We start from the raw sequence: 90,200 nt of genomic DNA, 5'->3' as shown, positions 1-90,200 counted from the left end.
GATTCCGACTTCATGGAGTCGAGTTGCAGACTCCAATCCGGACTACGACGCACTTTTTGGGATTCGCTCACTATCGCTAGCTTGCTGCCCTCTGTATGCGCCATTGTAGCACGTGTGTAGCCCTACTCGTAAGGGCCATGATGACTTGACGTCGTCCCCACCTTCCTCCGGTTTATCACCGGCAGTCTCCCTGGAGTTCCCGACATTACTCGCTGGCAAACAAGGATAAGGGTTGCGCTCGTTGCGGGACTTAACCCAACATTTCACAACACGAGCTGACGACAGCCATGCAGCACCTGTCTCAGAGCTCCCGAAGGCACACCTGCGTCTCCGCTGGCTTCTCTGGATGTCAAGAGTAGGTAAGGTTCTTCGCGTTGCATCGAATTAAACCACATGCTCCACCGCTTGTGCGGGCCCCCGTCAATTCATTTGAGTTTTAATCTTGCGACCGTACTCCCCAGGCGGTCTACTTAACGCGTTAGCTCCGAAAGCCACGGCTCAAGGCCACAACCTCCAAGTAGACATCGTTTACGGCGTGGACTACCAGGGTATCTAATCCTGTTTGCTCCCCACGCTTTCGCATCTGAGTGTCAGTATCTGTCCAGGGGGCCGCCTTCGCCACTGGTATTCCTTCAGATCTCTACGCATTTCACCGCTACACCTGAAATTCTACCCCCCTCTACAGTACTCTAGTTCACCAGTTTCAAATGCAGTTCCGAGGTTGAGCCCCGGGCTTTCACATCTGACTTAATGAACCACCTGCATGCGCTTTACGCCCAGTAATTCCGATTAACGCTCGCACCCTCCGTATTACCGCGGCTGCTGGCACGGAGTTAGCCGGTGCTTCTTCTGTTGCTAACGTCAAGAGATGCAGCTATTAACTACACCCCCTTCCTCACAACTGAAAGTACTTTACAACCCGAAGGCCTTCTTCATACACGCGGCATGGCTGCATCAGGCTTTCGCCCATTGTGCAATATTCCCCACTGCTGCCTCCCGTAGGAGTCTGGACCGTGTCTCAGTTCCAGTGTGGCTGATCATCCTCTCAGACCAGCTAGGGATCGTCGCCTTGGTGAGCCATTACCTCACCAACTAGCTAATCCCACCTAGGCATATCTTGACGCGAGAGGCCCGAAGGTCCCCCTCTTTGGCCCGTAGGCATTATGCGGTATTAGCCATCGTTTCCAATGGTTATCCCCCACATCAAGGCAATTTCCTAGGCATTACTCACCCGTCCGCCGCTCGACGCCCATTAACGCACCCGAAGGATTGTTAGTGTCGTTTCCGCTCGACTTGCATGTGTTAGGCCTGCCGCCAGCGTTCAATCTGAGCCATGATCAAACTCTTCAATTTAAGATTTTGTGACTCAACGAATACTGACTTCAAAACTACTATGTAATTTTAAAGCTATTACCATTCCAACAGAATGATAATGAATTGACTGTGCCAAATACCTTCTTCCTACAAGAGAAAGTAGTTATTTGTATTGGTCACTCAGTTCATTGAAACCAAAGTTGATTCCGAAGAATCTGTTTTATCTAACGATAAAACGTTTTGATATTCATCAACGAGTGCCCACACAGATTGATAGGTTTAAATTGTTAAAGAGCTTCTCTTCGTTGTGACTTGCATCACTTCGAAAGAGGCGGCCATTCTAGCGACTTAATTCTCAGTGTCAAACACTTATTTGGAATTAATTTCTACTTTCTAAAAGTAGGAGCGAATAATCACTCAAAGCTAGTTGCCTTTACTAACATTCTGCGCTGAAGCCTTGTGGCGTCTACCGTGTCAGTGAGGCGGCATTATAGAGATGCAGCTCTTATTGGCAAGCATTAAATGTGTTTTTTATTGAAAAAAGAGGTTAAGCGGAGATATTTCAACCAAGGGCTTATTTATACCATTTTCACCCCAAGTTTCGAACAAATTACCCACAACACCTTGTGGATAACTACTCCCCGTTATCAAAAAAATAAGATAAACGAGCTCTTGGGTTTAGATACTCTCTCACTTGTTCCGGTAATTTACTTGGATGAACGGCATTGACGATTTTTATCTCTTTAATAAAGAGGTCAATAATCGGGGCTTGGGTTCTTGGCACGCTAGGATCATAGATAAGTACATTTGGATAAAGCATATGTTTCGCGTTAACGGATATCACAACCCCAATCGAATCATTTGAAAGCTGTACTACGGTTCCTGGTGGGTAAACTCCCATGAACTTAACTAATAGCCCCAAGTTATCTTGGCTATATAAATGCTTGCAGCTTTTATATAAATGGGACAGTGCCAGATACGGGATCATTTGTTGATATTGCGTTTTACCATGGCAAAGGTTATCAAATGCATTAGCCACTGCGACTATCTTGGCAAATTCATCTATCTCATCTTCTTTTAAGCCTTCGGGATAACCAGAACCATCATTCATCTCATGATGTTGAGCAATCACCTTTTTGGCCCTTTCAGGAAAGTCATCAATTGTTGAAACAATATCTGCACCATATTTAGTGTGAAGCTTTAAGTAGTTCTCTTCTGGTACCGTAAGCGCACTCTGCTTTCTTAATATAGCGACTGGTATTTTGATTTTGCCTACATCGTGGAACAACGCTGCGAAGGAAAGATCTTTTAATTGCTGCGTATTGTAACCTTTAGCTTTACCTATCATCAGCGCGACAACAGAAACATTCAATGTATGAAAGTAGATGTCTTCAAAATCAGCTTTAGCATTCATAAGGTGTAATGTGACGTTATCATCGCTTACTAATGTTTCGACAATGTCATCAACCAGAGCTTTTACCTCCCCTACTGCATCTAAAGGTCGGTTACGGATCTTGGTCATCACAGAGCGCATTCGGGCCAGCGAACGTTCGAACTCTTTCTCGCAATGACTCACTCTGCGACGATAAGAGCTTAAAGTTTCGATACGTTCATGCTTATCTTTCCACATTCTTTCCGCTTCAAGGCTTACTTGTAAATCAGTATCGGCTTCTTGCTCAATCACATGGTTAGCAGGTAGAGGGGATGTATCGCTTTGATTCAAGTTTATATAGACGTGCTTAATCCCAAGATGTCGAATTACCTTTACTTGGGCGTCATCTTTGATTTTAAAACTGTTGAATAAAAATGGGTGTTCATTCCATTTTACGGGGAGTCGTATATGCAGACCGGGCTGAATGCGATCTACGGTAATCTTTATGCTGCCCATTTTTATATATAATATTGATTAATAATCTCTATTTATAATTCTAATAAAACCAAGCAGCAATTTCACTATCCAATTTCACAGGTTCAATTTAAAGAATCGCAATGCACCATCCAGCGTATTCCAAACTTATCTTCAACCTTACCAAACCGAGCGCCCCAAAAAGTATCCGCTAACGGCGTCATTACTCGTCCATCTTGCTTTAGCTTTTCAAAGATCTGTTCTTGGGTCGCGGTATCATCTGTAACAAGAGAAAGTGCTAGGTTGTTCCCTTCTAGCTCTTTTGCCTTAACACCATCAGACATCATCAGCTTCATACCAAATGCTTCGAACTCAGCATGCATGACCCAATCAGGTTGAGCTCCCTCTATTACTTGTGGTGCATCACTAAAAAGTTGCTTCGATAAAACCACACCGCCGAAACACTTATGATAAAAATCCAACGCTTCACTACAACGACCGTCAAAAAACAAGTAAGGGGTTACTGTCAGCATATCTCTCTCCTCTGTTATTTACTTAAACATAGACAATAGAAGAAGGAATGACAGGTAACAGTATGATTTAAGATGATTAATTTATTAGGAAATGAAATTACGAAGTGAAACTGCGAGATTTAGGAATGAAACAGCAAGATCTGACTGATTGGACAAGCATTCCTGCCGCTACCGCGAAGGCAACGCTTTCCAGACTCCAGATACAACAAACCCCCAACTTTCGTTGAGGCTCTATCTTAAAATATGGTACCGGTTTAGGCGGACCGATTGGACAGGCATTCCTGCCGCTACCGCGAGGCAACGTTTTCCATACTCAAGATACAACAAAGCCCCGACCATTTCTGATCAGGGCTTTATCTAAATATGGTACCGGTAGGCGGACTTGAACCGCCACGCCCGAAGGCAACGGATTTTGAATCCGTCGTGTATACCAATTTCACCATACCGGCATTATCTTGGGGCATTGCCCTTTCGATGTTTGGCATTATACGTATGCGAACTGATGTGGCAAGTATAAAAACTTGAATTCATGTGTGTTTGCCGATAATTTCGCCACTAAGTCATAAGCTGTGCGTCATGTCTCTTTTCAGGCTAAGCCTTAAACTATATTCTGACGCCTCAATTTTTAGAGAAGTAATAACACATGACATCAACAAACACTCTGCCACCAGCAGGAGTCATGCGCCGATTTGGTGCCTTGTTCTATGACGCTCTGATCGTAATCGCTATTGAAATGTTGGCGGCTGGCGTCATTGTCGCTCTACTGCACGCGCTCATGGCTCTCGGCATATTTAACCACAGCGGTTATGCCGATGTTAGTGACTTCTTAACCAACCATCCGATTTGGAGCCCTGCATACACCTTTTACTTAGTGGCCGTTTGGGTCTATTTCTTTGTATTTTTCTGGACTAGAGCTGGTCAAACTCTCGGTATGAGAGCTTGGAAACTGCGCGTTCAAAACAAAGATGGCTCAGCTATCACAGTAACTCAGGCGCTAATTCGCTTAGGTACTTCAGGTTTTGGATTGGCAAACCTATGTGTGCCATTCGATCCTCAAAAACGTGGCTTTCACGATATCTGGGCAAAGACCGAAGTCGTTGTGTTACCACAAGCAAGATAGCGTGATTTAAGTTAGCTCCAATCAAGATCAAAAAAGGAAGGCGTTATGCCTTCCTTTTTTCTATTTACAGTTTTCGCCTCAAGAGCATGATGGCAATTCCAAGGAACACCACGCTCGGGGCGATTGCGCCAAAGGCGGGCGGTATCTGATAAACCAAACTCACAGGGCCAAAAAACTCACTGGATATATAGAAGGTAAAGCCAGCAATAACACCTGACAGTATTCTCGCCCCCATGGTCACACTACGCAAAGGACCAAAGATAAACGACAGTGCCATCAGCATCATAACCGCGATCGAAATTGGCTGAGTTATCTTCCTCCACAATGCCAGTTCATAACGTGATGCATCTTGCTCCGACGCTTTAAGGTAGAAAACATAATCATACAAACCACTTAAAGAGAGCTCTTCTGGCTTAACCGTTACAATCGCAAGCTTATCTGGAGCAAGTGATGTCTTCCATGAGTATGTCGGTAGACTTTCTTTGGTAATTTGAAGTTCGTTTTCAAAAGACGTTATCTCGACATCCTTCATCGTCCACACATTATCTCCAACGTAATCAACTTCGTCAGAGTAAATAGCGGTCTTAAGTGCCTTCTTTTCATCAAAGCGCCACATGTTCATTCCATATAGCTTCTGATCATCGATTTTGACAATGAAGATGAAGTCATTCGCATCACGAGCCCAAACACCACTTTGCGTCGAGATAATATTACCACCAGCAATGGAAATAGTTCTTAAATCACGAGCCATTTTCTGCGCTTGCGGTGCGCCCCACTGACCAAGTAGTGTCACCACGATCATCAGTGGAATAGCGGTTTTAAGTACCGATAGGCCGATATCTAACTTAGAGAAACCAGCGGCCTGCATAACTACCAGCTCAGAACTCGCAGCAAGCATACCAAGCCCAATCAATGCGCCAAGCAATGCAGCCATTGGAAAGAACATTTCGATATCACGAGGGATACTCAGTAAAACAAAGTACAGCGCTTGTAATAGATCGTATGTACCACGGCCAACTTTTCTCAGCTGTTCTACATACTTGATGATCCCAGAGAGACCAACAAACGTCACCAATACCAGTGACGTCGTTGCGATGATGGTTCTGCCTATATATAAATCGAGAATCTTAAACACGGCTTAAGCCAACCTCTTATTCTTGAATTTTTCTTTCAAACGCCTTACTGGCACGCTATCCATAAAGTTTGCACCAATCGCGACAAATAACAACAACGCATTGATTGGCCACATGCCGATTACCGCAGGAATGCTTCCCTCTTCAATTGAAGATTTAGTTGCACTGATTGCTAAGAAATAGGTGAGATAAATCAGTATTGCTGGGCCGATTTTCGCAAAACGACCTTGGCGAGGGTTTACCGCAGACAGCGGCACGACAAGCATGGTCAACAATGGAATACAAAGTACCAAAGAAATACGCCATTGCAATTCAGCTTTCGCGCTATTATTCGGGTTACCGATAAGGTCAAGTGTCGGGATAGCTTCCCAGTCTCGACCTTTCTTCTCAACTTCACGTTGACCGATCAGGCCTTCGTATTCTTCAAAGTGTGTCACCATATAATCAAGGCGTGTAGGCACACCTTCATGACGAGTGCCATCGTACATCACGATAACTTGGCGACCATCGCTGAGTTCTTTTACATCTCCCGACTTCGAGAACATCACACTTGGCAGTACTGAGTCACGTGGGCGCATTTGAGCAACGAACACATTTTCTAATTTATTGCCGTCAATATCATCGATAAACACCACAGAAGAACCATCCGGCGTGCCTTCAAACTTACCTTTTGGTAGCAAATCAACGCTATTCTCTGCGGCTACTTCTTCATACATTTGTTCAACTTTGTCTTGTGACCAAGGAGACAACCAAAATGAGTTAAAAGCGGCAACCGTTGCGGTAATTAAAGCTAAGTAAAGTGCAGATTGAATCAGGAATTTATTACCAATACCGGTGGCGTTCATCACCACAATTTCACTTTCGGCGTAAAGGCGGCCAAAAGTCAGCAAAATACCAATATAGATACTGAGAGGAAGCATCAATAGGCCCATCGCTGGCATATTTAAGCCAACAATCGACAATATAAGACTCGCGGGGATATCACCATCAGAGGCGTCCGCTAAAACACTGATGAATTTTTGGCTGAGAAACACGAGAAAGAGAACAAAAAAGATCGCAAATTGGCTCTTGATTGTCTCGCGGATCAAATATCTAACAATAATCACGCTCAAATTACCTATACAAAACTTGTTTTTTTGATTGAATCACTATAATTTCCCGTTGAACCTTTTATTTTTTTAAATTTTTAGCTAAGTGTTAGCGTTCTTCTTTAAGGTTAGTTCCATTATAGGATCCAACAAGTAAGAACCCATTATCTAACATTTAGTTCGATTTGTCTTCAGGATGTAGGAGTACGCATGGAGTTCAGTGTAAAAAGTGGCAGCCCAGAGAAACAGCGCAGCGCATGTATCGTTGTCGGTGTATTCGAACCGCGCCGCCTTTCTCCAGTAGCCGAGCAATTAGATAAGATTAGCGATGGCTACATTAGTTCACTGCTTCGTCGCGGTGATCTAGAGGGTAAACCTGGCCAGATGCTACTACTGCATCAAGTACCTGGTGTACTTTCAGAACGTGTTCTACTGGTAGGCTGTGGTAAAGAACGTGAGCTAGGCGAGCGTCAATACAAAGAAATTATCCAAAAAACCATCAGCACACTAAACGAAACAGGTTCTATGGAAGCAGTATGTTTCCTTACAGAACTTCACGTTAAAGGTCGCGACACTTATTGGAAAGTTCGCCAAGCAGTAGAAGCGACTAAAGATGGTCTTTACACATTCGACCAATTCAAGAGCAACAAACCAGAGACTCGTCGCCCACTACGTAAATTGGTATTCAACGTACCAACACGCCGCGAATTGAGCCTGGGTGAGAAAGCTATTTCTCACGGCCTTGCTATTGCTTCAGGTGTAAAAGCGTCTAAAGATTTAGGCAACATGCCACCAAACATCGCAAACCCTGCTTATCTTGCATCTCAAGCTCGTCGTTTAGCTGACGATTACGAGACAGTGAAGACTAAGATCATTGGCGAAGAAGAGATGGAAAAACTGGGTATGACATCATACCTAGCAGTAGGCCGTGGCTCTAAAAATGAATCTATGATGTCTATCATGGAATACAAAGGCGCTCCGGATCCAGATGCGAAGCCGATTGTATTAGTCGGTAAAGGTCTGACTTTCGATTCAGGCGGCATCTCGCTTAAGCCTGGTGAAGGTATGGATGAGATGAAGTACGACATGTGTGGTGCGGCGTCAGTATTCGGTACAATGAAAGCATTGGCTAAACTGAACTTACCTATTAACGTGGTTGGTATCCTAGCAGGTTGTGAAAACATGCCAGGCAGCAATGCTTACCGTCCAGGTGATATCCTAACGACAATGTCAGGCCAAACGGTTGAAGTACTAAACACTGATGCTGAAGGTCGCTTGGTTCTATGTGATGCTCTAACTTACGTTGAGCGTTTTGAACCAGATTGTGTTGTCGATGTTGCTACGCTAACTGGCGCATGTGTGATCGCTCTAGGTCACCACATCAGTGGCGTTCTATCGAACCACAACCCGCTTTCTCACGAACTTGTTAATGCTTCTGAGCAAGCAAGTGACCGAGCATGGCGTCTACCTATGGCAGACGAGTACCATGAGCAGCTAAACAGCCCGTTCGCTGATATGGCGAACATCGGCGGCCGTCCTGGCGGCACAATTACTGCTGGTTGCTTCCTGTCTAAATTCACTAAGAAGTACCACTGGGCACACATCGATAGTGCTGGTACAGCTTGGAAGTCAGGCGCAGCGAAAGGCTCGACAGGTCGTCCTGTCTCAATGCTAGTCCAATTCTTATTGAACCGCAGCGGCCAAGAGACTGAAGAGCAATCTTCAAAATAATAAAAAGGGCCTACGGGCCCTTTTTTAATAAGCGCTATTTGTTAGATCCTGTTAACCAAGTAACATTGATATCCACGATTTTCAGTTCGAGTATTAAGTATGCAGACTGCTACATTTTACATTGTGCCTTCAGACAGTCCGCAAGCCAGCGAAGATGGTTTTGCTCACTATGTGCTGTTTCTTGCTCAGCACTTTGCGAAACAAGGCGCTAAGCTTTATCTCAACTGTAATGACAAAGAACATGCCGAGCGTATTGCTGAAGTTTTGTGGCAAGTCGAACCCAGTGAGTTTATTGCGCACAACTTGGTTGGCGAAGGCCCAAAGTATTCAACCAACATCGAAATTGGCTATCAAGGCGTAAAACATAATTGGAATCGTCAGCTAGTAATTAATCTGGCCGATAATCATACAACCTTTGCGAACGCCTTTGCTCAGGTGATAGACTTCGTCCCTTGCGAAGAAAAAGCTAAGCAACTCGCTCGAGAAAGGTATAAAATTTACCGTCAGGCTGGATATCAGCTACAGACGATCGAGATTCAACATCCATAGTCAAACCTCATAGTTAAAGCTATCTTTGGATTTAGATTCAAGAAGCTTCACTTATGAAGTTTGACCACGATTAACCATTCACAGTATCCGTTTAAGAGCACTATGGAAAAGACATACAACCCAACATCAATCGAACAAGCTCTGTATCAGACTTGGGAAGAGAAAGGCTATTTTAAGCCACACGGTGACACATCAAAAGAAGCTTACAGCATCATGATCCCGCCACCGAACGTCACTGGCAGCCTACACATGGGTCACGCGTTCCAAGATACGATCATGGATACGCTTATCCGTGCTCAACGTATGAAAGGCAAAAACACGCTTTGGCAAGTGGGTACTGACCACGCTGGTATCGCAACTCAAATGGTTGTTGAGCGTAAGATTGCTGCTGAAGAAGGTAAAACAAAACACGACTACGGTCGTGAAGCTTTCATCGACAAGATCTGGGAATGGAAAGGCGAATCAGGTGGCACGATCACTAAACAGCTTCGTCGTCTTGGAGCATCTGTAGATTGGGATCGTGAGCGATTCACTATGGATGACGGCCTATCGGCTGCGACTCAAGAAGTGTTTGTTCGTCTATACGAAGAAGACCTAATCTACCGTGGTAAGCGTCTAGTAAACTGGGATCCTAAACTGCACACTGCAATTTCAGATCTTGAAGTTGAAAACAAAGACAAAAAAGGTTTCATGTGGCACTTCCGCTACCCGCTAGCGAACGGTGTTAAAACGGCTGATGGTAAAGACTACATCGTTGTTGCTACTACTCGTCCAGAAACCATGCTTGGTGATACTGGCGTAGCGGTTAACCCAGAAGATCCTCGTTACAAAGATCTTATCGGCAAAGAAATCCTACTTCCTGTTGTTAACCGTCTTATCCCTATCGTAGGCGATGAGCACGCAGACATGGAAAAAGGCACGGGTTGTGTGAAGATCACTCCAGCTCATGACTTTAACGATTACGAAGTGGGTAAGCGCAACAACCTACCGATGATCAACATCCTAACGTTCAACGCTGATATCCGTGATGCTGCTGAAGTCTTCACAACCAACGGCGAAGAAAGCGATGTTTACTCAACAGATATCCCTGCTAAGTACCAAGGCATGGAGCGTTTTGCTGCACGTAAAGCTATCGTTGCTGAATTCGATGAACTTGGTCTACTTGAAGAGATCAAAGATCACGACCTAACTGTCCCTTACGGCGACCGTGGTGGTGTGGTTATCGAACCAATGCTGACTGACCAGTGGTACGTGCGCACAGCACCTCTTGCTGCACCTGCAGTCAAAGCTGTTGAAGATGGCGAAATCCAATTCGTACCTAAGCAGTACGAAAACATGTACTTCGCGTGGATGCGTGACGTACAAGATTGGTGTATCTCTCGTCAACTGTGGTGGGGCCACCGTATCCCAGCATGGTACGACAACGATGGTAAAGTTTACGTAGGTCGCACTGAAGAAGAAGTTCGTGAAAAGAACAACCTTTCACCGGTGATTGTTCTTAAGCAAGACAACGATGTACTTGATACATGGTTCTCTTCTGCACTTTGGACGTTCGGCACGCAAGGCTGGCCTGAAGATACTGAAGCAATGAAAACATTCCACCCATCAGAAGTACTAGTATCTGGTTTTGATATTATCTTCTTCTGGGTTGCTCGTATGATCATGATGACCATGCACTTCGTGAAAAACGAAGATGGCAAGGCTCAAGTACCTTTCAAAACGGTTTACATGACAGGTCTTATCCGTGATGAAAACGGCGACAAGATGTCTAAGTCGAAAGGTAACGTACTTGACCCAATCGACATGATTGACGGCATCGGCCTTGAAGAGCTAGTAGAAAAGCGTTGTGGCAACATGATGCAACCTAAACTGGCTGCTAAGATCGAAAAAGCAACACGTAAAACTTTCGAAAACGGTATCGAACCATACGGTACTGACGCACTGCGTTTCACTCTTGCTGCTATGGCTTCAACTGGCCGTGACATCAACTGGGACATGAAGCGCCTTGAAGGTTACCGTAACTTCTGTAACAAGCTATGGAACGCGAGCCGTTACGTACTGATGAACACAGAAGAGCACGATTGTGGCATGTCACTGTCTGTTGAAGACCGTGCAAACATGGAATTCTCTCTAGCGGATAAGTGGATTGAATCTCAGTTTGAAGTTGCAGCGAAAGAGTTTAATGCTCACCTAGACAACTACCGTCTAGACATGGCAGCAAACACGCTTTACGAATTCATCTGGAACCAATTCTGTGACTGGTACTTAGAACTAACTAAACCGGTTCTTTGGAAAGGCACTGAAGCTCAACAACAAGCGACTCGTTACACGCTTATCACGGTTCTAGAGAAGACTCTGCGTCTTGCTCACCCAGTTCTTCCTTACATCACTGAATCTATCTGGCAGAGCGTTAAGCCTCTAGTAGACGGCGTTGAAGGCGAGACAATCATGACTCAAGCGCTTCCTCAGTTTAACGAAGATAACTTCAATGCTGAGATCGTAGAAGACATCGAATGGGTTAAGACTTTCATCACAGCTATCCGTAACCTACGTGCGGAATACGACATTGCACCAAGCCAAGGCTTAGAAGTAATGATCAAAGTAGCTGATGAGAAAGATGCAGCTCGTATCGAAGCGAACAAGATCGTTCTTAACTCTCTAGCTAAACTAGACGACATTAAAGTTCTAGCTAATGGTGAAGAGACTCCTGCTTGTGCAACTAAACTGGTTGGCAAATCTGAGCTAATGATCCCAATGGCGGGTCTTATCGACAAAGATGCAGAGCTTGCTCGTCTAGATAAAGAAGTAGCTAAGACTCACGGTGAGATTAAGCGTATCGAAGGTAAGCTAGGTAACGAAGGTTTCGTTGCTAAAGCACCAGAAGCGGTTATCGCGAAAGAGCGTGAAAAGCTTGAAAGCTACCAAGAGACTCTTGTGAAGCTTGAAGAGCAAAAAGCAACAATTGCTGCTCTTTAAAATTGAATGAACGAGGAGGTTTGGAACCTCTCGCTCTAGATAAAAAGGTTGGCCTTCATGGTCAACCTTTTTTTATGCACCAAGTTCCAACCCAATCAGCCTCACTCCAGTTTATTGATAGCTTTTGCCTATCAAAACAATCTTAACTGCCCATTGGATTTAGTGATAATAATTCTCAATAATAGCTCTATCGAAACAACACAACGACCGAGTAATTATCATGAAAAAGACACTAACCTTTGCTGCATTACATTTTACTATCGCATTTAGTGTCGCTTATGTACTCACAGGCGACATCTTAATTGGTAGCTTAATCGCCATGATTGAGCCCTCTGTGAATACTGTTGCCTTCTATTTTCATGAAAAGGCGTGGGCTCAAGTACCAGCGCTTAAAGCTCGTCAGTGGATGACCAAATTAAAAACAGCAAGCTTTGCTAGCATCCACTTTAGTGTTGCCTTTACCGTTGTCTACTTGTTGACTGGCGATGCCTTCATCGGCGGTGTGATGGCTTTGCTAGAGCCAGCTTTAAATACAGTTGCTTACTACTTCCATGAGAAAGTGTGGTTACGAAAAGCTGACAACCAAATGGCACAACAACAATTCTGTTTGCACCAACATGCTTAGTCACCATATATTGGGTCACATATTAGTGACCCTTTCATAGGTAGAGCATGGAACAAATTGCTGAGTTCACCCTTAGAGCCATTACACCGCAAGACAACCCAAGCATCGCACAAGTCATTCGCCAAGTTTCGGCTGAACATGGACTGACCGAAGATAAAGGCTATGGCGTGGCCGATCCAACACTCGATGATATGTATTCTGTCTATAGCCAAGCGAATGCAATGTACTGGGTTATCGAACACAACGGTGAGATCGTCGGAGGCGGTGGCTTTGCCCCTCTAGCAGGCAAACCCAATGTGTGTGAGCTACAAAAGATGTACTTCTTACCGCAAACTCGAGGGCATGGCCTAGCCAAGCGAATTGTCGCTTTGAGCTTAAAGCAAGCCAAACAACTTGGGTATCAACACATGTATTTAGAAACGACGGAATGCTTAGGTGCTGCGGTCAAACTCTATGAGAAACTTGGGTTTGAGCACCTTGACTCAGCTTGGGGAGAGACAGGCCACGACGCTTGTGAGGTTGTCATGGCCAAATCGTTATAAGCAGAATGTGCCGCTATAGCGAAAGAAGATAGTGCTAAAATATACGGAGTTAGCGTAAAAAGTTACTGACGCAAGAAGTTGGGTTCAAGGCAACAAAAGAACTCTCTTCTTGCCCATCAAGTACCACTTCTAACTGATATAGATGCTTAGGGTTGGGCTTCTCAAGATTAAATACCATGGGAGCTTCCACCTGAAACACAACGCCGGTATGCTCTGCGCGCACATCTATCGGCATTACGAGTGTCATGCCATTAAACTTGATGGATGCCGATATTAACCCCGGCTTTAGCGTTTGATAGATAACATCTACTTTGAACTCACAGCCACCGCCATGGTGCCAGATCTGCTCTGTGACAACTTGCTCTAGTTTGACGTTTCGAACGAACTGCAGGTATGGCGCTTGCCAAATCCCGATGCGCGAATCAGATTTAGCGACAACCTGTGAAGATACAGAATCATCCATATCCTCTTCAAGCAGCAGGCTCTCTTCTTCTTCAAGGAAAAGGATCTCAAAACGGTTTCGGCCAGACTGCATATAAGGGCGGATGTCTTTGCGATATTCAGCTTGGCTACCATCGCAATCAAACACGGCAACGCCATTCAGTCGCACTTCTGCAAAGTAATCGACACCCGCTACGACCAACTCAACGAATGGACACGCCAACATAGCATCATCAACTTCGATGTCATGCATCAGGTGCCACTCTTGCTCTGCAATTTCATTGTCACTCAAGCTACCAGGGAGCTTTGAGCTTAACGGAGCCGGAAAAGTGATGTCATCTTGTGGGATAGAGAGATCCGTCAGTGGCGAAATTTGCCAAAGACCATCGAGAAGCAACCGCATATCATTCCTTGAGCTAGATCAATTTTGACCGCATTATAATGAATGAATGCATATAAAGACATTTATTTCTCTGAGGGTAAAAAAATGCCAGCTCGAGGCTGGCATTTTTTTAAATTAGGAAAGAATTACTCTTCGCCTTCATCATCTTCGTCCGGGTAGATAGCATCTTCACCTTCGTAGTAAGTGCCCCAACCGTCGTAGATAATGTCGAACTTCTCTGCAAGGTTCACAAGCTTCTCAACTTGCTCATCGATCGCTTCTGCATTCAGAGTACATTGCATCGTTGCATCACAACAAAGTAGCTTATTGCCATCTTCGTCTTCAGTCTCTTCAGCTTCAAGCACTTCAAAGCCCATTTTGAATGCTTCAACAACCGCTTTCTCAAGCACATCGAAATCTTCAGCAAATAGGTGATGCTCGATATCGTATAGAGCTTCAGGATCGCTACCATCTTCAATTAATGCTGTAATGATGTCGCGAGTCTCTTCCTTTTGAAATTCAATTAATTCCGCTACTGATAGATATTCATCTTCGTGAGACATGTGTCTGCTCCAGAGTGTTGACTATGAAAAGATCAAATTTGATTGCCACGAAATATGGCACGGATCGTCCAGAAAAGCCACCCAGATCAGGCCTAGAAAGGTAAGTTTATCGCGAGATCGCAGAGCCAATATCAATTCAAAAGTGAAATCAAAATCACAGAAACAAATTTCCAACATTTTATTAACCGCCACGTATTTTAGCATTTCGTTTTTGTGGCCACTTTAGGGCTTATTGAATAAAACTTGCGTGATTAGTCACATTGGCTGCATACACCCAACCGCTTTTAGGGTGCATAAATCCTCAGCTTGTTATCAAAAAGTGCATAATAGTGAATAAAAAATCACGATTAATAAGCAAAATTCAATTCTAACAAGCCATGAATTGAGCATAGATCCTCAAAAACGTTGTTCCGTGCGATAGCCAGTAAATTGGAATTTAATCTGCGTAAAGTTTAAAATGGCAGATTTTATGACCAATAATTAGCCAAATACCTTGCATTAACTCAATCTGTAAAACTTGCATATTACGGACAAGCTTGTCATAAATAGACGCTGGATTAATAGTAAGGATGCAAAATGAGTAAGCTGTACGTTGGCTCCGAAGTCGGTCAATTGAGACGAGTTCTCCTAAATAGACCTGAAAGAGCACTCACCCACCTCACCCCTTCAAACTGTCATGATCTTTTATTTGATGATGTACTTGCCGTTGAAGCAGCTGGTGAAGAACATGATGCCTTTGCAGAAACGCTGCGCAGTCAAGACGTAGAAGTGCTACTGCTGCACGACCTGCTAGTAGAGACGCTTGCCGTACCTCAGGCTCGTGAGTGGTTGCTGAATACTCAAATCTCAGATTTCCGTTATGGGCCTACTTTTGCCCGTGACTTAAGAAACTACCTTGCTCAAATGGATAATGAGCATCTAGCAACGATCTTACTCGGTGGCTTGGCTTATTCTGAGCTTCCTATCAAATCATCATCGATGCTGCCTAAAATGCATCGACCACTCGATTTCGTTATCGAACCTCTGCCTAACCACCTGTTTACGCGAGATACCTCATGCTGGGTTTACGGCGGTGTATCGCTGAACCCAATGATGAAGCCTGCACGTCAACGTGAAACGAACCACCTGCGTGCTATCTACCGCTGGCATCCAGTGTTCGCCGGTCAAGATTTCATTAAGTACTTTGGTGATGAAGACCTTCACTACGACAACGCCAATATTGAAGGCGGTGACGTACTGGTTATCGGTAAAGGCGCGGTACTGGTTGGTATCTCTGAGCGTACCAAGCCACAAGGTGTCGAAAACCTAGCGGCTAGCTTGTTCCGTTCGGGTCAAGCAACCGAAGTAATTGCTATCGATTTACCAAAACACCGCTCTTGTATGCACCTTGATACGGTGATGACGCACATGGATATCGACACTTTCTCTGTCTACCCTGAGATTGTTCGCAAAGATCTAGATACTTGGCGCCTAACACCAAAAGAAAATGGTGAGATGCGTGTAGAGAAATCGGAAAACTACCTGTCAGCAATTGAAGGGGCTCTAGGCCTTGATCAGCTGAAGATCATCACGACTGGCGGTGACAACTATGAAGCTGAACGTGAACAGTGGAATGACGCTAACAACGTACTAACAGTGAAGCCAGGTACCGTGATTGGCTATGAGCGTAATGTTTACACCAATGAGAAATACGACAAAGCGGGTATCGAAGTTCTAACGATTCCTGGCAACGAGTTAGGCCGTGGTCGTGGCGGCGCACGCTGTATGAGCTGCCCTATCGAAAGAGACGGTATCTAAGTCAAAGAGCTCAGTTAAACGAACTCAATAACTTATCTAGGCCAGTATTCATTTACTGGCCTTTTTTATTAAATTAATAAAATAAATATTCACAAATATAGCATCTTTATGTTTAACTGAGTTCTTCATTGATTCTATATTCGCAAGGAGCGAGAGATGGCCTTTAATCTTCGCAATCGTAACTTTCTAAAACTTCTCGACTTTACTCCTAAAGAGATTCAGTTTTTACTCGATCTGTCTGCTGATCTAAAAAAAGCTAAGTATGCAGGAACAGAGCAGAAAAAGCTTAACGGTAAAAACATCGCTTTGATCTTTGAAAAAGCATCAACACGAACTCGATGTGCTTTTGAGGTAGCGGCCTTTGATCAAGGTGCTCAAGTCTCTTATCTAGGCCCTTCTGGTTCTCAGATTGGTCAGAAAGAATCAATGAAAGATACGGCTCGTGTATTAGGTCGTATGTACGACGGCATTGAATACCGTGGCTTTGGTCAAAGCACTGTCGAAGATCTTGGCGCATACGCTGGTGTGCCGGTTTGGAACGGCCTAACCGATGAATTCCATCCGACTCAGATCTTGGCTGATTTCCTCACTATGCTTGAGCATGGTCGCGGTAAACATCTACATCAAATCAGCTTTGCCTACCTAGGTGACGCTCGTAATAACATGGGCAACTCACTTTTAGTCGGTGCTGCGAAAATGGGTATGGATATTCGCCTTGTCGCGCCAAAAGCCTTTTGGCCAGAAGAACAGCTCGTTGAAGAGTGCCAAGCTATCGCGCAAAGTACAGGTGCTAAAATCACGTTAACCGAAGACGTTGCTGAAGGTGTTAAAGGTTGTGATTTCCTTTACACCGATGTTTGGGTCTCGATGGGCGAGGCGCCAGAAGCTTGGGACGAACGTGTTGCTGTTATGACGCCTTACCAAGTGAATATGGAAGTTATTAAGCTCACTGGTAACTCTCAAGTGAAATTCATGCACTGCTTACCTGCTTTCCACAACAATGAAACCGTAATCGGCCAGCAAGTCGCAGACAAGTATGGAATGAACGGTTTAGAAGTCACTGACGAAGTCTTTGAATCGGATTACTCAATTGTGTTTGATGAAGCTGAGAATCGCATGCACACCATCAAAGCGGTAATGGTTGCGACACTGGGCCAATAGCGAATATTGAAAGTAAACAAAAGCTTGATGTAATCGCTTGCGCTCACAAATTGAAAGCGTATAATTCTCGGCAATTTGTCTGAGAGTAGTGAAAATGACGCCAACCAATATTGTGAAAACACCAAATATTGCTCGTAAGCTAAGATGCTTACCAGGCCGTCTATTCTGCTTTTCAGCACTTTTTTAAAGCCTCCCATTATGGGGGGCTTTTTTATGGCCAATACATTATTGTGGGGAAGAAGATCATGGCGAATTCGCTCTATCAAAAGCACATCATCTCAATTCCAGAGCTTTCTCGTGAAGAGCTAGAATTAATTGTTCAAACGGCAGGTCAGCTAAAGGCTGAACCAAACCCAGAACTCATCAAGAACAAAGTTGTTGCCAGCTGCTTCTTCGAACCTTCTACGCGAACTCGCCTCTCTTTTGAAACTGCGATTCAACGCATCGGTGGTGACGTGATTGGCTTCGACAGTGGTGGTAACACTTCTTTGGCAAAGAAAGGCGAAACGCTAGCGGACTCGGTACAGGTTATCTCTTCATACGTTGACGCTTACGTAATGCGTCACCCTCAAGAAGGCGCAGCGCGTCTGGCTTCTGAGTTCTCAAACGGTGTACCAGTTATTAACGCAGGTGACGGCGCAAATCAACATCCAACACAAACGTTATTAGACCTATTCTCTATCGCCGAGACACAAGGCCGCCTAGATAACCTTAACGTGGCATTTGTTGGTGACCTTAAGTACGGCCGTACAGTTCACTCGTTGACGCAAGCGCTAGCGAAGTTCGACAACATCTGTTTCTATTTCGTGGCACCAGAAGCACTAGCGATGCCAGACTACATTTGCGAAGAGCTTGATGAAGCGGGCATCAAGTACCAACTATTGACGGACATGGAAGATGTGATTCCTGAGCTTGATGTCTTGTACATGACTCGAGTTCAAAAAGAGCGCTTCGATGAGTCAGAATACGCGCACATCAAATCAGCGTACATCCTGACCGCTTCAATGCTGGAAAATGCACGCGATAACCTGAAGGTTCTACACCCTCTTCCTCGCGTTGATGAAATTACTATCGATGTCGATAAAACACCTTACGCTTACTACTTCCAGCAAGCAGAGAATGGTGTTTACGCGCGTGAAGCATTACTAGCCCTTGTTCTTAACGAAACGCTGTAGAGGAGAGATATCATGTCTAAAGAGACTCAATTAAAAGTTGAAGCAATCAGAAACGGTACTGTTATCGACCACATCCCAGCTAACATCGGGATCAAAGTGCTAAAACTGTTCGACATGCACAACTCTCATCAGCGTGTGACGATTGGCCTAAATCTGCCGTCTTCTGCACTAGGCGGAAAAGACCTACTCAAGATTGAGAATGTGTTTATCACCGAAGAACAGGCGAGCAAGCTGGCACTTTACGCACCTCACGCGACCGTTAACCAAATCGAAGATTACGAAGTGGTTAAGAAGTTAGCATTAGAACTTCCTGAGCAAATCAACGATGTGTTCGAGTGCCCAAATACCAACTGTATTACTCACAATGAACCGGTTGAAAGCAGCTTTAAGATCTTTGAAAAGAAAGAAGATATTCGATTAAAGTGTAAGTATTGCGAAAAGGTATTCTCTCGCGAGATCGTGACAGAAAGATAACGCCATACGGCAACGCTGACCGAATGTAAAAACTATCAAATACCTCGCCTATGCGGGGTATTTTGCTCTTTACCTATCCAAAGTTTGAAGGCACACTGAAAATTGATTTTTATCTAATAACTGATGGAATAAACCAATGACTAAAGTACTTCACACAGAATCTGCTCCAGCTGCAATCGGCCCATACGTACAAGGTGTTGACCTTGGCAACATGGTACTGACTTCTGGTCAAATCCCAGTAAACCCAGCAACTGGTGAAGTATCTGCTGATATCGCAGAGCAAGCTCGCCAATCTCTAGACAACGTTAAAGCGGTTGTAGAAGCTTCAGGCCTAACTGTAAAAGACATCGTAAAGCTAACAGTATTCGTTAAAGACCTAAACGACTTCGGTACAGTAAACGAAGTTTACGGCAAGTTCTTTGATGAGCACGGTGTTGCAAACTACCCTGCACGTTCATGTGTTGAAGTAGCACGTCTGCCAAAAGATGTAGGTATTGAGATCGAAGCTATTGCGGTTCGCAAATAGGTTTTAATATCTAGAATAAACGGTTTCTAGTAAACGAATAAGGCATAATGCTGAGCGTTTATCAGATACAAAAAAGGTTGCCCAATTGGCAACCTTTTTTATTGTTCATCGTTTCGCTTAGATGATTATTTCTTATTAAGCTCAACCACTTCTTTATCTAATTCTTCAAGCTTAGCAGCCATCTGCTCACGAGCTAAGTTCGCTAGTTCACGAACATTAGACTTGTCGTAACCTTCTGTGCTGATAGGTGGCAGCATATCAACAATCACATGGCCGTTGTTCCAACGGTTTAGCTTCACGCCACCTGTTGAGCTACACACGATAGGGATAATCGGTAAGCCTGCGCCGATTGCAGCATGGAAAGCACCCGTTTTGAATGGCAATAAACCACGGCCACGAGAACGAGTCCCTTCAGGGAACATCCATACTGAAACGTCGCTCTCTTTTAGGCTTGTCACTACCTGATCAATGGTACCCACCGCTTTGCTGCGGTTAGCACGGTCGATTAGGATGTTACCCGTCAGCCAGTAAAGCTGACCAAATAGAGGCATCCACACTAGGCTTTTCTTACCAACCGTCACCACTTTAGGCGTTACCGCTGATGAAATCGTGAATAGATCCCAGCTGTTTTGGTGGTTCGCCACATAAACATGTTGGCCGCGAGAGTAGGCATCTTCTGGGATGCGAAGCTCTAACTTCATGCCGAAGATCTTCGACATGCGACCGAAATAGCGGCCAAAGGTAAATACGTGTTTTGGGTTGCGCGGGCTTAGTAAACAGTAACCACACCCAAATACAAACATAAGAATCGCAAATATCGCCACTGCGAAAATACGTAATATTGCTATCATTTTGTTCCTCACCGACCGCCAAGTTGATTCATCTATTCGCGCAAAAATGAGCAATAGGTTCACTTGCGGTAAATACAACTATAAAAAAGCCGAAACCAAGGTTCCGACTTTTATGTTTTCATCTTACTGATTCATGAATCCACTAACCTAGGTTAGTTCGACTCACTAAATCGTGTAATGTTTGCGCCTAAGGCTGACAGTTTATCTTCAATCTTATCGTAGCCACGATCGATGTGATAAATACGGTCAACGATGGTTTCGCCTTGAGCAATACAGCCAGCAATCACAAGGCTCGCAGATGCGCGAAGGTCCGTAGCCATTACTTGAGCGCCGCTCAGTTTTTCCGTCTCACCACAGATAGCCGTGTTGCCTTCGATTTCCGCTTTTGCGCCCATTCGCTGTAACTCAGGAATGTGCATAAAGCGGTTTTCAAAGATAGTCTCAGTGATAACACCACTGCCCTTCGCCATCATGTTAAGCAGAGTAAACTGTGCTTGCATATCGGTTGGGAAGCCAGGGTGAGGTGCCGTTACGATTTTCACCGCTTTCAGTTCACGACCCGTCATATCAAGGCTGATCCAGTCTTCACCCGTTTCAACCTTCGCACCCGCTTCTTCAAGCTTCGCTAAGGCAGCTTCAAGAAGATGAGCGTTGGTGTTGCGACAAACCACTTTACCGCCAGAAACAGCAGCAGCAACCAGGAAAGTGCCCGTTTCAATACGGTCAGCAACCACAGAGTGTTGGCCACCACCAAGACGCTCAACGCCTTCGATAGTAATCGTATCTGTACCTGCGCCAGAAATTTTAGCACCTAGTTTGTTTAGGAAGTCAGCCGTATCAACAATCTCAGGCTCACGCGCTGAGTTATCGAGTACTGTTGTACCTTCCGCTAGTGTTGCTGCACACATGATAGTAATCGTAGCGCCAACGCTTACTTTATCCATCACGATGTGCGCGCCTTTCAAACGGCCATCAACACTTGCTTTCACATAACCATCTTCCAACTTAATGGTCGCACCTAGTTGCTCTAGGCCATGGATATGCAAATCAACAGGGCGAGCACCAATTGCACAACCACCAGGAAGTGATACTTGGCCTTCACCAAAACGAGCGACTAGAGGACCTAAAGCCCAGATAGATGCACGCATTGTTTTTACTAAATCGTAAGGCGCACAAAACTCATTAATTTCACTGCCATCAACATGAACACTACCGTTACGTGATACTTTTGCGCCGAGACGCTTTAGTAGCTCCATCGTAGTATCGATGTCACGTAGGTGAGGAACATTACTCACTTCAACTGGCTCTTCAGCAAGAATTGAAGCAAATAAGATAGGTAGCGCTGCATTTTTTGCGCCTGAGATCGTCACTTCACCGCTTAGCGGCTTGTCCGATCCAATAACTCGAAACTTTTCCATCATAAACCTTAAAGTGACATCAGTTTCTTATCACGTTCCCACTCTTCTGGCGTGAAAGCCTTAATAGAAAGAGCATGGATGTCATTACGTTGAATGTATTCCATTAGTGGGCCGTAGATTAGTTGCTGCTTCTTAACTCGATTCATGCCGTCAAAACATGGATCAACCGCAACAACTTCGTAATGACTGCCTTCACCCTTCACGAAAATTTCCTGAAGGTTCAGTGCCTCTGCTAATAATTCTTGTACTTTTGTGCTGTCCACAAATAGCTCCTGCCTAATTTTTTATGTGTTCTGCCATCATTGGCTGGATATTGCTCAATTGGAACAACGTTCGTAATTGTTCTGGCACGAAACTGAGCATTATATGACAGTTTTGATTTTTTGCATGCTCTAATAAGTGAATTAGCATCACCATTCCTGCTGAATCGACTCGATTTATATGGCTAAGGTCAATTTCAACGCTCGATTCCGTCGTTTGCCACTTTTCCAATATACGCCAGATTGCAGGGACACTGTCTCGGTCGATATCGCCGAGCAGCTGATATTCTTTAGAGCTTAGTGCTTGCCATTGAGAATGGCTCATTATTTATTACTCTCAAAACGAATCGGTTGTGCTGCTAATTTCTCTAGCTCGTCAGCAACCTGTAAGATGCCTTCTTGACGAATCTTAGTATTCCACTCCGATTGCTTGCTCGACAACAGGCTAATCCCTTCCGCAACCATATCAAATGCCTTCCACTCGCCAGATTTTTTGTCTTTACGAAGTTTAAATTCAAGCTTGATGTTAGGTCGCGGCGAATCAATGATATCTACCTTGATACTGGTAATACGGCTGTCCGCTTTGATTTTTGGTTCAGGGCCAAACTCGATGGTTTGGTCTGAATATTGAGTCAGTACTTGCGCGTAAGAAGAAACCAAGTATTTACGGAATGAGTCGATAAATACATGGACATCTTTTCTATCCGCGCCTTTCAGATTTGGCCCTAATAACTTAAGTGCCGCATATTGTGCATTCACATAAGGCATCAACTCTTCTTCCACGATCACCTTAAGGAGTTCTGGATCTTGGTGAATGTTGTCTTGTTCGCTCTTTAAGCGCTCAAATGCCACCTCAGCGACTTGCGTCATCATTTGGTAAGGCTGCGTTTTATCAATAGTCGTATCCGCAAAAGCTTGAGTAGAAATCAACAAGGCCATTACAGCGAAAAACCATGTTTTTAAGTGACTCATCGTTTTCAACATCCTCTTATTCCTCAGCTTTATTGTCATCAGAGCCGCCAACGCTATACAGCACTTGGCCAATCAAATCTTCGAGTACCAATGCCGATTTAGTATCTTCTATAGAATCCCCATCGACCAGCATCTCTTCATCGTCAAAAATGAAGCCTGGAACCAAACTGATGTACTGCTCACCGATTAAACCTGACGTTAAAATTTGAGCACTAGAGGTATCAGGAAATTGTGAGTACTTCGAATCAATAGACAATTTAACCACCGGCAGGTAGCTCTCGGTATCAAGCTCAATACTTTGAACTCGGCCAACAACCACGCCCCCCACTTTCACCGGAGAACGAACCTTTAGGCTACCAATGTTGTCAAAGGTCGCTTTGAGATTGTAAGTATGGTTCGAACCTATGCCTTTTACGTCAGCGACTTGAAAGATCATGATTAAGATTGCGCAAATTCCGGCAATAACAAAGGTGCCGACCCATAATTCTAATTTTCGAGTTTGTTGCATGATTAATTCCCAAACATCAATGCGGTAAGAACAAAATCTAGCCCTAATACCGCTAGAGAAGAGTGCACTACTGTGCGTGTGGTTGCCTGACTGATACCTTCTGAGGTCGGTACCGCATCGTAACCATTGAAAAGTGCGATCCAAGTTACGGTGATAGCGAAGACCATACACTTGATCATGCTGTTACCAATATCTCGACCTAGCTCAACAGAAGACTGCATCGCAGACCAGAAACTACCGTGGTCAATGCCTTTCCAATCAACACCCACTAACTGACCGCCCCAAATGCCTACCGCCATAAAGATCATAGCAAGCAATGGCATTGAGATAAGCCCGGCCCAAAGTCGTGGTGCAATAATGCGTTTAAGAGGGTCAACGGCCATCATCTCAAGGCTGGAGATCTGCTCTGTAGCCTTCATCAAGCCAATCTCAGCCGTTAACGCAGAACCTGCGCGACCTGCAAACAGCAGCGCTGTCACTACAGGACCGAGCTCTCGTAACAGAGAAAGAGCGACCATCTGACCAAGGTTCCCCTCTGCGCCGTAGTCGATTAACACGACATAACCTTGCAGGCTGAGTACCATGCCAATGAACAGACCCGAAACTAAAATAATAGCCAATGACTGAACGCCAACGCTATAAAGTTGTTTTACTAATAAAGGGAAGTTTTTTAGTCTCGGGATGCCAAACAACGCCCCGAATAACATCAGGCTTGCTCGACCAAATGACTCGCAAATCGCAAGTGTACGTCTACCGACACCCGCAATAGTTTTAGCTATCATATTAAAACAAATCCTTTTCTAGACTTTGCGCAGGGAATCTAAACGGCACCGGACCATCCGCTTCACCTTGTAAGAATTGCTGCACTCTCGGATCGTCGTTGTTGTACAACTCTTCAGGCGTTCCCGCAGCAATGATTTTGCTATCTGCCATGAGGTAAACCCAATCCGCAATACTCATTACTTCTGGAACATCGTGAGAAACGACAATCGAGGTTAAGCCCAACGCTTGATTGAGGTTACGAATAAGCTCAACCAAAACACCCATGGTGATTGGGTCTTGGCCAACAAACGGTTCATCGTACATGATGAGCTCTGGATCTAAGGCAATCGCACGTGCCAACGCCGCTCGTCTCGCCATACCGCCAGACAATTCACTTGGCATTAACTGTGCTGCCCCTCGTAACCCTACCGCCTCAAGCTTAAGTAATACGATGGTACGAATGAATTTTTCATTCAGTTCAGTGTGCTCTCGCAGAGGAAACGCCACATTATCAAACACATTGAGATCCGTAAAAAGCGCACCCGATTGGAATAGCATGCTCATTTTCTTACGTGCTTGATAAAGCTTTCGACGTGATAATGCAGGGATGTTGTCGCCATCAAACCAGACTTCGCCTCCATCTGGCGGCAACTGTCCGCCAATCAAACGCAACAAGGTCGTTTTACCAATCCCTGACGGCCCCATAATTGCGGTTATCTTACCTTGAGGAACCTCTAAACTTATATCATCAAAGATAACGCGATCACCGCGTGAAAAGCTGAGGTTCTTAACTTTCACAAGCTCAGTGTTCAACATATTTTTGTTGTTTCCTTGCTTTAAAAAACGCCAATTATGGCTGCAATAATAATGAGTCTACTTTAGAATTAAAAGCACTGTTCAATTAATTCATATTAAACAGGAATCTATGCAGGAATTTGAAAGCATTAGAAAATTATCTATTGAGCTCTCTTTCTTGCCAGCTAACTGGTAATTAATTTGCCGAGTGACTTCCCTTTTATCTAGCAACAGGTCAAAATTAGCGGTTAATTCTCCGTTTTTATTAATTTTTTAGGAATCATCATGCTTGAAGCGATTGCGTTTCTTATTATCGGTCTAGGTTTTTTGGTGTGGAGTGCAGATAAGCTGGTTTACGGTGCCGCAGCTCTTGCTCGCAACTTCGGTATTTCACCACTAGTTATCGGTATGACGATCTTAGCAATGGGGTCTTCGGCTCCTGAAATGATGGTTTCTGCAACAGCAGCCCTTGATGGCAAAACAGATACAGCCGTTGGTAACGTTTTAGGTTCAAACATCGCCAACATCGCGCTGATTTTAGGTATTACAGCACTAATTAAGCCATTATCTATTAGCTCAGGCGTGATTCGTCGTGAACTACCATTAATGATCGGTGTTACTCTACTAGCGGGCGCCCTACTGTGGGATAACCATTTAGGCTTCTATGAAGGCGTGTTGTTGTTTGTTCTTTTTGCCGCGTTTTTGTTTGCTATGTTGCAAATCAGCCGCAGCGAGAAAAAGAACGGCGATGCTTTCCTTGATGAACAAGAATCAGAAATCCCAGAGGGTGTAAGCAACCCTAAAGCCGCAATGTGGGTCGTGATTGGCCTGATCATCCTGCCTTTGGCTGCTGATATGCTGGTAGATAATGCGGTAATCATCGCGAAATATTTTGGCATGAGCGATCTTGTCATAGGTCTAACTATCATTGCCGTAGGTACTAGTCTGCCTGAGCTTGCCGCATCACTTGCTGGTGTTATGAAGGGTGAAGATGATATGGCCGTGGGTAATATCATTGGCTCAAACGTATTCAACATCCTTGCTGTTATGGGTATCCCGGGCATCCTAAACCCTTCGATCTTGAGCGAGTTCGCTATGGGTCGAGACTTCTGGGTAATGCTAGGCGTATCGCTACTGCTTGTTGTTATGGCACTAGGAAAATCTCGTAGCGTGAATCGTATTGAAGGCGGCGTGTTAATTATCACGTTTGTGGCCTACCAAAGTTACCTACTAATGAACATGTCGGCTTAATTGTTGATTTAACTTCCCGTACTTGGAGTATTTGATGTCTCAGCCATTTGATTACCGCAGCGTTGCAAAACAAGTTTTGGAAACCGAAGTTGCAGGTCTCACTCAATTAGACCAATATTTTAATGATGATTTTTGTAAAGCTTGCGACCTTATCCTGAACAACAAAGGCAAAGTCGTTGTGATGGGCATGGGTAAATCAGGCCACATTGGCAACAAAATAGCAGCAACGTTAGCAAGTACCGGGACATCTGCTTTCTTTGTGCACCCAGGAGAAGCAGCGCATGGCGACTTAGGCATGATCGAACCTGGCGATATTGTGATCGCAATATCCAACTCAGGCGAATCGGGAGAAATCCTCAGCCTATTCCCTGTATTAAAGCGTCTGAACATCAAGATCATCAGCATGACAGGTAAGCCAGCATCAAACATGGCGACCTTGTCTGATATCCATTTACAAATTTCAGTACCGGAAGAAGCGTGTCCACTGGGCTTAGCACCAACAACCAGTACCACGGCGACTTTGGTTATGGGTGATGCATTAGCCGTTGCACTTTTGCAGGCTCGAGGCTTTACCGCTCAAGACTTTGCATTGTCTCATCCAGGTGGCGCTTTAGGTCGTCAACTGCTGTTAAAACTAGACGACATCATGCACACAGGAGATGCACTCCCTGTTGTTGCACCAAATGCGCTAGTACGAGATGCTCTGTTAGAGATATCTCAAAAAGGCTTGGGCATGACAGCCATCGTTGGTGAAGATGGCCAAATGGCCGGTATTTTTACCGATGGTGATTTACGCCGAATCCTAGACAAGCGCGTTGATATTCATAACACGCAGATCGGCGACGTAATGACACTTAACCCAACTGTAGCAGAACCAAACATGCTCGCAGTAGAGGGATTAAACTTGATGCAAGCTAAAAGCATCAATGGCCTGATGTTGTGCCATGAAGGTAAGCTGGTTGGAGCCTTAAACATGCATGACTTACTGAAAGCAGGAGTAATGTAATGACACAGACAGTCGAAACCTTATACGGCACAGTAGATGCTGATGTATTCGCAGTAGCAAAAGAGATCAAACTACTAATTTGCGATGTCGATGGTGTATTCTCTGATGGTCGCATCTACATGGGCAACAACGGTGAAGAGCTGAAGACCTTTCACACTCGTGACGGTTACGGCATTAAATCACTGATGAACGCGGGTATTGAAATCGCGATCATCACTGGTCGTAAATCTCAAATTGTTGAGAATCGAATGACTGCTCTAGGCATCAAGCTGATTTATCAAGGCCAAGACGATAAAGTTAAGGCATACCAGGATATTTGCGATAAGCTTTCTGTAAATCCTGAAAACACAGGTTACATCGGCGACGATCTGATCGACTGGCCTGTGATGGAAAAAGTTGGCTTGAAGGTCTGTGTAGCAGATGGTCACCCGCTACTTGCAAAGCGAGCAAACTACGTGACAACCATTAACGGTGGTCATGGTGCGGTACGTGAAGTTTGCGACCTTATTTTACAAGCAAGAAATGAACTCGACGTGCATAAAGGTTTAAGCATATGAGTTTTACTCGTATTATCTATTTAATACTAATATTTATTGCCTCTTGGTCGACCTATTATCTGTACGACAAAGAGCAAACATCAACGATACAAGTAGCTCCAAATTTGGAGCTGCCCGCGTTTAGTGGCAAAAGCCTAAACAACATTAGCTATGACGAAAGCGGTATTCGTAGCTATCAGGTTGAATCGACGTATTTAGAACATTACTCAGTGGTTGGCGATACGCACTTTCAAAACCCGGTTCTTTCGGTATTCCGAGAAGGACACACGATTGAATGGCAAGTCACCGCTGATCGCGCGATTATGGATGAGAATCAAGTTGTCACTTTTTATGACAACGTCGTGGCAAAGAACCTATTGCCAGAAGCCAGCTTCGATACAATGACTACAGATAAAATGGTTGTTGAGCTGCCTAGCCGAGATTTTTATTCAGAGACTCCGGTCCATATGATCGGTACATTTTTTGAAACTGAGGGACAAGCAATGAAAGGTAACTTCGGTACCAACAATGCAACCCTCTTTAATTCTGTTCAAGGTAGATATGAAACTCTTACACCTTAGTTTATTCGCTTTGACCCTTGCGGCACCAAATGTCTATGCCCTTTCTTCGGATAGCGAGCAACCTGTCTACATTGACTCAGACAGCCAGCAATTGGATATGAAAAGTAATCAAGTAACCTTTCTTGGTGATGTAAACCTTAAACAAGGCAGCATCAATATCAATGCCGATAAGGTTATTGTTACCCGCAACGCCGTAAACGGCGAGATTGAAGAAATTCAAGGCTTCGGTAAGCCAGCAACCTTCTCTCAGCTTACTGACGATGGTAAGACACTCTACGGTGAAGCTGACGACCTGCATTACCAGCTTGTTGCCGACAAACTGATCATGACCAAGAATGCGATGCTATCTCAAGACGGCAGTATCATTCGCGGCTCTAAGATCACTTACCAGATCGGTTCTCAGAAATTAGTCGCTGACAGTGGTGAAAACAAACGAGTGTCAACGGTTTTACAACCAACGGAAGTGAATAAGTAACGATGGCTGTTCTTAAAGCAAAAAACCTAGCGAAAACCTACAGCAAGCGCAAAGTTGTTACCGATGTAAGCTTGCAGGTAGAGTCAGGCCAGATCGTTGGTCTGCTTGGGCCTAACGGTGCAGGTAAAACCACGTCTTTCTATATGATTGTTGGTCTGGTTGCGCGTGATGAGGGCACCATCAGCATTGATGACCGAGACATCAGTATCTTGCCAATGCACAGTCGCTCTCGTCTTGGTATCGGTTATCTGCCACAAGAAGCATCGATTTTCCGTAAGTTGTCAGTTGAGAACAACATCATGGCGGTATTACAAACCCGTGATGAGATGACCAATGAACAGCGTCAAGATAAGTTGGAAGACCTGCTTGAAGAATTCCACATCCAACATATCCGCACCAGTAATGGTATGGCTCTGTCGGGTGGTGAGCGTCGTCGTGTTGAGATTGCTCGCGCACTAGCAGCAAACCCGCAGTTCATTCTTCTGGATGAACCGTTCGCTGGTGTTGACCCGATCTCGGTTATCGATATCAAAAAAATCATTGTTCACCTACGCGATCGTGGCTTGGGCGTTTTGATTACCGACCACAACGTTCGTGAAACACTAGACGTATGTGAAAAAGCTTACATCGTAAGCCAAGGACACCTAATCGCTGAAGGTACTCCTGAAGATGTTCTCAATAACGAACAAGTTAAACAAGTTTATCTAGGCGAACAATTCCGTCTATGATTATATAGAGAGTATCGAGAGTTCTAAGAATAATAACTAGGTAAGTCACACTGAATGAAACCCTCATTACAACTTAAGCTAGGCCAACAGTTAGCAATGACTCCTCAATTGCAGCAAGCGATTCGTTTGTTGCAATTGTCTACTTTAGATTTGCAACAAGAGATTCAAGAAGCACTTGAATCTAACCCACTACTCGATGTCGAAGAAGGCAATGAAGACACGCCAACATCGGAAGAAAAACCTAGCAGTGACGAAAAAGAAACCGTTGAAGCCACAGAGCAAGACTTACCTGATAGTTCAGACTTAATCGAAAAATCAGAGATTGGCAACGAACTAGAAATCGACACAACTTGGGAAGACGTCTACAGCGCAAACACCGGTAATACAGGTATTGCAGTTGATGACGACATGCCTGTTTACCAAGGTGAAACCACTCAAAGCCTGCACGATTACCTACTTTGGCAACTCGATCTAACACCATTCACTGACACCGACCGAAGCATAGCTTTCGCGTTGATTGATGCCATCGATGACTATGGCTACCTCACTGTAACTTGTGAAGACATCCTTGAAAACTTCGACAATGAAGAGATCGAGCTTGATGAAATTGAAGCCGTACGTAAACGAATTCAACAATTTGACCCGCTAGGTGTCGGGTCAATCAATCTGCAAGATTGCTTATTACTGCAACTGGCAACCTTCCCTCAAGATACTCCTTGGCTCAACGAAGCTAAGTTAGTACTTACTAGCCATATTGACCAACTTGGTAACCGTGATTACAAATTGGTTATCAAAGAGACCAAGTTGAAAGAAGCAGAACTACGTGAAGTTTTGCAGCTTATTCAACAGCTGGACCCTCGCCCTGGCAGTAAGATTACTCCGGATGAAACTGAGTATGTGGTCCCGGATGTATCTGTCTTCAAAGACCTTGGCAAATGGTTAGTGACCATTAACCCTGATAGCGTGCCTAAACTGAAAGTGAATCAGCAGTACGCTGATCTGGGTAGTAAAGGCAACAGCGCCGACAATCAATACATCCGCTCAAATTTGCAAGAAGCAAAGTGGCTAATTAAAAGCCTAGAGAGTCGAAATGAGACGCTACTCAAAGTTGCGCGATGCATTGTTGAACATCAACGTGATTTCTTCGAACATGGCGAAGAAGCGATGAAGCCAATGGTTCTGAATGATGTTGCGTTAGCTGTTGATATGCACGAATCCACGATCTCTCGTGTGACGACTCAAAAATTCATGCATACACCACGTGGAATCTTCGAACTCAAATACTTTTTCTCAAGCCATGTCAGCACTGACAATGGCGGTGAATGTTCATCGACAGCAATTCGCGCACTCATTAAGAAGCTTGTCGCAGCAGAAAACACCGCGAAACCTCTAAGTGATAGCAAGATTGCTGCTTTACTGGCTGACCAAGGAATTCAGGTAGCTAGACGTACGATAGCGAAATACCGTGAGTCTCTGGGCATTGCCCCTTCGAGTCAGCGTAAACGCCTGCTATAAGCTCATTTAGTCGCTAGTTACTTAGCAACTATGATCAGGCAACCAACTGAAAAGGAAAGTCTATGCAAATCAATATTCAAGGCCATCACGTTGATCTTACCGATTCAATGCAAGACTATGTTCACACCAAATTCGACAAACTTGAGCGCTTCTTTGATCATATCAATAGCGTTCAGGTTGTTTTAAAAGTTGAGAAAATCAATCACATCGCAGAAGCTACCCTGCATATAAATCAGGGGGAAATCCATGCGACAGCAACAGATGAAAGCATGTATGCCGCGATTGATTCATTGGTTGATAAACTCGTCCGCCAACTCAACAAGCACAAAGAAAAGCTAAGTAGTCACTAACATGCAATTAAGCGAAGTACTTTCATTGGACTGCACCAAAAGTGCAGTCCAATGCACAAGCAAAAAAAGAGCCCTTGAGCTCATCAGTCAGATCGCAGCAGAAAGCTGTGGTCAAGATTCAACAGAACTGTTTGAGTGCATGTTGAGCCGTGAAAAAATGGGCAGTACAGGCATTGGTAATGGCATTGCTATTCCCCACGCTCGTATGAATGTCAGTGATAAAGCGATTGCTGTATTACTGCAATGCCAAGATCCCATCGAATTTGATGCGATTGATAATCGTCCTGTCGACCTACTATTTGCCCTGCTTGTTCCAAGTGAACAATGTAAGGAGCATCTAAAAACCCTTTCTTGTATGGCAGAGCGACTAAACGATAAGCAGACTCTGAAACAGTTGCGTAACGCTCAAAGCGATCAAGAGCTTTACGACATCATGATTCAAGTGCCAACTTGCGAGCAATAACATGCGGTTAATCGTTGTTAGTGGCCAATCTGGGGCCGGTAAAAGTGTTGCGCTACGAGTCCTTGAAGACTTGGGGTATTACTGCGTCGATAACCTGCCAGTAAACCTGCTCAACGACTTTGTCGAATCGGTACGTGAGATCAATCAAAACGTCGCGGTTAGCATTGATATTCGTAACCTACCGAAAGAGCCTCAGCTAGTAACAGAAATGCTAGAGCAGCTAGAGTCTGCAACCAACATTGATGTGAACGTCTTGTTCCTCGATGCAAGCAAGCAGACGTTACTCAAGCGCTACAGCGAAACACGCAGAATCCACCCGTTATCGATCGGCCAAGAAAAATTATCTCTTGAGCAAGCGATTGATTTGGAAAAGACACTCCTAACACCTCTCGCAGAGCAAGCCTGCATTGTGATTGATAGTAGTGACTGCAACCTCTACGAATTGAGCGAAAAGGTTCGATTTAAAGTTGAAGGCAAAGAGAAGCAAGAGCTAATCATTGTCTTTCAATCTTTCGGTTTTAAATACGGCCTACCAAGTGATGCCGACTATGTGTTCGACGTTCGCTTTTTGCCGAACCCTCACTGGGAACCAGCACTACGGCCTTTAACAGGTCTTGATGCTCCAATTCACTCTTTTCTAGAAAAACACGCAGAAGTTCTTGAGCTCAAGCAACAGATCCAAGGCTTTGTTGAACAGTGGTTGCCAATGTTGGAGAAGAATAATCGCAGTTACCTAACGGTCGCGATTGGTTGTACTGGCGGTAAACACCGCTCGGTTTATCTAACTCAAAAAATTGGTGAGTACTTCGATCAACTAGGTCATCAAGTTCAAATCAGACACGCCTCCCTAGAGAAGCACCAACAGGGCTAACCATGGAATTAACTCGAACTGTACTGATCCAAAATCGCTTGGGTCTTCACGCTAGAGCAGCCGTAAAATTGGTTGAGCTTGCCCAAAGCTTTGATGCAACCATCACTATCCATAGCGAAGAAGATAAAATCGCAACTGCAGACAGTGTGATGGGGCTACTTATGCTGGAATCAGCGCAAGGGCAACATATTACTATTCAAGCTGCAGGCACCGATTCACAGCAAGCGCTTGATGCCGTCTGTCATCTCATTGAAGACAAGTTTGATGAGGGTGAGTAGCGAAAACGCTTCACTTACAACACATAAGACTCAAACAGTGAACCAACCAATATTAAATCTTAGTTCTATCTAAGTTTATGATTTAAATAAGCCCCAGAATTAAGTTACTATTCCAAACATTGTTAGAATAATGAGATAGGAGGAAAATATGGCAGAGCAATTAGAATTCGACCAAGCTCACCAAACCCTCCAAGAAGTCAGCGAAGCCCTAGAAAACGGCCGATTTGTTCACGTACGCCGACAACTTCAGGACATGGAACCTGAGGATATTGCACACCTTTTAGAAGCCTCCCCTCGCAAAAGTCGTGACGTACTCTGGCAACTCACCGACCCTGAAGACTACGGTGAAATTCTTGATGAACTAAACGAAGACGTCAAAGATGCTCTTGTGTCAAAAATGGCACCGGAGACCTTAGCAGAAGCAACCGAAGGTATGGAAACCGATGACGTCGCGTACGTACTTCGAAGCCTACCCGACGATGTTTCTCGCGAAGTCCTTTCTCAAATGGACTCTGTTGATCGTGCATTAGTTGAAACCGCCCTGTCGTACCCTGAAGATTCAGCGGGTGCGATCATGAATACCGACGTAATCACGATTCGTGGTGATGTCGATGTTGACGTTGTATTGCGTTACATGCGTATGCGTGGCGAACTGCCCGATGCAACTGACGCTCTGTATGTTATTGATGAAGAAGAACGTCTTATCGGCAACCTATCGCTTACCACACTAGTAACGACTCAGCCTGATGTGGCAGTTTCCGAAGTGATGGAGGATGCCGACGAAGCGATCGCGGTTGAAACCAGCGCTTCAGATATTGCGAGCCTGTTCGAACGTCGTAATTGGGTTTCAGCGCCAGTAGTCGATAGCAATCAACACCTTGTTGGTCGTATCACCATCGATGACGTGGTTGATGTTATCCGTGAAGATGCTGAACACTCAATGATGAGTATGGCGGGTATGGACGATGACGAAGATACCTTCGCACCAGTCGTAAAATCCGCTCGTCGTCGTAGTGTGTGGCTTGGTGCTAACGTACTCGCGGCACTTGCTGCAGCATCGGTATCGAATATGTTTGAAGCAACGCTCGACCAAATGGCAGCGATAGCAGTACTGATGACTATCGTACCTTCAATGGGTGGTGTTGCGGGCAACCAAACCGTTGCTTTAGTGATTCGTGGTTTGGCACTCGGTCATATCGGTGACAGTAACAAACGCGAACTGTTACTCAAAGAGGCGGCAATCGGCTTCCTAAACGGCGTTCTATGGGCCGTTATCATTGGCGGTATCGTGGTCGCTTGGAAAGGTAACTGGATACTGGGAGGCATAATCTCAGCAGCGATGATGACCAACTTGATAGTGGCTGGTATTGCCGGTGTAACCATCCCGGTGATGCTGAAGAAAATGAATATCGATCCAGCCCTTGCTGGCGGTATGGCACTGACCACCGTAACCGATGTTATTGGCCTATCTGTGTTCTTAGGCTTAGCCACCATACTGATCTAGTTAGCAGAAGCAGCTAGCCAATTTTTGGCGACATACAGAAAACAAAAAGGGAGCCATTGGCTCCCTTTTTTAATTCATCAATTAGTGTTAATTGAATTACTCACCTGCGACTTTCATTGACTCAAGCAAGATAGAACCCGTTTGAATCTGAGAACGTGTTTCTACGTCGTTACCGACTGCAACAATCTGAGTAAACATGTCTTTTAGGTTACCCGCAATCGTCACTTCCGATACTGGGTATTGGATCTCTCCGTTCTCAACCCAGAAACCTGCAGCGCCACGTGAATAATCACCCGTTACGGTGTTTACGCCTTGGCCCATCACTTCAGTGACTAGGAAGCCAGTCCCTAACTCTTTTAGCATCTGCTCAAAGTTTTGGCCGGTCGATTTAACAAACCAGTTATGAATACCACCCGCATGGCCTGTTGGTGTCATGTCCATTTTACGTGCGGCATAGCTAGTTAGTAAGTAAGTAGCTAGCACACCGTCAGTGATGATTTCACGATCTTGAGTGAACACACCTTCGCTATCAAACGGGCTTGAAGCCAAACCTCGCAGGATATGTGGTCGCTCAGAAATATTAAACCAGTCCGGTAGGATTTTCTGACCTAGATGATCCAATAGGAATGACGACTTGCGGTAAAGGTTACCGCCACTGATCGCCATCACAAGGTGACCGATCAGGCCAGTAGCTACATCGTTAGCAAACATAATTGGGTATTGGCCTGTTGGTAGCTTTTTCGCATCCAAACGGCTAATGGTCTTTTCTGCTGCTTCTTGACCTACGCGCTCAGGCGTCCATAGCTCATCGCGGTGACGTGCAACGGTGTAGCTGTAATCTCGTTCCATTTCACCGTTAGCGCCTTCTCCAATCACACAGCAGCTCGTGCTATGGCGACTTGAAGCGTAGCTTGCTAGTAAGCCATGGCTGTTACCATAAACCTTAACGCCATAATGGCTGTCGTAGCTTGCGCCATCACTCTGCTTAATCTTGTCGCTATAAGCTAACGCTTGCTTCTCAGCAGCAATCGCAATTTCAGCAGCATAATCAGGGTTTGGTTCATCAGGGTGGAAAAGATCCAAGTCTGGAATTTCTTTTACCATGTATTCTTTTGCTGCAGGACCTGCAAATGGGTCTTCAGAAGTGTACTGAGCGATATCAAGCGCAGCCGCTACTGTTTGAGCAATGGCCTTTTCACTCAGATCAGATGTAGATGCGCTGCCTTTTTTCTGGCCGCGATAAACAGTAATACCTAGCGCACCATCACTATTAAATTCAACGTTTTCCACTTCACACATACGTGTTGAAACACTTAAACCCGTTGACTTAGTAATAGCGACCTCAGCTGCGTCTGCACTCACTGATGCCATATCCAACGCTTTAGCTACTGCGGCTTCTAGCTCAACTCTTTGCTGGGCGACTTGCTGTTTTACATCCATATCTATTCTAATTTTTTAGGTCAATATTACGTAGGATAACAAGAATTTCGCTTTCTCCCCAAGATTCTTGCTAAAATAGGCAATATATTCGTTTGAGATAGTGACATAGGCAGAAAAGATGGCTCGCAAAAACCAAAAAGCCCCATGGGAACCAGAAGAAGAAATCATCTGGGTAAGTAAGACAGAAATGAAAACGGACATGGATGCCCTGCAAAAGCTGGGAGAAGAGCTTGTTGGTCTAAAGCCTTCTGTATTAGACAAATTTCCGCTGTCTGAAGATTTGGCACAAGCGATTAAAGATGCACAACGCTTTAAAAATGAAGCGAAGCGTCGTCAACTTCAATACATTGGTAAAGTAATGCGCAATGTCGATCCTGAGCCAATTCAAGCGGCTTTGGATAAAGTACGCAACAAACACTCACAAGCAACAGCTGAGCTACATAAGCTTGAGCAACTGCGTGATCGTGTTGTTGCTGAAGGTGATGCGGCTATTTCAGAAGTCATGGAAATGTACCCTGAAGCAGACCGTCAGCGTCTTCGTCAGCTAGCTCGCCAGGCTAACAAAGAGAAATCTGCGAACAAGCCTGCAAAGTCTTCTCGTGAAATTTTCCAAATCTTAAAAGAGCTAAAGCTAGAAGACTAATCGTTATCTCGCTTTACTTATAGAGTGAATAAAAGACCTAGCGCATGCTAGGTCTTTTTGTTTTCTACGTACTCAATATTAAAGATATCCAACAAAAGTGATGAATCGTCACTCACCCGCTTTAACAAATGAGCTTAATTCTGGCTGTGGATGCTCCGCCGTCAGTACCTCTATCGAGTCTTCAACCAAAACCTTACCTAGCGCCACAAAAACAAACTTATTTGCAATGCTGCGTGCATCTCCTAAATGGTGTGTCACCATCAAGACGGTAATATTGCGCTCTGCCGCTAATCGCTTTACCAAGCTCAGCATCTCTTCCCGCAGCACAGGGTCAAGCGCAGAAAAAGGTTCATCAAGCAGCCAAATGTCGTGTGGTTGAACAAAACAACGCGCTAGTGCGACACGCTGGCGTTGACCGCCTGATAAGTGCTCAGGCAATCTATCCAAATACTCAGCAACACCCACTTGTGCTGCGGCTTGTTCCACAGATTGCTTTTGGGTTACGGTAAGCTTTAACCCTGGATGTAAGCCTAATCCAATATTTTCACGCACCGTGAGGTGAGAAAATAGGTTGTGTTCTTGGAACAACATCGCCAATGGGCGCTGATGTGCTTCTTTGCCAATAAGCGACTGGCCAGCCACTGAGATCTCACCCGATGTAGGCTCGATAAACCCAGCAACCAATGCGAGTAGCGTTGATTTACCCGCACCACTTGGCCCCATCAGAGCAACAATATCACCCTGCTCGGCTTGGAAATCAAAACTAAACAACTCTTGGTGATAGTGGTAATCCACATCTTTCATCACTAACATCATCGGTTCCTTAACTCTTTAGCTTTGAGCTTCGAGTAAACAAAAATTCAATCAGGCTAAAACTGCCCACACTCAACAACAGTAAACTCACTGACACCACAGCCGCCGCTTCCATTTGATAGCTGCCTAACAATTGGAATAGATACAAAGGCAGAGTTCTAAAATCTTGGCTACCAAACAAGGCAATCGCACTTAAGTCGCCCATCGCCAGCATAAAGCTGATTGAGAATGCTTGTGCCATAGGTTTACGTAATGCGCGCCACTCCACCAACCTAAAGCGAGTGAACCCTGTCATTCCTAAGCTTGCACACACATACTGGTACTGCTGAGACAAATGCAGCATAGGTTGAGCTAAGGTTTTAATTACGTAAGGCAGCGCCATCAAACTGTTTACGGCAATCACAATAAAGAAAGCTAAGCTGAACACATCGGTAAATGAACGTAGCAATAAGAAGAGGCCAGTACTAATCACCAAGCCCGGTGTCACCAAAATAATAGTGCCAATCAGCTCAATCTTATCCGCTCTAAAGTTCTTGTTCTGCAAACGCCATGCGCGACTGGTTAGAAGGATCGTGATACCAATACCAACAGCGATGATACTTGCGAGGGCAGCAACACGAACCGAGGTCATTAACGCAGCCCAAAATGGCTCGCTGCTCAGTACAGTGAGCGCCTGAGAGTTAATACCACTTAAAATAACCATCGCTAAGGGCGGCAATACCAGCATTGAGACTATGATGATCCAAAAGCTATCCCAAGCTTTTGACCACCAGCTGTCCTTGACCAAATACTTCTCTTCCGACAGCTGACTAGCCGTCACAGATATAGGCTTAGACAAACGCTGAATACTCACAGCTAATACGCCACACAACAGCATTTGCCATATCGCGAGCAACGCGCCAGCTTGCAGGTCAAAGTCGAATTTGATTGCTTGATAGATGGCTAGCTCAATGGTGGTTGATTTCGGACCACCACCCAACGCCATCACGGTAGCAAAGCTGGTGAAACACAACATGAAGACTAAGCCACACACATGAGGCAATTGCTGTCTTAGCCTCGGCCATTCAACCCATTTAAATTTATTCCAATGGCTCATGCCTAAGTGAGCACAGAGTTTATGCTGCTCGGCAGGCACGGTATCTAACGCTTGCAGAAGTAAACGGCTGGCATAAGGCAGGTTGAAGAAAACGTGCGCCAACAAAATACCATTCAAGCCATAAATCGAGAATGGTAGCTCAATGTCGAAGTTCGCTAAGAACTTAGCTAACCAACCACTGTTGCCGTAAATCGCCAGCAAGCCAAATACTCCGACCAACACAGGCAGAACCAAGGTCGACGCGAACAACCTTAATAACAAGGCTCGTCCAAAAAATTGTCTACGACACAAAGCATGCGCAATAGGTATAGCAAAACCAACACTCAGCACTGTTGAGAATGTCGCTTGATAAAAGCTGAATTTCGTTACATGCCAATAGTAAGGATCTGACCATACTTGGCTGATATCAAGAGAAGGGGCATTGCTAAGCAATGCCCCAACTGCTGAAACCACGAAGGCGGTAATGAGTATCGCAACCCAGATCCCGACCTTAGGTGTTTTCTTTATCATAGATTGATTTTTACCGTAAATGGCTCACTCAATTGATGTCGAATGAATCTTTAAATACAGAAAGCTAATTTTTAAAAGTACGTTAGAAAGTAAGTGCACTCTGCCATTCACGAATCCAAGGCTTGCGCTTCTCGGCGATCTCTTCAGAGCTAAAGCTCAGCGCCTTCTGCGGTACAGTTAACTGCTCAAAACCTTTTGGTAGCTCGACACCCGTTACTGGATACATCCAGTTACCTGTAGGCATCGCCGATTGGAATTCATCACTTAGGATAAAGGCCATAAACTCATCAGCAAGCTTTTCGTTGTTACTGCCTTTAACCTTAGCGGCCACTTCAACTTGAGTGTAATGCCCTTCTTCGAAGCTCGCTGCTGCGTACTTAGAATCGCTCTCTGCAATGATATGGTAAGCCGGAGACGTTGTGTAAGACAGAACCAAGTCAGACTCACCTTCTAGGAACATAGAGTAAGCTTCAGACCAACCTTTGGTTACCGTAACGGTTTTCTGAGCTAGCTTCTTCCAAGCTGCCGTTGCTTCATCACCGTAAACAGATTTCATCCATAACATCATGCCTTGTCCAGGTGTTGAAGTACGTGGATCTTGGTAGATAACCTTCAGATCATCACGCTGCTCAACCAACTCTTTTAGGCTTTTAGGCGGGTTTGCGAGTTTCTCTGTGTTATATACAAAGGCAAAGTAACCAAAGTCATAAGGTACAAAGGTGCTGTCATCCCAACCATTAGGCAGTGTTACTGATGAAGTATCAACGTTGTGCTCAGCCAATAAACCCGTTGCTTTCGCTTCAGCCATTAGGTTGTTGTCTAGACCTAACACGATGTCAGCTTTGCTGTTACCGCCTTCAAGACGCAAACGGTTAAGAATAGACACGCCATCTTCGAGCGCGACAAAGTTCACATCACAACCACACTTCTCTTCAAATGCTTTTTCAACGGCAGGACGAGGGCCCCAATCCGCAGCAAAAGAGTCATAGGTATATACAGTCAAAGTGTTGTCTGCAGCGAAGGCAGAAAAAGAGATCGCTGTAGTTACAGCAAGGGTAGTTAATGTGATTTTCACTGGACGCTCTCCATGGTCTGAGCGGCACAGGTTTGAGGGAGGAGAACGGTAGAGGTTGTTCCTAACTCAATTCCTACGCCAGCATTATCTGGTTCAGGTTTACGGGTCCCAAGCGTATGCTTGATCTCAGCTCGCATTCATTATTTGAATGGTTCGCTCCCCGATGAGTGTTCAGAATTGTAATTCGAATTTTAACAATAAGCTATCAAGTTTGGATCAATTACGTTGATCGTAACCCCAACGTGGCACTAAACCTTGCTCGATACCAAGATGGTCCAGAATGCGCGCCACCATAAAATCAACCAAGTCTTCAATCGACTTGGGTTGGTGATAAAAGCCTGGAGCAGCAGGCATGATCGTCACGCCCATGGTTGAGAGTTTGTGCATGTTCTCTAAATGAAGCGTCGAAAATGGCGTCTCACGAACCACCAACAACAATTGGCCTCGCTCTTTCATGACCACATCTGCCGCTCGCTCAATCAAGTTATCCGACAAGCCATGTGCAATTGAAGCCAAGCTTCCTGCAGAACATGGACACACCACCATCTGCTTCGGCGCTGCTGATCCAGAGGCAACCGGCGAGAACCAGTCATCTTTGCCACACACCACCAGCTTTTCGGGGTCACACCCAAGATGTTTAACCAAAGCTTGTTTCGCCGCATCCGGCCCAGCAGGTAGCTTGAGTTCATGCTCGGTCGCCAATACCACTCGTGCTGCCGATGAAATCAGCAAGTAGACCTGATAATCGGCCGCCAAAAGGCATTCAAGTAAACGCAAGCCATAAGGCGCACCGGATGCGCCAGTAAAAGCAAGAGTTATCGCTTTATCGTGTTTTGTCATGTTCTCAATTACTTCAAATTATAAGGTCGTGAACGCCATTAGCCTTTGAGTGCCAACCCATCCAACAGTTTTTGGTGAATACCACCAAAACCGCCATTACTCATTACCAAGATTTGGTCGCCCGCTTGTGCCTCTGAGACAATTTTAGCAACGAATGCATCCATGTCACCACTCACGTGTGCCGGTTGGTGACAAGCGTCCGCAACATCTTGTACCGACCAACCAATGTTTTCCGGTTGGAATAAGTAGGTAGAATCCGCTTGCTTCAACGAATCAGCCAGGGTTTCTTTATGCACACCACGTTTCATGGTGGCAGAACGAGGCTCTAGCACGGCAATGATTTTCTTCGTGTCGACCTTATTACGTAAGCCGCCCAGCGTAAGTTCAATTGCCGTTGGGTGATGTGCAAAATCGTCATAGACAGAAACGCCTGCCACTTCGCCTTTAAACTCTAGACGACGTTTGGTGTTGATGAACTTCGCCAACGATTCACACGCTAAATCAGGTGTCACCCCTACATGTCGCGCAGCTGCAATCGCCATCAAAGCATTATTGACGTTATGGTCGCCAACCAAATCCCAGTCGACAGTTCCAACGCATTCGCCTTGGAAGTAAACCTCAAATTTAGAGCCGTCTTTAACCAGCTTCTTCGCATCCCAATCACCGAGTTCACCACTCGATTCAGTCTCACTCCAACAGCCACGAGATAGAACGTCTTGAATAGCCGTATCTTGCTTAGGTGAGAAAATACGGCCATTGCTTGGCACAGTGCGCACTAAGTGATGAAACTGACGTTTAATTGCCTCAAGATCATCGAAGATGTCCGCATGATCGAACTCTAGGTTATTCATCACCAAGGTTCTTGGGTGGTAATGGACGAACTTAGATCGTTTATCAAAAAAAGCACTGTCGTATTCGTCGGCTTCTACCACGAAGAACATGCTTTCACCAAGACGAGCAGAAATACCAAAGTTACCCAACACACCACCAACTAAAAAGCCTGGTGCATAGCCACAGTCCTCTAAGACCCAAGCCAGCATGCTCGATGTTGTTGTCTTGCCATGCGTACCCGATACCGCCAATACCCAACGGTCATGTAGCAGGAACTCTTGCAACCACTGAGGGCCAGATGTGTATCTCAGGTTGTTATCCAACACATACTCAACACACGGGTTACCACGGCTCATTGCGTTACCGATAACTACGAGATCCGGCCTTGGTTCTAATTGGCTTGGGTCGAACCCTTCAATAATTTCAATCCCTTGAGATTCCAACAAAGTGCTCATTGGTGGGTACACATTCGCGTCACTACCGGTAACCTTGTGACCTAATTGACGAGCCAATACCGCAGCACCTCCCATGAAGGTGCCACAAATTCCTAAGATATGAATATGCATAAATTGCTTCCAAACGCTTGGCTAAATAAACGATGCCTAATTAAAACGGCTAGCACTCATTATCATTAAATGACGATTAAAAGCGAGTGACAATGCAAAACAAATTTAGTCGACATAGTAAGTGAGATCTGCGTCGCTTAGTTCATTACCATTAAAAAGATCTAGCCTTTAGAATTTAGGTAAGCGTCTAGATGAATAAAGCCCGTACAAGAGGCAAATTCAATAGTGCTCAAATCCCCCCTAATATTCAGAGAAGTTTAAGGAAATAACATGTCTGAGATGCGCACCCTTGGTGAGTTCATTGTTGCAAAACAAAATGACTTCCCCCATGCAAGCGGTGATCTATCATCCCTTTTGTCATCAATTCGCCTTGCTGCAAAAATTGTTAACCGCGAAATTAACAAAGCAGGTCTTGTCGACATTACTGGCGCTGTTGGTACAGACAACGTGCAAGGTGAAGAGCAACAAAAGCTAGACCTGTATGCTAACGACAAATTTAAAGCCGCACTTGAAGCTCGAGATCAAGTTTGTGGCGTCGCGAGTGAAGAAGAAGACGAAGCCGTTGCCTTCAATAAAGAGCTCAACAAAAACGCAAAATACGTTGTACTGATGGATCCACTTGATGGTTCTTCAAACATCGATGTGAATGTATCGGTTGGTACCATTTTCTCTATCTACCGTCGAGTATCACCGATTGGAACTCCACCAACGCAAGAAGACTTCCTACAACCTGGACATAAGCAGGTGGCCGCAGGTTACGTAATTTACGGTTCTTCAACCATGCTTGTATACACAACTGGTGCAGGCGTAAATGGCTTCACCTACGACCCATCATTGGGTACCTTCTGTCTGTCTCATGAAAATATGATGATCCCTGACGAAGGTAAAATTTACTCAATCAACGAAGGTAACTACATTCGTTTCCCTACAGGTGTTAAGAAGTACATAAAATACTGTCAGGAAAGCGAACCAAGTGATAATCGCCCTTACACTTCTCGCTACATTGGTTCTCTTGTATCTGATTTTCACCGTAACCTGCTTAAAGGCGGCATCTACCTGTACCCAAGTACAGAAAGCCACCCTCAAGGTAAGCTACGTTTATTGTATGAATGTAACCCAATAGCCTTCATCATGGAGCAGGCGGGTGGCATCGCATCCGATGGTGCCCAACGCATCATGGATATCAAACCAACAGAGCTACACCAACGCGTACCTTTCTTTGTCGGTTCGAAGAACATGGTGAAAAAAGTAGAAGAATTTCTTGAGCTTAACCCAGACTAAGCCATTCGTTTATTTATTAAATTAACGTCATTAAAAAAGCCAGCATTCACATGCTGGCTTTTTGTTGTTCGCTGCGTTAAACAATCACCGAATTATTGAACGCTATACTTTGATTCAGCACCACGTTCGTAGTTAAAACGGAACCATTTATCGACGTCGTCACAAATCCCAAGGTAAGTCTCACCACGGCGACCTAGCGCTCTCGGGTTTTGAGAACAATACTGAGTTTTACCCATTTCATAACCTTGACCATAAGCGGCATATAAGTCTGCATCAATGGATGGTGAAGACGCGGCTTCAGCCAAGCTTGCTTCAGTCTGCTTGGTTTTTCCTTTTAGCGCCATTTCTTCGCCAAAGCTCTGCCAATCGGCTGTGTTCATTGACGTTGGTGGCGGAGTTTGCGCACAACCAAATAACATTACTGATAGCACCAATAATAGATATTTCATAATTTCCTCCTAGTGGAAAAGACTAGCCTGTACATTGAGACTTTTAGCTATTGCGTCAGAATGCTTCCAGTAGTTCATTCACTATAGCGGGTTGTTCCGCTTACACCAGTTACCCGAAAGTATTTCTTTATTAGCTGTTAGATCAAGCTGATACAAATATACCCATGCTAATCCAAATATAGTCTCTATTTGCTCGCGACGATACTCAACAGGAACATCTTCTAGCCGATCGAGCGACTCTAAAATTTCGTCGTTAATGATATAGACCTCACCAGCGACACTTTTCTTTCCAAGAATCATCGCCGGATAGGCACCTAAATCAAAAAGTGCGTATTCCTCTGGTGTGTCAAACCTTCCTAAACACTCACACTGTTTTAAATAGTAGTGGTTCGATTGATCTTTTCTCAATGTCCCATAAACAAAAACGAGGTGCTGCATACCCACTCCCTAGTATTCGTCATCCGCTAGTCAATCCCGCTCAAAGTGTTACTCGAACTCAAATTGATAAAGAAGGTCTACTGCACTGTCTAGGCCAGATACAGCTTCGACATAGAGATCCTGCATCAATCGATAACGAACGGTAAACTCACCCAACGAGTTGAAGATACCCACACCATACTTCACCTGTAAGCCTGGCAAAATGTAACCACTTACCGTTACTTGTGAGTCATCACCAGAACCTGCGGTATCCAGTTGTAAATCCTGTACACCAAATGCCTCACCGATTTCACCAACAACCTTACCACTCTTCGCTAAACTCAAACCAATTAAGGTGGTTGTCATCGAACCGCTCGACTCACCGTCGATATCTTGGCCACGCAAAATATAAGACAGCGCATTGGCTTGCGGCATTGCAGGGTCAGAATAAATCTCTATCGTCGGCTCTGTCGCTGGGCCAGTCACTCGAATACCTGCGGTCACATCGTCCTGAGTATTATCAGGGTTACGTACCGCATTTATCGCGACGTATGGCTGGTCCGGAGGTCCGTTCATTAGAATCTTACCTTCTTCGATCAACAGGTCTTGCCCGAATGATTGGTAAGTACCATCGACGATGTTTACTTCGCCTGTAATAAAAGGACCTTGATCTTTTTGAGCCACGTTAAGCTTACCGACCAAATCACCTTCAAGACCAAAGGCAGACAATTTAAAGTCATCACCAATAGAAATATTAATATTAGTCATCACATTGAATGGAATCGCATCTTCGTTTTCTGGCTCTAGATCTTTATTCAAGATAACTTGATCAGAAGAGACACCTACCGCTGACGGTGGTAAGTCTTCTACAACAATTCGTCCCCATGGTAATGCAATATCACCGGTGATTTTCGCCAATTCTGGTGTGACATCAATGGTCATATCAGGCACGACCTTCACCTTGACCATCGGCGGAATATCAACCATCAACTCATCAGCAAACACTCTGACGTTAGAGTGCCATACTTTAAGATCTTGCCAAACCCCGCCTCCCTCGATATCAAGGTGACCATCGGGCGTTTCAATATTCGCATCCAACTTTGCACTATAACCATCAAAGTCGAGAGCGATACGGCCATCTTTCACATCAACAGGCGTAACATCACCTTTGACTTGAATGCCATCAACAAAGAATTGACCAAATACTTGAGGGTGCATCAAAGAGCCTTTAACTTGAAGCTCACTCTCAAGGTCGGCTTTTAATAAACTATATTCACCTAGGAGTGGCTGTAAGAAATCAAGGTGGAACGTGGTCAGCTTAATTGCAGCATCGACCATTTTGTCTTCGACAAGAATATCCGGTAGCGACACCGTGCCAGACAGATCACCATTGTCGGAAACATCCAACTTAAAGTCGGCATCCAGTTTGTTGTCTTTTAGCTGGGCATTCAATGCAACGCTTTCCCAACCCAGTGTGATGGGCTCGCCAACTTGTTGAACAACCTGACCTTTCGGCATATCAACGCTTACCGTAACCTCAGGCTCACCTTGTTCAGACCACTTGGCATGAGCTTTAACATTCACTAAACCTTGCAGTTCCGTCTCTTTAGGAACAAAGGCTTTGATCTGATCGAAGTCGAACTGATTGATTGCAATCTTAGCCTCACCTGATTTTCCGGCGCGGATATCCTCATCCAGACAGACACTCGAACTAGATTGCTTCCAGCAGTGCGCTTGAACGTCGGCAAACTGCTTATCGACGTCCGCCTTTATCGCGACAGGCTGGTCTAATACCCAAGGCCCCTGCTGAGTGGTGATTTTGACTCTGTCTAACGAACCATCCCAAATAAGAGAAGGCTTCTGAATCAATTTTCCAGAGATAGCCAAGCTGGTCGACACGATGTCGGATATCACATCAAGTGTCACTGTGTGTTTCTTCTCACCACCACTCACCGTAAGATCAATGCTTTCCACACTTTGATCTTGATAGGTTAGGTTCTTAACTTTTAATACAAGATCGGCTTGAGCTTCAGGCAATGGTAGGGGAACCACCGAACCATTAAGCGATAGGGATTCTAGTGTTGCTTCGTTATTCCAATCGACCTTATCAACATTAAGTGCAAGATCGACTTCAGGCTCTTTCGTGGGGCCGCTAAGTTGGATGTTACCAATCACTTGTCCTTTCAAGTCTGGAACACTTTTCACCAGCTCAGGGAAGTAAATATCAACGCCCATGTCCCATTGCTTATCAAGCTGTCCCTGTGCCTTAATCGAGTTAACACCATGAGCCAAGCTCAAGCCGCTGGTTTGCAGTTTAGGCTCACCACTTGCACTACGATCCGACGCTGACAACTGACCTTCGATGTCCAACGGGTAATCACGCAAGATACCCTCGATATCAAGCTTAGGTAGCTCAATCGCCCAGCCACCAGCTTCGGTCAATTCCCCCGAAGTCACTAAACTACCGCTGATGTTACCTTCCGCTTCTGGCCATTGCAGACCAGGCTGAATGTCTTTTAGGGTCACATCCGCTTGCCAATTCACAAGCTTTTTCCAGCTCGCTTTGACCGAGCCATTGAGTTCACCGCCCAAGGTCTTCAGTTTCAGTCGCTCAAGCTCTATTTGTTCAGTGGTACCTTTACCCTTTAGGTCGATGGCTAGGGCAGGAATCTCCTTACCATCCGCTTCACCTTTAAGTAGAACATTGAAACAATCTAGTGAGCCATCAGCTTTGAATTGATCAATTGTCGCTTGGTAATCGCTTTTGCCTGTAAGAGGCCATTGCGCTTGGCCGCCCTCTAAAAGAAGGTCAAACGGTAGAGTTGGCTCTAGCGGTTGAATCTCCCCAGACAACTTTGCCTCAATCAGATCAGAAAATTGGGAATCTAGGTTTAGTTTAGCCACGCTACCTTGCGCTTTCAGAGACAACTTCTGCCCAGCAAGGTCGGTTTCTTTCACCAAAGCATCTAAAGAAAGGTCTAGCGGGTAGCCACCTTTGAGCTCAACCTTAGTCGTTAGATTCGCGCTTGCTTGTGGCATGTCGAGCTCGAGAGATGAAACGTTCACAGAGTGCCCACCAGCTTGCGCCTCGAGTCCAAGATGGTTCACCACAATTGGCGTTTCTTGCTCTAAGGTAAAACGGTTGAGATCAAAACGCTCCAACATAATCTGTAAAGGAATCCAGACTTCCGGCAATTCGATAGCAGTTTTAGTAGCAGTCCCTGGCTCGACAGCTTCTGCTTGCGGTTCTTCTGTCGATTCCGCGAGTTTAACTTTCAGATCATTGAATAAGGTTGGCGATACCGTCAGCTTTTCGCCCTGCATACTCAAAGCCGTAGAGAACAGACTCCATTCAATTTCATGGCCTAGGATATTCAGCTTGATATCAGATAAAGCGATTCGATTGATTACGATTGGCAGCGGTGTTTTTACCGATGTTACGGGCGGAGTAGGCTCTGCTTCTTCTGTAGAAGCTGGCGGCAATTCAGTAAATGCGAAGTCCAACCCTTGAATAGCTAAGCGGTCGACACACAGCTTAGGATCGAGCAGACAGCGAGGATTAATAGCCAAGTTCAGCTTTTGAACCTTGGTATCGATATGCAGGCTGTCATCTTTAAACTGAACGTTATTAAGCGTAAAGCTTGGGAAAAGCGCCCCTTTGGTACTTTCCACTTTAAGTTGTGGCAACGCTTTCTCAGCACCCCATAGCACAGTGTTCAACCCTGGATTGGTGAACAAAACAAAACCTAGTAAGGCTATCAACAACAGTAAAATAGACGTCAATGAAATCGACGTCCACTTAATGAATTTTCCCATCACTTTGATCATAATTCTTTCCCTAAACTAAAGTGCAGTTGGAACTCATCACCTTTTGCTGCATCTAGACCCCAAGCAAAATCTAAACTCACTGGACCAACAGGAGAGGCCCACCGCACCCCGACTCCGGTACCGTGCTTCCAATCAGGTTTGTCATTGAATGCATCACCAATGTCGTAGAATGCCGCCCCCCACCAGTTTCCAACCAAACGGTATTGGTATTCAAACGAACTGGTTGCCATGAATTTTGCACCCGTTAGTGCGCCACTTTCATCGCGAGGAGAGATAGACTCATAACCATAACCACGGATACTGTTGTCACCACCGGCAAAGAACCTTAGCGAGGGAGACAGCTTCTCAAACTCGTCTGCAAAGTTACCGCCGAATTGAAGGCGAGTTAAACCACGATGGTTATTGCCAATACTTCGTATCCATGCCGTTCGCCCTTGAAAACGTACCACCTTGGTTTCAGATAACAAAGTATCATCACCCGCCTCAAACATAATGGTTTGTTTATCGCCCCACATCGGCATCGAACCGCCTCGTGTTCGAGTTCGTGAGAACGAGATCCCCGGCAATACAAATTGTGCTAAATCGTCTTGTAAACCTTGCTCATAGTTTTCGACCAAGTACCGAATGAATACCGTGCGCTGCCAGCCATTATCCAGACGCCAATACCTTTCTAAGGCTAAATTTGATTCCAAACTTTTGGTATCTCGATTATCTAAGTTCTTCATACCGTACTTAACTTGATAGTAGTCATTAAGTACGTCATCCAATGGGATTTTATACGCCGCCGTAATCGTCTGTTCAGGCTTAGAAATCGACAAGCTACTATTGAAGCTATGGCCTTTTTCGTTAACCCAAGGTTTTTTCCACTTCAGAGTGCCTTTTACGCCAAGGTCTGTTGAGACACCGATACCCGTTTCGATTTGGTTACGAGCTTGTGGAGCAAGGCTAACCTTCATCGGAATCTCTCTGCCCTCACCCAACTGGCTTAAATCAGGCTCAACAAATACCGACGAGAACCAATCAGTATTAGATAGATTTTGGTTGTACTCACCAACTTTGGTAATGGAGTAAGGTTCGCCATCTTTAAATGGTTTGAGTGACTGCACCTTATCCTCTTCTATTTGGCTACCAGTAACCTGAGTGGTACCAAAGTGATAGCGAATACCACTGTTATAATGAAGACGAACATAAGCGCGGTTTAATTCAGGGGCGACTTCTAGCTTACTGAGGTCATATGCCCCATCAAAATAGCCTTTCGCTAATCCAAGATTACGTATCGACGATTTCAAAGAGTCATAATTACCATGGTTCAAGATTGAACCTTTAGACAGCTTACTCTTAGCGATCAACGCTAGAAAGTCTGGGTCATCTTTGGCTTCACCCGTCAGAACGATATCGGAAGCATAAATAATAACAGGCTCTCCCGACTCAACCGTAACGGTCAACTCGGTATCATCTTCGGAGTGAGTAAATGTGATAACAGGTTGGTAGTAGCCTAACGCATTCAGGGCTTCTTTAATCATAGATTCCAAGCGAGATTGGAACCTTAGTGAGATCGAATACTCTTCTTCAGGGATCGCACTCAGATAAGCATCAACATTATCCTCAAGCGCTCCATCCAGCCCTTTGATTTCAAGGGAAACGTCAGCGAAAGCGAGCGTCGATGACAGTAGAGTGCCAATCAGAACTGGTAAAGTTTTTCTTATCATGTTTAATTGGTGAAGAAGTTATCAATACGTTAATAAGTGAAAAGAAATAATACCGCTAAATAGGCATTGAGTCTGTAATAAATCCTGGAATAACACGGTCTAATTTAAAGACTTATTCAATATTGACCAACAGTTAATATGAACCCATGTTAAATAAAAGCCAGCGCGGTAAACGTATGCGAAAAGGAATATAACATGCTAAACAAACAACAACTGGTTTCTGCAGCAACCGCATTACCGGGAAATGCTGACCCAATTCGAATTACTGAGCGCCATTTCGTCAATCAAACTGACCTGCTCGATGCGCCTACGAGTTCTCAACAAGAAGTCCTACTTGGTATGGGATGCTTCTGGGGAGCTGAGCGCTTGTTTTGGCAATTGGATGGCGTTATTTCAACATCCGTTGGTTACGCTGGCGGATACACTGTTAACCCCACTTATGAACAAGTATGTACTGGACAAACTGGCCATACCGAAGTCGTTCGTGTCATTTTCGATAGCGAACAAACCTCTCTAGCTCGAATACTTGAAACCTTTTGGGAGCGTCATGACCCAACTCAAGGGATGCGCCAAGGCAACGATTTAGGGACTCAATACCGTTCCGCGATTTACACCTTCAGTGAAGAACAACAATCTATCGCTGAGCACTCTAAACGTGAATATCAACGAGCAATGACTGAATCATTAGGCAACGAGATCACGACGGAAGTTCTGCCTGCTGGAAAATATTTTTTCGCAGAAACCTACCACCAGCAATACCTAGCTAAAAATCCGAATGGGTATTGCGGGTTGGGTGGAACAGGTGTCTGCTTCCCTCCACAATAAAGTGCCGTTCGACATACCAGCGAGAAAGTACACGCATTAAAAAAGGGCTTCCATTAGGAAGCCCTCTTCATTGTTAATCTATTCGGTGCAAACAAATCGATAAAGCGCAGTTACACCGGCAACGCAGCAATCGTGCCGTTAACTTCTTTAAAAATAGTGAGCTTTTGTTTGTCTGAAACTTCAGGAAGAAGCACCTTGCCTTGGTCGAAGCGAAACTCTCCGATACCTTCGATAGCAAATTGGCCCTTGAACAGGACTTTAACGAAACGCGCCACCTGATGTGGACGGTAAGTAGAAAATTTTCTTAACATAATAAAACCTCAATTCCATTTGAGTACTACAGTCACATACCTGAACAGCGTCGCTGTTCAAAGCACATTTAATCGCTAATTCCTTTAGCAAACAGCAAGATAATCTATTGTTTATCTCGATATTGATGCATTATACCTTTTGGTAACAAGCCTGCAACTTCTTTCTACGTCGTACGATAAAAAAGTTAAAGAGGCATTTTTCAAATTTCATATTATACTTCCAGTGCAAACCAATAAGCGGAACAAAAATATAATGAAAAACAAAACTCTACTGGCTTTTTTAGCCGCGGCCTCTCCACTCTTCGCCAATGCTCACAATCTATCTGTAGGTTCAACTCTGCCTGCTGTTGATGTTAGCAACTATGGTGAAATCGTTCTAAACGACGGTAATACCGGATATCAAGCTTGGGCAACCAGCAACCTCCTAGGTAAAGTTCGCGTCGTTCAAGCTATCGCTGGCCGTAGCAGCTCTAAAGAGCTAAACGCACCATTGATGGCAGCCATTACCGCCTCGAAGTTCTCAGAAGACAGCTACCAAACCACCACCATCATCAACCAAGATGATGCTATCTGGGGTACGGGTTCTTTTGTTAAATCGTCAGCAGAAAGCAGCAAAGAAGAGTTTCCATGGTCTTCTATGGTGTTAGACGAAGATGGCACCGTTGCTTCATCTTGGGCTCTGAAAGAAGAGAGCTCAGCGATTATTGTTCAGGACAAACAGGGAAAAATCTTGTTTGTGAAAGAAGGCGCACTTAACGAATCAGAGGTCACGCAAGTCATTGAATTGATTAAAGCGAGTCTTTAATCAGATATTCACCTCTTTTTCGAGATCTTATCAAAGGATATTGTTATATTATAACAGTATCCTTTTTTTATTCTGTGGTTAATCATCCTGATGTGGCAAGACACACCCAACAATGTGAAACGCAAAACAAGCTTCTTGCTTGGGCTGATGCTCATGCTAAGCGTGTTAGCAGCAACACACATGGTGGACATTGACCCAGAGCACCACACTTCGCATCACTGTGAGCTGTTTTCAATAAATCAGTTCATTACGGCACACTCGCTGCCACAAGTTCCAGAGTTTCATTCAGAGTTTACTGCCGTTATCACAGAATCAGTAACCTCACTACAGCGCCTCTATTTCGCCTATCTAGCGCGCTCTCCTCCTGTCAAAAACACTTAATTACCACTACTTTTTAATTAACCTTTATTCAGGAAACAAAACATGAAACCTTCTATTTTAGCCGTTGTTATCGGCATGACTGTCTCTACTAATGTTCTAGCAAACGAAGAATTCCGCTCTCATGGTGCGCACGTACATGGTCAAGTTGAAGTAAACATCGCTCAAGATGGACAAGAATTGCTTGTTGAAATAACAGCGCCAGGTGCCGATGTGGTTGGCTTTGAACATGATCCAGAAACCGCTGAACAAAAGAAAGTGTTTGAACAAGCTATCGCACAACTGAACAAGCCAGACGAACTGTTTAGCTTTAACAATGCGAGCTGTACTCTGAAGTTTAAATCAGTGACCAACACGCTAGAAGGCGATCATGATGAGCATGAAGGCCATGATCACGCTGAACACGGTCATGAGGACCACAAAGACCACGCTGAGCACGATCATGACGACCACAAAGACCATGACCATGCTGAACACGATCATGATGACCACAAAGACCATGACCATGCTGAACATGATCATGATGACCACAAAGACCATGAAGGTCACGAGCACCACGACCATGAAGGCCACGATCACTCACAAGGTGGCCACGGTGAGTTCACTGTTGAGTACCACTATGAATGTTCAGATGTTGCTAAGCTAGACACAGTTAGCACTCAGTGGTTCTCTAAGTTCAGCAACACTGAAAAAATGACGGTGAACCTACTAACAGACACAGCTCAAGTACAAGAAGTGCTTAACGCAGAGCGTATTAGTTTCCGATTCTAATCACTCCCAGATCGGATTAAACGTAAATAAGCAGCCAAGTAAGTACCTACTTACTTGGCTGTTCAAATCGGTGTGCTCTAGGGAATTTATGCTTCTAATTGCTGTCCAGTAGATACACCGCTTTAATTATTGGAGCTCGCATGCCCTCTGACAGTTCATCACTTGTGGTCAAACTCGAAAATATTAGCTTTCGTTGGAAGCCTGAATTACCGCCAACGCTAGAGATCCCTTCTCTGCACATCCAAGCTCAAGAGCACCTTTTCATAAAAGGGCCAAGTGGTTGTGGGAAATCAACATTGTTAGGGTTACTGACCGGAATCAACCAAGCTGAACAAGGCGAAGTATCTATCCTTGGCCAAGATCTCACACAGCTAACACCTCGCCAGAGAGACAAATTCAGAGCCGATCATATTGGTTATATATTCCAACAATTTAACCTGCTTCCTTACTTGTCAGTCATCGACAACGTGACGCTTCCTTGTCAGTTTTCTAAGATTCGTAAGCAGCAAGTCACTAAAAGTCAGAACAGCCTGCAAGCCACCGCTCAAGAGTTGTTGCTCAGATTAAAGCTACCTCAAGCTCTCATGGACAAGCCCGTTACCGAGTTGAGTATTGGTCAACAACAACGTGTTGCTGCCGCTCGTGCTTTGATCGGCCAACCCAAAACCATTATTGCCGACGAACCGACATCAGCTCTGGATCATAACAACCGAGAAGCCTTTATCGAACTGTTGCTAGAACAAGCGAATCAGGCGGGTTCTACCTTGATCTTTGTTAGTCACGATCCAACACTAGAAAAACTGTTCACTCGAACCATAGATTTAAAAACCGCTAACCAAGCTAAGGTTGTCGTATGAAAGTAATTACTCACTTAGCCTTAAAAAGCGTACTCAACCGTAAAGCCACAGCCATTCTGACTATTCTCACCGTGGCGGTGTCAGTGATTCTCTTGCTCGGTGTGGAACGTGTAAGAACCGAAGCTAAGAGCAGCTTTGCGAATACGATTTCAGGTACTGACCTTATCGTCGGTGGCCGCTCAGGTCAGGTAAACCTGCTGCTTTATTCCGTATTTCGAATCGGTAATGCGACCAACAACATCGACTGGAAAAGCTATGAAGAATTTAGCCAGCACAACGCTGTAAAGTGGGCGATCCCAATCTCATTGGGTGATTCACATAAAGGCTTCCGCGTAATGGGCACTAACCATAGCTACTTCGAGAATTATCGCTATGGAAGTAAGCAACCACTTACTTTTCAGCAAGGTAAAGAGTTTAATCAGCTATTTGATGTCGTGATTGGTGCCGATGTCGCGAAGAAGTTAGATTACAAGATTGGTGATCACATCATTCTGGCGCACGGTATCAGTGATGTCGCCTTCAGTCGCCACGACAATCTGCCCTTCACCATTGTCGGAATACTCGCGCCAACCGGCACACCAGTAGATAAAACGGTGCATGTTTCGTTAGAGGCCATTGAAGCGATTCACGTTGGTTGGGAATCGGGGGTTAACCTCGGGCACACACCGGATGCTGAAGCGCTAAAGCAACGTGACTTCCAACCAAAGCAGATTACCGCGATGATGATTGGCCTTAACTCAAAGATCCAAACCTTCGCACTGCAACGAGAAATCAATAACTACCGCCAAGAACCTTTGAGCGCCATTATGCCGGGCATTGCACTTCACGAATTGTGGGGAATGATGGCAGTGGCAGAGCAAGCACTGCTGATTGTTTCAGGGTTTGTTGTAGTCGCGGGACTGCTAGGGATGCTGAGTAGTCTACTCACTAGCTTGCAAGAAAGACGTCGAGAGATGGCCATTCTGCGTGCGATGGGTGCCAGACCTCGTCATGTGTTTGGTTTACTGATCAGTGAAGCCAGTGCGCTAACCTTCCTTGGCATTACATTAGGTGTTGCGGTGTTGTTTGCTCTGATCGCAGTGGTTGCTCCTATTGTGCAACAAAGTTATGGTATCAACATATCGATATCCGCAATCACACCTCATGAGTGGAAACTGCTTATGTTGGTGCAAGTTGCCGGAATCATTATCGGCTTTATTCCCGCTTTCAGGGCTTACCGTCAGTCATTATCTGATGGCATGACCATTCGAATCTAAAATAGGAACCTACGATGCAACGCAAATTCCTCCTGATATTTGGGCTACTTCTGTTCCCATTTATCAGCACAGCTCACGCTGAAACCACTCAGAACGACGAATCGGTGTTAACACTTGATTGGATTGATTTGATTCCAGAATCAGAGCGTGCTCAACTAGATTCATTTGGCATGCCGATGGTTGACCACAATAGTATGGACAAACCTCAACAATCGACACTTGGTGCTGTTCGCCCAGAACTGAATGGCAGCACAGTAAAGATTCCTGGTTTTGTGATTCCATTGGAAGGTGATGAGAATATGATCACTGAGTTTCTGCTAGTACCCTACTTTGGCGCATGTATCCACGTACCACCGCCACCACCGAACCAAATCATCTACGTGAAGTTCCCGAAAGGTGCACCAATACAGCAGTTATGGGATGTGATTTATTTAGTCGGTACGCTGAAAACTGAGTCGATCAGCCATGACTTAGCGCAAACCGGTTATCTTATTGAAGGTGCTGCGATTGAAGAATATGACGACATGTAGTCATTAGAAGGGTGGCTCAAGGATGAGCTGCCGTCACTGAACGAGTGATATCATTCAATAACAGTTTAATAACGATAATTTTCTTCTGAATTACGCAATGTAATTAGATAAGTAAGCTAGCACAGCGACATAAGTCGCGAGTAATAACCCTATACAAAGCTGTTTCTTCAGCTTGTTATCATTGACTTGATTCATAACTCCTCCTTGAGAACCACAACAAATTTAACATTTTATTATCATTAGCAACAGTAAAATTTTGTTGAAACCTTCAACTCTGCACGCAAAATCTAGCCACCAATAAGATAAAGAGTTACATTTTAGACAGTTAAGTCGTTTCCTTAGGATACTCTTATGTCAGAAACCAAACAGCCAGTGATCATCGAGCATGCTAGCGATACACAGCACAAGCATGAGAAAAAGCCTCATATTGCCGACAGTGCCAGCAGAATGCTGCACATCGCACAAAGCTTCGGCCTCGATTCCTTAATTAGTCACAATGCAAAGCCAAACGATAAAGGTGAGAGTACCCTTATCGAACGGGCACTATTGCGAGAGAAAAAACGTAGAGAGCTTCGCCAAAAGAACCTAGAACAGATTCTAAAGTTGGCGCACTCTTCATGTAAGGATGAAGCGGCGGGCGACCCGGATCAGGACTGGCTGTACCGCTTTTTCGATATGGCACAAGAGATCCACAATACATCGATGCAAAGGCTATGGGCTCAAGTACTGAAACGAGAAGTCACTAACCCAGGCTCGACGTCGATGAAGGCGCTTCAGATCTTAAAAGACATGACGCCAAAGGAAGCACTGACCCTACAAAGAGCGGCATCACTGGGTTGTAGCTTTGGTAGCGATAACAGCAGAAAGCTCTTACTCGGCTTCAAATCTCATGCAGGGCTGTTCAGCTTTGGTAAAAGAGACACCACCAACACCATCAACCTTGGTGGGCATAACCTTCCCTACTCTAGCCTGCTCCATTTGATTGAACTCGGGATTATTCTCGGCACTGAGTTAGAGTCTGGAGAAATTGATTTCGATCCAGCTCTGCACCTAACCTATCAAGGTAAATGTATGTCACTGGCACCGTTATCAAAAGGGGTGAAGCTGGTTTACTACCGATTCAGCCCAACAGGTAATGAGCTTTGTACCTTGCTTGGCAACAAGCCAAACACACAGTATTACGACCAGCTGATTGCACTATTGAGCCAGAAATTCACGGTTCAGACAGAAGTGAAAAGCAGCGTGAATTACACCGTCTAGATAATAGAGTTTAAGAAATAGACGGTGTAAAAAGTGAAGTGGATTGAGAAGAATAAAGAGAATATAGAGGATAGGTTTCTTGTCTCGGTAAACCAAGGCTGTATTACTTGTCAGTTATGAACAAACCGATAAGCAAGTGGACAGCCTTAATCATACCAACGATCTCAATTGGCTAAAATATTTCGCTTCTCCAACGCATCAATACACAGTTCAACCAATTCATCGAGCGTCTTCTCACCTGCAGGTAGATCAATCTCAGGGTTCTGAGGCGCTTCGTACACTGAACTAATACCTGTAAAGTTCGGGATCTCTCCGGCACGTGCTTTCTTATACAGACCTTTAGGATCACGCTGTTCGCAAACCTCTAATGGCGTATTGACGAACACCTCCAGAAACTCACCTTCCGGCAGTAAGTCACGTACCAATTGTCTTTCTGCTTGGTGCGGAGAAATAAAGGCTGACAACACGATCAAGCCTGCATCCGCCATCAATTTAGCGAGCTCACCAATACGACGGATGTTCTCTCTACGATCCTGCTCAGAGAAGCCAAGGTCACTACATACTCCATGACGCACATTGTCGCCATCCAATAAGTAAGTATGGTAACCAAGCTGTGCCAAGCGATTTTCTAATGCGCCAGCGACTGTCGATTTACCAGAACCAGACAACCCCGTGAACCAGAGCACAGCTGGCTTTTGTGATTTCAGATCCGCGCGAAATGTTTTATCAATCGAGTGTTGATGCCACACAACATTCTCATCTTTTGGTTTGAGTACTGCGGTCATAATTAGTCCTTTAAATAAACAGCATTAAAATGGGAAAAAATAAGGAATTAGGGTCAATACCAAACCCGAATAAACAATCGAGATTGGAATACCAATACGCAGGTAATCCGTAAGATGGTAATTACCTACGCTATAAACTAGTAAGTTGGTTTGGTAGCCGTATGGAGAGATGAAACTAGCACTGGCACCAAATAGTACCGCCATGATAAACGGCATGGGATCGACGCCATAGCCTACCGCCATGCTGTAACCAATAGGAAATGAGAGTGCTGCAGCCGCATTATTGGTAACAAGCTCAGTCAGAACCAAAGTCATAAAGTAAGTCGCAACTAACGCGCCGAACACTCCCCAACCATTAAAGGCCTCCATGAACATCAACCCCATGCGCTCAGATAGTCCTGATGAAATCATCAGTTGAGCAATAGACAGCGCAGAGCCCACGATCACCACAATATCAACCGGAAAACGGCGACGAAGTTCACCAAGTTGTACCACGCCAAATGCCACCAGCAATAGTAAGAAACCAGCTAAGCCTTTGATAATAGGTACTACATCAACAAGAGCGAGGCCAATTACGCTAGCAAAGCCGAGCAACACAAACGTCGATTTATCGGCATCAAGCTTGGCACTCGAATCTAAGTCATTCATCAACACAAACTCTTTATTGTGTTGTTGGCGCTGTTCTTCAAAGCGTTTACCGGGAACCAAAATCAAGGTATCACCAGCGGTCAATGTGATATTCCCTAACCCACCTTCAAGGCGTTCATGACCACGACGAATAGCAACCACAACTGCATCGAAACGGTCTCTAAACTGGCTGGTTTTCAGTGTTTTGTTACAAAAGCTTGCCGATGAACTCACCACAACTTCAACGAAGCTCTGACCGTTCAAATGGTGCTGACCAAACAGAGTCAGTCCTTGGATTTCTTGCAGTGTCGCCACGCTCTCGACATCACCACAAAACAGCAATCGGTCACGAGCTTGAAGAATAAAATCAGGGTCAATCGAAGCCGTGGTTTTACCGTCGCGAATCACTTCCGCTAAGAACAGTTTTCTCAATGCTCGGAGGTTATTTTCACTTACGCTGCGGCCGACTAACGGTGAGCCGGGCTCAACTCTCGCTTCTAGAAAGTAAGGCAGATCATCTTGGGAACCATCATCGTAGCTTGGTAAGAAGTAACTCAGAGGGATAAGGATCAACACACCGCCGACTAAAACCGCTAAACCGATCAAAGTGGGTGTAAAAAAGTTTAAGCTTGGCAGTCCGGCATCTTCAACAAAGCTATTGATGATCAAGTTGGTTGAGGTACCGATCAATGTCAGTGTTCCACCAAGAATAGCAGCGTATGACAAAGGAATAAGTAACTTAGATGGCGCATGCTGTTGATTACGTTTGATCGCTCCGATCAAAGAGACAACTACTGCCGTATTATTAGTAAAAGAAGAAAGTAACGCTGTGGAAATACCTAACTTCGCAACCACAGTACCTAGCCTACCTTCAGAGATATTGCGGCTAACCCAGCTGATTAAGCGAGTTTTCTCCAACGCACTTGATGCGAGGATCAGAAGAATTAAAGTCAGTAATGAGGAGTTAGTGAAATTATTGGCTAAGCTCGACAAGTCGATCATACCAGCCATAAAAGCAATAAACGCCGCACCAGCAAAAATAAAGCTTGGCTTAATACGGGTAACGAGCAGGCAAGTAATAATGCCGAGCAAAATCGCTAATACAAATCCTTGTTGCCACATATACCCGTCCTTTATGGCGGAAACGATCGGTTTCCGCCTGATTCAATAAGCTGTTACTTAGTCGTTTATGACTTCAGTAGTTGGCTTAAATCTTTGGCATCCCAATGAGGGAAATGCTTGCGAACCAATGCGTTGAACTCAAGTTCAAATGCAGAGAAGTTACCGACTTGCTGCTCAACAGAGTCCAAACGGTCTCGAATCAAACCCGCACCAACCGTTACGTTGGTTAGTCGGTCGATAACGATGAAGCCACCGGTATCGGCACTCTCACGGTATTTATCCAGCGCGACAGTCTCGTTCAGTGACCATTCACACAAACCAATGCCATTGAGTGGCAACTCATCAACAGCGTGAGTCGACAGGTTGTTGATGTCATACTGGTGACAAACGGTTTCAACTTGACCGACAGTTTTCTTGCCTGCGATCTTGATGTCGTAAGCTTTACCCGGTTGCAGTGGTTGTTCTGTCATCCACACGATGTCAGCCAATACATGGTTAGTAGATTCAATTTGCGCGTTTTCCAGCACAATCAAATCACCACGGCTGATGTCGATCTCATCTTCAAGGGTCAGCGTTACCGCCAAGCCCGCTTGTGCAGATTCCAAATCACCATCAAAGGTCACGATACGTGCAACCTTAGACGTTTTGCCTGACGGCAGTGCTTTGATTTCGTCACCAACACTTACACGGCCAGAGGCCACTGTGCCTGCAAAGCCACGGAAATCTAAGTTCGGACGATTCACATACTGCACAGGGAAACGGAATTCTCCCGCAGAACGCTTTTGATCAATATCGACGTTCTCTAACACTTCCAGTAGAGATGGACCTTCGAACCATGCTAGCTCTTTACTTGGTGCAGCAACGTTGATGCCTTCAAGCGCCGAAACTGGCAGGATCTGAATGTTAGTTTCGCCTTCTAGGTTTTCAGCAAACTCTAGGTATTCATCGCGAATCTCTTCAAAACGATCTTGTGAATATTCCACGAGATCCATCTTGTTGACTGCAACGATGAAATGCTTCAAACCAAGCAAGTTAGAAATAAACGAGTGACGACGCGTTTGATCCAGTACGCCCTTACGAGCATCAATCAAGATCACCGCCAGATCACACGTTGAAGCGCCTGTAGCCATGTTGCGCGTGTACTGCTCATGCCCAGGGGTATCAGCAATAATGAATTTACGTTTTTGCGTCGAGAAGTAGCGGTAAGCGACATCGATCGTGATGCCTTGCTCACGTTCAGCCTGCAAGCCATCAACAAGCAGTGCCAAGTCAGGCTTCTCACCTGTAGTACCCACTCGTTGGCTATCCGAGTGAACTGCGGCTAACTGATCTTCATAAATCTGTTTTGTATCATGGAGCAAGCGACCAATTAGCGTACTTTTACCGTCATCTACTGAGCCACAAGTTAAAAATCTAAGCATAGATTTATGCTGATGCTGACTTAGATAACCTTCAATCCCTAGTTCAGCCAATTCGGCTTCTACTGCACTATTCATTTTTCTTTCCTTAGATTCTTAGAAATAACCTTGGCGCTTTTTCAGCTCCATAGAGCCTGACTGATCATGGTCAATCGCTCGACCTTGACGCTCACTAGACGTAGCCACCAGCATCTCTTCAATAATGCCTGTTAGCGTATTCGCCTCAGATTCAACCGCTCCGGTTAGTGGGTAACAGCCTAAAGTACGAAAACGAACGCTTTTCTCTTCAATCACTTCACCTTCTTGCAGCTCCATGCGGTCATCATCAACCATGATAAGCATGCCATCACGCTCAACAACCGGGCGCTTGTCTGAAAGGTAAAGTGGAACAATATCGATGCTCTCTAGATAGATGTATTGCCAAATATCCAGTTCAGTCCAGTTTGATAATGGAAATACACGAATGCTTTCGCCCTTATTCACCTGACCGTTATAGGTGTGCCAAAGCTCAGGACGCTGGTTTTTTGGATCCCATGTATGGTTCTTGTCGCGGAAAGAATAAACACGCTCTTTCGCTCGAGATTTTTCTTCGTCACGACGCGCACCACCAAAAGCGGCATCGAACCCGTACTTGTTTAACGCCTGCTTAAGGCCTTGAGTTTTCATGATGTCAGTGTGCTTAGAAGAACCATGTACGAACGGGCTACATCCCATCTCAATACCTTCTGGGTTCTTATGTACTAAAAGGTCGAAGCCGTACTTTTTAGCCGTACGATCACGAAACTCAATCATCTCGCGGAATTTCCAATCCGTATCAACGTGTAGCAGTGGGAATGGAATCTTGCCTGGGTAAAACGCTTTGCGAGCTAAATGAAGCATCACAGAAGAATCTTTACCGATGGAGTACATCATTACTGGGTTATCAAACTCAGCCGCTACTTCACGGATAATATGAATACTTTCCGCTTCTAGCTGTTTTAGGTGGGTTAAACGTTCTTGGTCCATTTCAGTGCTTCCTTTAAGGCTCGCGTTACGAGCAATTCATTACTTGGTCTTGCCAAGCAAGGGATTTAACTCATCCACTTAAGTGAATGGGAGTATTGGCACTAGAAGAAAACAGAAGCTTCGTGTTGAGCTATCCTTGCTATTCATCTGCCTGATACGTCCTTGATATAGGCATTATGACGAGCCTCTCATATTACTGGAAATTCTAAAATTTCATTTTTTATTCGAAAAGCTGATAAGGGATTGAATTTATCGATAAGCAAGTGAAATGAATGGACTAATATAATTGATACCAATTGCGCATCGATTGAACAGCTTTGGGAGGCGTCTTGCAGAACACCATAAAGTAATCGATCTAAGTCACGAATTAACATTCGTTGTAATCATTGTTTTATTCCATTTTGTTACATTACGCAACGAATTTTCTACTATCCACTTTGGAGCTACAAAATGAAAGTTGCAATGAAACCTTTGTCATTGGCTGTACTTGCGGGTCTTGGTTTGACTCTAGCAGGCTGTACAACAACACCAGATACCGATGAAGTGATTAAACTACGTGTCGTAGAGACAACGGACATCCATACCAACCTAATGGATTACGATTACTACAAAGACAAGCCATCGAAAAAAATCGGCTTAGCACGTACTGCAACTTTAGTAAAAGAAGCTCAAAACGAAGTAACCAACAGCGTATTAGTTGATAACGGTGACTTGCTGCAAGGTAGCCCAATGGGTGATTACATGGCAGACAAAGGCATCGTTGCAGGTGAAGTTCACCCTGCATACAAAGCAATGAACCAACTAAGCTACGATGCAGCAAACATCGGTAATCACGAATTCAACTACGGTCTTGAGTTCCTAGAAGAGTCTATCAACGACGCTGATTTCCCATACATCAGTGCTAACGTTTACGACGCAGAAACGAAAGAGCACTACTTCACGCCTTACATCATCAAGACACACACGTTTGAAGATACAACTGGCGTAGTGCATGAGATCAAAGTGGGTTACATCGGTTTCGTTCCACCACAAATCATGACGTGGGATAAGAAGAACCTTGAAGGTAAAGTTACTGCTCGCGACATCATTGAAACTGCTAACGAGTTAGTGCCTCAAATGAAGGCTGAAGGTGCAGACGTTATCGTTGCGATCCCTCACTCTGGCGTATCTCAAGACCCATACAAAGCAGGCGAAGAAAACTCTACGCTTTACCTTTCTGAAGTAGAAGGCATTGATGCTATCGCATTCGGTCACTCTCACGCGGTATTCCCTGGTAAAGGCTTCGACAACATCCAAGGTGTTGATAACGAAAACGGCACCATGAACGGTGTTGCGGCAGTCATGCCAGGCCGTTGGGGTAGCCACGTAGGTGTTATGGACCTAACACTGGCACAAAAAGACGGTAAGTGGGAAGTGGTTAAAGGCCAATCAGAAGCACGCCCTATCTACGACAAGATCGAGAAGAAGTCGCTTGCTGCTGCAGATGAAGGCATCGTAACAGCACTAGAAAAAGACCACGCAGGTACTCGTGAGTTTGTTAACCAGCCAATTGGTAAAGCAGACGATGTGATGTACAGCTTCCTGTCTCTAGTACAAGACGATCCAACAGTACAGATTGTTAACCTTGCACAGAAAGATTACGTTGAGCAATTCATCCAAGGTGACCCAGACCTAGATGGCACGCCAGTACTTTCAGCAGCTGCACCGTTCAAAGCGGGCGGCCGTAAGAATGACCCAGCAAACTTCACTGAAGTTGAATCTGGTCAACTGACATTCCGTAACGCAGCTGACTTGTACCTTTACCCGAACACGCTAGTTGCGATGAAGGTAACCGGTCACGAAGTAAAAGAGTGGCTTGAGTGTTCTGCTGGTCAATTCAACCAGATCGACGTGAACTCAACAGCACCACAACAACTGATCGAGTGGGATAACTTCCGAACTTACAACTTCGATGTTATCGACGGTGTTGATTACCAAATCGACGTAACTCAACCTGCGAAATACGATGCAAACTGTAAAGTCGTTAACCCTGACTCACAGCGTATTGTTGGCCTAACTTACCAAGGTAAGCCAATCGACATGAAGCAAGACTTCTTGATCGCGACCAACAACTACCGTGCATACAGTGCTAAGTTCCCAGGTACAGGTGAAGATTTCATCGCATTTGATGCACCAGATGAGAACCGTACTGTGCTTGCAAACTACATCTCTCGCGTAAGTAAAGAGCAAGGCCAAGTAAGCCCAACGGCTGACAACAACTGGTCATTCGCACCAATCAAAACAGATAAAAAGCTAGATATCCGCTTTGAAACGTCGCCAAGTGAGAAAGCGGCACAGTTCATCAAAGAGAAGGGTCAATACCCAATGAAACGTGTAGCGACTGACGATGTTGGTTTCGGCGTTTACCAAATTGACCTAACTAAATAGATTACTCTAGTAATCAATAGGTAACCTTTTAAAAGGCTGAGTTTAACAACTCAGCCTTTTTCTTTTCTTATCTAAATTCACAGTCTAAAGCCTTAACTTTCGAACCTTAAACACCTGCTCATTCTTCATCTAAATCGCACACCTCAAATCATCTATTAAATCAAATCAACGTAAAAAAGAAGCAATTCACTGTAAGTTTTTCTGAGCTCCTCCTGTCTATTTAATTTACTACACTCAATGAATGGCCAATAAGCCATTCATCTATAGGATAGATAAGGACATTTGATGGGCACCGTCGAGAGCATTCAAGCATGGTTAAATTCAGGGGAGGAGTCGCTGCTATGGCTGATGCTTGGCATTGTCGCGCTTTCTTACCTACTTGAAGATCTGGCCATCGTTACTGCGGCAGGTTTAGCGACTCAAGGGCTCATCCCACCTCAATATGCGTTACTTGCGATTTTTATCGGCATTGCCACAGGTGATCTTGGCCTCTATTACCTTGGGAAATCAGGCCGTTATTTCCGAGGCGTTCGTTACAAAGCCCTCACCAACCGATACTTTCTAGCGCTTCGCACCAAATTACGTCAAAACGCATTCAGCAGTCTTTTTGTCATCCGCTTTATACCGGGGCTTCGTACCGTTGGTTTTACCTTAAGTGGTTTTTTCGCCATACCACTGCCTACTTTCTTGTTTGCCGTTATTAGCGCAACAGCGATCTGGACTGGCGCTGTCTTCTCTACCATCTACTATTTAGGGACATCAGCGTGGCTGCAAGCCTCTGAATATCAATGGATCGTCATCCCGTGTGCCATCGCTTTGCTGCTAATCGGCAATCGATTAATGAATAAAACCTACTCTAGAGGATTATCATGAGTTCACCGCAAGATATTCACATCATTCCAGCACATCAAATTAATGCCGGCATGCCCCTGCTTGAAAAAGATACCGTGCGCAGTGTCTCTCCTTATGAATTTCTTCCGACGTGGTTCTTCTACACTCCAGTAGTGATTCAAAGCCTGATGCAAGGGTTACGGCACTTTGATTGGGCGCTACCACTCATCGCCAACCCGAGCATTAAACTCAGTGGTATGGTCGGCGAATCGAAACACGAGATACTGAGCCTTGCCGGATCGTCGAGCAAGCGTTGGATCTCTCCATTTATCACTTTAACCAAAACCGATCTTAGTAGTAAGAAACAAGCTGAAGATGCACGCAGCGCACTCATACAATCAGATCTTGATTTCCCTATCGTGGCAAAGCCGGATCTTGGCTGTCGAGGTGTTGGCGTAAAGCTGATCAACAACCAAGATCAACTTGAGCAATATATTGAATCTTTCCCAAATAATGCTCGCTTTCTTCTGCAAGAAAAGGCGCCTTATCAAGCCGAGGCTGGTGTTTTCTATATTCGTTACCCGAACAGAAAACAAGGCGAGATCATCTCGATCACTCTCAAATATTCGCCAATGGTGATTGGAGATGGAACCTCGACACTCAAACAGTTAATCGAGAACAGTCCGCGTGCAGGACAGCTCAGTCACCTATACCTGCCGAGGCATGAAGATAAGTTGGCTCAAGTGCTCGCAGAGGGCGAAGAGTTCCAACTTGCGTTCGCGGGTAGCCATAGCCGTGGCTGTATCTTCCGAGACGGCAATCAATACATTACTCAAGCTTTAACCGAACGTTTAGATGAGATATTCGACGACTTCGACGGTTTTCATTTTGGTCGACTCGACGTCAAGTTTAAGGACATGCACAGCCTAATGAGAGGTGAGGATTTCACGATCCTTGAGGTCAATGGTGCAAGCAGTGAAGCTGGGCACATCTGGGATCGCAACACACCACTGCGAGAGATATTTTCCACACTACTTCTTCAATACCGCATTCTTTTTGATATTGGCGCTCAACAGAAACAAAGAGGCCATCAACCTCCTTCTTTTAAGAGCCTGTTTAACGCGTGGCAAGAAGAGCGACGTCTTGTTCAACAATATCCGACCACCGATTAACTTTGTACGAGGATCATGAATGAACCCCACAGCCCAACCGAGCGCCCTCACTTCTTTCTCTCCTAGTATCAAGGGAGCGGTAGAAATATTGAATCAGGGTTTAGAGTTTCTATTAGCGATTTCTGACAGCGACTATCTGACACGAGCGAAGCCGCACGTCACAAGCTCTATTGGTGAGCACACTCGCCACACGCTCGATCTTTTTCATGCGCTGATTTTAAAAGAGAACGCGACCGTTGATTACAACACTCGTCGCCGTGGTCATCCGGTCGAATACGATCGTTCAATCGCAGTAAAAGAGATCCACTATGTGATCAACTGGCTTGAACGATTAGACCGCAACGATCTCGAAGCGCCTATCATGATCCAAACCGAGGTTTCGATGGATGTTCAAGTATTTGCAAGCCTACCTTCTACGCTAGAAAGAGAAGTGACTTTTGCGGCGCTGCATGCCAATCATCATTACGCGATGATCAAGGTGATCACCACCTTCCTAGACATTGAAACCTGCAACACCTTTGGTTATGCCCCAACCACCAGTAGCTATCTGAGGGAGCAATAACTATGTGTTCAGTATCTTGGTTGCTTGAAGAAAATGGCTATCAGGTCTTTTTTAATCGTGATGAGCAAAAGACCCGAGCATTAGCAATGCCACCTAAGCAGTACCGAGTTAACGGTGTCGATATCATCATGCCACTCGACCCAACTGGCGGTGGTAGCTGGATAAGCATTAATGAGTTCGGGCTTTCGCTATGCCTACTCAATAACTATCAAGGCCTTGTTCCAGTTGGTCCTTTGGTCAGCCGTGGTTTGTTACTTAAGAACCTATCCTCAAGTCGTAATATCAGTCAGCTCTCTGAAGCGTTTCATAAGCTCGACCTCCACTCTTTTGCCCCGTTTACCTTGCTGGCTTTCGCACCGAACCTAACTCAACACAATGGTTTGGTGATTGCCTACATGTGGGATGGCATTCAACAGAAAATAGTGGAAACCGACTCACCACTGTTCTCATCCGGGGTTGATTTAGAGCGAGTGCAAGCTTACCGACAAGCAAAATACGATCAGCTTATGGCAACAGGTAAGAATCAACAGAGCTTACTCAAGTTTCATTCTCACCATCACAGTGAACAGCCCCATTTAGCAACCTGTATGCATCGTGAAGATGCACACACAGTCAGCTTTACCCATTTACGTAATCTGCACGGTCAAGCCTCTATATTTTATGCACCCGGCTCACCTTGCGAACCAATAAACCCATGCCAGATAAATCAACAGCGCTTTACCTTCGATTTGTCACCCGCAATCAATCTATAGATGGAGTCCATCATGAGAAAACTAATCACCATGGTCATGCTACTTGTTAGCCCGTACGTATTTGCTGCCGATGAAATCTATACCGGCTTCTTTAGCAGTAAGGCACTCGATGGCTACGATACCGTCGCATACTTCACTTCTGGAAAGCCTGTTGAAGGGAGCAAGAAGTTCAGCACAGAGTACAAAGGCGCGGACTGGTATTTCTCTTCTGAAAAGAATCTGACTTTATTTGTTAATAATCCTGAAAAATATGCCCCTCAATATGGTGGTTATTGCGCATGGGCCGTTTCTGCCAAAAACGACTTCGCACCAGGCGATCCACAGTACTGGACCATAGTTGATGACAAACTTTATCTTAACTACGACCAAGAGATTCAAGCCACTTGGGAGCAAGACCGTGCACAGCATATTCAACAAGCCGATAAAGCTTGGCCGCAGCTGATTAAGTAAGGGAATAACCATGACATTCACTCCTGCTAAACATCTCCCAGCAGCATTTATCGCTTTTGTGTTTATTCAGTCGCTGTTCTTTAAGTTCACCGGCTCGTACGAGACAGAGCATATCTTTGGCACGCTAGCAACATGGTCAGGCTTAAGCTGGTTCGGTTCGTTTGGCGGCTACTTGATTGGATTCGCTGAATTAATAGCGGCCATTCTACTATTCACTCGTTGGCATGGCCTTGGCGCCATTATGAGTGTGGGGATCATGAGTGGCGCAATATTCTTCCACCTATTTACGCCATTAGGTATTCAAATGCCTGAGTTCAATGCAGCGGGTGAAATTGTCGGTTACGACGGCGGGTTATTGTTTGGCATGGCATGCCTAGTTTGGTTATGCGGTGCGTTTTTAAGTGTGAAAGATTTCAAGAATCAAGACGGTTTCCTAAACAACTTTAGTCAATAAGGTAGCTTCATTATGATTGATAGTCCTTTTCGTTTACCACGTTACACGCCTTTTGGTTTAGGTGAGTCTGTTGTCGAGTGGGCAACTGGGCTATCTAAGCTAGATCGACTCTACCAAGATCGAAAAAACGAGTTATCTAGCTTTGAATTCATGAATTACACCCTATCGGCGCTCAATATCGACTACTCGGTTGCATCGGGAAGCACGGAATACATCCCGGAAGAAGGACCAGTCGTGATTGTGGCGAACCACCCACTTGGCGCCATTGAAGGTGTGATCCTTGCTGATCTCGTAGGATCGGTAAGAAAGGATGTGAAAGTATTAGCGAATGAGTTACTCAAGCGACTGCCTGAACTGGATGACCTTTTCATAGGTGTTGATGTCTTTAATAGTAAAGAATCGAAGCGCACCAATGCCAAAGCCATTCGTGATGCCAATCGTCACCTAGCCGACGGCGGGCTATTGATCGTGTTCCCTGCAGGGGAAGTCTCAAGTTACCGCAAAGGGGCTAAAACACTAACTGATATCGAATGGAGCAAATCAGTCGCGAAGTTCGTTAAACGTCATCAAGCCACTACGGTTCCTATCTTTATCAATGGAAAAAACAGTGAGCTTTTCTACCAAGCGGGTCGTGTACATCCACTGTTGAGAACCGCTCTACTCGGGCGTGAACTTCTTAATAAACAAGCGACAACTATCTCTATCTCGATTGGCTCATCGATTCCGTATTCAGAGATAAAATCATTTGAAAAAGAGATGGATATCGTCAACTACCTACGACTTAATACCTACCTAATGAGTCAACAAGATAGTACGAATACACCAATCCACGCGCCCTCTTTCGATACTCAAGTGATAGCGCCAATATCACCAGAAGTATTGGCAATAGAGGTAGGCTCACTCCCTGAAGAGATGAAGCTGCTCGAACAAGGCGACTTCGAGGTCTACTGCACGCCAAGCCAATCTATTCCAAACTTAATGCGTGAGATTGGTCGAGTCAGAGAAGAGAGCTTCCGTGAAGTTGGAGAAGGCAGTGGGCTTGCTTGTGATTTAGATGAGTACGACCTTTACTACCACCAACTGTTTGTGTGGAACAAAACTAAGGCAGAATTGGTCGGCGCTTATCGACTGGGTATGGTCGACAAGTTAATCGCAGAGCACGGGTTGGACCAACTCTATTCCCGCAGTCTGTTTAACTATAACCAAGAGTTTATCGATACGTTAGACAACAGCATTGAACTTGGCCGTTCTGTCGTGAGCAAGCCTTACCAAAAGAGCCTTAACTCACTGTTATTGCTATGGAAAGGTATCGCAACCTTTGTGTCTCGTCATCCTCAATACACCCACCTATTTGGCCCGGTCAGTATCAGTAATGATTACAGCCACAATGCACGCCTGTTGATCGCGACCACTTTATCAATTCACCACTACGATGAAGAAAAAGCGAATCTGGTTTCCCCTTCTTCACCACTCAATACCAGTAGTCATGTGTTCTGGCAAAATCATCTATTGTCGTCACTGGCGAGTGTGCCCCTACTTTCAAAAGTATTAGCACGGATGGAACAAGGAAAAGGCTTACCGGTATTATTGCGCCAATACCTAGGGATGAACGGGAAACTGGTTTGCTTTAACGTCGACCCATCATTTAATGATGCCTTAGATGGTTTGATTGTCGTGAACCTTAAGAAGGTACCTTTGAAGACCTTAGGTAAATACATGGGTAGAGAACTCGCTCAAAACTACCTAGAGCAACACGCTCGACGCTGATTTAGCCCGAACTGTACCTACACTCAAATAAGTGCGATGATTTCGGCACTTATTTGGGTTAGGTTATTTTCATGCACACCTCTTTTATCGAACAACTGCAAAGCTTCGACTTCTCAGAAAGTCAGATTGAATCTCTAGTCGCTGTCGCCAAGCCACTTGAGCTACCGACCAGACACATCCTTATTAACCAAGGTGAGATGGCTGGCTCAATCTACTTCGTACTTGAAGGCTTGTGCCATGCTTGCTACCTCACTGATGATGGTAAGCAATACAGCAAAGAGTTCTACTGGGAACAAGATTGGATCATCGGTTTTGAGAGTCTGATAAAAAACCAAGCTTCCCCGTATCTGCTTGAAACACTAACACCCATCACAATGTTAGAACTGCCAATGAATGCGGTAATCGAGTGGCGTGCATCGAATAACCCTTTGTATTTAAAGCTGTTAGAAACACAACTGATGCATAAGGAAAACAAAGAACGCTTCATGCTGCTTTATACCCCTGAGCAACGTTACCAGCTTTTCTGCGAACACTATCCAGACCTTGAACAGCGCCTCAACGACAATCAAATTGCCGCTTATTTAGGAATAACCGCGATAAGCTTGAGCAGAATTAAAGGTCGAATTAACAATAGTTAATGCCAACATTCATCGCGCATAGTACATTCAGAGCATCGATAATCTCTGGACGTAAACATGATCACTTGGCACTCAATTCCTTTCTCTGAACTTTCAACACATCAGCTTTATCAACTACTTAAACTGCGAGTAGATGTATTTGTGGTTGAGCAAACCTGCCCTTATCCAGAACTTGACGGTAAAGACACACTCGCTGGTGTTCACCACCTTCTTGGTTACGCAGATGAGGAGTTAGTGGCGTGTGCGCGATTGTTGCCGCCAGGCACGAGTTATGACAACACCAGCATCGGCCGAGTGGCAACTAAGCAATCAGCAAGAGGCGATGGTTTAGGGCATCAATTGATCAAAGAGGCGTTAGCACACTGTGAGTCTCTTTGGCCGAGTACGACTATTGATATTGGGGCGCAGCAGCACCTAGAGAAGTTCTATGCGAGCCACGGCTTCAAGACCATCTCGCATATGTACCTCGAAGATGACATTCCTCATGTAGATATGAGATTAGAAAAATAATGACGAATATCACTGCCGGTATTCTATTGTTGGTTGCAGGTAATTTGTTTGCCTCGCTTTCCGATGTAGCAGTAAAGCTATTGAATGGCGAGGTACCGCCTCTTCAATATATTTTTTTCCGACAGTTGATATCTCTTCTGATCATCACCCCACTGTGGTTACAGCAGAAAAAAGAACAACGACGCTTACAGCAAGCCAAAGTAACCTTCATTCGAGGTCAATTAATTCTAATTGGTAGTGGGTGTATGCTGGTCGCGATCACTCACTTGTCTTTGGCAACCGCCAACGCTGTATTTTATGTCGCGCCTTTATTGATGTTGCCGCTCTCTATGTTGTTATTGAAAGAGCAACCAGCACTCGGCAAGGTCATCGCCACGACCATAGGTTTCATCGGTGCCCTTATTGTCTTAAGGCCATCACAATTTCATTGGGCAGCACTGTTTGCTTTGGGTACAGCGCTGACACTCGCACTATTCAATGTATTGGTACGAAAACTCCCTAGTGAGCAATCTGTAGTCACGACACTGTGGTGGACAACCTTATTCTCTATTCCTGCATCATTTATACTGTGCTTCTTATACTGGCAACCTGTGTCTGTCGAGCACTTGGGGTACATAGCACTAAGTGCAACGTTAATCTTAAGCTATAACGGCCTTGCGGTTTCTGCCTACCAAAAAGCACACTCAAGCCAAATCGCCTTGGCAGAATATTCAGGCTTGGTGTTTGTCGCGCTAATTGGCGCCATTTGGTTCGATGAGATTCCAGATACATTAACCTTTATCGGTATTATGCTGATCATCTTGCCACTCGCCCCTTTCAAGCGACCAAAAAAAAGAGCCAATGCTTAGCTCTTTTCTATCATGCTGTTGAGTTCATAACTCAAGCAGGCACTTATTTACTACGGCCAAAGCCGCCATCAGACAAGCGGAAGAACATCACCGAAGTGTTGCCTTTTTCTAACTGAAGAATGTCTAGCTGCCCGGTCTCGGCCAGTTTGAATCGAACTAACTGGCCTTTACGAATCTGACTTAGTGGTTTGTCTGAGCCTTCAATACGCACTAGCGCATTCAAGTCTGACAACGGTAAGTCGTTGTTTCGAAAAACCTGTGCTAACGTATCCCCTTGCTTTACGAGGTACTCCTGCCAGTTGTTGTTGCTCGTTTCTGATGAACTGCTCTTGGCATTTTGCTGTTCGCTTAAGCCAACGGTGTTTATCTCTAGCTCAACGCGCGATGTTGTTGGTGCAACGTCTACTTTAGGTTCTGGTAGCGGCACAAAAAGTAATATCAGTACGATCGGAGAAATCACCATCAACAGTCTTTGGTGTAACTTCGGCAATGAGCCCCAAGTTTGCGCTGTCGAGGTTTTCATTTTCTTCACATCGATCGAACTCAATTTCTCTTTGACCTGATTCAGTCGATCCTTGAATTCTGCTAAGTGGTCAACTTTCTGTTTTTTCTTTTGACGACGATTCATACCACTGCGTCCTATACATTGAATAACTACAGTATAAAAACCAAAGTACCAACAGTATAGATCTTTCCGTCACAACAAGGCTCAAAGCGAGAAAATTGACATGGCTGTGATTTGGGCACGGTAAAGCGCAAGTGATCAGAGGCTAGCCGTTTCTTCACGCTGCTAATACTGGTATTCTTACCCTTTTCGTACTGACAAAAAGAGTGACTTTTCATGTCTGAAGTAAAATTTGAAACTGTAGAGCAAAAAGCTAGCTACGGTATCGGTCTACAAATGGGCCAACAACTTGCTGGTTCTGGTCTTGAAGGCCTAAACGTTGACGCAATCGCTGCTGGTATCGCAACAGCTCTAGTTGGCGACATGCCAGCTATCGAAGTTGACGAAATCAACAACGCACTACAAGAGCTACACACTCGTGGTGAAGCTGCACGTCAAGAACTAGCTAAAGCTGCTGCTGCTGACGGCGAAGCTTTCCTAGCTGACAACGCTCTTCGTTCAGAAGTAACGGTTCTTGAGTCTGGTCTTCAGTACGAAGTACTAACTGAAGGTACTGGCGAAATCCCAACTGCAGACAAGCAAGTACGTGTTCACTACCACGGCGAACTAACTGACGGTACTGTTTTCGACAGCTCTGTATCTCGCGGTCAACCTGCTGAGTTCCCAGTAACTGGCGTAATTCAAGGTTGGGTACAAGCTCTACAAATGATGCCTGTTGGTTCTAAGTGGAAGCTATACATCCCTCAAGATCTAGCATACGGTGAGCGTGGCGCAGGTGCTGCAATCCCACCATTTGCTGCTCTAGTATTTGAAGTAGAACTTCTAGCAATTCTTTAATTTTTATAAAAACCTATAGTAAAACAAAATACTATAGGCAAATAAAATTGAAATAATCCAACGGCGATGTGACTACATCGCCGTTTTTCGTTTATAGTGAAAGAGTAAATTACTTTATTACTTAAGGACGAATAATGAAGAAAGTACTCATCACAGTTTTAAGCAGCCTTGCTGTTGTCTCTTGCGCTAGCACTAGTGACTCTGAACAAACCAGTTCATCATCAGATACTAACTATTCCCAACTATCCCAAACTGCACTAATGGCAGCAGTGAATATGTGGTCTCAACAAAACGAAACAACGCCGCTTGCAGATACCGTTGCCGACCAAGCTTCTGTTACCAGCGATCAAGCTATTGGTGGTATCGGTTCAATGTTGGCTCTTGCTCAAAACTCTCTTGGCACTGCTGACAACAAAGAACTTACAACGCTGATTCCTGGCATGTCGACTCTTGAGTCTACGGGGCTATCATCACTACTAAACTCACAAGGCGCAGTTGAAAGTGCCTTTTCTAGTTTAGGTATGGATCCATCGATGGTATCAACGTTTGCACCAATCATTCTGCAAACACTGCAATCTCAAGGCGCAACAAGCGGCTTGATGGATTCACTTGCAGCTATATGGCAATAACCGTTAGTTATTAATAGCTAGCTTAAGAATTTGATAAGGGCACTTCGGTGCTCTTTTTTATGCGTGGAAGAAAAGATATTTGAGATGAGATGAGATGAGATGAGATGAGATGAGATGAGATGAGATGAGATATTGTTGAAAAATGGAGCAGATAAGACAAGCAAAAATGCCAAACATCATGGTGCAATTTCTAATATCTATTCCTTATTCGACAGATACAAAAAAGCCGAGCTAATGCTCGGCTTTTGTATTAAGAATCTAGTATAGATTACTCAGCAGCTTCTTCAGCAGCTGGGCGGTCTACAAGCTCAATGTAAGCCATTGGAGCTTTATCACCAGTACGGAAACCACATTTAAGAATGCGAGTGTAACCACCTTGGCGATCCGCGAAACGCGGGCCTAGTTCATTAAATAGTTTTGCTACAACTTCGTTATCACGAGTGCGAGCAAATGCAAGACGACGGTTAGCAACACTGTCTGTCTTAGCTAGGGTAATCAATGGCTCAATTACGCGACGTAGTTCTTTTGCTTTAGGCACGGTAGTTTTAATAACTTCGTGACGAACAAGAGAGCTAGCCATGTTGCTGAACATCGCTTTGCGATGACTGCTGTTGCGGTTGAGTTGACGACCACTTTTACGATGGCGCATGACCTAATCCTTCTAACTTTTCGATTAATCTTCAGCGATTGACGCTGGTGGCCAGTTTTCTAGACGCATGCCTAGAGAAAGACCACGTGAAGCAAGCACATCTTTAATCTCTGTAAGAGATTTCTTACCAAGGTTTGGCGTTTTAAGTAGCTCAACCTCAGTGCGCTGTACAAGATCACCGATGTAGTGAATCGCTTCTGCTTTCAAACAGTTAGCAGAGCGAACTGTTAGTTCAAGATCGTCTACAGGACGTAGTAGGATAGGATCGAATTCTGGCTTCTCTTCCTTCTCCTCAGGTACACGTACATCACGAAGATCTACGAACGCATCCAGTTGTTCAGCTAAAATAGTAGCTGCACGACGGATTGCTTCCTCAGGTTCTAGAGTACCGTTCGTTTCCATATCGATAACAAGCTTGTCTAAATCAGTACGTTGCTCTACACGTGCCGCTTCTACAGCGTAAGCGATTTTATCAACCGGGCTGTAAGTAGCGTCAACTAGTAGACGACCGATAGGACGCTCATCTTCTTCAGTATGGATGCGAGCTGAAGCTGGAACGTAACCACGACCACGTTCTACTTTGATACGCATAGCGATCTCAGCATTGTCATCCGTTAGGTGACAAATTACGTGCTCAGGGTTAGCGATCTCTACATCACCATCGTGGGTGATGTCACCTGCAACAACAGGGCCTGAGCCTGATTTGTTCAGTGTAATAAACACTTCATCTTTGCCTTCAGCAACGCGTACAGCCAAACCTTTAAGGTTTAGAAGGATTTCCAGGATATCTTCCTGAACGCCTTCTTTAGTGCTGTATTCGTGTAGCACACCTTCAATTTCAACTTCTGTTACGGCACAACCCGGCATAGAAGATAGAAGAATGCGGCGAAGAGCATTACCTAGAGTGTGGCCGAAACCGCGCTCTAATGGCTCAAGAGTTACTTTCGCGTGTGTCGTATTGATCTGTTCAATGTCAACAAGACGCGGCTTAAGAAATTCTGTTACAGAACCCTGCATTGTGTCCTCTCTTTTTTTAACCTTACTTAGAGTAAAGTTCGACGATCAAGTGTTCATTGATGTCAGCTGATAGGTCAGAACGCTCAGGCATACGCTTGAATGTACCTTCCATTTTGCCAGCATCTACTTCAATCCAAGTTGGCTTTTCACGTTGTTCAGCAACTTCTAGAGCCGCTTTAATACGAGATTGCTGTTTAGCTTTCTCGCGGATAGAAACAACGTCGTTTGCCGCTACTTTGAAAGAAGGAACGTTTACAACTTTACCGTTAACTAGGATAGACTTGTGGCTAACTAGTTGACGAGATTCAGCACGAGTAGCGCCAAAGCCCATACGGTAAACTACGTTATCAAGACGACCTTCAAGAAGCTGAAGCAGGTTTGCACCTGTGTTGCCTTTAAGACGTGCAGCTTCTTTGTAGTAGTTGCGGAATTGTTTTTCTAGAACGCCGTAGATACGACGAACTTTTTGCTTCTCACGAAGCTGAACGCCATACTCAGATAGACGACCGCGACGAGCGCCGTGTACACCTGGTGCGTTATCAATTTTACACTTGGTATCGATCGCACGGACACCAGACTTAAGGAATAAGTCAGTACCTTCGCGACGGCTAAGCTTCAGCTTAGGACCCAAATATCTTGCCATGATCTTTCTCCAATATTCCTAGAAACGAAACTTAAACGCGACGTTTCTTAGGTGGACGACAACCGTTATGAGGGATTGGTGTCGCATCAACAATGTTAGTGATACGGAAACCAGCAGCGTTCAGTGCACGAACAGTAGATTCGCGACCTGGACCTGGACCCTTAACCATAACTTCCAAGTTCTTTAGGCCATATTCTTTAGCCATTTCACCACAACGCTCAGCTGCAACTTGTGCTGCGAACGGAGTAGATTTACGAGAACCACGGAAACCTGAACCACCTGCTGTAGCCCATGCAAGAGCGTTGCCTTGACGGTCAGTGATAGTTACGATTGTGTTGTTGAAAGAAGCATGAATGTGCGCTACGCCATCAGCTACTTGCTTGCGTACGCGCTTACGCGCGCGAGTTGGTTGTTTTGCCATTGTACTCTACCTTATCCGACTATTTCTTGATCGGCTTGCGCGGACCCTTACGGGTGCGAGCGTTGGTTTTAGTACGCTGTCCACGTAGTGGTAGACTGCGACGATGACGAAGACCGCGGTAACAGCCAAGGTCCATAAGACGCTTGATGTTCATCGATACTTCACGACGTAGATCACCTTCTACAGTGTACTTAGCTACACCATCACGCAGTTGATCGATCTGCTCTTCAGTTAGTTCACTGATCTTAGCATCTTCAGCAATACCCACTTCAGCTAGAATAGCTTGAGAGCGAGTTTTACCGATACCGTAGATTGCAGTAAGTGCAATTACAGAATGCTTATGATCAGGAATGTTAATGCCGGCTATACGGGCCATTATTCACTCCTAAGGGGTTCATAAAAGAATTATCCGCAGCAAAGCCCGTTATGGATACGCTGCGGCATACTACTTCTTTTGCACGCAAAAGGTAGGCCGAGGAATATACTCGACTCTACCTTGTATTTCAAGTAAAAATTTCTGCTAATTAGCCTTGGCGTTGCTTATGCTTTGGCTCACTGCAAATCACGCGAACGACACCGTTACGCTTGATAACTTTACAGTTACGGCAGATTTTTTTAACGGAAGCACGAACTTTCATTGCTAAACTCCGTAAATGGAATCGAAATAATTACCACCGAATTAACGGCCGTAACCTTTCAGATTCGCTTTCTTTAACACAGAATCATACTGTTGTGACATCAGATGAGTCTGTACCTGTGCCATGAAATCCATGATAACTACCACTACGATTAGTAGTGATGTGCCGCCGAAGTAGAAACGAACGTTCCACGCGACCATCATGAACTCAGGAATCAGACATATAAAAGTAATGTATAGAGCGCCCGCAAGGGTTAGTCTAGTCATCACTTTATCGATATATTTCGCTGTCTGCTCACCTGGGCGGATACCGGGTACGAATGCACCAGACTTCTTCAAGTTATCAGCTGTTTCACGTGGGTTAAACACCAACGCTGTATAGAAGAAACAGAAGAAGATTATAGCTGCTGCATAAAGCATTACATACAAAGGTTGACCTGGGCTAAGAGCTAATGACACGTCAGTTAACCAACCGAACGCGCTGCTTTCACCATTTTGACCAAACCACTGTGCTAATGTTCCTGGGAACAAAATAATACTCGATGCAAAAATCGCTGGAATAACACCTGCCATATTAATCTTAAGAGGCAAGTGAGAGCTTTGTGCTGCAAAAACTTTACGACCTTGTTGACGTTTCGCATAGTTAACGACGATACGACGTTGACCACGCTCCATGAAAACTACGAAGTAAATAACAGCAAAAGACAATACAGCAATCAACAGCAGAAGAAGCACATGCAATTCACCTTGACGCGCTTGCTCGATTGTTTGACCGATTGCAGAAGGCAATCCAGCAACAATACCTGCAAAAATCAGAATGGAAATACCATTACCGATTCCTCGCTCAGTGATTTGTTCACCTAACCACATTAAGAACATGGTACCAGTTACTAAACTCACGGTAGCAATAAGCGTAAACATGGTTTGGTTGATAACAACCAGATTGTCGACCATGTTTGGTAAGCCTGTTGCGATACCAATAGCTTGGAATGTTGCAAGTACAAGCGTGCCGTAGCGTGTATATTGGCTTATCTTACGACGGCCTGCTTCACCCTCTTTCTTGAGTTCCGCTAACGCTGGATGAACTACAGTTAGCAATTGGACTACGATCGATGCCGAAATGTACGGCATGATACCCAATGCTAATATAGATGCACGCTCAAGAGCACCACCGGAGAACATGTTAAACATTTCAACGATGGTACCTTTTTGCTGATCGAACAAATCGGCAAGTACAGCTGCGTCAATACCAGGGATCGGCACAAAAGAGCCGGCTCGGAATACTAAAAGTGCACCAATTACGAATAATAAGCGCGACTTTAGTTCACTTAAGCCGCTCTGAGCACTACGAAAATCTTGTCCTGGTTTCTTAGCCATCTGTACCTCGTTCCTCGAGATTATTCCTCGATTTTACCGCCTGCAGCTTCGATTGCAGCTTTAGCGCCTTTAGTCACGCGTAGACCTTTAACAGTCACAGCTTTGCTTAGGTCACCAGAAAGAACGATCTTAACAAATTCGATGTTCTTAGTGATAACGTTAGCAGCTTTAAGGCTGTTAAGATCAACTACGTCACCTGTTACTTTCGCTAGCTCAGCTAGACGAACTTCAGCAGACACTAGGCTCTTACGAGAAGTGAAACCGAATTTAGGTAGACGTTGTTTTAGAGGCATTTGACCGCCTTCAAAACCTGGACGAACAGAGCCGCCAGAACGTGACTTTTGACCTTTGTGACCGCGGCCACCTGTTTTACCAAGGCCAGAACCGATACCACGACCTACACGCTTCTTAGAAGGTTTAGAGCCAGCAGCCGGTGATAGAGTATTCAAACGCATTCTGATTACTCCTCAATCTTAACCATGTAGTAAACCTTGTTGATCATACCGCGTACGCACGGAGTATCTTCAAGTTCTACTGTATGGTTGATGCGACGAAGACCTAGACCTTTAAGACACGCTTTGTGCTTAGGTAGGCGACCAATTGAGCTTTTAGTTTGAGTTACTTTAATAGTTGCCATCGTGTGCTTACTCCGAAATAGATTCAACAGTTAGACCACGTTTAGCAGCAACCATTTCTGGTGACTTAACGTCTACTAGAGCACCAATCGTTGCACGAACGATGTTGATCGGGTTCGTTGAACCGTATGCTTTAGAAAGTACGTTATGTACGCCCGCAACTTCAAGTACAGCACGCATTGCACCACCGGCAATAACACCTGTACCTTCTGCAGCTGGCTGCATGTAAACTTTAGAGCCCGAATGACGACCTTTCACCGGGTGGTGAAGAGTGCCTTCGTTAAGCGATACTGTAACCATGTTACGGCGCGCTTTTTCCATTGCTTTTTGAATCGCAGCAGGTACTTCACGAGCTTTGCCGTAACCGAAACCTACGCGACCGTTACCGTCACCAACTACTGTTAGTGCAGTAAAGCTCATGATTCGACCACCTTTAACCGTCTTAGATACACGGTTAACTGCGATCAGCTTTTCTTGCAAATCATTAGCTTGTTGTTGTTCTTTAGCCATCTTCCAACCCTACCTTAGAATTTCAGACCAGCTTCGCGAGCAGATTCTGCTAGCGCCGCTACTCGACCGTGGTATTGGAAACCAGAACGATCAAATGCAACTGAAGCTACGCCTTTTTCAAGAGCGCGCTCAGCAACAGCTTTACCAACTGCTTTAGCTGCATCAACGTTACCAGTGTTCTTAACTTGCTCACGGATCGCTTTTTCTACAGTAGAAGCAGCTGCGATAACCTCAGAGCCGTTTGCCGCGATAACTTGTGCGTAAACATGGCGAGGAGTACGGTGTACTACCAGGCGAGTTGCACCAAGTTCTGCAATCTTACGACGTGCACGTGTAGCACGACGGATGCGAGATGCTTTCTTATCCATAGTGATACCTTACTTCTTCTTAGCTTCTTTAGTACGCACATTTTCATCTGCGTAACGAACACCTTTGCCTTTGTAAGGCTCAGGAGCACGGTAAGAACGAATGTCAGCCGCAACTTGACCTACTACTTGCTTATCGCAACCAGTAATGATGATCTCAGTTTGGCTAGGGCACTCAGCTTTAATACCTTCAGGTAGAGCGTGCTCTACTGGGTGAGAAAAACCAAGAGTTAGAGCTACAGAGTTGCCTTTCATAGCAGCACGGTAACCAACACCCTTAAGAGTTAGCTTCTTAGTGAAGCCCTCAGTAACACCCACAACCATGTTATTAACTAGAGCGCGAGCTGTACCAGCTTGTGCCCATGCGTTAGTAACACCTTCTTTCGGACCGAAAGTTAGGTTGGTTTCTTCCTGTGCAATAACTACGGCGCTGTTAAGAACGCGAGTAAGCTCACCTTTGCTACCTTTTACAGTAACTTCTTGGCCGTTTAGTTTCACCTCTACGCCAGCTGGAATAGCGACAGGTGCTTTAGCAACACGAGACATAATCTACTCCTTAAGCTACGTAACAGATGATTTCACCGCCAAGACCTGCTTTACGAGCAGCACGGTCAGACATCAGACCCTTGGAAGTAGAAACAACTGCAATACCAAGACCACCCATCACTGTAGGTAAAGAGTCTTTATTTTTATAAACTCTTAGACCAGGACGTGATACACGCTTGATTTGCTCGATTACAGGTTTAGCTTGGAAGTACTTAAGAGTAACTTCTAGCTCAGGTTTTGCTTCGCTGTTAACAGCGAAGTCTACGATGTAACCTTCAGCTTTAAGTAATGCAGCAATTGCAACTTTAAGCTTTGAAGAAGGCATTTTTACAGCAACTTTGTTTGCTGCCTGACCGTTACGAACTCGGGTCAGCATATCCGAAATCGGATCTTGCATGCTCATAAGATTTACTCCAAATGATTAAGTGGCAATTACCAGCTAGCCTTACGAAGACCCGGAATCTCGCCTTTCATGCAAGCTTCACGAACCTTAATGCGGCTTAGACCGAATTTACGTAGGTAACCGTGTGGACGACCAGTTTGGTTGCAACGGTTGCGCTGACGTGATGCACTTGAATCACGTGGAAGAGATTGCAGTTTAAGAACCGCATTCCAACGATCTTCTTCAGATGCGTTTACATCGCTAATGATAACTTTTAGCGCAGAACGCTTTTCAGCGAACTTAGCTACTAGTTTTGCACGTTTAGCTTCACGTGCTTTCATTGATTGTTTAGCCATAACAGTAACCCTACCCTTACTTACGGAATGGGAAGTTAAAGGCAGCCAGCAGAGCTCGGCCTTCCTCATCGGAACCCGCAGAAGTCGTGATAGTGATATCAAGACCGCGGACACGATCGACTTTATCGTAGTCGATTTCCGGAAAGATGATTTGCTCGCGAACGCCCATGCTGTAGTTACCGCGACCGTCAAAAGACTTAGCGCTAACACCACGGAAATCACGTACACGTGGAAGTGCGATAGAGATTAAACGCTCTAAAAATTCCCACATGCGCTCACCACGCAAGGTTACTTTACAACCAATTGGGTAGCCTTCACGAATTTTGAAACCAGCTACAGATTTACGCGCTTTAGTGATAAGTGGCTTTTGACCAGAGATCGTTGCCATATCAGCTGCTGCGTTTTCTAGCAGTTTCTTATCGTTGATTGCTTCACCAACGCCCATGTTTAGGGTGATTTTCTCAATCCTAGGGACTTGCATGACGCTTGTGTAGCTGAACTCTTTGGTAAGCTCAGCGACTACAGACGACTTGTAGTAATCATGCAGTTTCGCCATAGTAGAACTCCAAATTACTTCTAATTAGTTAGAAACAGTTTCGCCGTTAGATTTGAAGAAACGAACTTTCTTGCCATCTTCGATACGGAAACCGATACGGTCTGCTTTACCAGTAGCCGCGTTAAAAACAGCAACGTTAGAAGCATCAATAGCTGCTTCTTGTTCAACGATGCCACCTTGTTGACCTAGAGCCGGAACCGGCTTTTGGTGTTTCTTAACAAGGTTGATGCCTTCAACGATAACTTTACCAGTTGTCAGAACCTTAGTTACTTTACCTTTCTTGCCTTTATCTTTACCAGCAAGAATGATTACTTCGTCATTACGACGGATTTTAGCTGCCATATTGCCGCTCCTTACAGAACTTCAGGTGCTAGTGATACAATCTTCATGAATTTCGCGTTACGAAGTTCACGAGTCACAGGACCAAAGATACGTGTGCCGACTGGTTGCTCAGTAGTGTCATTTAACAATACACAAGCATTACTGTCGAAGCGAATGACAGAACCGTCTGGGCGACGAACGCCTTTACGGGTGCGCACTACTACCGCCTTCAGAACATCACCTTTTTTTACTTTACCGCGAGGAATCGCTTCCTTCACTGTAACCTTGATGACGTCACCGATATGTGCATAACGGCGGTGAGAGCCACCCAGAACCTTAATACACATTACCTTGCGCGCGCCAGAGTTATCTGCTGCGTCAAGTGTACTTTGCATCTGGATCATTGTTAGTGCTCCGCTAAATATTAAAACTAGACCCTCTCGGGTCGGGCTGCCTCTTTAAAAGGGACGCGAATTGTACCACCCTTTTTTTAAATTGGGTAGACAAAAAACAAGCGGCTCCAAAAAATTATTTGGAGCCGCTTATAAGTTATAGAATTACAAAGATTAAATCTTCGCTTTTTCTAGAACTTTAACCAATGTCCAAGACTTAGTCTTAGACAGAGGACGACACTCAGCGATTTCAACTTTGTCGCCTAGGCCACAAGTGTTGTCTTCGTCGTGTGCGTGTACTTTAGTCGTGCGTTTGATGAATTTACCGTAAATTGGGTGTTTTACAGTGCGTTCAATAGCAACAACGATAGACTTGTCCATCTTGTCGCTTACTACACGGCCTTGCTGGATGCGGTTAGTTTCGCTCATTATGCGCCTGCCTTTTCAGTCAAAACAGTTTTCACACGTGCGATGTCACGGCGTACAGCTTTTAGAGTATGAGTTTGCTGTAGTTGACCAGTTGCAGCTTGCATGCGCAAGTTGAACTGTTCACGTAGCAAATTCAATAGCTCAGCGTTAAGCTCTTCAACGTTCTTTTCGCGTAGATCTTGTGCTTTCATCACATCACCTGCTTAGTTACAAAAGTAGTTTTAACAGGCAGTTTACGTGCCGCTAGGCGGAACGCTTCACGTGCCAACTCTTCAGGTACGCCATTCATCTCGTACATAACTTTGCCTGGTTGGATTTGAGCAACCCAGTACGCAACTGAACCTTTACCTTTACCTTGACGAACTTCAAGAGGCTTTTCAGTAATCGGCTTGTCTGGGAATACACGGATCCAGATTTGACCTTGACGCTTAATGTGACGTGTCATAGCACGACGTGCCGCTTCGATTTGACGTGCAGTCAGACGACCACGGCCAACAGCTTTAAGACCGAATTCGCCGAAGCTTACTTCAGTACCTTTAGCTAGACCACGGTTACGACCAGTCATAACCTTGCGGAACTTAGTACGTTTTGGTTGTAGCATCGTTCGACTCCTTACTTACGGCCTTTACGCTGCTTCTTAGGCTTATCGCCTTTTGGCTCTACTGCGTTAGCAGCTGGCATACCGCCTAGAATCTCACCTTTGAAGATCCAAACTTTAATGCCGATCACACCGTATTGAGTGTGAGCCGAAGAAGTTGCGTAATCAATGTCTGCACGTAGAGTGTGTAGAGGCACACGGCCTTCACGGTACCACTCAGAACGTGCGATTTCAGCACCGCCAAGACGGCCGCCTACTTGTACTTTGATGCCTTTAGCGCCTAGACGCATAGCATTTTGTACCGCACGCTTCATTGCACGACGGAACATAACACGACGCTCTAGTTGAGACGCGATGCTATCAGCTACAAGCTGACCATCTAGCTCAGGTTTACGTACTTCAGCGATATTAATTTGCGCTGGTACACCTGCGATTTTAGCTACAGCTGCGCGTAGCTTCTCTACGTCTTCACCTTTCTTACCGATAACAACGCCAGGACGAGCAGTGTGAATAGTCACACGGATGCTCTTAGCTGGACGCTCGATAACGATACGAGATAATGATGCTTTTTGTAGTTCCTTTGTAAGGAACTGACGTACCTTGAAGTCGCCGTCTAGGTTGTCAGCGAATTCGTTGGTATTAGCAAACCATGTAGCATTCCAAGGCTTAACGATGCCAAGACGAATACCATTAGGATGTACTTTCTGACCCATTGCTTACTCTCCTAGTCTTTAGCGATCTGCTACAACAATAGTGATGTGGCTTGAACGCTTCAAGATACGATCCGCACGACCTTTAGCACGAGGCATAATACGCTTCATGATAGGGCCCTCATCTACGAAGATTTTAGCGACATTTAGATCGTCGATATCTGCACCTTCGTTATGTTCCGCGTTAGCGATAGCTGACTCAAGAACCTTCTTAACTAATACAGCAGCTTTTTTGTTGCTGAAAGTTAGAATTTCTAGAGCTTGGTCTACCGACTTACCGCGAATTTGGTCTGCAACTAAGCGAGCTTTCTGTGGAGAAATACGAGCAAAGTTATGTTTAGCTAAAGCTTCCATCATCTACTCCTTATTTCTTCTTAGCTTTCTTATCTGCAGCATGACCGCGATAAGTACGAGTTGGTGCAAATTCGCCCAGTTTGTGACCGATCATTTCTTCGGTAACGAAAACTGGAACGTGCTGACGACCATTATGGACAGCGATGGTCAAACCAATCATTGTTGGGATGATCATTGAGCGACGGGACCAAGTCTTAATAGGCTTTTTGTCTCCGCTTTCCACCGCTTTCTCTACCTTCTTCAGCAAGTGTAGGTCAATAAAAGGACCTTTCTTGAGAGAACGTGGCATGGCGATTCCTCTTTATAAATTATTTAGTGCGACGACGTACGATGTACTTGTCAGTGCGCTTGTTCTTACGAGTCTTGAAGCCCTTAGTAGGAACGCCCCAAGGAGAAACTGGGTGACGACCACCAGATGTGCGGCCTTCACCACCACCATGTGGGTGATCCACCGGGTTCATTACTACACCACGTACGGTTGGACGTACGCCGCGCCAGCGTGAAGCACCAGCTTTACCAAGTTCACGTAGCATATGCTCAGAGTTACCAACTTCACCGATCGTTGCACGACCTTCAGAAAGTACTTTGCGCATCTCACCAGAACGTAGACGGATAGTTACGTATGCACCATCGCGAGCGATGATTTGAGCATAAGCACCAGCCGAACGAGCTAGTTGAGCACCTTTACCAGGCTTAAGTTCAACACAGTGTACAGTAGAACCTACTGGGATGTTGCGCATCGGCAGAGTGTTACCTGCTTTGATTGCAGCATCTACGCCAGATTGAATCTGGTCGCCTGCGTTAACACCTTTAGGTGCAATGATGTAACGACGCTCACCGTCTGCGTACAGAACTAGAGCGATGTTAGCACTACGGTTTGGATCGTATTCTAGACGCTCAACTTTCGCTGGGATGCCATCTTTAGTACGTTTGAAGTCAATTACACGGTAATGGTGCTTATGACCACCACCGATGTGACGTACTGTAATACGACCGTTGTTGTTACGACCACCGTTCTTAGAGTTTTTCTCTAGAAGTGGTGCGTATGGCTTACCCTTGTGTAGGTCAGCGTTAACAACTTTAACGACGTGACGACGACCAGGGGAAGTCGGCTTACATTTAACAATAGCCATTTTTACTACTCCTGTTATTCCGCGCCGCCAACGAAGTCAAGATCTTGACCTTCTTTCAAAGTAACGTAGGCTTTTTTCACGTCTGAACGACGGCCTTCACGCATACCTTGACGTTTGGTCTTACCCTTTAATACAAGAGTATTTACAGACTTAACTTCAACTTCAAATAGCTTTTCTACAGCTGCTTTGATCTCTTTCTTAGTTGCATCTTTAGCTACTTTGAAAACGATAGTGTTCGCTTTCTCAGCTGCCATAGTTGCTTTTTCAGAGATGTGCGGAGCACGTAGAACTTTTAAGATACGCTCTTCAGTGATCATGCTAGCATCTCCTCAACTTGCTTAACTGCGTCAGCAGTCATTAGAACCTTGTCGAAAGCGATTAGTGATACTGGATCAACACCAGCAACATCACGTGCATCTACTTTGTATAGGTTACGAGCAGCTAAGAATAGATTTTCATCTACTTCGCCAGTCACAATCAGAACGTCGCTTAGCTCAAGCTCTTTAAGCTTAGCTACAAGTTCTTTTGTTTTTGGTGCTTCTACAGAGAAGTTATCAACAACGATTAAACGCTCTTGACGAACTAGCTCAGAAAGAATGCTCTTCATAGCACCGCGGTACATTTTTTTGTTTACTTTTTGGCTGTGATCTTGTGGTTTCGCAGCAAAAGTAACACCACCTGTACGCCAGATTGGGCTACGAATTGTACCAGCACGTGCGCGGCCAGTACCTTTTTGACGCCATGGCTTAGCGCCACCGCCAGATACTTCAGAACGAGTCTTTTGAGCACGAGTACCTTGACGAGCACCTGCTGCATATGCAACAACTACTTGGTGTACAAGAGCTTCGTTGAAGTCACGTCCGAAAGTAGTCTCGGAAACAGTTAGTGCATCAGCACCTTTAACCATCAATTCCATTACTTACTCCTAGACGTTATGCTTTAACAGCAGGTTTTACGATCACGTTTCCGCCTGTTGAGCCCGGTACTGCACCTTTAATAAGGAGTAGATTGCGCTCAGCGTCAACACGTACGATCTCTAGGTTTTGAGTCGTTACACGCTCAGCACCCATGTGACCTGCCATTTTCTTGCCTTTAAACACGCGGCCTGGAGTTTGACATTGGCCAATTGAACCCGGTGCGCGGTGAGACAAAGAGTTACCGTGAGTCATATCTTGAGTAGAGAAGTTCCAACGCTTGATAGCGCCTTGGAAGCCTTTACCTTTAGATGTACCAGTAACGTCTACTTTTTTAATTTCGTTGAAAAGTTCTACGTTTAGCTCAGCGCCAACTTCAAACTCTTCGCCGTTTTCTAAACGGAATTCCCAAAGACCGCGACCTGCTTCTACACCCGCTTTCGCGAAGTGACCAGCTTCAGGTTTAGTTACACGGTTAGCTTTCTTAGCACCAGTAGTTACTTGGATTGCTGCGTAGCCGTCTGTCTCAAGAGTTTTAACTTGAGAAATACGGTTCGCTTCAACCTCAACAACAGTTACTGGGATAGAAACGCCTTCTTCAGTAAATACGCGGGTCATACCCACTTTACGTCCGACTAGACCAATCATTATTCTTATCTCCCTTAACCTAGGCTGATTTGAACATCAACGCCAGCTGCAAGATCAAGACGCATTAGAGCATCAACAGTTTTATCTGTTGGCTCAACGATGTCGATCAAACGCTTGTGAGTACGGATTTCGTACTGATCACGTGCATCTTTGTTGACGTGTGGAGAGGTAAGAACAGTGAAACGCTCTTTACGAGTAGGAAGTGGAATAGGACCACGAACCTGTGCGCCAGTACGTTTTGCTGTTTCAACGATTTCCGCAGTTGAAGCATCGATTAGCTTGTAATCAAACGCTTTAAGGCGGATACGAATACGTTGGTTCTGCATGAGACAGAGCTCCAATTATTAAAAATTACACAAACAATATCGCCACTCAAACCCGATAAAACGAGAGAATGCCGATTGATTTATGTGAAACCGTAGCATCCAAAATTAGGACGCATTGTCAGTTAACTTTTGAAGCAAACAAAAAGTTTACTATTTTTATTAACCGCGAACATAAGCTGAGTATACATTACTAGGTAAGACCTACTCCTCAGTGCTCATTGGTTCACAACCAGCGTTAGCCAGTGCGATGCATTATACAGATCACACTTTAGTATGCAAGTAGTGTTGGAAAAATAATCGGAATTTATTGGAAGTTGGTTTTGTATCGAGAGAGAAGAAGATAGATGGAAGGTGATATTTCTTTAGAGAAAACAAAAGGGAAGCCGAAGCTCCCCTTTTTCAGATGCGTGCTCTTCCAATGAAGAGTGTGCAAAATCTAAATGCTATTAAGCGAAGATTTTAGCTACAACACCAGCACCAACTGTACGGCCACCTTCGCGGATTGCGAAACGTAGACCTTCGTCCATTGCGATTGGAGCGATTAGCTCAACAGTCATTTGAACGTTGTCACCTGGCATTACCATTTCTACGCCTTCTGGTAGAGTGATGTCGCCTGTTACGTCAGTTGTACGGAAGTAGAACTGTGGACGGTAACCTTTGAAGAAAGGAGTGTGACGGCCGCCTTCGTCTTTAGAAAGTACGTATACTTCAGACTCAAACTTAGTGTGTGGGTTGATAGAACCTTTCGCAGAAAGTACTTGACCACGTTCAACGTCATCACGCTTAGTACCACGTAGAAGTGCACCAACGTTCTCACCTGCACGACCTTCGTCAAGCAGTTTACGGAACATTTCAACACCAGTACAAGTAGTAAGAGTAGTCTCTTTGATACCAACGATTTCTACTTCGTCACCTACACGTAGGATACCGCGCTCGATACGACCAGTTACAACAGTACCACGACCTTGGATTGAGAATACATCTTCAATTGGTAGTAGGAACGGTTGGTCAACTGCACGCTCTGGCTCAGGAATGTAAGAATCTAGTGCTTCTGCAAGCTCAACGATCTTGTCTTCCCACTGCTTCTCGCCGTTTAGTGCGCCAAGTGCAGAACCTTGGATAACTGGTAGGTCATCACCTGGGAAGTCGTATTCAGAAAGAAGTTCACGAACTTCCATCTCAACTAGCTCAAGTAGCTCTTCGTCATCAACCATGTCACATTTGTTCATGA

General features: G+C 44.9%; 105 protein-coding genes, 1 tRNA gene, 1 rRNA gene and 1 riboswitch. Of the genes, 46 read left to right on the top strand and 61 right to left on the bottom strand.

Annotated elements, in window-relative coordinates:
* The 4 genes from CWO08_RS19075 to CWO08_RS19055 all read right to left on the bottom strand — a co-directional run.
* Window positions 1-1,353: ribosomal RNA gene (locus CWO08_RS19075) — 16S ribosomal RNA — on the bottom strand; the annotation flags it as partial.
* Window positions 1,354-1,948: 595 nt separating this feature from the next.
* Window positions 1,949-3,202, bottom strand: a complete 1,254-nt coding sequence (locus CWO08_RS19065; RefSeq protein WP_102431394.1) for an HD-GYP domain-containing protein — start codon at window positions 3,200-3,202, stop codon at window positions 1,949-1,951.
* Window positions 3,203-3,285: 83 nt separating this feature from the next.
* A complete protein-coding gene (locus CWO08_RS19060) occupies window positions 3,286-3,693 on the bottom strand; it encodes a VOC family protein (RefSeq protein ID WP_102431395.1) in 408 nt (135 codons plus the stop codon).
* Window positions 3,694-4,057: 364 nt separating this feature from the next.
* Window positions 4,058-4,142: transfer RNA gene (locus tag CWO08_RS19055), tRNA-Leu, on the bottom strand.
* A 194-nt stretch (window positions 4,143-4,336) separates the two neighbouring features.
* Here CWO08_RS19055 and CWO08_RS19050 point away from each other — a divergent pair.
* Window positions 4,337-4,813, top strand: coding sequence for an RDD family protein (locus tag CWO08_RS19050; protein ID WP_048659251.1), 477 nt, complete (start codon window positions 4,337-4,339; stop codon window positions 4,811-4,813).
* 64 nt (window positions 4,814-4,877) lie between these two features.
* On the opposite strand, the gene lptG is transcribed toward CWO08_RS19050, so the two are convergent.
* The gene (lptG, locus tag CWO08_RS19045) at window positions 4,878-5,948 is read right to left on the bottom strand and encodes an LPS export ABC transporter permease LptG (protein ID WP_108020925.1); all 1,071 of its coding nucleotides are present in this window, start codon (window positions 5,946-5,948) and stop codon (window positions 4,878-4,880) included.
* 3 nt (window positions 5,949-5,951) lie between these two features.
* Window positions 5,952-7,052, bottom strand: a complete 1,101-nt coding sequence (gene lptF, locus CWO08_RS19040; protein ID WP_048659253.1) for an LPS export ABC transporter permease LptF — start codon at window positions 7,050-7,052, stop codon at window positions 5,952-5,954.
* Window positions 7,053-7,244: 192 nt separating this feature from the next.
* Between lptF and pepA the strand changes: the two genes are divergently transcribed.
* From pepA to CWO08_RS19015, 5 genes are all read left to right on the top strand, one after another.
* Window positions 7,245-8,765: a leucyl aminopeptidase gene (gene pepA, locus CWO08_RS19035; RefSeq protein WP_017058936.1), complete on the top strand. Its 1,521-nt coding sequence runs from the start codon at window positions 7,245-7,247 to the stop codon at window positions 8,763-8,765.
* A gap of 99 nt (window positions 8,766-8,864) precedes the next feature.
* Window positions 8,865-9,314, top strand: a complete 450-nt coding sequence (locus CWO08_RS19030; RefSeq protein ID WP_048659254.1) for a DNA polymerase III subunit chi — start codon at window positions 8,865-8,867, stop codon at window positions 9,312-9,314.
* Window positions 9,315-9,416: 102 nt separating this feature from the next.
* Window positions 9,417-12,290 carry a valine--tRNA ligase gene (locus CWO08_RS19025; protein WP_108020924.1) on the top strand — a complete coding sequence of 958 codons (2,874 nt, stop codon included), beginning with the start codon at window positions 9,417-9,419 and terminating at the stop codon, window positions 12,288-12,290.
* 220 nt (window positions 12,291-12,510) lie between these two features.
* The gene (locus CWO08_RS19020; protein ID WP_108020923.1) at window positions 12,511-12,915 is read left to right on the top strand and encodes a DUF2061 domain-containing protein; all 405 of its coding nucleotides are present in this window, start codon (window positions 12,511-12,513) and stop codon (window positions 12,913-12,915) included.
* A 47-nt stretch (window positions 12,916-12,962) separates the two neighbouring features.
* Window positions 12,963-13,457 (top strand): GNAT family N-acetyltransferase, encoded by a 495-nt coding sequence (locus CWO08_RS19015; protein WP_108020922.1) that lies wholly within the window; start codon window positions 12,963-12,965, stop codon window positions 13,455-13,457.
* A gap of 49 nt (window positions 13,458-13,506) precedes the next feature.
* Here CWO08_RS19015 and CWO08_RS19010 read toward each other — a convergent pair whose 3' ends face one another.
* Together CWO08_RS19010 and rraB are read right to left on the bottom strand one after the other, a co-directional pair.
* Window positions 13,507-14,301 carry a hypothetical protein gene (locus tag CWO08_RS19010; RefSeq protein WP_108020921.1) on the bottom strand — a complete coding sequence of 265 codons (795 nt, stop codon included), beginning with the start codon at window positions 14,299-14,301 and terminating at the stop codon, window positions 13,507-13,509.
* 125 nt (window positions 14,302-14,426) lie between these two features.
* Window positions 14,427-14,843, bottom strand: coding sequence for a ribonuclease E inhibitor RraB (gene rraB, locus CWO08_RS19005; RefSeq protein WP_017058930.1), 417 nt, complete (start codon window positions 14,841-14,843; stop codon window positions 14,427-14,429).
* 576 nt (window positions 14,844-15,419) lie between these two features.
* On the opposite strand from rraB, the gene arcA reads away from it, so the two are divergent.
* From arcA to CWO08_RS18980, 5 genes are all read left to right on the top strand, one after another.
* Window positions 15,420-16,640 carry an arginine deiminase gene (gene arcA / locus CWO08_RS19000; protein ID WP_048659260.1) on the top strand — a complete coding sequence of 407 codons (1,221 nt, stop codon included), beginning with the start codon at window positions 15,420-15,422 and terminating at the stop codon, window positions 16,638-16,640.
* Between the two features lie 156 nt (window positions 16,641-16,796).
* Window positions 16,797-17,801: an ornithine carbamoyltransferase gene (locus tag CWO08_RS18995; protein WP_102432499.1), complete on the top strand. Its 1,005-nt coding sequence runs from the start codon at window positions 16,797-16,799 to the stop codon at window positions 17,799-17,801.
* A gap of 245 nt (window positions 17,802-18,046) precedes the next feature.
* A complete protein-coding gene (gene pyrB, locus CWO08_RS18990) occupies window positions 18,047-18,976 on the top strand; it encodes an aspartate carbamoyltransferase (RefSeq protein WP_048659262.1) in 930 nt (309 codons plus the stop codon).
* 12 nt (window positions 18,977-18,988) lie between these two features.
* The gene (gene pyrI, locus CWO08_RS18985) at window positions 18,989-19,450 is read left to right on the top strand and encodes an aspartate carbamoyltransferase regulatory subunit (protein ID WP_017632290.1); all 462 of its coding nucleotides are present in this window, start codon (window positions 18,989-18,991) and stop codon (window positions 19,448-19,450) included.
* 136 nt (window positions 19,451-19,586) lie between these two features.
* Complete coding sequence (locus CWO08_RS18980) at window positions 19,587-19,976, top strand: RidA family protein (protein WP_004738682.1); 390 nt, start codon at window positions 19,587-19,589, stop codon at window positions 19,974-19,976.
* 125 nt (window positions 19,977-20,101) lie between these two features.
* On the opposite strand, the gene CWO08_RS18975 is transcribed toward CWO08_RS18980, so the two are convergent.
* The 8 genes from CWO08_RS18975 to mlaF form a co-directional block, all read right to left on the bottom strand.
* Complete coding sequence (locus CWO08_RS18975) at window positions 20,102-20,827, bottom strand: 1-acylglycerol-3-phosphate O-acyltransferase (RefSeq protein WP_102432498.1); 726 nt, start codon at window positions 20,825-20,827, stop codon at window positions 20,102-20,104.
* Window positions 20,828-20,979: 152 nt separating this feature from the next.
* The gene (gene murA / locus CWO08_RS18970) at window positions 20,980-22,245 is read right to left on the bottom strand and encodes a UDP-N-acetylglucosamine 1-carboxyvinyltransferase (RefSeq protein WP_017058925.1); all 1,266 of its coding nucleotides are present in this window, start codon (window positions 22,243-22,245) and stop codon (window positions 20,980-20,982) included.
* Window positions 22,246-22,253: 8 nt separating this feature from the next.
* Window positions 22,254-22,508 carry a BolA family iron metabolism protein IbaG gene (gene ibaG, locus CWO08_RS18965; RefSeq protein ID WP_017058924.1) on the bottom strand — a complete coding sequence of 85 codons (255 nt, stop codon included), beginning with the start codon at window positions 22,506-22,508 and terminating at the stop codon, window positions 22,254-22,256.
* Between the two features lie 13 nt (window positions 22,509-22,521).
* A complete protein-coding gene (locus CWO08_RS18960; RefSeq protein WP_004735315.1) occupies window positions 22,522-22,830 on the bottom strand; it encodes a lipid asymmetry maintenance protein MlaB in 309 nt (102 codons plus the stop codon).
* A complete protein-coding gene (locus CWO08_RS18955; RefSeq protein ID WP_240699569.1) occupies window positions 22,830-23,444 on the bottom strand; it encodes a phospholipid-binding protein MlaC in 615 nt (204 codons plus the stop codon). Before CWO08_RS18955 ends, CWO08_RS18960 begins: the two co-directional genes overlap by 1 nt.
* Window positions 23,445-23,493: 49 nt before the next feature.
* On the bottom strand, window positions 23,494-23,985 hold the full coding sequence (gene mlaD / locus CWO08_RS18950) for an outer membrane lipid asymmetry maintenance protein MlaD (RefSeq protein WP_048662139.1): 492 nt from the start codon (window positions 23,983-23,985) through the stop codon (window positions 23,494-23,496).
* Between the two features lie 2 nt (window positions 23,986-23,987).
* A complete protein-coding gene (mlaE, locus tag CWO08_RS18945; RefSeq protein WP_017632286.1) occupies window positions 23,988-24,767 on the bottom strand; it encodes a lipid asymmetry maintenance ABC transporter permease subunit MlaE in 780 nt (259 codons plus the stop codon).
* Between the two features lies 1 nt (window position 24,768).
* Window positions 24,769-25,563, bottom strand: a complete 795-nt coding sequence (gene mlaF / locus CWO08_RS18940; RefSeq protein ID WP_048659265.1) for a phospholipid ABC transporter ATP-binding protein MlaF — start codon at window positions 25,561-25,563, stop codon at window positions 24,769-24,771.
* 264 nt (window positions 25,564-25,827) lie between these two features.
* Between mlaF and CWO08_RS18935 the strand changes: the two genes are divergently transcribed.
* From CWO08_RS18935 to mgtE, 12 genes are all read left to right on the top strand, one after another.
* Window positions 25,828-26,793, top strand: a complete 966-nt coding sequence (locus tag CWO08_RS18935) for a calcium/sodium antiporter (protein ID WP_048659266.1) — start codon at window positions 25,828-25,830, stop codon at window positions 26,791-26,793.
* Between the two features lie 34 nt (window positions 26,794-26,827).
* Complete coding sequence (gene kdsD, locus CWO08_RS18930; protein ID WP_102432495.1) at window positions 26,828-27,799, top strand: arabinose-5-phosphate isomerase KdsD; 972 nt, start codon at window positions 26,828-26,830, stop codon at window positions 27,797-27,799.
* A complete protein-coding gene (gene kdsC / locus CWO08_RS18925; protein WP_048659268.1) occupies window positions 27,799-28,356 on the top strand; it encodes a 3-deoxy-manno-octulosonate-8-phosphatase KdsC in 558 nt (185 codons plus the stop codon). The genes kdsD and kdsC overlap by 1 nt, the downstream gene beginning before the upstream one ends.
* Window positions 28,353-28,916 (top strand): LPS export ABC transporter periplasmic protein LptC, encoded by a 564-nt coding sequence (lptC, locus tag CWO08_RS18920; RefSeq protein WP_004735306.1) that lies wholly within the window; start codon window positions 28,353-28,355, stop codon window positions 28,914-28,916. The genes kdsC and lptC overlap by 4 nt, the downstream gene beginning before the upstream one ends.
* Window positions 28,897-29,391 carry a lipopolysaccharide transport periplasmic protein LptA gene (gene lptA, locus CWO08_RS18915; RefSeq protein ID WP_004735305.1) on the top strand — a complete coding sequence of 165 codons (495 nt, stop codon included), beginning with the start codon at window positions 28,897-28,899 and terminating at the stop codon, window positions 29,389-29,391. Before lptC ends, lptA begins: the two co-directional genes overlap by 20 nt.
* 2 nt (window positions 29,392-29,393) lie before the next feature.
* On the top strand, window positions 29,394-30,119 hold the full coding sequence (gene lptB / locus CWO08_RS18910; protein ID WP_004735304.1) for an LPS export ABC transporter ATP-binding protein: 726 nt from the start codon (window positions 29,394-29,396) through the stop codon (window positions 30,117-30,119).
* A 54-nt stretch (window positions 30,120-30,173) separates the two neighbouring features.
* Window positions 30,174-31,634, top strand: a complete 1,461-nt coding sequence (locus CWO08_RS18905; RefSeq protein WP_019821454.1) for an RNA polymerase factor sigma-54 — start codon at window positions 30,174-30,176, stop codon at window positions 31,632-31,634.
* Window positions 31,635-31,696: 62 nt separating this feature from the next.
* Window positions 31,697-31,984, top strand: a complete 288-nt coding sequence (gene hpf, locus CWO08_RS18900) for a ribosome hibernation promoting factor (RefSeq protein WP_102478653.1) — start codon at window positions 31,697-31,699, stop codon at window positions 31,982-31,984.
* Between the two features lies 1 nt (window position 31,985).
* Entirely contained in the window at window positions 31,986-32,447 is a 462-nt protein-coding gene (ptsN, locus tag CWO08_RS18895) for a PTS IIA-like nitrogen regulatory protein PtsN (RefSeq protein ID WP_004738707.1), read from the top strand.
* Window position 32,448: 1 nt separating this feature from the next.
* Window positions 32,449-33,318 carry an RNase adapter RapZ gene (gene rapZ / locus CWO08_RS18890; RefSeq protein ID WP_048659269.1) on the top strand — a complete coding sequence of 290 codons (870 nt, stop codon included), beginning with the start codon at window positions 32,449-32,451 and terminating at the stop codon, window positions 33,316-33,318.
* A gap of 2 nt (window positions 33,319-33,320) precedes the next feature.
* Window positions 33,321-33,596, top strand: a complete 276-nt coding sequence (locus CWO08_RS18885) for an HPr family phosphocarrier protein (protein ID WP_048659270.1) — start codon at window positions 33,321-33,323, stop codon at window positions 33,594-33,596.
* 148 nt (window positions 33,597-33,744) lie between these two features.
* A complete protein-coding gene (gene mgtE, locus CWO08_RS18880; protein WP_048605905.1) occupies window positions 33,745-35,100 on the top strand; it encodes a magnesium transporter in 1,356 nt (451 codons plus the stop codon).
* Window positions 35,101-35,196: 96 nt separating this feature from the next.
* Here the strand turns inward: mgtE and pmbA are convergent, their stop codons facing one another.
* Entirely contained in the window at window positions 35,197-36,540 is a 1,344-nt protein-coding gene (gene pmbA / locus CWO08_RS18875) for a metalloprotease PmbA (protein ID WP_048659271.1), read from the bottom strand.
* Window positions 36,541-36,658: 118 nt separating this feature from the next.
* Here pmbA and yjgA point away from each other — a divergent pair, with 118 nt between their 5' ends.
* Entirely contained in the window at window positions 36,659-37,183 is a 525-nt protein-coding gene (gene yjgA / locus CWO08_RS18870) for a ribosome biogenesis factor YjgA (RefSeq protein ID WP_017058909.1), read from the top strand.
* A gap of 108 nt (window positions 37,184-37,291) precedes the next feature.
* Here the strand turns inward: yjgA and thiQ are convergent, their stop codons facing one another.
* From thiQ to mpl, 5 genes are all read right to left on the bottom strand, one after another.
* Entirely contained in the window at window positions 37,292-37,996 is a 705-nt protein-coding gene (gene thiQ, locus CWO08_RS18865; protein WP_102432493.1) for a thiamine ABC transporter ATP-binding protein, read from the bottom strand.
* A gap of 10 nt (window positions 37,997-38,006) precedes the next feature.
* Window positions 38,007-39,602, bottom strand: coding sequence for a thiamine/thiamine pyrophosphate ABC transporter permease ThiP (gene thiP / locus CWO08_RS18860; protein ID WP_170960880.1), 1,596 nt, complete (start codon window positions 39,600-39,602; stop codon window positions 38,007-38,009).
* 82 nt (window positions 39,603-39,684) lie between these two features.
* Window positions 39,685-40,677, bottom strand: coding sequence for a thiamine ABC transporter substrate binding subunit (gene thiB / locus CWO08_RS18855; protein WP_102432492.1), 993 nt, complete (start codon window positions 40,675-40,677; stop codon window positions 39,685-39,687).
* Window positions 40,678-40,730: 53 nt separating this feature from the next.
* A riboswitch (TPP riboswitch) is annotated at window positions 40,731-40,850 on the bottom strand.
* A gap of 43 nt (window positions 40,851-40,893) precedes the next feature.
* A complete protein-coding gene (locus tag CWO08_RS18850; protein ID WP_016787846.1) occupies window positions 40,894-41,517 on the bottom strand; it encodes a flavin prenyltransferase UbiX in 624 nt (207 codons plus the stop codon).
* A gap of 38 nt (window positions 41,518-41,555) precedes the next feature.
* Entirely contained in the window at window positions 41,556-42,914 is a 1,359-nt protein-coding gene (gene mpl / locus CWO08_RS18845; protein WP_102432490.1) for a UDP-N-acetylmuramate:L-alanyl-gamma-D-glutamyl-meso-diaminopimelate ligase, read from the bottom strand.
* 270 nt (window positions 42,915-43,184) lie between these two features.
* Between mpl and fbp the strand changes: the two genes are divergently transcribed.
* A complete protein-coding gene (gene fbp, locus CWO08_RS18840) occupies window positions 43,185-44,195 on the top strand; it encodes a class 1 fructose-bisphosphatase (protein WP_048659276.1) in 1,011 nt (336 codons plus the stop codon).
* A gap of 92 nt (window positions 44,196-44,287) precedes the next feature.
* On the opposite strand, the gene CWO08_RS18835 is transcribed toward fbp, so the two are convergent.
* The 4 genes from CWO08_RS18835 to CWO08_RS18820 form a co-directional block, all read right to left on the bottom strand.
* Window positions 44,288-44,644: a DUF2799 domain-containing protein gene (locus CWO08_RS18835; RefSeq protein WP_048659277.1), complete on the bottom strand. Its 357-nt coding sequence runs from the start codon at window positions 44,642-44,644 to the stop codon at window positions 44,288-44,290.
* 81 nt (window positions 44,645-44,725) lie between these two features.
* Entirely contained in the window at window positions 44,726-45,082 is a 357-nt protein-coding gene (locus tag CWO08_RS18830; protein ID WP_048659278.1) for a gamma-glutamylcyclotransferase, read from the bottom strand.
* Window positions 45,083-45,130: 48 nt separating this feature from the next.
* Window positions 45,131-48,889 carry a translocation/assembly module TamB domain-containing protein gene (locus CWO08_RS18825; protein ID WP_108020920.1) on the bottom strand — a complete coding sequence of 1,253 codons (3,759 nt, stop codon included), beginning with the start codon at window positions 48,887-48,889 and terminating at the stop codon, window positions 45,131-45,133.
* Window positions 48,886-50,598, bottom strand: coding sequence for an autotransporter assembly complex family protein (locus CWO08_RS18820; protein WP_108020919.1), 1,713 nt, complete (start codon window positions 50,596-50,598; stop codon window positions 48,886-48,888). Before CWO08_RS18820 ends, CWO08_RS18825 begins: the two co-directional genes overlap by 4 nt.
* A 195-nt stretch (window positions 50,599-50,793) precedes the next feature.
* Here CWO08_RS18820 and msrA point away from each other — a divergent pair, with 195 nt between their 5' ends.
* Window positions 50,794-51,423: a peptide-methionine (S)-S-oxide reductase MsrA gene (msrA, locus tag CWO08_RS18815; protein ID WP_048662151.1), complete on the top strand. Its 630-nt coding sequence runs from the start codon at window positions 50,794-50,796 to the stop codon at window positions 51,421-51,423.
* Between the two features lie 110 nt (window positions 51,424-51,533).
* On the opposite strand, the gene CWO08_RS18810 is transcribed toward msrA, so the two are convergent.
* Window positions 51,534-51,734 carry a DUF1107 family protein gene (locus CWO08_RS18810; RefSeq protein ID WP_004735283.1) on the bottom strand — a complete coding sequence of 67 codons (201 nt, stop codon included), beginning with the start codon at window positions 51,732-51,734 and terminating at the stop codon, window positions 51,534-51,536.
* Window positions 51,735-51,987: 253 nt separating this feature from the next.
* Between CWO08_RS18810 and CWO08_RS18805 the strand changes: the two genes are divergently transcribed.
* The 7 genes from CWO08_RS18805 (at window position 51,988) to CWO08_RS18775 (ending at window position 57,591) form a co-directional block, all read left to right on the top strand.
* Window positions 51,988-52,539: a YtfJ family protein gene (locus tag CWO08_RS18805; RefSeq protein ID WP_017632272.1), complete on the top strand. Its 552-nt coding sequence runs from the start codon at window positions 51,988-51,990 to the stop codon at window positions 52,537-52,539.
* Window positions 52,540-52,629: 90 nt separating this feature from the next.
* Window positions 52,630-52,920: a DUF2607 domain-containing protein gene (locus CWO08_RS18800; RefSeq protein WP_060983529.1), complete on the top strand. Its 291-nt coding sequence runs from the start codon at window positions 52,630-52,632 to the stop codon at window positions 52,918-52,920.
* A 42-nt stretch (window positions 52,921-52,962) separates the two neighbouring features.
* Window positions 52,963-53,688 (top strand): DUF2796 domain-containing protein, encoded by a 726-nt coding sequence (locus CWO08_RS18795; RefSeq protein WP_108020918.1) that lies wholly within the window; start codon window positions 52,963-52,965, stop codon window positions 53,686-53,688.
* Window positions 53,689-53,828: 140 nt separating this feature from the next.
* Window positions 53,829-54,545 carry an ABC transporter ATP-binding protein gene (locus CWO08_RS18790; RefSeq protein ID WP_108020917.1) on the top strand — a complete coding sequence of 239 codons (717 nt, stop codon included), beginning with the start codon at window positions 53,829-53,831 and terminating at the stop codon, window positions 54,543-54,545.
* Window positions 54,542-55,801 (top strand): ABC transporter permease, encoded by a 1,260-nt coding sequence (locus CWO08_RS18785; protein ID WP_108020916.1) that lies wholly within the window; start codon window positions 54,542-54,544, stop codon window positions 55,799-55,801. Before CWO08_RS18790 ends, CWO08_RS18785 begins: the two co-directional genes overlap by 4 nt.
* Before the next feature lie 14 nt (window positions 55,802-55,815).
* The gene (locus CWO08_RS18780; protein ID WP_108020915.1) at window positions 55,816-56,331 is read left to right on the top strand and encodes a DUF3299 domain-containing protein; all 516 of its coding nucleotides are present in this window, start codon (window positions 55,816-55,818) and stop codon (window positions 56,329-56,331) included.
* A gap of 351 nt (window positions 56,332-56,682) precedes the next feature.
* Window positions 56,683-57,591 (top strand): TIGR03899 family protein, encoded by a 909-nt coding sequence (locus tag CWO08_RS18775; RefSeq protein WP_108020914.1) that lies wholly within the window; start codon window positions 56,683-56,685, stop codon window positions 57,589-57,591.
* 164 nt (window positions 57,592-57,755) lie between these two features.
* Here the strand turns inward: CWO08_RS18775 and cysC are convergent, their stop codons facing one another.
* The 4 genes from cysC to cysD all read right to left on the bottom strand — a co-directional run bounded on the left by cysC (window position 57,756) and on the right by cysD (window position 62,584).
* A complete protein-coding gene (gene cysC / locus CWO08_RS18770; RefSeq protein WP_108020913.1) occupies window positions 57,756-58,376 on the bottom strand; it encodes an adenylyl-sulfate kinase in 621 nt (206 codons plus the stop codon).
* 24 nt (window positions 58,377-58,400) lie between these two features.
* A complete protein-coding gene (locus tag CWO08_RS18765; RefSeq protein WP_048659290.1) occupies window positions 58,401-60,125 on the bottom strand; it encodes an SLC13 family permease in 1,725 nt (574 codons plus the stop codon).
* Between the two features lie 65 nt (window positions 60,126-60,190).
* On the bottom strand, window positions 60,191-61,621 hold the full coding sequence (gene cysN / locus CWO08_RS18760) for a sulfate adenylyltransferase subunit CysN (RefSeq protein WP_108020912.1): 1,431 nt from the start codon (window positions 61,619-61,621) through the stop codon (window positions 60,191-60,193).
* Between the two features lie 18 nt (window positions 61,622-61,639).
* Entirely contained in the window at window positions 61,640-62,584 is a 945-nt protein-coding gene (gene cysD / locus CWO08_RS18755) for a sulfate adenylyltransferase subunit CysD (RefSeq protein ID WP_226088532.1), read from the bottom strand.
* Window positions 62,585-62,998: 414 nt separating this feature from the next.
* Here cysD and CWO08_RS18750 point away from each other — a divergent pair, with 414 nt between their 5' ends.
* From CWO08_RS18750 to CWO08_RS18700, 11 genes are all read left to right on the top strand, one after another.
* The gene (locus CWO08_RS18750; protein WP_108020911.1) at window positions 62,999-64,975 is read left to right on the top strand and encodes a bifunctional 2',3'-cyclic-nucleotide 2'-phosphodiesterase/3'-nucleotidase; all 1,977 of its coding nucleotides are present in this window, start codon (window positions 62,999-63,001) and stop codon (window positions 64,973-64,975) included.
* Window positions 64,976-65,260: 285 nt separating this feature from the next.
* Window positions 65,261-65,848: a DedA family protein gene (locus tag CWO08_RS18745; RefSeq protein ID WP_102433642.1), complete on the top strand. Its 588-nt coding sequence runs from the start codon at window positions 65,261-65,263 to the stop codon at window positions 65,846-65,848.
* The gene (locus CWO08_RS18740; protein WP_108020910.1) at window positions 65,845-66,978 is read left to right on the top strand and encodes an ATP-grasp domain-containing protein; all 1,134 of its coding nucleotides are present in this window, start codon (window positions 65,845-65,847) and stop codon (window positions 66,976-66,978) included. The genes CWO08_RS18745 and CWO08_RS18740 overlap by 4 nt, the downstream gene beginning before the upstream one ends.
* Before the next feature lie 19 nt (window positions 66,979-66,997).
* The gene (locus CWO08_RS18735; RefSeq protein ID WP_102433640.1) at window positions 66,998-67,540 is read left to right on the top strand and encodes a hypothetical protein; all 543 of its coding nucleotides are present in this window, start codon (window positions 66,998-67,000) and stop codon (window positions 67,538-67,540) included.
* Window positions 67,541-67,542: 2 nt separating this feature from the next.
* Window positions 67,543-68,292: an NRDE family protein gene (locus CWO08_RS18730; protein WP_102433639.1), complete on the top strand. Its 750-nt coding sequence runs from the start codon at window positions 67,543-67,545 to the stop codon at window positions 68,290-68,292.
* A gap of 12 nt (window positions 68,293-68,304) precedes the next feature.
* Window positions 68,305-68,742, top strand: a complete 438-nt coding sequence (locus CWO08_RS18725) for a YHS domain-containing (seleno)protein (RefSeq protein ID WP_102433638.1) — start codon at window positions 68,305-68,307, stop codon at window positions 68,740-68,742.
* Between the two features lie 10 nt (window positions 68,743-68,752).
* Window positions 68,753-69,196 carry a hypothetical protein gene (locus tag CWO08_RS18720; RefSeq protein WP_055319933.1) on the top strand — a complete coding sequence of 148 codons (444 nt, stop codon included), beginning with the start codon at window positions 68,753-68,755 and terminating at the stop codon, window positions 69,194-69,196.
* A 12-nt stretch (window positions 69,197-69,208) separates the two neighbouring features.
* Window positions 69,209-70,963, top strand: coding sequence for a lysophospholipid acyltransferase family protein (locus CWO08_RS18715; protein WP_102433637.1), 1,755 nt, complete (start codon window positions 69,209-69,211; stop codon window positions 70,961-70,963).
* Window positions 70,964-71,034: 71 nt separating this feature from the next.
* The gene (locus CWO08_RS18710) at window positions 71,035-71,601 is read left to right on the top strand and encodes a Crp/Fnr family transcriptional regulator (protein WP_048659300.1); all 567 of its coding nucleotides are present in this window, start codon (window positions 71,035-71,037) and stop codon (window positions 71,599-71,601) included.
* A gap of 57 nt (window positions 71,602-71,658) precedes the next feature.
* Window positions 71,659-72,111, top strand: coding sequence for a GNAT family N-acetyltransferase (locus CWO08_RS18705; RefSeq protein ID WP_048659301.1), 453 nt, complete (start codon window positions 71,659-71,661; stop codon window positions 72,109-72,111).
* The gene (locus CWO08_RS18700; RefSeq protein ID WP_102433636.1) at window positions 72,111-72,959 is read left to right on the top strand and encodes a DMT family transporter; all 849 of its coding nucleotides are present in this window, start codon (window positions 72,111-72,113) and stop codon (window positions 72,957-72,959) included. The genes CWO08_RS18705 and CWO08_RS18700 overlap by 1 nt, the downstream gene beginning before the upstream one ends.
* A gap of 43 nt (window positions 72,960-73,002) precedes the next feature.
* Here the strand turns inward: CWO08_RS18700 and CWO08_RS18695 are convergent, their stop codons facing one another.
* Window positions 73,003-73,587, bottom strand: coding sequence for a LysM-like peptidoglycan-binding domain-containing protein (locus CWO08_RS18695; protein WP_102433635.1), 585 nt, complete (start codon window positions 73,585-73,587; stop codon window positions 73,003-73,005).
* Window positions 73,588-73,800: 213 nt separating this feature from the next.
* Here CWO08_RS18695 and CWO08_RS18690 point away from each other — a divergent pair, with 213 nt between their 5' ends.
* Window positions 73,801-74,421 carry an FKBP-type peptidyl-prolyl cis-trans isomerase gene (locus tag CWO08_RS18690; protein WP_008220519.1) on the top strand — a complete coding sequence of 207 codons (621 nt, stop codon included), beginning with the start codon at window positions 73,801-73,803 and terminating at the stop codon, window positions 74,419-74,421.
* Window positions 74,422-74,555: 134 nt separating this feature from the next.
* Window positions 74,556-75,050: a DUF2780 domain-containing protein gene (locus CWO08_RS18685; protein WP_019825468.1), complete on the top strand. Its 495-nt coding sequence runs from the start codon at window positions 74,556-74,558 to the stop codon at window positions 75,048-75,050.
* 268 nt (window positions 75,051-75,318) lie between these two features.
* On the opposite strand, the gene rplQ is transcribed toward CWO08_RS18685, so the two are convergent.
* The 29 genes from rplQ to CWO08_RS18540 all read right to left on the bottom strand — a co-directional run.
* On the bottom strand, window positions 75,319-75,699 hold the full coding sequence (gene rplQ / locus CWO08_RS18680) for a 50S ribosomal protein L17 (protein ID WP_108020909.1): 381 nt from the start codon (window positions 75,697-75,699) through the stop codon (window positions 75,319-75,321).
* Window positions 75,700-75,723: 24 nt separating this feature from the next.
* Window positions 75,724-76,716, bottom strand: a complete 993-nt coding sequence (locus tag CWO08_RS18675; RefSeq protein ID WP_004729813.1) for a DNA-directed RNA polymerase subunit alpha — start codon at window positions 76,714-76,716, stop codon at window positions 75,724-75,726.
* A 22-nt stretch (window positions 76,717-76,738) separates the two neighbouring features.
* A complete protein-coding gene (rpsD, locus tag CWO08_RS18670) occupies window positions 76,739-77,359 on the bottom strand; it encodes a 30S ribosomal protein S4 (RefSeq protein WP_004738777.1) in 621 nt (206 codons plus the stop codon).
* 31 nt (window positions 77,360-77,390) lie between these two features.
* A complete protein-coding gene (rpsK, locus tag CWO08_RS18665) occupies window positions 77,391-77,780 on the bottom strand; it encodes a 30S ribosomal protein S11 (protein ID WP_004738778.1) in 390 nt (129 codons plus the stop codon).
* A gap of 19 nt (window positions 77,781-77,799) precedes the next feature.
* The gene (gene rpsM / locus CWO08_RS18660; RefSeq protein WP_004738779.1) at window positions 77,800-78,156 is read right to left on the bottom strand and encodes a 30S ribosomal protein S13; all 357 of its coding nucleotides are present in this window, start codon (window positions 78,154-78,156) and stop codon (window positions 77,800-77,802) included.
* A 148-nt stretch (window positions 78,157-78,304) separates the two neighbouring features.
* A complete protein-coding gene (rpmJ, locus tag CWO08_RS18655) occupies window positions 78,305-78,418 on the bottom strand; it encodes a 50S ribosomal protein L36 (protein WP_000868186.1) in 114 nt (37 codons plus the stop codon).
* A 41-nt stretch (window positions 78,419-78,459) separates the two neighbouring features.
* Complete coding sequence (gene secY / locus CWO08_RS18650; RefSeq protein WP_004738781.1) at window positions 78,460-79,794, bottom strand: preprotein translocase subunit SecY; 1,335 nt, start codon at window positions 79,792-79,794, stop codon at window positions 78,460-78,462.
* Window positions 79,795-79,814: 20 nt separating this feature from the next.
* Window positions 79,815-80,249, bottom strand: a complete 435-nt coding sequence (rplO, locus tag CWO08_RS18645) for a 50S ribosomal protein L15 (protein ID WP_004736758.1) — start codon at window positions 80,247-80,249, stop codon at window positions 79,815-79,817.
* A 5-nt stretch (window positions 80,250-80,254) separates the two neighbouring features.
* Window positions 80,255-80,431: a 50S ribosomal protein L30 gene (rpmD, locus tag CWO08_RS18640; protein WP_004736756.1), complete on the bottom strand. Its 177-nt coding sequence runs from the start codon at window positions 80,429-80,431 to the stop codon at window positions 80,255-80,257.
* Between the two features lie 7 nt (window positions 80,432-80,438).
* Window positions 80,439-80,939 (bottom strand): 30S ribosomal protein S5, encoded by a 501-nt coding sequence (gene rpsE, locus CWO08_RS18635; protein WP_017061307.1) that lies wholly within the window; start codon window positions 80,937-80,939, stop codon window positions 80,439-80,441.
* 14 nt (window positions 80,940-80,953) lie between these two features.
* Window positions 80,954-81,307, bottom strand: coding sequence for a 50S ribosomal protein L18 (rplR, locus tag CWO08_RS18630; protein WP_004738784.1), 354 nt, complete (start codon window positions 81,305-81,307; stop codon window positions 80,954-80,956).
* Between the two features lie 9 nt (window positions 81,308-81,316).
* On the bottom strand, window positions 81,317-81,850 hold the full coding sequence (gene rplF / locus CWO08_RS18625) for a 50S ribosomal protein L6 (RefSeq protein WP_017063712.1): 534 nt from the start codon (window positions 81,848-81,850) through the stop codon (window positions 81,317-81,319).
* Window positions 81,851-81,860: 10 nt separating this feature from the next.
* A complete protein-coding gene (gene rpsH, locus CWO08_RS18620; protein WP_017061309.1) occupies window positions 81,861-82,253 on the bottom strand; it encodes a 30S ribosomal protein S8 in 393 nt (130 codons plus the stop codon).
* Between the two features lie 29 nt (window positions 82,254-82,282).
* Window positions 82,283-82,588, bottom strand: a complete 306-nt coding sequence (rpsN, locus tag CWO08_RS18615) for a 30S ribosomal protein S14 (protein ID WP_004738789.1) — start codon at window positions 82,586-82,588, stop codon at window positions 82,283-82,285.
* Between the two features lie 16 nt (window positions 82,589-82,604).
* Window positions 82,605-83,144, bottom strand: a complete 540-nt coding sequence (gene rplE, locus CWO08_RS18610) for a 50S ribosomal protein L5 (RefSeq protein ID WP_004738790.1) — start codon at window positions 83,142-83,144, stop codon at window positions 82,605-82,607.
* A gap of 24 nt (window positions 83,145-83,168) precedes the next feature.
* Entirely contained in the window at window positions 83,169-83,486 is a 318-nt protein-coding gene (gene rplX, locus CWO08_RS18605; RefSeq protein WP_004738792.1) for a 50S ribosomal protein L24, read from the bottom strand.
* Between the two features lie 11 nt (window positions 83,487-83,497).
* Window positions 83,498-83,869 carry a 50S ribosomal protein L14 gene (rplN, locus tag CWO08_RS18600; RefSeq protein WP_004736740.1) on the bottom strand — a complete coding sequence of 124 codons (372 nt, stop codon included), beginning with the start codon at window positions 83,867-83,869 and terminating at the stop codon, window positions 83,498-83,500.
* Between the two features lie 162 nt (window positions 83,870-84,031).
* Window positions 84,032-84,286 (bottom strand): 30S ribosomal protein S17, encoded by a 255-nt coding sequence (gene rpsQ, locus CWO08_RS18595; protein WP_004736739.1) that lies wholly within the window; start codon window positions 84,284-84,286, stop codon window positions 84,032-84,034.
* Window positions 84,286-84,477, bottom strand: coding sequence for a 50S ribosomal protein L29 (gene rpmC, locus CWO08_RS18590; RefSeq protein ID WP_004736737.1), 192 nt, complete (start codon window positions 84,475-84,477; stop codon window positions 84,286-84,288). Before rpmC ends, rpsQ begins: the two co-directional genes overlap by 1 nt.
* Window positions 84,477-84,887, bottom strand: coding sequence for a 50S ribosomal protein L16 (rplP, locus tag CWO08_RS18585; RefSeq protein ID WP_004736736.1), 411 nt, complete (start codon window positions 84,885-84,887; stop codon window positions 84,477-84,479). Before rplP ends, rpmC begins: the two co-directional genes overlap by 1 nt.
* Window positions 84,888-84,898: 11 nt before the next feature.
* Window positions 84,899-85,597: a 30S ribosomal protein S3 gene (rpsC, locus tag CWO08_RS18580; RefSeq protein ID WP_004736734.1), complete on the bottom strand. Its 699-nt coding sequence runs from the start codon at window positions 85,595-85,597 to the stop codon at window positions 84,899-84,901.
* A gap of 18 nt (window positions 85,598-85,615) precedes the next feature.
* Window positions 85,616-85,948, bottom strand: coding sequence for a 50S ribosomal protein L22 (rplV, locus tag CWO08_RS18575; RefSeq protein WP_004736732.1), 333 nt, complete (start codon window positions 85,946-85,948; stop codon window positions 85,616-85,618).
* Between the two features lie 10 nt (window positions 85,949-85,958).
* Entirely contained in the window at window positions 85,959-86,237 is a 279-nt protein-coding gene (rpsS, locus tag CWO08_RS18570) for a 30S ribosomal protein S19 (RefSeq protein WP_004736729.1), read from the bottom strand.
* Window positions 86,238-86,256: 19 nt separating this feature from the next.
* Window positions 86,257-87,081: a 50S ribosomal protein L2 gene (gene rplB, locus CWO08_RS18565; RefSeq protein ID WP_010435149.1), complete on the bottom strand. Its 825-nt coding sequence runs from the start codon at window positions 87,079-87,081 to the stop codon at window positions 86,257-86,259.
* Window positions 87,082-87,095: 14 nt separating this feature from the next.
* The gene (gene rplW, locus CWO08_RS18560; RefSeq protein WP_004736765.1) at window positions 87,096-87,398 is read right to left on the bottom strand and encodes a 50S ribosomal protein L23; all 303 of its coding nucleotides are present in this window, start codon (window positions 87,396-87,398) and stop codon (window positions 87,096-87,098) included.
* Window positions 87,395-87,997, bottom strand: a complete 603-nt coding sequence (gene rplD / locus CWO08_RS18555; RefSeq protein WP_004738803.1) for a 50S ribosomal protein L4 — start codon at window positions 87,995-87,997, stop codon at window positions 87,395-87,397. The genes rplW and rplD overlap by 4 nt, the downstream gene beginning before the upstream one ends.
* Before the next feature lie 16 nt (window positions 87,998-88,013).
* A complete protein-coding gene (rplC, locus tag CWO08_RS18550; RefSeq protein ID WP_004736763.1) occupies window positions 88,014-88,643 on the bottom strand; it encodes a 50S ribosomal protein L3 in 630 nt (209 codons plus the stop codon).
* A 14-nt stretch (window positions 88,644-88,657) separates the two neighbouring features.
* Window positions 88,658-88,969, bottom strand: a complete 312-nt coding sequence (gene rpsJ, locus CWO08_RS18545; RefSeq protein ID WP_004736761.1) for a 30S ribosomal protein S10 — start codon at window positions 88,967-88,969, stop codon at window positions 88,658-88,660.
* A gap of 446 nt (window positions 88,970-89,415) precedes the next feature.
* On the bottom strand, window positions 89,416-90,200 hold a 785-nt coding region (locus CWO08_RS18540), incomplete at its 5' end, for an elongation factor Tu (protein WP_108020908.1).

Origin of the sequence: Vibrio sp. 10N.286.48.B8, assembly GCF_003050085.1 — a bacterium.
Classification (GTDB): domain Bacteria; phylum Pseudomonadota; class Gammaproteobacteria; order Enterobacterales; family Vibrionaceae; genus Vibrio; species Vibrio crassostreae.
This window is presented reverse-complemented; position numbering and strand designations above follow the sequence as displayed.

Excerpts from the sequence above, each read along its gene's own strand:
- rpsE (WP_017061307.1), bottom strand. The coding sequence starts at position 80,939 with ATGGCTAAAGAACAACAACAAGCTAATGATTTGCAAGAAAAGCTGATC.
- CWO08_RS18700 (WP_102433636.1), top strand. The coding sequence starts at position 72,111 with ATGACGAATATCACTGCCGGTATTCTATTGTTGGTTGCAGGTAATTTG.
- CWO08_RS18960 (WP_004735315.1), bottom strand. The coding sequence starts at position 22,830 with ATGAGCCATTCTCAATGGCAAGCACTAAGCTCTAAAGAATATCAGCTG.
- rplC (WP_004736763.1), bottom strand. The coding sequence starts at position 88,643 with ATGATTGGTCTAGTCGGACGTAAAGTGGGTATGACCCGCGTATTTACT.
- arcA (WP_048659260.1), top strand. The coding sequence starts at position 15,420 with ATGAGTAAGCTGTACGTTGGCTCCGAAGTCGGTCAATTGAGACGAGTT.
- CWO08_RS18795 (WP_108020918.1), top strand. The coding sequence starts at position 52,963 with ATGAAACCTTCTATTTTAGCCGTTGTTATCGGCATGACTGTCTCTACT.
- CWO08_RS18720 (WP_055319933.1), top strand. The coding sequence starts at position 68,753 with ATGACATTCACTCCTGCTAAACATCTCCCAGCAGCATTTATCGCTTTT.
- cysN (WP_108020912.1), bottom strand. The coding sequence starts at position 61,621 with ATGAATAGTGCAGTAGAAGCCGAATTGGCTGAACTAGGGATTGAAGGT.
- rpmC (WP_004736737.1), bottom strand. The coding sequence starts at position 84,477 with ATGAAAGCACAAGATCTACGCGAAAAGAACGTTGAAGAGCTTAACGCT.
- CWO08_RS18835 (WP_048659277.1), bottom strand. The coding sequence starts at position 44,644 with ATGAAATATCTATTATTGGTGCTATCAGTAATGTTATTTGGTTGTGCG.
- yjgA (WP_017058909.1), top strand. The coding sequence starts at position 36,659 with ATGGCTCGCAAAAACCAAAAAGCCCCATGGGAACCAGAAGAAGAAATC.
- pyrB (WP_048659262.1), top strand. The coding sequence starts at position 18,047 with ATGGCGAATTCGCTCTATCAAAAGCACATCATCTCAATTCCAGAGCTT.
- CWO08_RS18705 (WP_048659301.1), top strand. The coding sequence starts at position 71,659 with ATGATCACTTGGCACTCAATTCCTTTCTCTGAACTTTCAACACATCAG.
- CWO08_RS18775 (WP_108020914.1), top strand. The coding sequence starts at position 56,683 with ATGTCAGAAACCAAACAGCCAGTGATCATCGAGCATGCTAGCGATACA.
- thiQ (WP_102432493.1), bottom strand. The coding sequence starts at position 37,996 with ATGTTAGTGATGAAAGATGTGGATTACCACTATCACCAAGAGTTGTTT.
- lptC (WP_004735306.1), top strand. The coding sequence starts at position 28,353 with ATGAGTTTTACTCGTATTATCTATTTAATACTAATATTTATTGCCTCT.
- CWO08_RS18800 (WP_060983529.1), top strand. The coding sequence starts at position 52,630 with ATGTGGCAAGACACACCCAACAATGTGAAACGCAAAACAAGCTTCTTG.
- rplE (WP_004738790.1), bottom strand. The coding sequence starts at position 83,144 with ATGGCGAAACTGCATGATTACTACAAGTCGTCTGTAGTCGCTGAGCTT.
- CWO08_RS18730 (WP_102433639.1), top strand. The coding sequence starts at position 67,543 with ATGTGTTCAGTATCTTGGTTGCTTGAAGAAAATGGCTATCAGGTCTTT.
- CWO08_RS18820 (WP_108020919.1), bottom strand. The coding sequence starts at position 50,598 with ATGATAAGAAAAACTTTACCAGTTCTGATTGGCACTCTACTGTCATCG.
- CWO08_RS18780 (WP_108020915.1), top strand. The coding sequence starts at position 55,816 with ATGCAACGCAAATTCCTCCTGATATTTGGGCTACTTCTGTTCCCATTT.
- rraB (WP_017058930.1), bottom strand. The coding sequence starts at position 14,843 with ATGTCTCACGAAGATGAATATCTATCAGTAGCGGAATTAATTGAATTT.
- kdsD (WP_102432495.1), top strand. The coding sequence starts at position 26,828 with ATGTCTCAGCCATTTGATTACCGCAGCGTTGCAAAACAAGTTTTGGAA.
- CWO08_RS18810 (WP_004735283.1), bottom strand. The coding sequence starts at position 51,734 with ATGTTAAGAAAATTTTCTACTTACCGTCCACATCAGGTGGCGCGTTTC.
- rpsC (WP_004736734.1), bottom strand. The coding sequence starts at position 85,597 with ATGGGTCAGAAAGTACATCCTAATGGTATTCGTCTTGGCATCGTTAAG.
- CWO08_RS18995 (WP_102432499.1), top strand. The coding sequence starts at position 16,797 with ATGGCCTTTAATCTTCGCAATCGTAACTTTCTAAAACTTCTCGACTTT.
- CWO08_RS19050 (WP_048659251.1), top strand. The coding sequence starts at position 4,337 with ATGACATCAACAAACACTCTGCCACCAGCAGGAGTCATGCGCCGATTT.
- pmbA (WP_048659271.1), bottom strand. The coding sequence starts at position 36,540 with ATGGATGTAAAACAGCAAGTCGCCCAGCAAAGAGTTGAGCTAGAAGCC.
- CWO08_RS19060 (WP_102431395.1), bottom strand. The coding sequence starts at position 3,693 with ATGCTGACAGTAACCCCTTACTTGTTTTTTGACGGTCGTTGTAGTGAA.
- CWO08_RS18975 (WP_102432498.1), bottom strand. The coding sequence starts at position 20,827 with ATGATAGCAATATTACGTATTTTCGCAGTGGCGATATTTGCGATTCTT.
- CWO08_RS18685 (WP_019825468.1), top strand. The coding sequence starts at position 74,556 with ATGAAGAAAGTACTCATCACAGTTTTAAGCAGCCTTGCTGTTGTCTCT.
- rplF (WP_017063712.1), bottom strand. The coding sequence starts at position 81,850 with ATGTCTCGTGTTGCTAAAGCACCTGTCGCTATTCCAGCTGGCGTAGAG.
- cysC (WP_108020913.1), bottom strand. The coding sequence starts at position 58,376 with ATGACCGCAGTACTCAAACCAAAAGATGAGAATGTTGTGTGGCATCAA.
- rplR (WP_004738784.1), bottom strand. The coding sequence starts at position 81,307 with ATGGATAAGAAAGCATCTCGCATCCGTCGTGCTACACGTGCACGTCGT.
- rplD (WP_004738803.1), bottom strand. The coding sequence starts at position 87,997 with ATGGAATTGATGGTTAAAGGTGCTGATGCACTAACTGTTTCCGAGACT.
- rpmJ (WP_000868186.1), bottom strand. The coding sequence starts at position 78,418 with ATGAAAGTTCGTGCTTCCGTTAAAAAAATCTGCCGTAACTGTAAAGTT.
- CWO08_RS18740 (WP_108020910.1), top strand. The coding sequence starts at position 65,845 with ATGAGTTCACCGCAAGATATTCACATCATTCCAGCACATCAAATTAAT.
- murA (WP_017058925.1), bottom strand. The coding sequence starts at position 22,245 with ATGGAAAAGTTTCGAGTTATTGGATCGGACAAGCCGCTAAGCGGTGAA.
- CWO08_RS18695 (WP_102433635.1), bottom strand. The coding sequence starts at position 73,587 with ATGAATCGTCGTCAAAAGAAAAAACAGAAAGTTGACCACTTAGCAGAA.
- CWO08_RS18790 (WP_108020917.1), top strand. The coding sequence starts at position 53,829 with ATGCCCTCTGACAGTTCATCACTTGTGGTCAAACTCGAAAATATTAGC.
- pepA (WP_017058936.1), top strand. The coding sequence starts at position 7,245 with ATGGAGTTCAGTGTAAAAAGTGGCAGCCCAGAGAAACAGCGCAGCGCA.
- CWO08_RS19030 (WP_048659254.1), top strand. The coding sequence starts at position 8,865 with ATGCAGACTGCTACATTTTACATTGTGCCTTCAGACAGTCCGCAAGCC.
- CWO08_RS18675 (WP_004729813.1), bottom strand. The coding sequence starts at position 76,716 with ATGCAGGGTTCTGTAACAGAATTTCTTAAGCCGCGTCTTGTTGACATT.
- rplN (WP_004736740.1), bottom strand. The coding sequence starts at position 83,869 with ATGATCCAGATGCAAAGTACACTTGACGCAGCAGATAACTCTGGCGCG.
- msrA (WP_048662151.1), top strand. The coding sequence starts at position 50,794 with ATGCTAAACAAACAACAACTGGTTTCTGCAGCAACCGCATTACCGGGA.
- rpsQ (WP_004736739.1), bottom strand. The coding sequence starts at position 84,286 with ATGAGCGAAACTAACCGCATCCAGCAAGGCCGTGTAGTAAGCGACAAG.
- lptB (WP_004735304.1), top strand. The coding sequence starts at position 29,394 with ATGGCTGTTCTTAAAGCAAAAAACCTAGCGAAAACCTACAGCAAGCGC.
- CWO08_RS18885 (WP_048659270.1), top strand. The coding sequence starts at position 33,321 with ATGGAATTAACTCGAACTGTACTGATCCAAAATCGCTTGGGTCTTCAC.
- fbp (WP_048659276.1), top strand. The coding sequence starts at position 43,185 with ATGTCTGAGATGCGCACCCTTGGTGAGTTCATTGTTGCAAAACAAAAT.
- secY (WP_004738781.1), bottom strand. The coding sequence starts at position 79,794 with ATGGCTAAGAAACCAGGACAAGATTTTCGTAGTGCTCAGAGCGGCTTA.
- CWO08_RS19010 (WP_108020921.1), bottom strand. The coding sequence starts at position 14,301 with ATGCGGTTGCTTCTCGATGGTCTTTGGCAAATTTCGCCACTGACGGAT.
- rpsM (WP_004738779.1), bottom strand. The coding sequence starts at position 78,156 with ATGGCCCGTATAGCCGGCATTAACATTCCTGATCATAAGCATTCTGTA.
- rplB (WP_010435149.1), bottom strand. The coding sequence starts at position 87,081 with ATGGCTATTGTTAAATGTAAGCCGACTTCCCCTGGTCGTCGTCACGTC.
- CWO08_RS18935 (WP_048659266.1), top strand. The coding sequence starts at position 25,828 with ATGCTTGAAGCGATTGCGTTTCTTATTATCGGTCTAGGTTTTTTGGTG.
- mlaE (WP_017632286.1), bottom strand. The coding sequence starts at position 24,767 with ATGATAGCTAAAACTATTGCGGGTGTCGGTAGACGTACACTTGCGATT.
- CWO08_RS18710 (WP_048659300.1), top strand. The coding sequence starts at position 71,035 with ATGCACACCTCTTTTATCGAACAACTGCAAAGCTTCGACTTCTCAGAA.
- pyrI (WP_017632290.1), top strand. The coding sequence starts at position 18,989 with ATGTCTAAAGAGACTCAATTAAAAGTTGAAGCAATCAGAAACGGTACT.
- rpmD (WP_004736756.1), bottom strand. The coding sequence starts at position 80,431 with ATGGCAACTATTAAAGTAACTCAAACTAAAAGCTCAATTGGTCGCCTA.
- CWO08_RS18745 (WP_102433642.1), top strand. The coding sequence starts at position 65,261 with ATGGGCACCGTCGAGAGCATTCAAGCATGGTTAAATTCAGGGGAGGAG.
- rplX (WP_004738792.1), bottom strand. The coding sequence starts at position 83,486 with ATGGCAGCTAAAATCCGTCGTAATGACGAAGTAATCATTCTTGCTGGT.
- CWO08_RS18850 (WP_016787846.1), bottom strand. The coding sequence starts at position 41,517 with ATGACAAAACACGATAAAGCGATAACTCTTGCTTTTACTGGCGCATCC.
- CWO08_RS18905 (WP_019821454.1), top strand. The coding sequence starts at position 30,174 with ATGAAACCCTCATTACAACTTAAGCTAGGCCAACAGTTAGCAATGACT.
- rplW (WP_004736765.1), bottom strand. The coding sequence starts at position 87,398 with ATGATCACTGAAGAGCGTATCTTAAAAGTTCTACGTGCTCCGCACATC.
- CWO08_RS18765 (WP_048659290.1), bottom strand. The coding sequence starts at position 60,125 with ATGTGGCAACAAGGATTTGTATTAGCGATTTTGCTCGGCATTATTACT.
- CWO08_RS18735 (WP_102433640.1), top strand. The coding sequence starts at position 66,998 with ATGAACCCCACAGCCCAACCGAGCGCCCTCACTTCTTTCTCTCCTAGT.
- CWO08_RS18980 (WP_004738682.1), top strand. The coding sequence starts at position 19,587 with ATGACTAAAGTACTTCACACAGAATCTGCTCCAGCTGCAATCGGCCCA.
- rplV (WP_004736732.1), bottom strand. The coding sequence starts at position 85,948 with ATGGAAGCTTTAGCTAAACATAACTTTGCTCGTATTTCTCCACAGAAA.
- CWO08_RS18955 (WP_240699569.1), bottom strand. The coding sequence starts at position 23,444 with ATGGCCTTGTTGATTTCTACTCAAGCTTTTGCGGATACGACTATTGAT.
- CWO08_RS18750 (WP_108020911.1), top strand. The coding sequence starts at position 62,999 with ATGAAAGTTGCAATGAAACCTTTGTCATTGGCTGTACTTGCGGGTCTT.
- thiP (WP_170960880.1), bottom strand. The coding sequence starts at position 39,602 with ATGATAAAGAAAACACCTAAGGTCGGGATCTGGGTTGCGATACTCATT.
- kdsC (WP_048659268.1), top strand. The coding sequence starts at position 27,799 with ATGACACAGACAGTCGAAACCTTATACGGCACAGTAGATGCTGATGTA.
- mlaD (WP_048662139.1), bottom strand. The coding sequence starts at position 23,985 with ATGCAACAAACTCGAAAATTAGAATTATGGGTCGGCACCTTTGTTATT.
- mgtE (WP_048605905.1), top strand. The coding sequence starts at position 33,745 with ATGGCAGAGCAATTAGAATTCGACCAAGCTCACCAAACCCTCCAAGAA.
- CWO08_RS19025 (WP_108020924.1), top strand. The coding sequence starts at position 9,417 with ATGGAAAAGACATACAACCCAACATCAATCGAACAAGCTCTGTATCAG.
- rpsH (WP_017061309.1), bottom strand. The coding sequence starts at position 82,253 with ATGAGCATGCAAGATCCGATTTCGGATATGCTGACCCGAGTTCGTAAC.
- mpl (WP_102432490.1), bottom strand. The coding sequence starts at position 42,914 with ATGCATATTCATATCTTAGGAATTTGTGGCACCTTCATGGGAGGTGCT.
- CWO08_RS18805 (WP_017632272.1), top strand. The coding sequence starts at position 51,988 with ATGAAAAACAAAACTCTACTGGCTTTTTTAGCCGCGGCCTCTCCACTC.
- rplQ (WP_108020909.1), bottom strand. The coding sequence starts at position 75,699 with ATGCGCCATCGTAAAAGTGGTCGTCAACTCAACCGCAACAGCAGTCAT.
- CWO08_RS19065 (WP_102431394.1), bottom strand. The coding sequence starts at position 3,202 with ATGGGCAGCATAAAGATTACCGTAGATCGCATTCAGCCCGGTCTGCAT.
- mlaF (WP_048659265.1), bottom strand. The coding sequence starts at position 25,563 with ATGTTGAACACTGAGCTTGTGAAAGTTAAGAACCTCAGCTTTTCACGC.
- CWO08_RS19015 (WP_108020922.1), top strand. The coding sequence starts at position 12,963 with ATGGAACAAATTGCTGAGTTCACCCTTAGAGCCATTACACCGCAAGAC.
- rpsS (WP_004736729.1), bottom strand. The coding sequence starts at position 86,237 with ATGCCACGTTCTCTCAAGAAAGGTCCTTTTATTGACCTACACTTGCTG.
- CWO08_RS18725 (WP_102433638.1), top strand. The coding sequence starts at position 68,305 with ATGAGAAAACTAATCACCATGGTCATGCTACTTGTTAGCCCGTACGTA.
- CWO08_RS18715 (WP_102433637.1), top strand. The coding sequence starts at position 69,209 with ATGATTGATAGTCCTTTTCGTTTACCACGTTACACGCCTTTTGGTTTA.
- CWO08_RS18830 (WP_048659278.1), bottom strand. The coding sequence starts at position 45,082 with ATGCAGCACCTCGTTTTTGTTTATGGGACATTGAGAAAAGATCAATCG.
- lptA (WP_004735305.1), top strand. The coding sequence starts at position 28,897 with ATGAAACTCTTACACCTTAGTTTATTCGCTTTGACCCTTGCGGCACCA.
- CWO08_RS18825 (WP_108020920.1), bottom strand. The coding sequence starts at position 48,889 with ATGATCAAAGTGATGGGAAAATTCATTAAGTGGACGTCGATTTCATTG.
- CWO08_RS18690 (WP_008220519.1), top strand. The coding sequence starts at position 73,801 with ATGTCTGAAGTAAAATTTGAAACTGTAGAGCAAAAAGCTAGCTACGGT.
- hpf (WP_102478653.1), top strand. The coding sequence starts at position 31,697 with ATGCAAATCAATATTCAAGGCCATCACGTTGATCTTACCGATTCAATG.
- rpsN (WP_004738789.1), bottom strand. The coding sequence starts at position 82,588 with ATGGCTAAACAATCAATGAAAGCACGTGAAGCTAAACGTGCAAAACTA.
- rpsJ (WP_004736761.1), bottom strand. The coding sequence starts at position 88,969 with ATGCAGAACCAACGTATTCGTATCCGCCTTAAAGCGTTTGATTACAAG.
- ptsN (WP_004738707.1), top strand. The coding sequence starts at position 31,986 with ATGCAATTAAGCGAAGTACTTTCATTGGACTGCACCAAAAGTGCAGTC.
- rpsD (WP_004738777.1), bottom strand. The coding sequence starts at position 77,359 with ATGGCAAGATATTTGGGTCCTAAGCTGAAGCTTAGCCGTCGCGAAGGT.
- CWO08_RS18785 (WP_108020916.1), top strand. The coding sequence starts at position 54,542 with ATGAAAGTAATTACTCACTTAGCCTTAAAAAGCGTACTCAACCGTAAA.
- rplP (WP_004736736.1), bottom strand. The coding sequence starts at position 84,887 with ATGCTACAACCAAAACGTACTAAGTTCCGCAAGGTTATGACTGGTCGT.
- rplO (WP_004736758.1), bottom strand. The coding sequence starts at position 80,249 with ATGCGTTTGAATACTCTATCACCGGCTGCTGGCTCTAAACCTTCTAAG.
- rpsK (WP_004738778.1), bottom strand. The coding sequence starts at position 77,780 with ATGGCAAAACAACCAACTCGCGCGCGTAAGCGCGTACGCAAGCAAGTA.
- CWO08_RS19020 (WP_108020923.1), top strand. The coding sequence starts at position 12,511 with ATGAAAAAGACACTAACCTTTGCTGCATTACATTTTACTATCGCATTT.
- rapZ (WP_048659269.1), top strand. The coding sequence starts at position 32,449 with ATGCGGTTAATCGTTGTTAGTGGCCAATCTGGGGCCGGTAAAAGTGTT.